The organism is Streptomyces hyderabadensis, from assembly GCF_020404845.1.
GTDB classification, from domain to species: domain Bacteria; phylum Actinomycetota; class Actinomycetes; order Streptomycetales; family Streptomycetaceae; genus Streptomyces; species Streptomyces hyderabadensis.
Genome location: NZ_JAIOJZ010000019.1, coordinates 1 through 115,343, shown reverse-complemented (window position 1 = coordinate 115,343; position 115,343 = coordinate 1). Strand labels below are relative to the sequence as shown.

Annotated in this window: 98 protein-coding genes and 2 pseudogenes (1 of these 100 running past the window's edge); 57 read left to right on the top strand and 43 right to left on the bottom strand. The window is 71.4% G+C overall.

Annotation, left to right across the window (positions count from 1 at the left end; all coding sequences use genetic code 11):
- Positions 1–368: the 3' portion of a MarR family winged helix-turn-helix transcriptional regulator gene (locus K7854_RS17140; protein WP_226027388.1), read on the top strand. 97 nt of this gene lie to the left of the window's left edge; the window shows 368 of its 465 coding nt (coding positions 98–465); its start codon lies off the left edge, out of view; the stop codon is at positions 366–368.
- 23 nt (positions 369–391) lie between these two features.
- Here K7854_RS17140 and K7854_RS17135 read toward each other — a convergent pair whose 3' ends face one another.
- Positions 392–1,147, bottom strand: coding sequence for a L,D-transpeptidase family protein (locus K7854_RS17135; RefSeq protein ID WP_226027387.1), 756 nt, complete (start codon positions 1,145–1,147; stop codon positions 392–394).
- Positions 1,148–1,401: 254 nt separating this feature from the next.
- Here K7854_RS17135 and K7854_RS17130 point away from each other — a divergent pair, with 254 nt between their 5' ends.
- From K7854_RS17130 to K7854_RS17115, 4 genes are all read left to right on the top strand, one after another.
- A complete protein-coding gene (locus tag K7854_RS17130) occupies positions 1,402–3,348 on the top strand; it encodes an ABC transporter transmembrane domain-containing protein (protein ID WP_226027386.1) in 1,947 nt (648 codons plus the stop codon).
- The gene (locus tag K7854_RS17125; RefSeq protein ID WP_226027385.1) at positions 3,345–5,126 is read left to right on the top strand and encodes an ABC transporter ATP-binding protein; all 1,782 of its coding nucleotides are present in this window, start codon (positions 3,345–3,347) and stop codon (positions 5,124–5,126) included. The genes K7854_RS17130 and K7854_RS17125 overlap by 4 nt, the downstream gene beginning before the upstream one ends.
- A 574-nt stretch (positions 5,127–5,700) precedes the next feature.
- Entirely contained in the window at positions 5,701–6,171 is a 471-nt protein-coding gene (locus K7854_RS17120) for a DUF5709 domain-containing protein (RefSeq protein ID WP_059297801.1), read from the top strand.
- Between the two features lie 63 nt (positions 6,172–6,234).
- Entirely contained in the window at positions 6,235–6,507 is a 273-nt protein-coding gene (locus K7854_RS17115; RefSeq protein WP_226027384.1) for a type B 50S ribosomal protein L31, read from the top strand.
- Between the two features lie 20 nt (positions 6,508–6,527).
- On the opposite strand, the gene K7854_RS17110 is transcribed toward K7854_RS17115, so the two are convergent.
- The gene (locus K7854_RS17110) at positions 6,528–7,322 is read right to left on the bottom strand and encodes a metal-dependent hydrolase (protein ID WP_226027383.1); all 795 of its coding nucleotides are present in this window, start codon (positions 7,320–7,322) and stop codon (positions 6,528–6,530) included.
- A 145-nt stretch (positions 7,323–7,467) separates the two neighbouring features.
- Here K7854_RS17110 and K7854_RS17105 point away from each other — a divergent pair, with 145 nt between their 5' ends.
- Together K7854_RS17105 and K7854_RS17100 are read left to right on the top strand one after the other, a co-directional pair.
- Complete coding sequence (locus tag K7854_RS17105; RefSeq protein ID WP_226027382.1) at positions 7,468–9,981, top strand: DEAD/DEAH box helicase; 2,514 nt, start codon at positions 7,468–7,470, stop codon at positions 9,979–9,981.
- A 19-nt stretch (positions 9,982–10,000) separates the two neighbouring features.
- Positions 10,001–10,867 (top strand): acyl-CoA thioesterase, encoded by an 867-nt coding sequence (locus tag K7854_RS17100; protein WP_226027381.1) that lies wholly within the window; start codon positions 10,001–10,003, stop codon positions 10,865–10,867.
- 1 nt (position 10,868) lies between these two features.
- Here K7854_RS17100 and K7854_RS17095 read toward each other — a convergent pair whose 3' ends face one another.
- Positions 10,869–11,852, bottom strand: coding sequence for a DUF6397 family protein (locus K7854_RS17095; RefSeq protein ID WP_226027380.1), 984 nt, complete (start codon positions 11,850–11,852; stop codon positions 10,869–10,871).
- Positions 11,853–11,988: 136 nt separating this feature from the next.
- The gene (locus tag K7854_RS17090) at positions 11,989–12,402 is read right to left on the bottom strand and encodes a roadblock/LC7 domain-containing protein (RefSeq protein WP_226027379.1); all 414 of its coding nucleotides are present in this window, start codon (positions 12,400–12,402) and stop codon (positions 11,989–11,991) included.
- A 104-nt stretch (positions 12,403–12,506) separates the two neighbouring features.
- Here K7854_RS17090 and K7854_RS17085 point away from each other — a divergent pair, with 104 nt between their 5' ends.
- A complete protein-coding gene (locus K7854_RS17085; protein ID WP_226027378.1) occupies positions 12,507–12,935 on the top strand; it encodes a PPOX class F420-dependent oxidoreductase in 429 nt (142 codons plus the stop codon).
- 41 nt (positions 12,936–12,976) lie between these two features.
- Here the strand turns inward: K7854_RS17085 and K7854_RS17080 are convergent, their stop codons facing one another.
- From K7854_RS17080 to K7854_RS17060, 5 genes are all read right to left on the bottom strand, one after another.
- Positions 12,977–13,582: a GTP-binding protein gene (locus tag K7854_RS17080; protein WP_226027377.1), complete on the bottom strand. Its 606-nt coding sequence runs from the start codon at positions 13,580–13,582 to the stop codon at positions 12,977–12,979.
- A 65-nt stretch (positions 13,583–13,647) separates the two neighbouring features.
- Positions 13,648–14,061 (bottom strand): DUF742 domain-containing protein, encoded by a 414-nt coding sequence (locus K7854_RS17075; protein ID WP_226027376.1) that lies wholly within the window; start codon positions 14,059–14,061, stop codon positions 13,648–13,650.
- A gap of 18 nt (positions 14,062–14,079) precedes the next feature.
- Positions 14,080–14,517, bottom strand: a complete 438-nt coding sequence (locus tag K7854_RS17070) for a roadblock/LC7 domain-containing protein (protein WP_226027375.1) — start codon at positions 14,515–14,517, stop codon at positions 14,080–14,082.
- Entirely contained in the window at positions 14,514–17,108 is a 2,595-nt protein-coding gene (locus K7854_RS17065) for a sensor histidine kinase (protein WP_226027374.1), read from the bottom strand. Before K7854_RS17065 ends, K7854_RS17070 begins: the two co-directional genes overlap by 4 nt.
- 91 nt (positions 17,109–17,199) lie before the next feature.
- Positions 17,200–17,976 (bottom strand): MHYT domain-containing protein, encoded by a 777-nt coding sequence (locus K7854_RS17060; protein WP_226027373.1) that lies wholly within the window; start codon positions 17,974–17,976, stop codon positions 17,200–17,202.
- Between the two features lie 152 nt (positions 17,977–18,128).
- Here K7854_RS17060 and K7854_RS17055 point away from each other — a divergent pair, with 152 nt between their 5' ends.
- Positions 18,129–18,728, top strand: a complete 600-nt coding sequence (locus K7854_RS17055; protein WP_226027372.1) for a class I SAM-dependent methyltransferase — start codon at positions 18,129–18,131, stop codon at positions 18,726–18,728.
- A gap of 98 nt (positions 18,729–18,826) precedes the next feature.
- On the opposite strand, the gene K7854_RS17050 is transcribed toward K7854_RS17055, so the two are convergent.
- A complete protein-coding gene (locus tag K7854_RS17050; RefSeq protein ID WP_226027371.1) occupies positions 18,827–19,726 on the bottom strand; it encodes an oxygenase MpaB family protein in 900 nt (299 codons plus the stop codon).
- 78 nt (positions 19,727–19,804) lie between these two features.
- Between K7854_RS17050 and K7854_RS17045 the strand changes: the two genes are divergently transcribed.
- Positions 19,805–20,131, top strand: coding sequence for a hypothetical protein (locus K7854_RS17045; protein WP_226027370.1), 327 nt, complete (start codon positions 19,805–19,807; stop codon positions 20,129–20,131).
- 142 nt (positions 20,132–20,273) lie between these two features.
- Positions 20,274–21,179: a hypothetical protein gene (locus K7854_RS17040; RefSeq protein ID WP_226027369.1), complete on the top strand. Its 906-nt coding sequence runs from the start codon at positions 20,274–20,276 to the stop codon at positions 21,177–21,179.
- Positions 21,180–21,249: 70 nt separating this feature from the next.
- Here K7854_RS17040 and K7854_RS17035 read toward each other — a convergent pair whose 3' ends face one another.
- On the bottom strand, positions 21,250–21,432 hold the full coding sequence (locus K7854_RS17035; RefSeq protein ID WP_226027368.1) for a tail-anchor membrane protein: 183 nt from the start codon (positions 21,430–21,432) through the stop codon (positions 21,250–21,252).
- Positions 21,433–21,702: 270 nt separating this feature from the next.
- Between K7854_RS17035 and K7854_RS17030 the strand changes: the two genes are divergently transcribed.
- Entirely contained in the window at positions 21,703–24,567 is a 2,865-nt protein-coding gene (locus K7854_RS17030) for an SCO1167/SCO6262 family helicase (protein WP_345606122.1), read from the top strand.
- Positions 24,564–25,832, top strand: a complete 1,269-nt coding sequence (locus K7854_RS17025) for an SWF or SNF family helicase (RefSeq protein WP_226027367.1) — start codon at positions 24,564–24,566, stop codon at positions 25,830–25,832. Before K7854_RS17030 ends, K7854_RS17025 begins: the two co-directional genes overlap by 4 nt.
- A 159-nt stretch (positions 25,833–25,991) precedes the next feature.
- On the opposite strand, the gene xylA is transcribed toward K7854_RS17025, so the two are convergent.
- A complete protein-coding gene (xylA, locus tag K7854_RS17020) occupies positions 25,992–27,155 on the bottom strand; it encodes a xylose isomerase (RefSeq protein WP_226027366.1) in 1,164 nt (387 codons plus the stop codon).
- 155 nt (positions 27,156–27,310) lie between these two features.
- Here xylA and xylB point away from each other — a divergent pair, with 155 nt between their 5' ends.
- The 6 genes from xylB to K7854_RS16990 all read left to right on the top strand — a co-directional run bounded on the left by xylB (position 27,311) and on the right by K7854_RS16990 (position 35,955).
- Complete coding sequence (gene xylB, locus K7854_RS17015) at positions 27,311–28,756, top strand: xylulokinase (protein ID WP_226027365.1); 1,446 nt, start codon at positions 27,311–27,313, stop codon at positions 28,754–28,756.
- A gap of 232 nt (positions 28,757–28,988) precedes the next feature.
- Positions 28,989–30,200: an ROK family transcriptional regulator gene (locus tag K7854_RS17010; protein WP_226027364.1), complete on the top strand. Its 1,212-nt coding sequence runs from the start codon at positions 28,989–28,991 to the stop codon at positions 30,198–30,200.
- A gap of 325 nt (positions 30,201–30,525) precedes the next feature.
- Entirely contained in the window at positions 30,526–31,131 is a 606-nt protein-coding gene (locus tag K7854_RS17005; protein ID WP_226027363.1) for an N-acetylmuramoyl-L-alanine amidase, read from the top strand.
- 153 nt (positions 31,132–31,284) lie between these two features.
- Complete coding sequence (locus K7854_RS17000; RefSeq protein WP_226027362.1) at positions 31,285–32,580, top strand: GAF domain-containing protein; 1,296 nt, start codon at positions 31,285–31,287, stop codon at positions 32,578–32,580.
- Between the two features lie 222 nt (positions 32,581–32,802).
- Positions 32,803–34,326 (top strand): aldehyde dehydrogenase, encoded by a 1,524-nt coding sequence (gene adh / locus K7854_RS16995; RefSeq protein ID WP_226027361.1) that lies wholly within the window; start codon positions 32,803–32,805, stop codon positions 34,324–34,326.
- A 384-nt stretch (positions 34,327–34,710) separates the two neighbouring features.
- Positions 34,711–35,955 carry a hypothetical protein gene (locus tag K7854_RS16990; protein WP_226027360.1) on the top strand — a complete coding sequence of 415 codons (1,245 nt, stop codon included), beginning with the start codon at positions 34,711–34,713 and terminating at the stop codon, positions 35,953–35,955.
- 10 nt (positions 35,956–35,965) lie between these two features.
- Here K7854_RS16990 and K7854_RS16985 read toward each other — a convergent pair whose 3' ends face one another.
- Positions 35,966–36,172 (bottom strand): hypothetical protein, encoded by a 207-nt coding sequence (locus tag K7854_RS16985; protein ID WP_226027359.1) that lies wholly within the window; start codon positions 36,170–36,172, stop codon positions 35,966–35,968.
- Between the two features lie 217 nt (positions 36,173–36,389).
- Between K7854_RS16985 and K7854_RS37805 the strand changes: the two genes are divergently transcribed.
- From K7854_RS37805 to K7854_RS16965, 4 genes and pseudogenes are all read left to right on the top strand, one after another.
- Positions 36,390–36,572: a transposase gene (locus tag K7854_RS37805; protein ID WP_226027411.1), complete on the top strand. Its 183-nt coding sequence runs from the start codon at positions 36,390–36,392 to the stop codon at positions 36,570–36,572.
- Positions 36,569–36,898, top strand: coding sequence for an IS3 family transposase (locus K7854_RS16975; protein WP_226027358.1), 330 nt, complete (start codon positions 36,569–36,571; stop codon positions 36,896–36,898). Before K7854_RS37805 ends, K7854_RS16975 begins: the two co-directional genes overlap by 4 nt.
- Positions 36,898–37,068, top strand: coding sequence for a hypothetical protein (locus K7854_RS16970; protein ID WP_226027357.1), 171 nt, complete (start codon positions 36,898–36,900; stop codon positions 37,066–37,068). Before K7854_RS16975 ends, K7854_RS16970 begins: the two co-directional genes overlap by 1 nt.
- A 36-nt stretch (positions 37,069–37,104) precedes the next feature.
- A pseudogene (locus tag K7854_RS16965) lies at positions 37,105–37,431 on the top strand (transposase domain-containing protein); the annotation flags it as partial.
- Positions 37,432–37,531: 100 nt separating this feature from the next.
- On the opposite strand, the pseudogene K7854_RS16960 reads toward K7854_RS16965, so the two are convergent.
- Positions 37,532–38,081, bottom strand: a pseudogene (locus tag K7854_RS16960) (hypothetical protein).
- Between the two features lie 1,542 nt (positions 38,082–39,623).
- Here K7854_RS16960 and K7854_RS16955 point away from each other — a divergent pair.
- The 3 genes from K7854_RS16955 to K7854_RS16945 all read left to right on the top strand — a co-directional run bounded on the left by K7854_RS16955 (position 39,624) and on the right by K7854_RS16945 (position 42,429).
- Positions 39,624–40,694: a chorismate-binding protein gene (locus K7854_RS16955; RefSeq protein WP_226027356.1), complete on the top strand. Its 1,071-nt coding sequence runs from the start codon at positions 39,624–39,626 to the stop codon at positions 40,692–40,694.
- 75 nt (positions 40,695–40,769) lie between these two features.
- The gene (locus tag K7854_RS16950; RefSeq protein WP_226027355.1) at positions 40,770–41,495 is read left to right on the top strand and encodes a GntR family transcriptional regulator; all 726 of its coding nucleotides are present in this window, start codon (positions 40,770–40,772) and stop codon (positions 41,493–41,495) included.
- Entirely contained in the window at positions 41,476–42,429 is a 954-nt protein-coding gene (locus K7854_RS16945) for a catechol 2,3-dioxygenase (RefSeq protein ID WP_226027354.1), read from the top strand. Before K7854_RS16950 ends, K7854_RS16945 begins: the two co-directional genes overlap by 20 nt.
- Here the strand turns inward: K7854_RS16945 and K7854_RS16940 are convergent.
- Positions 42,332–44,239 (bottom strand): FUSC family protein, encoded by a 1,908-nt coding sequence (locus K7854_RS16940; protein WP_226027353.1) that lies wholly within the window; start codon positions 44,237–44,239, stop codon positions 42,332–42,334. The two genes, K7854_RS16945 and K7854_RS16940, sit on opposite strands and share 98 nt — an antisense overlap.
- Positions 44,240–44,546: 307 nt before the next feature.
- On the opposite strand from K7854_RS16940, the gene K7854_RS16935 reads away from it, so the two are divergent.
- From K7854_RS16935 to folP (K7854_RS16915), 5 genes are all read left to right on the top strand, one after another.
- Complete coding sequence (locus K7854_RS16935; protein ID WP_226027352.1) at positions 44,547–45,908, top strand: aminomethyl transferase family protein; 1,362 nt, start codon at positions 44,547–44,549, stop codon at positions 45,906–45,908.
- A gap of 254 nt (positions 45,909–46,162) precedes the next feature.
- Entirely contained in the window at positions 46,163–47,038 is an 876-nt protein-coding gene (locus K7854_RS16930; protein ID WP_226027351.1) for a methylenetetrahydrofolate reductase, read from the top strand.
- Positions 47,035–47,937 (top strand): formyltetrahydrofolate deformylase, encoded by a 903-nt coding sequence (gene purU / locus K7854_RS16925; protein WP_226027350.1) that lies wholly within the window; start codon positions 47,035–47,037, stop codon positions 47,935–47,937. Before K7854_RS16930 ends, purU (K7854_RS16925) begins: the two co-directional genes overlap by 4 nt.
- A gap of 34 nt (positions 47,938–47,971) precedes the next feature.
- Positions 47,972–48,826 carry a bifunctional 5,10-methylenetetrahydrofolate dehydrogenase/5,10-methenyltetrahydrofolate cyclohydrolase gene (locus K7854_RS16920; protein WP_226027349.1) on the top strand — a complete coding sequence of 285 codons (855 nt, stop codon included), beginning with the start codon at positions 47,972–47,974 and terminating at the stop codon, positions 48,824–48,826.
- 77 nt (positions 48,827–48,903) lie between these two features.
- The gene (gene folP, locus K7854_RS16915; RefSeq protein WP_308112541.1) at positions 48,904–49,740 is read left to right on the top strand and encodes a dihydropteroate synthase; all 837 of its coding nucleotides are present in this window, start codon (positions 48,904–48,906) and stop codon (positions 49,738–49,740) included.
- On the opposite strand, the gene K7854_RS16910 is transcribed toward folP (K7854_RS16915), so the two are convergent.
- A complete protein-coding gene (locus K7854_RS16910; protein WP_226027348.1) occupies positions 49,728–50,639 on the bottom strand; it encodes an IclR family transcriptional regulator in 912 nt (303 codons plus the stop codon). The genes folP (K7854_RS16915) and K7854_RS16910 overlap by 13 nt on opposite strands.
- A 43-nt stretch (positions 50,640–50,682) precedes the next feature.
- Here K7854_RS16910 and K7854_RS16905 point away from each other — a divergent pair, with 43 nt between their 5' ends.
- Positions 50,683–51,963, top strand: a complete 1,281-nt coding sequence (locus K7854_RS16905; RefSeq protein ID WP_226027347.1) for an ROK family protein — start codon at positions 50,683–50,685, stop codon at positions 51,961–51,963.
- Here the strand turns inward: K7854_RS16905 and K7854_RS16900 are convergent.
- Positions 51,951–53,291: an MFS transporter gene (locus K7854_RS16900; RefSeq protein WP_226027346.1), complete on the bottom strand. Its 1,341-nt coding sequence runs from the start codon at positions 53,289–53,291 to the stop codon at positions 51,951–51,953. The genes K7854_RS16905 and K7854_RS16900 overlap by 13 nt on opposite strands.
- A gap of 126 nt (positions 53,292–53,417) precedes the next feature.
- On the bottom strand, positions 53,418–54,527 hold the full coding sequence (locus K7854_RS16895) for a Gfo/Idh/MocA family protein (RefSeq protein ID WP_226027345.1): 1,110 nt from the start codon (positions 54,525–54,527) through the stop codon (positions 53,418–53,420).
- A gap of 130 nt (positions 54,528–54,657) precedes the next feature.
- Here K7854_RS16895 and K7854_RS16890 point away from each other — a divergent pair, with 130 nt between their 5' ends.
- The 7 genes from K7854_RS16890 to K7854_RS16860 all read left to right on the top strand — a co-directional run bounded on the left by K7854_RS16890 (position 54,658) and on the right by K7854_RS16860 (position 63,353).
- The gene (locus tag K7854_RS16890) at positions 54,658–55,683 is read left to right on the top strand and encodes a sugar phosphate isomerase/epimerase family protein (RefSeq protein WP_226027344.1); all 1,026 of its coding nucleotides are present in this window, start codon (positions 54,658–54,660) and stop codon (positions 55,681–55,683) included.
- A gap of 71 nt (positions 55,684–55,754) precedes the next feature.
- Entirely contained in the window at positions 55,755–57,005 is a 1,251-nt protein-coding gene (locus tag K7854_RS16885; protein ID WP_226027343.1) for an ROK family transcriptional regulator, read from the top strand.
- A gap of 351 nt (positions 57,006–57,356) precedes the next feature.
- Positions 57,357–58,652 carry an MFS transporter gene (locus K7854_RS16880; protein ID WP_226027342.1) on the top strand — a complete coding sequence of 432 codons (1,296 nt, stop codon included), beginning with the start codon at positions 57,357–57,359 and terminating at the stop codon, positions 58,650–58,652.
- Between the two features lie 311 nt (positions 58,653–58,963).
- Positions 58,964–60,508 (top strand): GMC oxidoreductase, encoded by a 1,545-nt coding sequence (locus tag K7854_RS16875; protein WP_226027341.1) that lies wholly within the window; start codon positions 58,964–58,966, stop codon positions 60,506–60,508.
- A 27-nt stretch (positions 60,509–60,535) separates the two neighbouring features.
- Entirely contained in the window at positions 60,536–61,006 is a 471-nt protein-coding gene (locus tag K7854_RS16870; RefSeq protein ID WP_226027340.1) for a C-glycoside deglycosidase beta subunit domain-containing protein, read from the top strand.
- Positions 61,003–62,133 carry an IolE/MocC family protein gene (locus tag K7854_RS16865; RefSeq protein WP_226027339.1) on the top strand — a complete coding sequence of 377 codons (1,131 nt, stop codon included), beginning with the start codon at positions 61,003–61,005 and terminating at the stop codon, positions 62,131–62,133. The genes K7854_RS16870 and K7854_RS16865 overlap by 4 nt, the downstream gene beginning before the upstream one ends.
- The gene (locus K7854_RS16860) at positions 62,130–63,353 is read left to right on the top strand and encodes a lactonase family protein (protein WP_226027338.1); all 1,224 of its coding nucleotides are present in this window, start codon (positions 62,130–62,132) and stop codon (positions 63,351–63,353) included. The genes K7854_RS16865 and K7854_RS16860 overlap by 4 nt, the downstream gene beginning before the upstream one ends.
- A gap of 716 nt (positions 63,354–64,069) precedes the next feature.
- Here the strand turns inward: K7854_RS16860 and K7854_RS16855 are convergent.
- From K7854_RS16855 to K7854_RS16845, 3 genes are all read right to left on the bottom strand, one after another.
- Positions 64,070–64,363, bottom strand: a complete 294-nt coding sequence (locus tag K7854_RS16855) for an NAD(P)-dependent oxidoreductase (protein WP_226027337.1) — start codon at positions 64,361–64,363, stop codon at positions 64,070–64,072.
- Between the two features lie 344 nt (positions 64,364–64,707).
- The gene (locus K7854_RS16850; RefSeq protein WP_226027336.1) at positions 64,708–65,163 is read right to left on the bottom strand and encodes an SRPBCC family protein; all 456 of its coding nucleotides are present in this window, start codon (positions 65,161–65,163) and stop codon (positions 64,708–64,710) included.
- 222 nt (positions 65,164–65,385) lie between these two features.
- Positions 65,386–66,096: an HAD family hydrolase gene (locus K7854_RS16845; RefSeq protein WP_226027335.1), complete on the bottom strand. Its 711-nt coding sequence runs from the start codon at positions 66,094–66,096 to the stop codon at positions 65,386–65,388.
- 386 nt (positions 66,097–66,482) lie between these two features.
- Between K7854_RS16845 and K7854_RS16840 the strand changes: the two genes are divergently transcribed.
- Together K7854_RS16840 and K7854_RS16835 are read left to right on the top strand one after the other, a co-directional pair.
- Entirely contained in the window at positions 66,483–67,094 is a 612-nt protein-coding gene (locus K7854_RS16840; RefSeq protein ID WP_226027409.1) for a ScbR family autoregulator-binding transcription factor, read from the top strand.
- A 141-nt stretch (positions 67,095–67,235) separates the two neighbouring features.
- Positions 67,236–67,856 carry a TetR/AcrR family transcriptional regulator gene (locus K7854_RS16835; protein ID WP_226027334.1) on the top strand — a complete coding sequence of 207 codons (621 nt, stop codon included), beginning with the start codon at positions 67,236–67,238 and terminating at the stop codon, positions 67,854–67,856.
- Between the two features lie 52 nt (positions 67,857–67,908).
- On the opposite strand, the gene K7854_RS16830 is transcribed toward K7854_RS16835, so the two are convergent.
- From K7854_RS16830 to K7854_RS16795, 8 genes are all read right to left on the bottom strand, one after another.
- Positions 67,909–68,970, bottom strand: a complete 1,062-nt coding sequence (locus K7854_RS16830) for a chorismate-binding protein (RefSeq protein ID WP_226027333.1) — start codon at positions 68,968–68,970, stop codon at positions 67,909–67,911.
- A 68-nt stretch (positions 68,971–69,038) separates the two neighbouring features.
- Positions 69,039–69,905 (bottom strand): bifunctional 5,10-methylenetetrahydrofolate dehydrogenase/5,10-methenyltetrahydrofolate cyclohydrolase, encoded by an 867-nt coding sequence (locus K7854_RS16825; protein WP_226027332.1) that lies wholly within the window; start codon positions 69,903–69,905, stop codon positions 69,039–69,041.
- 249 nt (positions 69,906–70,154) lie between these two features.
- Entirely contained in the window at positions 70,155–71,063 is a 909-nt protein-coding gene (gene purU / locus K7854_RS16820) for a formyltetrahydrofolate deformylase (RefSeq protein WP_226027331.1), read from the bottom strand.
- On the bottom strand, positions 71,060–71,932 hold the full coding sequence (locus K7854_RS16815; RefSeq protein ID WP_226027330.1) for a methylenetetrahydrofolate reductase: 873 nt from the start codon (positions 71,930–71,932) through the stop codon (positions 71,060–71,062). Before K7854_RS16815 ends, purU (K7854_RS16820) begins: the two co-directional genes overlap by 4 nt.
- A 105-nt stretch (positions 71,933–72,037) precedes the next feature.
- Positions 72,038–73,384, bottom strand: a complete 1,347-nt coding sequence (locus K7854_RS16810; protein WP_226027329.1) for an aminomethyl transferase family protein — start codon at positions 73,382–73,384, stop codon at positions 72,038–72,040.
- A gap of 180 nt (positions 73,385–73,564) precedes the next feature.
- Positions 73,565–74,374 carry a dihydropteroate synthase gene (folP, locus tag K7854_RS16805; protein ID WP_226027328.1) on the bottom strand — a complete coding sequence of 270 codons (810 nt, stop codon included), beginning with the start codon at positions 74,372–74,374 and terminating at the stop codon, positions 73,565–73,567.
- 306 nt (positions 74,375–74,680) lie between these two features.
- The gene (locus tag K7854_RS16800; protein ID WP_226027327.1) at positions 74,681–75,649 is read right to left on the bottom strand and encodes an Lrp/AsnC family transcriptional regulator; all 969 of its coding nucleotides are present in this window, start codon (positions 75,647–75,649) and stop codon (positions 74,681–74,683) included.
- Positions 75,650–75,904: 255 nt separating this feature from the next.
- A complete protein-coding gene (locus tag K7854_RS16795) occupies positions 75,905–77,479 on the bottom strand; it encodes an MFS transporter (RefSeq protein WP_226027408.1) in 1,575 nt (524 codons plus the stop codon).
- A 341-nt stretch (positions 77,480–77,820) separates the two neighbouring features.
- Here K7854_RS16795 and K7854_RS16790 point away from each other — a divergent pair, with 341 nt between their 5' ends.
- The 4 genes from K7854_RS16790 to crcB all read left to right on the top strand — a co-directional run bounded on the left by K7854_RS16790 (position 77,821) and on the right by crcB (position 80,525).
- A complete protein-coding gene (locus tag K7854_RS16790; RefSeq protein ID WP_226027326.1) occupies positions 77,821–78,753 on the top strand; it encodes a LacI family DNA-binding transcriptional regulator in 933 nt (310 codons plus the stop codon).
- 574 nt (positions 78,754–79,327) lie between these two features.
- Positions 79,328–79,810, top strand: coding sequence for a fluoride efflux transporter FluC (locus tag K7854_RS16785; protein ID WP_226027325.1), 483 nt, complete (start codon positions 79,328–79,330; stop codon positions 79,808–79,810).
- Positions 79,807–80,154: a DUF190 domain-containing protein gene (locus K7854_RS16780; RefSeq protein ID WP_226027324.1), complete on the top strand. Its 348-nt coding sequence runs from the start codon at positions 79,807–79,809 to the stop codon at positions 80,152–80,154. Before K7854_RS16785 ends, K7854_RS16780 begins: the two co-directional genes overlap by 4 nt.
- Positions 80,151–80,525, top strand: coding sequence for a fluoride efflux transporter CrcB (gene crcB / locus K7854_RS16775; protein ID WP_226027323.1), 375 nt, complete (start codon positions 80,151–80,153; stop codon positions 80,523–80,525). The genes K7854_RS16780 and crcB overlap by 4 nt, the downstream gene beginning before the upstream one ends.
- Positions 80,526–80,576: 51 nt before the next feature.
- Here the strand turns inward: crcB and K7854_RS16770 are convergent, their stop codons facing one another.
- Positions 80,577–82,079, bottom strand: a complete 1,503-nt coding sequence (locus tag K7854_RS16770; RefSeq protein WP_226027322.1) for a SulP family inorganic anion transporter — start codon at positions 82,077–82,079, stop codon at positions 80,577–80,579.
- A 334-nt stretch (positions 82,080–82,413) separates the two neighbouring features.
- On the opposite strand from K7854_RS16770, the gene K7854_RS16765 reads away from it, so the two are divergent.
- From K7854_RS16765 to abc-f, 3 genes are all read left to right on the top strand, one after another.
- Entirely contained in the window at positions 82,414–82,860 is a 447-nt protein-coding gene (locus tag K7854_RS16765; protein ID WP_226027321.1) for a MerR family transcriptional regulator, read from the top strand.
- A gap of 417 nt (positions 82,861–83,277) precedes the next feature.
- A complete protein-coding gene (gene hpnR / locus K7854_RS16760) occupies positions 83,278–84,762 on the top strand; it encodes a hopanoid C-3 methylase HpnR (RefSeq protein WP_226027320.1) in 1,485 nt (494 codons plus the stop codon).
- Positions 84,763–84,885: 123 nt separating this feature from the next.
- Positions 84,886–86,562, top strand: a complete 1,677-nt coding sequence (gene abc-f, locus K7854_RS16755) for a ribosomal protection-like ABC-F family protein (RefSeq protein WP_226027319.1) — start codon at positions 84,886–84,888, stop codon at positions 86,560–86,562.
- Positions 86,563–86,636: 74 nt separating this feature from the next.
- Here abc-f and K7854_RS16750 read toward each other — a convergent pair whose 3' ends face one another.
- From K7854_RS16750 to K7854_RS16720, 7 genes are all read right to left on the bottom strand, one after another.
- On the bottom strand, positions 86,637–87,050 hold the full coding sequence (locus tag K7854_RS16750; RefSeq protein ID WP_226027318.1) for an SgcJ/EcaC family oxidoreductase: 414 nt from the start codon (positions 87,048–87,050) through the stop codon (positions 86,637–86,639).
- 153 nt (positions 87,051–87,203) lie between these two features.
- Positions 87,204–88,367 (bottom strand): acyl-CoA dehydrogenase family protein, encoded by a 1,164-nt coding sequence (locus tag K7854_RS16745; RefSeq protein WP_226027317.1) that lies wholly within the window; start codon positions 88,365–88,367, stop codon positions 87,204–87,206.
- A gap of 63 nt (positions 88,368–88,430) precedes the next feature.
- Positions 88,431–89,150 carry a class II aldolase/adducin family protein gene (locus K7854_RS16740; protein WP_226027316.1) on the bottom strand — a complete coding sequence of 240 codons (720 nt, stop codon included), beginning with the start codon at positions 89,148–89,150 and terminating at the stop codon, positions 88,431–88,433.
- A complete protein-coding gene (locus K7854_RS16735) occupies positions 89,150–89,911 on the bottom strand; it encodes a dihydrodipicolinate reductase C-terminal domain-containing protein (protein ID WP_226027315.1) in 762 nt (253 codons plus the stop codon). The genes K7854_RS16740 and K7854_RS16735 overlap by 1 nt, the downstream gene beginning before the upstream one ends.
- On the bottom strand, positions 89,901–90,170 hold the full coding sequence (locus K7854_RS16730; RefSeq protein WP_226027314.1) for a hypothetical protein: 270 nt from the start codon (positions 90,168–90,170) through the stop codon (positions 89,901–89,903). The genes K7854_RS16735 and K7854_RS16730 overlap by 11 nt, the downstream gene beginning before the upstream one ends.
- Positions 90,171–90,278: 108 nt before the next feature.
- On the bottom strand, positions 90,279–91,700 hold the full coding sequence (locus K7854_RS16725; protein WP_226027313.1) for a class I adenylate-forming enzyme family protein: 1,422 nt from the start codon (positions 91,698–91,700) through the stop codon (positions 90,279–90,281).
- Complete coding sequence (locus K7854_RS16720; RefSeq protein WP_226027312.1) at positions 91,697–93,055, bottom strand: nitroreductase family protein; 1,359 nt, start codon at positions 93,053–93,055, stop codon at positions 91,697–91,699. The genes K7854_RS16725 and K7854_RS16720 overlap by 4 nt, the downstream gene beginning before the upstream one ends.
- A gap of 385 nt (positions 93,056–93,440) precedes the next feature.
- Here K7854_RS16720 and K7854_RS16715 point away from each other — a divergent pair, with 385 nt between their 5' ends.
- The 4 genes from K7854_RS16715 to K7854_RS16700 are packed head-to-tail and all read left to right on the top strand — an operon-like array spanning position 93,441 to position 97,555.
- Positions 93,441–94,862, top strand: a complete 1,422-nt coding sequence (locus K7854_RS16715; protein WP_226027311.1) for a condensation domain-containing protein — start codon at positions 93,441–93,443, stop codon at positions 94,860–94,862.
- Positions 94,855–95,835, top strand: coding sequence for an ABC transporter ATP-binding protein (locus tag K7854_RS16710; protein WP_226027310.1), 981 nt, complete (start codon positions 94,855–94,857; stop codon positions 95,833–95,835). The genes K7854_RS16715 and K7854_RS16710 overlap by 8 nt, the downstream gene beginning before the upstream one ends.
- Before the next feature lie 49 nt (positions 95,836–95,884).
- Entirely contained in the window at positions 95,885–96,706 is an 822-nt protein-coding gene (locus tag K7854_RS16705; RefSeq protein ID WP_226027309.1) for an ABC transporter permease, read from the top strand.
- A 33-nt stretch (positions 96,707–96,739) separates the two neighbouring features.
- Positions 96,740–97,555: an ABC transporter permease gene (locus K7854_RS16700; protein WP_226027308.1), complete on the top strand. Its 816-nt coding sequence runs from the start codon at positions 96,740–96,742 to the stop codon at positions 97,553–97,555.
- A 342-nt stretch (positions 97,556–97,897) separates the two neighbouring features.
- Here the strand turns inward: K7854_RS16700 and K7854_RS16695 are convergent, their stop codons facing one another.
- From K7854_RS16695 to K7854_RS16670, 6 genes are all read right to left on the bottom strand, one after another.
- On the bottom strand, positions 97,898–99,502 hold the full coding sequence (locus tag K7854_RS16695; RefSeq protein WP_226027307.1) for a glycoside hydrolase family 13 protein: 1,605 nt from the start codon (positions 99,500–99,502) through the stop codon (positions 97,898–97,900).
- A 122-nt stretch (positions 99,503–99,624) separates the two neighbouring features.
- On the bottom strand, positions 99,625–100,596 hold the full coding sequence (locus K7854_RS16690) for a carbohydrate ABC transporter permease (protein ID WP_264087392.1): 972 nt from the start codon (positions 100,594–100,596) through the stop codon (positions 99,625–99,627).
- A 22-nt stretch (positions 100,597–100,618) separates the two neighbouring features.
- Positions 100,619–101,563, bottom strand: coding sequence for a carbohydrate ABC transporter permease (locus tag K7854_RS16685; protein ID WP_226027305.1), 945 nt, complete (start codon positions 101,561–101,563; stop codon positions 100,619–100,621).
- An 80-nt stretch (positions 101,564–101,643) separates the two neighbouring features.
- Positions 101,644–102,978 carry an ABC transporter substrate-binding protein gene (locus K7854_RS16680; protein ID WP_226027304.1) on the bottom strand — a complete coding sequence of 445 codons (1,335 nt, stop codon included), beginning with the start codon at positions 102,976–102,978 and terminating at the stop codon, positions 101,644–101,646.
- 173 nt (positions 102,979–103,151) lie between these two features.
- Positions 103,152–104,291: a ThiF family adenylyltransferase gene (locus K7854_RS16675; protein WP_226027303.1), complete on the bottom strand. Its 1,140-nt coding sequence runs from the start codon at positions 104,289–104,291 to the stop codon at positions 103,152–103,154.
- 268 nt (positions 104,292–104,559) lie between these two features.
- On the bottom strand, positions 104,560–105,318 hold the full coding sequence (locus K7854_RS16670) for a YqjF family protein (RefSeq protein WP_226027302.1): 759 nt from the start codon (positions 105,316–105,318) through the stop codon (positions 104,560–104,562).
- A gap of 123 nt (positions 105,319–105,441) precedes the next feature.
- Between K7854_RS16670 and K7854_RS16665 the strand changes: the two genes are divergently transcribed.
- The 5 genes from K7854_RS16665 to K7854_RS16645 form a co-directional block, all read left to right on the top strand.
- Positions 105,442–106,584, top strand: coding sequence for a DNA polymerase III subunit beta family protein (locus tag K7854_RS16665; RefSeq protein WP_226027301.1), 1,143 nt, complete (start codon positions 105,442–105,444; stop codon positions 106,582–106,584).
- A 122-nt stretch (positions 106,585–106,706) separates the two neighbouring features.
- A complete protein-coding gene (locus K7854_RS16660; protein WP_226027300.1) occupies positions 106,707–107,561 on the top strand; it encodes a DUF4132 domain-containing protein in 855 nt (284 codons plus the stop codon).
- 5 nt (positions 107,562–107,566) lie between these two features.
- Complete coding sequence (locus K7854_RS16655; RefSeq protein ID WP_226027407.1) at positions 107,567–112,732, top strand: hypothetical protein; 5,166 nt, start codon at positions 107,567–107,569, stop codon at positions 112,730–112,732.
- A gap of 52 nt (positions 112,733–112,784) precedes the next feature.
- Complete coding sequence (locus tag K7854_RS16650) at positions 112,785–113,954, top strand: ATP-binding protein (RefSeq protein WP_226027299.1); 1,170 nt, start codon at positions 112,785–112,787, stop codon at positions 113,952–113,954.
- A gap of 5 nt (positions 113,955–113,959) precedes the next feature.
- Positions 113,960–115,343: DUF5682 family protein (locus K7854_RS16645; RefSeq protein ID WP_372481040.1), on the top strand; the 1,384-nt coding region annotated here is incomplete at its 3' end.

Sequence of the window (115,343 nt, the reverse complement as noted above, 5' to 3'; positions counted from 1 at the left end):
ACCTCGGCATCACCCCGGCCCAGTCCCGGCTGCTGCGCACGCTGGCGCACTACGGCTCGCCCCCGCGCATGGCCGACCTCGCCGAGCGTCTGGAGGTCGTGCCGCGGGCGGTGACGACCCTGGTCGACGGGCTGGAAGCGGCCGGGAAGGTGCGCCGCGTCCCGGATCCCGCCAACCGCCGGGTCATCAGGATCGAGCTGACCGACGACGGACGCGCCGCCCTCCGGGAACTGCGCGGTGCCCGCCGGTCCGCCGCCGAGGAGATCCTGGCCCCGCTGACGGACGAGCAGCGCGCGGTGCTGGGCGGACTGCTGGACACGCTGATCGACGGTCCGGACAGCGGCCGGGACCACCGCCGCACGGCCTGATCCCGGTGCCGCGGGGCCTGTCGTCAGGCCTTCAGGTGCGCCCGGTCCCCCATCACCACCACGGGGTGCAGGTCCGGGTCGAGCGTGCGCAGCAGATACTCCATCGCCGGCTTGGGCAGGGAGACGCACGCCGACGTACCGCTGCCGTGGTCCATGTGCAGCCAGATCGAACCGCCCTTCGCCGTGCCCTCGGGGCGGGTCGGGTCGTTCGGCGGGGTGCCTTTGACGCGGTTGTAGTCGATGGCGATGACGTAGTCGAAGTCGTGCCAGTACGGCTTCGCCCACCATCGCGGGGCCGCGAAGCTCGCCGACCTGGTGTACGGCAGGCCGGTGCCGGGGTCGGGGTCCGGGAGCACGCCCCCGGCGTCGCTGAGCGTGAACACGCCGACCGGGCTGCGCTTGTCGTTCTCGTGGTGGTCGGTCGTCCACCCCTTCGTGCCGTTGTGCGCCGCCCAGCTCCGGGCGCGGTGCCAGGCGGAGCCCTGCTTCGTGTAGAGCACGACCGTGGAGTCGGCGGAATCGCTGCCGTCTCCGTACACCGCGACGACCTGGCGCGAGTCGCCGGGGATGCGCTTCTGGAGCCGGTCGCCGACACCGGGAATCCTCGTCGGGTCGGCCGCCGCACTGCTCCGCCCGGCCCCGCCCGGGGGTCCGCTCGCCCGGGAGTCCGCACCGTCTCCCGACGAGCCGCCGCATGCGGAGAGCACCGCCACCGCCAGCAGGGAGCCAAGGGCCGCCGTCGCGACCGCCGTACGCCGCCGTCCACCACCTCGTGCCATCCGTCCATCGTCGCACCCCCGGCGAGCGTCCCGTCACGGCCCTGGCACACAGGGGCGGGTGGACTGCCGCGGGCACGGACGGGCGGACTGCCGCGGGCACGGACGGGCGGGACGTGCCGGACCGCAGCCGGATTCGTACCCCACCGCGGAAAACCGCTTGATTTTGGGCACGCGGCGACGCGAACCTTTCACGGTTTGCAGCCTCCTGATGCCGCATAGCAACGGCACCCCCTGACACGAGCCACTGGGACGTCATGCAGATCCAAGACCTTCCGTATCCAGACCCGGGCGTGCCGGACGCACGCTCGGGCCCCCGATTCCTGTGGTGGCTGTTCCGCAACCAGCTCGGTGGCCAACTCAAGTCACTGGCCTGGGGCCTGCTGCACTTCGCCTCCGTCTCCGCCCTGCCCTTCTGCGTGGGTCTGGCCGTCCAGGCGGTCGTCGACCGCTCCGGCACCCGCCTCGCGATCGCGGGCGGCGTCATGATCCTGTGCTGCGTCGGCAACGCGCTCGGCGACACCTTCCTGCACCGCGCCGCCGTCACCAACTGGATCACCGCCGCGGCCCGCGTCCAGCAGCTCCTGGCCCGCAGGACGGCGCTGCTGGGCTCGGTGCTGACCCGGCGCGTGGCGGCCGGCGAGGTGGTGGCCGTGTCCACCGGCGACGTCGAGAAGATCGGCTGGTTCGTGGAGGCCGTCTCCCGTTTCACCGCGGCCGCGGTCACCATCGTGCTGGTCTGCGTGGCGCTGGTCGTCTACCAGCCGGCGCTCGGCGTCGTCGTGGTCGTGGGCCTGCCGGTGCTGGCCCTCGCGGTGCTGCCCCTGCTGCCCCGCGCCACCCGGCGGGCCGACGTCCAGCGCGACAAGGCGGGCCGCGCCACCGAACTCGCCTCGGACACGGTCGCCGGACTGCGCGTGCTGCGCGGCATCGGCGGCGAGGAGCTCTTCCTCGACCGCTACCGCGACGCCTCCCAGGAGGTGCGCCACGCGGCCGTGCGCAGTGCCCGGATGTGGTCCCTGATCTCCGCGATTCAGGTGCTGCTGCCGGGGCTGCTGCTGATCGCGGTGGTCTGGCACGGCGTCCACCTGGCCCGCGAGGGCCGCATCGGCGTCGGCGAACTCGTCACCGTCTACAGCTCCGTCATGATCCTCACCTACCCGCTGCGGCACTTCGAGGAGATCGCCATGGCGTACTCCTTCTCCCGGCCCTCGGCCAAGCGGGCCGCACGGGTGCTGTCCCTGGAACGCGCCACCGACACCGGGGGTTCGCGCGCCGCCGAGGTCCCCACCGGGGAGCTGTACGACCCGGCCACCGGTCTCCTGGCTCCGGCGGGCCGGCTCACCGCCGTGGTGTGCGGCGACCCGGACGCGGCCGGGCGGCTGGCGGAACGGCTCGGCGGACATCCCTCGGAGCGGGGCGCGTCCGCCCTGCTGGGCGGGGTGCCGCTGGACGAACTGCCCCTGAAGTCAGCGCGCACCGCGGTCCTGGTCCAGGACAAGGACCCGGTGCTGCTCTCCGGAACGCTCCGCGAGCTGCTGGACGTGCCCGCGTCCGGTGCCGTCGGCACCGAGGACGCGCTGGCCGCGGCCCAGTGCGGCGACGTGCTGACGGCACTCGCGCAGGGCTCGCTCGGCGTCGACGACCCGATGGACGCCCGCATCACCGAGCGGGGACGGTCGCTGTCGGGCGGCCAGCGCCAGCGGCTGGCACTGGCCCGGTCCCTGATCACGGACCCGGAGGTGCTGGTCCTGGACGAACCGACCTCGGCGGTCGACTCGCACACCGAGGCGCGGATCGCGGAGGGCGTGCGGGCGCTGCGCGCGGGGCGCACCACGGTGGTGTTCACCTCGTCGCCGCTGCTGCTGGACCGCGCGGACCGGATCGTGTTCCTGCACGACGGCGAGGTCGCGGCGGTCGGCGCCCACCGGGAACTGCTGCAGACCGAGCCCCGGTACCGGGCGGTGGTGACGCGCGAGACCGACGAGGAGACCGCGCCGCGCCGCAACGGCACGGCGGCCGGGCCGAGCCCCGCGGCGCCCCCGGCCGACGACCGCGGTGACGGCCATGACGGCGACCGTGACGAGGTCCTGGCCGATCGTGACGGCGCCCTGGCCGACCGTGACGGCGTCCTGAGCGACCGTGACGGCGTCCTGGCCGACGACGTACTGCACCGACTGGAAGAGATCGAGGAGAGGGCATGATCGGCGTCGCGCCACCGTCCTACGACCCGGGGGCCCCCACGACCGCGAGCACCCTGCCCGTCGGCGCCCGCCCGACCGTGCGCGCGTACGTGGGAGAACTGCTGCGCCGGCACCGTCGGGCGTTCCTCTTCCTCGTCGTCGTCAACACCGTCGCCGTGATCGCCTCGATGGCCGGCCCCTACCTGCTGGGCGGTCTCGTCGAGCGGGTCTCGGACGACGCACGCGAACTGCATCTCGGCCTCACCGCCACGATGTTCGTCCTCGCCCTCGTCGTGCAGGCCGTGTTCGTGCGCGAGGTGCGGCTGCGGGGGGCCATGCTCGGCGAGCGGATGCTGGCCGACCTGCGCGAGGACTTCCTGGTGCGTTCGGTCGGGCTGCCGCCCGGGGTCCTGGAACGCGCCGGCACCGGCGATCTCCTCTCCCGGATCACGACGGACATCGACCGGCTCGCCAACGCCATGCGCGAGGCCGTGCCCCAGCTCGCGATCGGCGCCGTGTGGGTGGTGCTGCTGCTCGGTGGCCTGGTGGTCACGGCGCCGCCCCTGGCGCCCGCGGTGCTGATCGCGGTGCCGCTGCTGGTGGTCGGCTGCCGCTGGTACTTCCGCAGGGCGCCCTCCGCCTACCGCTCGGAGGCCGCCGGGTACGCCGCGGTGGCCGCCGCGCTCGCCGAGACGGTGGACGCGGGGCGCACCGTCGAGTCGCACCGCCTCGACGCCCGTCGCATCGAGCTGTCGGAGCGCCGGATCAGGGAGTGGACGGCCTGGGAGCGCTACACCCTCTGGCTGCGGTCGGTGCTCTTCCCCGTCATCAACGTCACCCATGTGACCGTACTCGCCTCCGTCCTGCTCATCGGTGGTGTCTTCGTCCTCCAGGGCTGGATCGGCGTCGGCCAGCTGACCACGGCCGCCCTGATCGCCCAGATGCTGGTCGACCCGGTCGGCATCATCCTGCGCTGGTACGACGAGCTGCAGGTGGCCCAGGTCTCCCTGGCCCGGCTGGTGGGCGTGCGGGACATCGAGCCGGATGCCGGTGACGGCACGCTGGCCCCCGAGGGACGGCACGTGCACGCCGACCGCGTCCACTTCGGCTACCTCGAGGGGGTGGACGTGCTGCGCAAGGTGTCGCTGGAGGTCGCTCCCGGGACCAGGCTGGCCCTGGTCGGCCCTTCGGGCGCGGGCAAGTCCACCCTGGGCAGGCTGCTCGCGGGCATCTACGGTCCGCGCGAGGGCCGGATCACCCTGGGCGGCGCCGAACTGTCCCGGATGTCCGCGGAACGGGTCCGCTCGCACGTCGCCCTCGTCAACCAGGAGCACCACGTCTTCGTGGGCTCCCTGCGTGACAACCTCCGGCTGGCCAGGACCGGCGCCACCGACGCCGAGCTGTGGGCGGCGCTGGGCGCGGTCGACGCGGACGACTGGTCCCGAGGGCTGGACGAGGGCCTGGACACCGAGGTCGGCTCGGGCGGCTTCGCGCTCACCCCAGCGCAGGCCCAGCAGATCGCGCTGGCCCGCCTGGTGCTGGCCGACCCGCACACCCTGGTGCTGGACGAGGCGACGTCCCTGCTCGATCCACGGGCCGCACGCCACCTGGAACGGTCCCTGGCCAGGGTTCTGGACGGACGCACGGTGATCGCGATCGCCCACCGGCTGCACACCGCCCATGACGCGGACGTCATCGCGGTGGTCGAGAACGGCCGGATCAGTGAGCTGGGCAGCCACGACGAACTCGTCGCGGCGGACGGCGCCTACGCGGCGCTGTGGCGGTCCTGGCACGGGTAGCCACGCCGCGCCCTTCGAGGGCGGGGTGGTCCCGGAGCGAGTGGCCCGTCCGGACGGGTGCGGGCACGGTCCGGCCAGGTGCGCACCCGGTCCGGCCAGGCGTGGGCAGGGTCCGGACGGGTGCGGACCTCTCCGGGGCCGCTCCGCTCGGGCCGGGTCGAGCGCGCGGCCGTGCCACCGGGTGACTCGGACAGGTCGGACGGGTCGGACGGGTTGGACGGGTCGAGTCGGCCCCCGGCGCGAGGCTGGACGGCCCGCCGGGAGCGGACACGGCCTCCCCGGTGCCCGTGGTGTCGGCGCCGCCACCGGTGCGCAGGCGGTCGGCACGGGCCCCGGTGCCCAGGCGGCCGACGTGGATCGGCCGGGCCGGAGGGGCGGGCCGGGCGCGTCCCCCGGCGGGGTCCGTGCCGTTGCGCGGTCCCGAACGGGAGTGGAAGGCTGGGAGAAGGCACCGGCTCGAGGCAGGCCCGGGAACCGCGCGGTTCCCCGACGGGTGAGGCCTGTGCCCCGTGCAGCGGCGGCCCGCCGCGGTCCACGGTGAGAAGGGGCCGGTCCCCACCCCCTGGAGGTATCCGTGAACAGCGTCGACGGATGGGGAGATGACGTCTACCAGCCCGACGGATCCGAGCAGCGGGAGGACACCGGCCTGCTCGACGGCGAGGACACCCTTGAGGAGGACGGCGTCGACGATCCCCTCGACCGGGGCTGGTCCCCGCCCGAGCGCCCCTGGGCGGTGGAGCACACCGGCGTGACGGCCGCCGAACGCCGCCGCGGTGAAACGCTGGACCAGCGGCTCGCCGAGGAGCGGCCGGACGAGCTCGCGCCCGACGGCGACGGCCTGGGCGATTCCGACGGCACCGACGGGGAACTGCTGGACAACGAGGTGGGCGCGGACCGCTCCGGCCGGCTCGTGGCGCCCGATGAAGGGGCCCACGAGGACGAGGAGCCGGCGCTGGTCGCCATGGACGTGGGCATCGACGGCGCGGCCGCGTCCGCCGAGGAGGCCGCGATGCACGTGGTCGACGAGGACTCCTTGCCGGGCTGAGACCACTCGCGACGGCAGCCCCGTGCCGTCGCGCCAACGAACCGTGCGGTACGAGGAGCAGCCATGCAGCAGGACAAGCACCCCGACTACCGGCCGGTCGTCTTCCGTGACCGCAGCGCCGGGTACGCCTTTCTGACCCGGTCCACCGCGACCAGCGACCAGACCATCGCGTGGGACGACGGCGAGACCTACCCGGTGGTCGACGTGGAGATCTCCTCGGAGAGCCACCCCTTCTACACCGGCAAGGCGCGAACGGTGGACTCGGAGGGCCGTGTCGCCCGCTTCGAGCGACGCTACGGCGCCGGCGAGGAACAGGACACCGGGAAGACCGGCTGAGCCGACCGGGGGCGCCTCGCTCAGATGAAGTTGAGTGCCGCCGCGCCGCCCACTCCCCCGAGCAGCATGAACACCGGCATCAGCACCTTGAGCTCCACCCAGCTGCCGGCCCGGAACCGCATGGCCTTCGGCGGGCCGATGGGATACCACCGCTTGCGGCCCACCGGTATCGGCCAGAGTATCGGGCAGCCCGAAACGGTCAGCGCGTCCCCGATGTCGTGCACCAGCGCGCCGAGCACGATCGGCAGCCCCAGCCACAGGTACTCCTGGCCCGGCGTGGTGAACAGCCAGTCCGCGCCACCGTCCGGCTTGTCCAGGATGCCAGCGAGGATCCACGCGCTGGTCCCGGCCAGCAACCAGACCAGCACGTCGCTGCTGGAGCCGCGGGTGGCACGCCACAGCAGGCCCTCGATGGCCAGCACCATGTGCACGAAGAGGATCGCCAGGACCGCCCACCGGCCACCCGTGATGGCCAGGACCGACGTGCCCGCGCCGATCAGCACCGCCCACAGCCAGGTGTGCGTCAGCGTGCGGTGTCCGCCGGAGCGGCGCGGGTCGCCCCGCTTCTTCGTGGCCTTGTAGACGGCGTAGGACAGCTTGTCGACGATTTCGCACAAGCCCCGTGAGACCGGTCCGAAGGCCCGGGAGATGGTGGCCGCCTTGTGGTCGAGGTCCGGGGCGAGCGCCGCCCCGGCACAGATCAGGGCTCCGGCGAGCAGCACGGGCCAGGGCATCGGGTGCCCCGCGGCGGCGGTCGCCGCTCCGACGCCGAGCCACGCCGCGGCGCCCGACAGTGAGTGTGCTGGTCCCATCATCGCCGTTGCCCGCCCCATTCCTCGTGTGCCGCTGTGCAGTTGTCCGGGTCCGCGGTTGCCGCGTCGGCGACCCAGCGTAGCGTTCGTGATCTTCACGCGGACAGCCGATTCCCCCATCGTGACCCGGGGCAGGCAAGATGGGGGCGTGACCCTCATCGATCAGCTGCCGCGGACCGCCGACCCCGATGCCTTGTACGAAGCCTTCGAGGCGTGGGCCCAGGACCGCGGTCTCACGCTCTACCCCCATCAGGAGGAGGCGCTGATCGAGGTGGTCTCCGGCGCGAACGTGATCGTGTCGACGCCCACCGGCTCCGGCAAGAGCATGATCGCGGCGGGCGCGCACTTCGCCGCCCTGGCCCGGGACGAGGTCACCTTCTACACGGCTCCGATCAAGGCGCTGGTGTCGGAGAAGTTCTTCGAGCTGTGCAAGCTCTTCGGCACCGAGAACGTGGGCATGCTCACCGGCGACGCCTCCGTGAACGCCGATGCCCCGGTCATCTGCTGCACCGCCGAGGTCCTGGCGTCGATCGCGCTGCGTGACGGCAAGCACGCGGACATCGGTCAGGTCGTCATGGACGAGTTCCACTTCTACGCGGAGCCGGACCGCGGGTGGGCCTGGCAGATCCCCCTGCTGGAACTGCCGCAGGCCCAGTTCGTCCTGATGTCGGCGACGCTCGGTGACGTCTCCTTCTTCGAGAAGGACCTCACTCGCCGCACCAACCGTCCCACCGCGGTGGTCCGCTCGGCCACCCGTCCGGTGCCGCTCTCCTACGAGTTCCGCTACACCCCGCTCACCGAGACGCTCACCGATCTGCTGGCGGCCCGGCAGGCGCCCGTGTACATCGTGCACTTCACCCAGGCGCAGGCCGTGGAGCGGGCGCAGGCGCTGATGAGCATCAACATGTGCACGCGCGAGGAGAAGGAGCGGATCGCCGATCTCATCGGCAACTTCCGCTTCACCACGAAGTTCGGCCGCAATCTCTCCCGCTACGTGCGCCACGGCATCGGAGTCCACCACGCCGGCATGCTGCCCAAGTACCGGCGGCTGGTGGAGAAACTCGCGCAGGCCGGCCTGCTGAAGGTGATCTGCGGAACGGACACGCTCGGTGTGGGCGTCAACGTCCCGATCCGGACCGTGCTGTTCACGGCCCTGACCAAGTACGACGGCACCCGGGTCCGCACCCTGAGGGCCCGGGAGTTCCACCAGATCGCCGGGCGGGCCGGACGTGCCGGGTTCGACACTGAGGGCTTCGTGGTCGCGCAGGCGCCGGAGCACGTCGTCGAGAACGAGAAGGCGCTCGCCAAGGCCGGTGACGACCCGAAGAAACGGCGGAAGGTCGTCCGGAAGAAGGCTCCCGAGGGGTTCGTCGCCTGGTCGGAGAGTACGTTCGACAAACTGATCGGCTCGGAGCCGGAGCCGTTGACGTCCCGCTTCCGGGTCACCCACACCATGCTGCTGTCGGTGATCGCCCGCCCGGGCGACGCCTTCTCCGCGATGCGGCACCTGCTGGAGGACAACCACGAGCCGCGCAGGCAGCAGCTCAGGCACATCCGGCGGGCGATCGCCATCTACCGTTCGCTGCTGGACGGCGGCATCGTGGAGAAGCTCGACCGGCCGGACGCCGAGGGGCGCACCGTGCGTCTCACGGTGGACCTCCAGCAGGACTTCGCGCTGAACCAGCCGCTGTCCACCTTCGCCCTGGCCGCCTTCGAACTGCTGGACCCGGAGTCGCCGTCGTACGCGCTGGACATGGTGTCGGTCGTGGAGTCCACACTGGACGACCCGCGCCAGATCCTCGCCGCCCAGCAGAACAAGGCGCGCGGTGAGGCCGTGGCCGCCATGAAGGCGGACGGCGTCGAGTACGAGGAGCGCATGGAGCGCCTCCAGGACGTCACGTACCCGAAGCCCTTGGAGGAGCTGCTCTTCCACGCCTACGACACCTACCGCAGGAGCCACCCCTGGGTCGGTGACCACCCGCTGTCCCCGAAGTCGGTCATCCGTGACATGTACGAACGGGCGCTGACCTTCACGGAGCTGGTCTCCCACTACGAACTGGCGCGCACCGAGGGCATTGTCCTGCGCTACCTGGCGAGCGCGTACAAGGCCCTCGACCACACCGTGCCGGACGACCTGAAGTCCGAGGACCTCCAGGACCTGATCGAGTGGCTCGGCGAGATGGTGCGACAGGTCGACTCCAGTCTCCTCGACGAGTGGGAGCAGCTCGCCAACCCGGAGGAGATGACCGCCGAGGAGGCTCAGGAGAAGGCCGATCAGGTACGGCCGGTCACCGCCAACGCACGTGCCTTCCGCGTGCTGGTCCGCAACGCCATGTTCCGCCGGGTCGAGCTGGCCGCCCTGGACCAGGTCGACGAGCTGGGCGAGATGGATGCCGACGCGGGCTGGGACGCCGACGCGTGGGGCGAGGCCATGGACACCTACTGGGACGAGTACGACGACCTCGGCACCGGCCCGGACGCCCGCGGCCCGAAGCTGCTCATCATCGAGGAAGAGCCGCAGAACGGTCTGTGGCGCGTGCGGCAGATCTTCGACGACCCGAACGACGACCACGACTGGGGCATCAGTGCCCAGGTCGACCTCGCCGCCTCCGACGCGGAGGGCCGTGCGGTCATCCGTGTCACCGATGTCGGCCAGCTGTGAGCACAGGAGAACCCCACCCATGACGAATCCGGCCGAGAGCCTCGTCGCCCTGCTCGACCTGGAGCAGATCGAGGTCAACATCTTCCGTGGCCGCAGCCCCGAGGAGTCGCTGCAGCGGGTCTTCGGCGGCCAGGTGGCCGGCCAGGCACTGGTCGCCGCGGGACGCACCACCGACGGCAACCGCCCGGTGCACTCGCTGCACGCGTACTTCCTGCGTCCCGGACGCCCCGGCGTGCCGATCGTGTACCAGGTCGAACGGGACCGGGACGGACGGTCGTTCACCACCCGCCGGGTCACCGCCGTGCAGCAGGGCCGCACGATCTTCACGCTCACCGCCTCCTTTCACAAGCCTGAGCAGGGGAGTTTCGAGCACCAGCTGCCGCCGGCCCGCAAGGTCCCCGATCCGGAGTCCCTGCCGACGGTCGCCGAGGAGGTGCGGGAGCACCTGGGTGCGCTGCCGGAGCAGTTGGAGCGAATGGCCCGCCGCCAGCCCTTCGACATCCGCTACGTCGACCGGCTGCGCTGGAGCGCGCAGGAGGTCGAGGGCGCCGAGCCCCGCAGCGCCGTGTGGATGCGCGCGGTCGGGCCGCTCGGCGACGACCCGCTCGTGCACACCTGCGCCCTGACCTACGCCAGCGACATGACGCTCCTGGACGCCGTGCGTCTCCCGGTGGAGCCGCTGTGGGGTCCGCGGGGGTTCGACATGGCGTCGCTGGACCACGCCATGTGGTTCCACCGGCCGTTCCGGGCCGACGAGTGGTTCCTGTACGACCAGGAGTCGCCGATCGCGACCGGCGGGCGAGGGCTGGCCCGTGGGCGGATCTACGACACGGAGGGACGCATGCTGGTGTCCGTGGTCCAGGAGGGGCTCTTCCGGGCGCTGTAGGTCAGCAGTCTCTGCGCCAGAGCCTGCCGAAGATGCCGCTGAGCCGTCCGGGCCGCTCCACCTCGCGCGGCGTGGGGTGCTCGGCTGCGGGCGGTTCCGGTTTCGCCCTCTCGCGCGGCACGGGGTCCGGACCGTGCGGAACCGGCACGGCGGGCGCGTGCGCGGCCGCTGCCGGGCGGGGCGCCGGACGGTGCAGGCGGGCCGCGTCCACCGCGGCCGCCAGGTCGGAACGGAGCCAGTCAACCTCGTCCGGGTCGGCAGCCGTCACGATCTCCTCGGCGACCTGCGCGGCCGGTGAGCCCGGCGAGCCGTGCGGGACGGGTGCGGGGCGGAACCGGCGCAGATGGGACCGCTCGTAGGGGTCGGTGACGACGTCCGAGACTTCGGCGGCATCGAGCAGTGACGCCACCGCAGCGGCCCGGGCCCAGGGGTCGTGGGCCTGCCGGAGCAGGAATCCCAGGTGCCTTCCCCGCCAGTTGCGAGGACGCAGGTCCAGCCCCTCGCCCAGCTGGTCCCGCAGACCTCCGGGTGTGCGGCCCGTCAGCAGTGCGGTGTTGCGTTCGTCGGCCTTGAACTGCCGCAGTTCCTCTGCCAGGTACAGCCAGACGACGGCGCGGTAGCGGTTGACGTAAAATTTCACGGGCACCAGCAGCCCCAGCCGTGCGAGGCGGGTGAACCGGGCCGTGGTCACGTCCATGAGGGCCGCGCCCTGGGCGGTCCCGACGACCCGGACAGCGGCCCGGAGCACCTCGGGGAAGCCGTCTGCCGTCCGGATCCGGTCGATCTCGTCGCGGGGGACGCGCCGCCCGCCTCCTCCTTCGTCGGGCACCGTGCGGACCCGGCCGAGGTGCACGGCGAGGTCGAACTCGCTGCGCCTGAGCCCCAGCTCCCGCGCCGCGCGATGGTAGGTGACCGGGGCGACCCGGGTGCTGCCGATCCGCTCGCCGGCCGCGGCGGTCTGGTGGGTGATGGTGTTGCCCGACATGGTTCGTCTCCCCCGTGGAGTGTGTGGGCGGCGCCGTCCGCGCCCGCTGACACAAAAACCGTAGCCGCAGCCGCGACATCCGTGGCTCGCCTGTGGATAACTCTGCGGCCGATCCTGGGGACAACGAAAGTGCAGGTCAGGGCTCCATGGGTGATATCCGCCCGGGCTGCCGCGCATCGACGTCGAGGTGCTCGCCCACCCTGTTCACCAGCAGCGTCATCTCGTAGGCGATCTGCCCGATGTCCGCCTCCGCCCCGCTGAGCACGCACAGGCAACTGCCCGAACCCGCGGCGGTGACGAACAGCACGGCGTCGTCGAACTCGACCATCGTCTGCCGTACCTGGCCGGCGCCGAAGTGCCGCCCCGAGCCCTTGGCCAGGCTGTGCAGTCCGGACGAGACGGCGGCGAGGTGCTCGGCGTCCTCGCGTCGCAGGCCCGTACTCGCCCCGGTCACCAATCCGTCGTTGGACAGGACCAGCGCATGCCGTACGTGTTCGACGCGCGCGGTCAGGTCGTCGAGCAACCAGCCCAGTCCCTGGTTCTGCACCATGATCCGATCTCCCCGTGTCTCCCCGTACGTGTGCCTCCCCCTGGCCGGGGGATCCGTCCGCCAGCCTTCACCACGCCCGTGCTCCGGGCAAGGAGGATGGGGGCATGGCACAGAAGATGACCGATGAGGAATGGCGGGCGTTCGTCTCGGACGGCACCCGCACGGGAAAGCTCTCGACCGTCCGGGCCGACGGCAGCCCGCACGTGGCGCCCGTCTGGTTCCTGCTGGACGGGGACGACCTGGTGTTCAACACCGGCAAGGACACCGTGAAGGGGCGCAACCTGGTCCGTGACGGCCGCGTCGCCCTGTGCGTGGACGACGACCGGCCGCCCTTCGACTTCGTCGTGCTGCAGGGGCGTGCCCGGCTCTCGGAGGACCTCGGCGAACTGCGGCACTGGGCTGCCCGTATCGGCGCCCGGTACATGGGCGAGGAACGCGCCGAGGAGTTCGGGGCGCGCAACGGCGTCCCGGGCGAACTCCTCGTGCGGGTCACCGTGGACAAGGTCCTGGCCCAGAAGTCGGTGGCGGACTGAGGGCGAGGACTGAGCGCCCTCGGTCGTGAAGTCCGTACCGGTCAGCGGACGGAGTCGAGCAGCCGGGCGGTGTGCATCCGCCCGGCGTACTCGACGAGCCTGATCAGCACCTCCTTCCCCGAGTCACGGTCCCGGGCGTCACACAGCACCACCGGCGTGCCCGGGTCGAGGTCGAGAGCGCGCAGGACGCTGTCCTCGTCGTGGCGGCGTGCTCCCGTGAAGCAGTTCACGGCCACCACGAAGGGGATGTGCCGGTGTTCGAAGTAGTCCACCGCGGGGAAGCAGTCCGCCAGGCGCCGGGTGTCCGCGAGGACGACGGCGCCGAGCGCGCCCTGCGCCAGTTCGTCCCAGAGGAACCAGAACCGGTCCTGCCCCGGCGTGCCGAAGAGGTACAGGGAGAGGCCGGAACGGATGGTGATGCGGCCGAAGTCCATGGCGACGGTCGTGGTGACCTTCCGGTCGATGCCGTCGGTGTCGTCCACCAGCCGTCCGGCCTCGCTCAGCAGCTCCTCCGTGCGCAGCGGCCTGATCTCGCTGACCGCGCCCACCAGAGTGGTCTTGCCCACGCCGAATCCTCCGGCGACCAGGATCTTCAACGCCAGCGCGGTCGTGTCGGCGTCCGCGGCGTCGGAGCGTTCGGAGACCATCGATCACTTCTCTCGGTGCGGGTGGTCGTGCACGTGGGTGCCGGTCATGGGTCCTTCGGCCTTCCCTACAGGGCGCGCAGTCCGTCGATGACTTCGCGCAGAATCCGTTCGTCGGGCAGCTGCGCCGGCGGCACGGGGCGGCTGACGGTCACGCACCCCAGTTCCACCAGGTCGCCGAGGAGCACTCTGACGACGCCCACGGGCAGGTCCGCGTCGGCGGCGAGTTCGGCGACCGACTGGGTTTCCGTCCGGCACAGGTCGGTCAGCGTGCGGTGTTCGGGTCCGAGCACGGTGTCGTCGACGTCCGGTGCGCCGACTGCTCGCGTGACGAGGGCGATCAGGTCGAACCGCACTCCCGTGGGACCGGGCCGGGTGCGGCCGCCGGTCATCGCGTAGGGGCGGACGAGGGGTCCGGCCTCGTTGTCGTACCACTGGCTGCCCGGTCCTTCCCGGCCGCCGCCCGTGATGTCGTCGGTCATCCTCCAGGCCCTTCCGGGTCATGCGCCCAGGGGCGGTCGTGCGGCGGCACGCGGCGCGGTGTGCAGGTGCTCGCCGACGCGTCTCACCAGACGTGCCATCTCGTAGGCCACGAGACCGACGTCCGCGGTCACGGCGGTGAGGACGGCGAGGCAGGAACCTTCTCCCGCCGCGGCCACGAACAGGAACCCGTCGTCCATTTCGACCATGGTCTGCTGCACACCCCCGGCTCCGAAGTGCCGTCCCGCGCCCTTGGCCAGGCTGTGGAAGCCGGAGGCGACGGCGGCCAGGTGCTCGGCGTCTTCACGGCCGAGGCCGTTCGACGCGCCCACGGCGAGCCCGTCGTTCGACAGCACCACGGCGTGCCGCACCTCGTGCACGCGTCCGACGAGGTCGTCCAGGAGCCAGTCGAGTTCGCGGGCCGGACGGGCGGTTCCCGTGCCGGGATTCTGGATCATGCGCGGTCTCCTTCGGTGCTGTCGCCGGTCGGCGGCTGCGGCGGTGCCGGGCGGCCGGGGCGACGACCGCCGCCGCGCGACCAGCCGTCGCGGTATGCGGCCATGCGGTCCCGCACGGCCTCGGGGGTGCGCTCCTCGTCGTCGCGTGCCCGGCCGGGCCGCGTCAGGCCCACGGGACTCCCGTCGCGCAGCTGGGGGGCCAGACTCGCCTGCCGTACCCGGCGGGGCAGGTCGTCGGAGTCGCCCGTCGGCTGCGACGGGACAGAGCCGTCCCCCTGCGCGACGGCCCGGGAGGCGTCGGGCACGTCCGGGGACCGGTGCAGTCGCAGGGCGGGCGCTCCCGGGGGCCGGCCCGCGGTGGCGGTGCGTGTCCCCGACGGCGCGGTGGCGGACGTCAGCGCAGGCCGGTCGACCGGTGCGGGGACGGGATCCTGCTGCCCGGCGGGACGGGGCACGCGCGCGTACCGGTGCTCCTCGTCCGGGGCCGTCTGGTGTGCCGCCACGGGAGGAGCCGCCGCGGACTCGCTGTGCAGGAGTGCGGTGGGCAGCAGGACGACCGCGGTGGTGCCGCCGTAGGGGGAGGTCCGCAGGTGCACCTTGATGTCCTGCCGGGCGGCGAGTCGGCTGACGACGAACAGGCCGAGCCGGTCGCTGTCGAACAGGTCGAGCGTCTCGGAGCGGGTGATGCGGTGGTTGGCGTCGGCGAGGGCGTCCTTGCCCATACCGAGTCCGCGGTCCTCGACCTCGATCGCGTAGCCGTTGCCGACGGGTTCACCGGTGACCCGCACGCGTGTGTGGGGCGGTGAGAACTGGGCGGCGTTCTCGATGATCTCTGCCAGGAGGTGGGTGACGTCGGCGACGGCGGCGCCCTTGACGGACGCCTCGGGGAGCTGCCGTACCTCCACGCGCGCGTAGTCCTCGACTTCGGAGACGGCGGCACGGACCACGTCGGTCAGGGAGACCGGCATCCGCCAGGCCCGGCCGGGCGCCGCGCCGGAGAGGATGATCAGGCTTTCGGCGTGGCGGCGCATGCGGGTGGTGAGGTGGTCGAGCCGGAAGAGGTCACTGAGTTCGTTCGGGTCGTCGGAACGGCGTTCCATGCTGTCCAGGAGGCTCAGTTGACGGTGGACGAGGATCTGACTGCGGCGGGCGAGGTTGACGAAGACCCCGGCGATGCCGCCGGCGAGTTCGGCACGTTCCACCGCGGCGCGCAGCGCGGCCCGGTGCACGCTGGCCAGTGCCTCGGCGACCTGCCCGGCCTCGTCCTCGGCAGGAGGCCGGGGCGGTGCCTCGGACCGGATGTCTATCTCGTCCCCCGCGCGCAGCCTGCGCATCGCCTCGGGGAGTTTACGCCGGGCGATCTCCAGTGCGCTGTTGCGCAGACCCACCAGCTCGACCACCAGGCCACGGCCGATGCGGACGGAGATGACGAGCGACGCGGCGACGGCCAGGAGGCCGAACAGGACGGCAGCCCCGGCCGGAGTGAACACCCCGCGGGAGAACGGGTCCGTCCGGTCGGCGACCGAGCGTCCGGCGTCCCGTTCGATCGCCCGCATGGCGTCCCGTACGCGCGCGTGTGCCTCGTCCCAGGCGGACCGGGGTGCCGTCGCCTCGACCGGCCGTCCCTGCGAACCGGTGTCGAGCAGTCGGTCCTCCGCGGCACCCACGGCCAGGTAGGCTCCGCTGCCGGCCAGGTCCCGCCAGGCCGCGCGCTGGTCGCCGCGCAGGTCGGCGACGGCTGCCCCGGTCAGTGTCCGGCGTGTGTCGACGGCGCCGGTGAACAGGCGCAGTCGCCTGCCGGCGAGCCCGTCGGCCAGACGCGCTCCGGCCAGCAGGGCGTCCTCCTGGGCCAGTGCCTCGCCCGCGCGGGCGAACTCGACCAGTACGCGCGCCTCGGCTCCCGAATCGGCGTCCTGGACACCGCTCAGCGCGCCGCCCACGTGGAAGGCCGACGAAATGGCTGCCGTATAGCGGCGGTAGGTCTCTTCCCAGTCCGCACGGCGGTCGAGGACGACGGTACGCAACGGCCCCAGTCGTTCGGCGCCGGTGACGAACGTTTCGAGCCGCCGGGCCACTCCGGCGGGCAGTTCCTCGCTGTCGGCCACGGTGTGGTGTTCGCCGAGCCGGAGCTTTCCCACCGCGCGGTCGGTGCGGGCGGTCAGTGTCCGGAAGTCGCCGCCCGGCACCGACGCCGGGTCGGTGGCGCGGCGGACGGCGGCGAGCCGCTCGGCCTGGAGGGCGGCGACGGCCTCGCTCACGGGGACCCGGACTCGCGTGTCCACGCGTTGGACCTGGCGCAGCCGGGAGATGTCCTGGGCGGTGGTGACGGTGGCGTACGCCCACAGGGCCAGGAGCGAGACGACGGGCACCATCAGGAGGCAGACGATCCTGGCGCGCACGGTGCGGGGCTGTATGCGACCTGGCCAGGCACGCGTGGCGGGCGGGCCGGCCGCCTCGCCGACGGGCTCCGTGGGGCCCTCGTCGGCGGGTGGTCCGGCATGCGCGCGCCGGCCGCGCACGGAGGGCTGGGACGGCGTCTCGACGCCCCCTTCGGGCGCGGGACGTGCTGGGGCGGTACGGGGTGGACGCATGGCCTCCTCGCTCGGGACGGGGTCGGTGCGTGGTCGGGGCCCTGCGGCCGGGGTCGGTTCTCGGTCAGCGTCCTGCGGCCGGGGGCCGTCGCTACTGGGTGGTGCTCCCAGCCGGTTGCTGCCGGGCCGAGGTGGACGCCTCGCGCTCTCCGGCCGTCGGCGACAGCGCGACGAAGGCCGACGTCAGGAAGAGGTAGGACCCGAGGCCGACGGCGAGGGGGAAGATGAACTGCATCGCCGTGGCCCCGGGCAGCGCCTCGCCGGACGGCGTGACGCGCACGCTCACCGCGAACATGCCGGTGTAGTGCATGCTGCTCACGGCCGCTCCCATGATCAGCGAGGCGAGGGTGACCGCGAGGGGCGACTCGGTGTTGAGCGCCGCCCACAGGGCCGCGGTGGCGGCCGCGACGGCTATGAGCACGGAGAGCCCTACGCGGACCGGGTCGTAGCTCACCTCACCGTGCAGGCGCATGGCCGCCATGCCGAGGTAGTGCATGCTGGCGACGCCCGATCCGGTGGTGAGTCCGCCGAGCAGGAGCGCTCGTGCCCGGTTGCGGCCGTAGCCGACGGCGAAGACGCCGGCGCAGACGACGAGCACGGCGACGAGGAGACTCACGAGGGTGAGCGGTACGTCGTACCGGATGTCGGTGCCGCTCACCCGGAAGCCCAGCATGGCGACGAAGTGCATCGTCCAGATGCCCGTGCCGATCGCCGAGGCCGCGGTCAGGAGCCAGTTGCGGCGCGTGTGCCCGGTGGCGGCCAGGGCGCGCACGGTGCATCGCAGTCCGAGGGCTGCGCCGGTACAGGCCATCGCATACGACAGCGCGGGGGTCAGCCAGCCCAGGGCGGCGTGGTCCAGGTGTCCCATGGCCCCGGGACGCTAGTCCCGAACGGGGCGCACAACGGGGGCGCATTTCGAAAGGTGTTGCTATATGACACAGACAGGCACTGGAACGATCGCGTCACGCTCGAACGTGTGCGCTGCGACCTCTTCGGTGGTCTTGGGGGATCATGCGAAGCATGAGCGACGACCACACGCGCGTGCAGGAATTCTTCGGCTCCCGGGCCGCCGACTGGGACCGCCGGTTCCCCGACGACGGCCCGGCCTACGCGGCCGCGGTCGCCGAGCTGGGGCTGCGCGAAGGTGCTCGCGTGCTGGACGCGGGGTGCGGCACCGGCCGGGCCCTGCCTCCGTTGCGTGCGGCCGTGGGGCCGACGGGGCTGGTCGTCGGGGCCGATCTGACGCCTGCCATGCTCCGGGCCGCCGTACGGGCCGGCCGGGACCGTGACGGGCGTCTGCTGCTCACCGACGTGGCCGCGCTGCCACTGCGTTCCGGGGCGCTGGACGCCGTGTTCGCGGCCGGTCTCGTCGCGCACCTGCCCGATCCCGCCGTGAACCTGCGGGAGTTGGCGCGTGTCGTGCGTCCCGGCGGGGTGCTGGCGCTGTTCCACCCGATCGGCCGGGCGGCACTCGCGGCCCGGCAGCGACGGCAGCTCACGCCGGACGACCTGCGCGCCGAGCACAACCTCCGTCCGCTGCTGACCGCTTCCGGATGGGACATGACGGCGTACGTCGACGAGGACGCCCGGTTCCTCGCCCTGGCGACCCGCGCGGACTGAGAGCGGGGCCCTTCAAGCAGGCAGCGCCGCCGCCCGCTGGGCGCCCGGGAGCCGGGCACCTCCTGGGCCCGATGCGCCGACCGCCGGAGGCGAGCGCTTCACTCGGGGGCCGACGAGCCGATGTGCCGGACCGGACAGCCCCGGACGCCGGGGACCGGGTGGGTGCCCAGATCGGCCAGCCGGTAGCCGTTCGGATAGCCCTTGATCTCCCGGTTCTGGCGGGCGTGGTGCGGGGCACGCCTCGGCGGCAGCAGGCGGACCACGCGTCCGCGCAGCCTGAGGGCGCGGCGTACGACCGCGCGGGTGGCGGGGCTCGGCGACGGGTAGCCGAAGGCCCGCAGGAGGGGCTCGTCGAGCAGGGCGAGGGTCCCGGCGCGCAGCAGCGGCGCGAGAGGGCGCGGATACCAGGAGGCCATGAGGTCGAGCGTGGCGTCGGAGACCCGGCGCGCGCCCTCGTCCCAGGCGAAGTGGGCCTCCTCGTAGGCGTCGAGACAGGCTTCGAACTCCTCGTAGGAACCCGGGATGTCCCTGATGCCCATGTGCCGTCCCAGCGTGCGGTAGTGGACGGCCGAGGCGACGGTCTCGTGGCGGGACATCCTGCGCCACCCGTAGGTGTCGATCCAGCGTTTGGGGACCACGACGAAGGTGCACAGGACGTACCGCATGTCGTCGTTGGTGATGTCGTAGCTGCGGTGCATCCGGTTGATGCGCCGGATGGCCGTGCGGCCCTGCACGCTGTCGAAGCCGTGCTCGACCACGGCGTCGAGGAGCAGCGCCGTGTCGTCGTACCTCTTCTGGGGCCGGTCGGTGAACTCCGCCGTCTCGGCGAGCAATCGGCCGATGCTCGGCACGGCGTAGGTGCGGTAGAGCGCCAGCTCCAGGGCACGTGCGAAGTCCCAGGGGAACTCGTGGGCCGAGGACAGCCGATAGATCTCCGAGGCGTCCTCGTAGGGATCCATGCTCCGGATCCGCGCCAGTAGTTCGAACCGCCGCGTCATGTGACCGCCCCCTTCTGCCGCCAGGGGTTCAACTCTACGTTGAGTAGCAGGAGATGCACGGTCAGCCAGGATGATCTCATGGGGAGGGTGGTCCGTTTGTTCGGCAGGATCCGCGAGGCTTGGGACAGATCCCGCACCGCTCGGCGCACGGAGGGGAGCAGGGAGGGGGACGCGGGCGGCGGATCCCGCTCGCACAACCTGTTCGAGGCCGCGGCCGCTTACGTCTCGGCGTGTGTGGACGACGATCAGGACCGGATCGACGAGGCGGCGGGCCGCGTGTCGCCGGAGGCCCTGTCGTTCGGGGTCAACGAACTGGCGTGCCGGGCCGTGATCGCGCTCGCGCGGGAACGGGACGAGCCCCCGCGGGACGTGGCCCGCGCGCTCCTGGGGCTGCCCGCGGTCTGAGGGTCGCGCCTCGGGTGCCGAGTGGTCGATTCGCCCCCGTCCAACCGGAAACCTGCAGCTCGGGTGCGTCTGGGAATCGTGACAAGGGCTTCCCGGGCACACTAGGGTGCCCGCCATTGGACGAACCGATGGGGAGGCTGGGATGGCCGGGACGGACGAGGACGCCGTCGCCGCCGCGGACGATGCGCTCTATGTGCTCACGGCGGTGCTGCTGACGCCGGCGAAGTTTCCGAGTGTGCTGGGCGACGACTACCCGGAGGCGTGTGCCGCGCTCGGTCTCCCGCCGTTGGCCGACGGCTACGGCCTGGTGCTCGGCCAGGACGGTGACGGCGCCCGGTGGACCGTCGTCGTCGACGACGTCTCGCTGGTCGCGGTCGCCGTGGCGTCCTGGGACTGCGGCATGGAGTACGACCTGTCGCCGGACGAGCGATCGGTCGTCACCGCGCTGCCCGGCTGGCCCCTCGCGGTCGCCGTGGCGGCCCCCGGTGTGCCCGTGCCGCACGACCCCGGGCCGGAGTCCACCGACCAGCCCCCGCTGTGCCCGCCGGACACCACTGTCTGGGGACCGGCACAGCGCCGCCTGGGGGCCGACGAGATCGCGCTGCAGTGGGCGCAGTGGCGGGAGCAGATCGACGACGCCGAGTTCCCGACGCCGGACGCAGACGCCGATTCACCGAACGGCGCCCCCGGCGACGGCGCGGGGGCCGGTGCGGTCGGGGCAGCCCGCGCCGCGGACGAGGCCGTTGCCCCGGACGACCGGACCGGCGCCGGGACCTTCCGGCACGGCGGTGTCCGGCGCGTCCTCGCGGAGGCCCGTGCGTACATCGACACGCCGCCGCCACTCGGCCGGGTCCGGTCGTCGTTCGCGCCGGGTGACGCGCGCACGCTGCGTGCCGACGGCCCCGGCTGGTCGCTCGTCGCCAGGACCGACGACATCGCGTTCGTCCTGCTCGACGAGGAACCCGGTGAGGTCCTGCCGGTGGGGCGGGGGCCGTCGCTGCCCGGCCTCCTGGAAGCCCTCGACAGGATGGCCGTACGGCCCAGCTGACGAGGGACACCGAAGGCGCCCCACCGCTCTCGCACACCGACGGAACCGGCCGCCTCGCGAGGTCAGCGCCTCAACGGCCTATCTCCCTGCGCGAGACGCGGCGCAGCCTGCGCCGCTGCGAGGGGTCGAGGCTGAGATAAGCGGCGGCCGGGACTCCCAGAACGATCAGCAGGGCGGCCCACCAGGGCAGCCAGATCAGCAGGATGAGTCCGGCAGCCACTCCTCCCGCTGCGACCTTGGCGTTCTTCGACATGATGTCGCCTCCTTCGCGGCCACTGCCGCTCTCTGTCCTGAAAACGGACCCGCGCTCTGGGCAGTTCCGCGGCGCGACCCTGAGAAGTCCCTGAGGACCGACCCCGACACGCCCCTGAGAGCGCGCCCGCGACCGAGTCCGGAGAGGCACCGGAAGACATCTCCCCAACTGAATAGTGAGCCATGCCACAAACAGATCGCATCCCTCAGCTCCACCGATCACATATAATCGGCCGCCGCATCCTAGCTAGTCAAATTTGAGGAATACGTCATCGCTGCGCAGAACGCCCTTCCGACCCCCTCTGAGATCTCCGCACTCACTGACTGCTGCGCCGTTTTCCTGCCCGGTGATCCAGCCCGCACCGGCACGATCGCCTTCTGGCGGCCCGACGGCGAAGCGCCCGGCACCGTCCCGTCGGGGACCCCGGGGAGCCTGAGGGTCGTCCTGCCCGCCGACGAGGGCGTGGCAGCGGTGAGCGTGCCCGCGGTGCTGCTCCCGGTCAGGGCCGCCCTGCCGGTGCTCACCCGCGCGCGTGCCGACGCGGCCGGACATCGGGCGTCGGTGTTCTGGGGTGCGGTCGCCGTCGAGGCCCTGCACCTCGTGGCATGCGGACGGTTGCTGCCCGGCCTGTCCGCGGCCGGACACGACGCCTGGCGCGCGGGTCCGCTGGACGCGGAGGAGACCGAGCGGGTCCGCCATCTCGCCGCCGCCATGCCGCCCGAGGCGCACGCGGTTCCGGCCGACGGCACCGGTCCCGCACGCCTGCCCGACCCGGAGGGCCTGGTGCGCTCCTTCCTGGACGCCGTCGCGGACACGCTGCCCCGCTCCCCCGCGGCCGGACTGGTGACGGGCGGACCCGTCTACGCCTCGCGGGAGCCCCGGCTCTCGCCCGAGCTGCGCGAATGGGCCCTGGACGTCGCCGCCGGGCACGACACGGGCGTACGGCTGTCGCTGCGTGTCGAGGTGCGGGGACTGTCGGCCGCGGCTCCCCAGGACGCCCGGCCGACCTTCCGTGCGGTCCCCCAGGTGCACAGCGTCAGCGATCCCGCGCTCGTCGCGGACACCGCCCAGGTGTGGGCCGGCACCGTGGCCGCCGCGTTCGGCACGCGCGCGCGGATGGACGCTCTGCTCGCCCTGCGCCGGGCGGCGCGCGCCTGGCCGTCGCTCACGCCCCTGCTGTCGGCGGCCGTACCGGACGCGGTCGAGCTCACCGACGAGGAGATCGCCGAGCTGCTCGGAGCCGGCTCCCGTGCGCTCGCCGGCGCCGGAGTCGACGTGCACTGGCCGAGGGAGCTGGCCCGCGACCTGACCGAGCGCGCCGAGGTGGGGCCCCCGGACGGCGAGCCGGGGGCACGCACGGCGCCGTCCGAGGCCGGCGCGTCGTTCCTGTCCGCCGACGCGCTGCTCGCCTTCAACTGGACGTTCGCCCTCGGTGGCAAGGGCCTCACGCGCGAGGAGCTGGACCTGCTCGCCGAGGCCAACCGCCCCGTGGTGCGCCTGCGCGACCAGTGGGTGCTCGTCGCCCCCGAGGAGGCCCGCCGCGCCCGCGCCCGGCAGGACCACAAGGTCACGCCGGTCGACGCGCTCGCCGCCGCCCTGACGGGCTCGACGGAGGTCGACGGACGCCGCGTGGAGGTGCGCCCCACGGGATGGCTGGCCACCCTGCGGGAGCGCCTCGCCGACCCCGAGGCACAGGAGGCCGTGGCACAGCCCGCCGCCCTTCGGGCCACGCTGCGCGACTACCAGCGACGAGGTCTCAACTGGCTGGTCCGCATGACGTCGTTGGGGCTCGGCTGCTGTCTCGCCGACGACATGGGGCTCGGCAAGACCATCACACTGATCGCCCTGCACCTGCACCGGCAGTCGGACGCGGACGCATCCGGCCCCACCCTGGTGGTCTGCCCGACCTCGCTGATGGGCAACTGGCAGCGGGAGATCGAGCGCTTCGCGCCCGGCACGCCCGTACGACGCTTCCACGGCACCCGCCGCGACCTCGACGGTCTCGCGGACGGCGAGTTCGTGCTGACCACGTACGGCACCATGCGCCTGGACGCGAAACGGCTCTCCGCCGTGTCGTGGGGCATGGTCGTGGCGGACGAGGCGCAGCACGTGAAGAACCCGTACTCCGAGACCGCGCGGCAACTGCGCTCCATCGGCGCCCGCGCGCGCGTGGCGCTCACCGGCACCCCGGTGGAGAACAACCTCTCGGAACTGTGGGCCGTCCTCGACTGGGCCACGCCCGGGCTGCTGGGCCGGCTCGGCAGCTTCCGACGGCACTACGCCCGGGCCGTCGAGGGCGGACAGGACCCGGCGGCGGCGGAGCGACTGGCCCGGCTCGTAGGGCCCTTCCTGCTCCGACGCCGCAAATCGGACCCCGGCATCGCACCGGAGCTGCCGCCGAAGACGGAGACGGACCACCCGGTGTTCCTGACGGCGGAACAGACCGGCCTGTACGAGGCGGTGGTGCGCGAGGCGCTCGCGGAGATCGCCGGGGCCGACGACATGGCGCGGCGCGGCATGATCGTGAAACTGCTCACGAGCCTCAAGCAGATCTGCAACCACCCGGCGCAGTTCCTCAAGGAGGACCGGCCGAAGATCACCGGCCGCTCCGGGAAGCTGGAACTGCTGGACGAACTGCTCGACACGATCCTCGCCGAGGAGGCGAGCGTGCTGGTCTTCACCCAGTACGTGCAGATGGCACGGCTCCTGGAGCAGCACCTGGCCGCACGCGGCGTGTCGTCGATGTTCCTGCACGGCGGCACGTCGGTCACCGCACGGGAGTCGCTGGTGCGACGGTTCCAGGACGGCGAGGTCCCGGTCTTCCTGTTGTCGCTGAAGGCGGCGGGCACCGGGCTGAACCTCACGCGCGCGGAGCACGTCGTGCACTACGACCGCTGGTGGAACCCGGCCGTCGAGGCACAGGCCACCGACCGCGCCTACCGCATCGGTCAGACCCGCCCGGTCCAGGTGCACCGGCTGATCGCGGAGGGGACCATCGAGGACCGCATCGCCGCCCTGCTGAACCGCAAGCGGGAACTCGCCGACGCGGTCCTGGGCTCGGGCGACGCGGCGCTGACGGAACTGACCGACGCCGAACTGGCCGACCTGGTCGAACTGCGAGGAGGTACGCGATGACTGAGTACGACACCGATGCGGAGCGGACCTTCGTCGCGCTGCCGCCCGCCCAGGGACGGGGCTTCGCGCAGACCTGGTGGGGGCGCGCCTGGCTGAAGGCGCTGGAGGACGCGGCGATGGACGCGGCGCAGGTGAAGACGGGGCGCAGGCTCGCGCGCGCGGGAGCGGTCGGCGCGGTGTCGGTGCGGCCCGGGCGCATCACCGCGGTCGTACAGGACCGGGACCGTACGGCGCATCGGGCCGACGTCCTGCTGGAGCGGCTCTCCGACGCGCAGTGGGACCGCTTCGTCGACATGGCGATCGAGCGCTCCGGGCATGTCGCGGCGCTGCTGGACCGCGACATGCCGCCGCACCTGGTGGAGGACGCCGCGGCCGCCGGCATCGACCTGCTGCCGGGCATGGGCGATCTGGAACCGGAGTGCGACTGCGGTGCCTGGGACCACTGCGGACACACCGCCGCACTCTGCTACCAGGTGGCGAGGCTGCTGGACCAGGATCCCTTCGTCCTGCTGCTGATGCGGGGCCGCGCGGAGGACGCCGTACTAGAGGCACTCCAGACACACGGCTCAGCACCCTCGGAGGAGCCCGCCGGTCCACCGGAGGGCGTGGACGCCGCCGAGGCGTACGCGGCGGGACAGGTCCTGCCTCCGCTGCCCGCGCCGCCCGTCCTCGGGGACGGTCCGGGTGTACCGCCGTCCCTGGACGCGGAGACGGCCTCCCCGCCCGGCGTCGATCCGTCCCGCCTGTACTTCCTTGCCTCCCGGGCGGCGGCGGAGTCCCACCGTCTGCTGGCCGAGGCCCTGCGCGGCGGGCACGACCGGCGGCCCGTGCCGCCGGAGCCGACCGCGAGCCAGGATGCGGTGCGCCTGGCCGCCGGGGATCCCGGTCCGGATGTGCTGGACCGCCTCGGTGCGGGTTCGGGACGCACGCCGGAGGCGCTGGCCGAGGCCGTACGCGCGTGGCGGCTCGGCGGTGGCGCCGCGTTGTCGGTGCTCGAAGAGGAGTGGGCGGTGGAGGGCGACGCGCTCACACGCGCGCGTGCGGCACTGGAGTCGGCCTGGGAGGAGGACGAGCGACCGCAGTTCCGGGCCCTGGCCAACCGGTGGACCGTCGTCGGGGCACCGCACCAGCTCCGGCTGGACCGCGAGGGGCGTTGGTGGCCGTACCGCAGGGAGCACGGCCGATGGGTCCCCGCGAGCGGCGCCGACCAGGACCCGGCGACGGCCCTGGCCACGGCGGTCCTCGCGACGGGGGACGAGACCTGACACCCAGCGCCGCCCGGCGCTGGCGGGCCTCAGCCGGCCAGGTCCCGTTTCCGCGCCGTCCCGTCCGGCTCGCCCGGTGCGTCCTGTGGACGACACGCGCGTGCTCCGGCCCCCTCCGCGAGGCAGGAGGCCGGAGCACGCGCACCGGAACCGTACCGGTCAGCGGGCGCCGAGGAGGTGGTCCATGGCGAGCTGGTCGAGGTGCTCGAAGGCCATGCCGCGCGCGGCGGCCGCGTCCACGTCGAAGGCCTCGTAGGCGGTCCGGTCGGCCAGCAGGGCGGCCAGACCGTCCTCGGCGGTCGGGCGGGCCAGCTCGTCCAGCCGGGCCGCGGCCAGCGCCTCCTGCACCTGCGGATCGGCGCGGAAGGCCGCGGCCCGGTCCTTGAGGATCAGGTAGTTGCGCATGCAGCCCGCCGCCGACGCCCACACGCCGTCCAGGTCCTCGGTCCGCGGCGGCTTGAAGTCGAAGTGCCGCGGGCCCGCGTACCCGGCCCGCTCCAGCAGGTCGACGAGCCAGAACGCGGCCCGCAGGTCGCCCGCGCCGAACCGCAGGTCCTGGTCGTACTTGATGCCCGACTGGCCGTTGAGGTCGATGTGGAAGAGCTTGCCCGCCCACAGGGCCTGGGCGATCCCGTGGGGGAAGTTGAGACCGGCCATCTGCTCGTGGCCGACCTCCGGGTTCACGCCGTACAGCTCCGGCCGTTCGAGACGCTCGATGAAGGCCAGGGCGTGCCCCACCGTCGGGAGCAGGATGTCACCGCGCGGCTCGTTCGGCTTCGGCTCGATCGCGAACTTCAGGTCGTAGCCCTGCTCGGTGACGTACTCGCCCAGCAGGTCGAAGGCCTCCTTCATCCGGTCCAGGGCGTCCCGCACGTCCTTGGCCGCGCCGGACTCCGCGCCCTCCCGGCCGCCCCAGGCCACGTAGACGCTCGCGCCCAGCTCGACCGCGAGGTCGATGTTGCGGATCGTCTTGCGCAGCGCGTAGCGGCGCACGTCCCGGTCGTTGGCGGTGAAGGCGCCGTCCTTGAACACCGGGTGCGTGAACAGGTTCGTCGTCGCCATCGGCACCTTCATGCCGGTCGCGTCCAGTGCCTGCCGGAACCGCTTGACGTGCGCCTCCCGCTCGGTGTCGCTCGATCCGAAGGGGATCAGGTCGTCGTCGTGGAACGTGACGCCGTACGCGCCCAGTTCGGACAGGCGCCGCACCGACTCGGCCGGGTCCAGGGCCTGCCGGGTGGCGTCACCGAACGGGTCACGGCCCTGCCAGCCGACCGTCCACAGACCGAACGTGAACCTGTCCTCGGGAGTGGGCTGGTAGTTCATGGTGCGGCTCCTCACTCGCTGCCGGTCAATCGCTGCCGACTATTTCGTCATGGCGCTTTACAAATTAGTATGCACACACGGTCCTGGGAAGGGACAAGGTGTCCCCGAAGGAGTGAAGACCGGGTCCCAGGACCCGCGGAAGAGGGAGAAGCCCGATGTCAGCAGCCGAGGGTCCGCTCGTCGTCGGCGTGGACACGTCGACCCAGTCCACCAAGGCACTGGTCGTCGACGCGGCCACCGGCCGGGTCGTCGCGAGCGGCCAGGCGCCCCACACCGTGTCCTCCGGGGCCGGCCGGGAGAGCGACCCCCGCCAGTGGTGGGACGCGCTGGGCGAGGCCCTGAACCAGTGCGGCGAGGCCGCCCACGAAGCCGCCGCGGTCTCCATCGGCGGGCAGCAGCACGGTCTGGTCACCCTGGACGCGCAGGGCGAGCCGGTGCGCCCCGCCCTGCTGTGGAACGACGTGCGCTCGGCCCCGCAGGCCCGCCGCCTGATCGACGAGCTGGGCGGGGCCAAGGCCTGGGCGGAGCGCACGGGGAGTGTGCCCAGCGCCTCCTTCACGGTCACCAAGTGGGCCTGGCTGACCGAGCACGAGCCGGACGCGGCCCGCGCGGTGAAGGCCGTACGGCTCCCCCACGACTACCTCACCGAGCGCCTCACCGGCGAGGGGACCACCGACCGGGGCGACGCGTCCGGCACCGGCTGGTGGGCGTCGGGCACGGAGGCGTACGACGAGGGGATCCTCGCGCGCGTGGGGCTCGATCCCGCGTTGCTGCCCCGGGTCGTGCGACCCGGCGAGGTGGCCGGCACCGTACGCGACGGCCACGGCCTGCCGTTCTCCAAGGGCACCCTGGTCGCCGCCGGCACCGGCGACAACGCGGCCGCCGCACTGGGCCTGGGACTGCGTCCCGGCGTCCCGGTGATGAGCCTGGGCACGTCGGGCACGGTGTACGCCGTGTCCCGGCACCGGCCCGCCGACCCGACCGGCACGGTGGCGGGCTTCGCCGACGCGCGCGGCGACTGGCTGCCGCTGGCCTGCACCCTCAACTGCACACTGGCCGTCGACCGCGTCGCGTCCCTGCTGGGACTGGACCGGGAAGCCGTCGAGCCGGGCACCGGCGCCACGCTCCTGCCCTTCCTGGACGGCGAGCGCACACCGAACCTCCCGCATTCCTCCGGTCTCCTGTACGGGCTGCGGCACGACACCACCGCCGGCCAGTTGCTCCAGGCCGCCTACGACGGCGCCGTCCACTCGCTGCTCGGCGCGCTCGACCTGGTCCTCGACGCCGACGCGGACCCGTCCGCGCCGCTGCTGCTGATCGGCGGCGGCGCCCGGGGCGCGGCCTGGCAGCAGACGGTACGGCGGCTGTCGGGGCGGCCGGTCCAGATCCCGGAGGCCAGGGAACTGGTCGCGCTCGGCGCGGCGGCACAGGCGGCCGGCCTGCTGACCGGCGAGGACGCGGCCGCCGTCGCCCGGCGCTGGAACACGGCCGCCGGACCGGTGCTCGACGCCGTGGAACGGGACCAGGCGACGCTGGACAGGATCACCGGGGTACTCTCCGACGCGGCACCACTGCTGGAACAGGACGCGTCCGCCCGCTGAGGACGCGCTCGCGCGGGCGTGGCGCGGCCACCGGTGGGCAGTCCACGAACGGTTGTGGGGGCACCTCGCGGGAGCGCCACCGGACCGGGAAGCGCCGGAGCCGCCCGGGGCCTGTCCGGCGTGTCCCGCCGCCGGATCGCAGGCACGGGTGCCGCGACCACACGGGCGCCGCGACCAGTGGTCACCGGCCGCGACCCGGCCGGGCGACGACAGAACGAGGAATGACGGAGGCATGACCGCACCGCCGCACGAAGCCCACCCGGCCCGCCCCGGACGGCGCGCGCTGCCGGACACCCAGCAGGGAATGCGCCGCCGCAATCTCGCGCGGGTGATGCACACCGTCAGCGCCGAGGGCCCCCTGTCCCGGGCCGCCGTCGCCTCACGGATCGGGCTGACGCGAGCGGCGGTGTCGACCCTCGTGGACGAGCTGATCCGCTCGGGCCTGCTGGAGGAACTGGGCCCCGAGCGCCCCGGCCGCGTCGGCCGCCCCGGGTCCGCGCTCGCCGTCAGCGCCCGGGGCCCGGCCGGCATCGGGGCGGAGATCGGCGTCGACCACCTCGCGGTCTGCGCGGTCGACCTGCGCGGCCGGGTACGCGCGCGTGCCGTTCGCTACGGCAGCAATCGGGGCCGTTCGCCGGAGCCGGTGCTCGCCCAGCTCACCGGCCTGGTGCGGCAGGTCGTGTCGGAGGCGGAAGGCGAGGGGTTGTGGCCGGCCGGGCTCGCGGTGGCCGTGCCGGGTCTCGTGGCCCGGGACGGCCGGACCGTCGTACGCGCCCCGAACCTGGACTGGCACGACGCGGACCTGGGCGCGCTGCTGCCCGCGGACCTGCCGCCGACGGTGGACAACGAGGCCAATTTCGGCGCGCTCGCCGAACTCTGGCTCGGCGACGGCACGCCCCGGGACTTCCTGCACGTCTCGGCCGAGATCGGCATCGGTGCGGCCGTGGTGTTCGACGGCCGGCTGCTGCGCGGTACCCGCGGCTTCGCCGGCGAGCTGGGGCATGTGCCGGTCCATCCCGACGGTCCCGAGTGCGCGTGCGGCGGACGCGGGTGCCTGGAGCAGTACGCCGGTGAGAAGGCGGTGCTGCGTGCGGCGGGCGTGGAGCCCGGGGAAGACCGGGTCGGGCTGCTCGCCGGACGTGCGGCGGAGGGCGACGAGGACGTACGGCGTGCCCTGCGCGAGGCGGGCACGGCCCTGGGCATCGCCCTGACCGGAGCGGTGAACCTGCTGGACCCGGAGGGCGTGGTGCTGGGCGGCGCACTGGCCGGTCTCGCGCCCTGGCTGCTGCCGTCGCTGCGGGACGAACTGGCCCGGCGCACGGCCGGCCCCGCCTGCCCGGTGGCGGTGTCGGAGCTGGGCCCGCAGGGACCGCTGCTCGGCGCCGCGCACTCCGTCGTGCGTGCCGTTCTGGACGACCCGGGAGCGGTGGCCGAGCGGGCCTGAACCCCGCTCGCAGGGGTCCCGCCGAGGACCGGACCCGCGACGCCCGTTCACTCGATCGAGTGAGCACAGTGTCCACAAGGCGGTGGCTGTCCACGGAACGGCGCGGCGGCCTACTGCGCAACGCCCGCTGCCCGTACGGTGATTCACGCGGACGCACCTCGCCCCATGGGCGGTCGGACGTCCGCGTCGGCGTTCTGCTCCGCGGTTCGTGTCAACCCGTCATGTCGCTGCGGCATGCCGCCACGGCGTGCCTCTCCGCCCTGTCGAACGGCCGAGCAGCCACCCCCCCACCGGGCCCAGCGCCCCACGACGAAAGGGCAATCCCATGGAAAGGGAAAGGACAGCACCCGCTCCGACCAGGCGGCGGCTCCTCAAGGGCGCCGCGCTCGCCACCGTCCCCTACACCCTGCTCTCCGGCACCCGGGCCGCCGCGCGGGCCGGTGCCGTCGACTACCCCTCGGCGGAGTGGCTGCCGGCGAGCGCGTCGAACTACAGCCGGTCGAGCCGCCCCACGGCCTATCCCGTCGACTACGTGGTCGTCCACGTCACGCAGGAGACGTACGCCGACACCTTGTCCATCTTCCGCGATCCCGAGAGGCAGGTGTCCGCGCACTACGTCGTCCGGTCCTCCGACGGGCACGTGGCGCAGTGCGTCCGCGAGACGGACATCGCCTGGCACGCGGGCAACTGGGACTACAACACCCGCAGCATCGGGATCGAGCACGAGGGGTGGGTGGACCGGCCCGAGTACTTCACCAACGCCCTGTACGAGCAGTCGGCCCGGCTCACCGCGGCGATCTGCACCGCCTACGGGATCCCCAAGGACCGCTCGCACATCATCGCGCACCACGAGGTGCCCGGCAGCGACCACACCGACCCGGGGCCCTTCTGGGACTGGACCCGCTACATCAGACTGGTCAACTTCGCCTGACCCCTGGCCGCCCCTCAGCCCGTGCCTCACCACCGCCTGACCCGTGCCTCGTCCGCGCCCCTCACCCGTCTCGTCACCGGTGTCCGCTCGGAACGCCACATTCGGGTGTCCGGCCGGTCGAAGTGGTTGTCCGCGCGTACCGGCGGAGTCACGATGTCCCACACCGCAACACCGTCCGGGGAGGCCGAGTTGACTGATGCATGGCTGGCTCTGGAACCGGGAGCCGACCCCACCGAGCGCGCGCGGACGCTGCGTCGCGCGCACGAGACCTTCACCGAGGCGGGGACGGTGCCGCAGCCCGTGCGGGCCGTGGTGGCGGAGTCGTGGCGGCGGTCGGTCCGGGCGGGTGTCGGCCCGGACGGTGCCGCGAGCGTGGAGCTGATGGACGGCGACCTCGGCGCCTACCGTGCCGAGCATCCGCTGTCGCGGGTGATGCCGCTGGTCCGGGAGCTGCTGGGGACGTTCGCCTCCGACGGCGAGCACCTGCTCGCCGTGTGCGACGCCCACGGCAGGCTGCTGTGGGTCGAGGGGCATCCGGCCACCCGGCGGCGGGCGGGACGGATGAACTTCGTCCCCGGGGCCCGCTGGTCGGAGTCGGCGGTCGGGACGAACGCGCCGGGCACGGCGGTGGCCGTCGGCCGTCCGGTGCAGGTCTTCGCGGCCGAGCACTTCATACGCCGGGTCCAGCCCTGGACCTGCGCCGCTGCTCCGGTGCACGATCCCCGTACCGGGCGGGTGCTCGGCGCCGTGGACATCACGGGCGGGGACGGTCTGGCGCACCCGCACAGTCTGGGTTTCGTGCAGGCGGTGGCGCGGGCCGCGGAATCGCAGCTGGCGCTGCTCGCTCCGGAGCTGCCGGGGCCCGGGGCGGCCGAGCTGACCGCGCTGGGCCGGGACGAGGCGTTGCTGAGCACGGACGGCCGCAGGATCAGGCTGAGCCGGCGGCACAGCGAGATCGTCGTGCTGCTCGCCCACCACCCCGAGGGTCTGACCGGCGACGAGTTGCTCTGTGCGCTGTACGAGGACGAGACGGTGCCGCCGGTGACACTGCGGGCCGAACTGGCCCGCCTGCGCGGCATTCTGGGGCCCGGCCGGCTGGCCTCACGACCGTACCGGCTCACGATGCCCGTCGAGTCCGACGCGGCGGTGGTCGAGCGCCGTCTGCGGGCCGGTGCGGTGACGGGAGCCGCGACGGTGTACGCGGGGCCGCTGCTGCCCGGCTCCCAGGCCCCGTCGGTCGTCCGACTCAGGCACCGGCTCGCCGACGGTCTGCGCGCAGCGCTGGTCACCTGCGGTGATCCCGACCTGCTGGCCGACTGGGCCCACGCGCCGTGGGGGGAGGACGATCTCGACGTGTGGCGCGCGCTCGCGGCGGTCCGGCCCACGGCGGCGACACGCTCCCGGCTCGCGGCGCTGGAGGCCGAACTGACGGCACCGAGCGCGAGGTGAGCGCACCCGCCGGTCAGCGGCGCTCCTGGGGACCGCGGGCCGACAGGCGACACGCGGCAGGCGACACGCGAAACGGCACACGGCACACGGCACACGGCACACGGCACACGGCAGGCGATACTCGGTACGCGGCACTCGCAACGTCTCTGCAACGTCCCGCTTCCTAGCCTCGCGCGCAGAGCTGTCCAACGGCGGGCAGCGCTCGATGAGGAGGCACCAAGGATGACCCGTTACGCGGCGCCCGGCACCGAGGGCGCGATCGTCTCCTATCAGTCGCGCTACGACCACTTCATCGGCGGCGAGTACGTGCCGCCGGCGCGCGGGCAGTACTTCGAGAACCCGTCCCCGGTGAACGGCCTGCCGTTCACCGAGATCGCGCGCGGCACGGCGGACGACGTGGAGCTGGCGCTCGACGCCGCGCACGAGGCCGCTCCGGGCTGGGGCCGTACCTCGGTGACCGAGCGTTCCGACATCCTGTTGAAGATCGCCGACCGCATGGAGGCGAACCTGGAGCGCCTGGCGGTGGCCGAGAGCTGGGAGAACGGCAAGCCGGTGCGCGAGACGCTGGCGGCCGACATCCCGCTGGCCATCGACCACTTCCGCTACTTCGCGGGTGCGCTCCGCGCCCAGGAGGGGTCACTGGGCGAGGTCGACGACGACACCGTGGCTTACCACTTCCACGAGCCCCTGGGAGTCGTCGCGCAGATCATCCCGTGGAACTTCCCGATCCTGATGGCGGCCTGGAAACTCGCCCCCGCTCTGGCTGCCGGGAACGCGGTGGTCCTGAAGCCCGCCGAGCAGACCCCGGCCTCGATCCACTACTGGCTGAGCCTGGTGGCCGACCTGCTGCCGCCCGGAGTGCTGAACGTCGTCAACGGTTTCGGCGTGGAGGCGGGCAAACCGCTGGCGTCGAGCCCTCGGGTGGCGAAGGTGGCGTTCACCGGCGAGACCACCACCGGGCGGCTGATCATGCAGTACGCCTCGGAGAACATCAAGCCGGTCACGCTGGAGCTGGGCGGCAAGTCGCCGAACATCTTCTTCGACGACGTCTGGGCGCGGGACGACGACTTCCGCGACAAGGCGCTCGAGGGCTTCACGATGTTCGCGCTCAACCAGGGCGAGGTCTGCACCTGCCCGTCCCGGGCGCTCGTCCAGCGCGGCACCTACGCCGAGTTCATGGAGGCCGCCGTCGCCCGCACCGAGGCGATCAAGCCGGGTCACCCCCTGGACACCGACACGATGATCGGCGCGCAGGCCTCCAACGACCAGCTGGAGAAGATCCTCTCCTACCTGGACATCGGCCGGCAGGAGGGCGCCAAGGTGCTGACCGGCGGTGAGCGGATCGAGCACGACGGCGAGCTGAAGGGCGGGTACTACGTCCAGCCGACGATCTTCGAGGGGCACAACCGCATGCGGATCTTCCAGGAGGAGATCTTCGGCCCGGTCGTGTCGGTGACGTCCTTCGACGACTTCGACGACGCGATCAAGACCGCCAACGACACCCTGTACGGCCTCGGCGCCGGCGTATGGACCCGCGACATGAACACCGCCTACCGGGCCGGTCGCGCGATCCAGGCGGGACGGGTGTGGACGAACTGCTACCACGCCTACCCGGCGCACGCCGCCTTCGGCGGCTACAAGCAGTCGGGCATCGGCCGGGAGAACCACAAGATGATGCTGGAGCACTACCAGCAGACGAAGAACGTTTTGGTTTCATACAGCCCGAAGAAACTTGGGTTCTTCTAGAGTCTCAAGTCGGCTGCCTGGAGACGCCGTTACGCTCCAGGCAGTCCGACACCGGAGTCACTCTGGGTAAGCAACAGACTGCCTCAGGTCGAGGGTCGACCTGCACGAGGACTGTCCCCGGACCAGTCACGGACCAGGCTCCCGTCCGGGGTGAGGCAGGCGACAACCCTTTGACACTTGTGGTGGCACGACCTGGCGGGACCGCGCGGGCCCTGGAGCACGCTCCGCGGGCGTGGGAACATGCTTCGAGCCCGACCGCTCTCATCACGTGGCCCCGTGACCATCGCTGGCGGCCACGTGCCTGGCGTGGTGCGTCAACTCACCCCAGAGTGGTGGGGACCGATTACCCGGCGGGCTGTCAGTGCCTGCGCATAGCCTGCCGACATGCCTTCGAATACCGGTGAGCTCCGCCACGTCATGCTCGGCTCGATCTTCAGGCCCGAGGTTCCCCTGGGGTCGGCCCGGGACATCCCCATCGCTTGCCACGCCTCGGCAACAGGCAAGGGCAAGCTCCACGGAAGCCCCGAGTGCAGCGCACTGCGGTCGGCCGCTTCTGTGAACCAGTTCGACATCCCGTTCGGCGAAGCCGTCGAGCGGCTCTGTAAGAACTGCCGGTGGGCTCTGTTCACGGACAGCCCGCTCCTGCCGCTCGGCGCGGCAGTGAACGACGTGGACTCTCTCACCATCTGGCTCGACAGGGACCCCGAGGACGAGGATGACATCAAGGCGGAGCGTGACGCGGCCACCGCCCTCGCTACCGGCGACTACCCACCCCACACCAATGACGTCGGCGACACGGATGAGGACGACAACGAGGCTGGGCACGACGAGGAGTGGGAACGCTATGACCGCGCCCGCAACCTCCGCTATGGACGCCACTCACACTGGCGCCGACTGCACTCCTACCTGATACGGAGCAACCAGGCAGTAGCCGATTACCCGTTCCTCGCCCCTTGGGCCGACGGACTGCAGAGTCGACTCACCGCCGTCCTTGACTCCGAGCGTCGGGCCTTCGCGGCCCTCGTCCAGCCGGCCCATCTGCTGGAGGCGGCTGCCGTACGCGTCCTGCCCACGCCGCGCTTCTCCAACGATCCCGGCTTCGCCGGGTTGGGAGCGGAAGCGGAGAAGACCTTCCGGCGAGCCTGGTATGAGTGGAGTCGCCGAGCCACCTGGTCCTGGCAGCGCCTGGAAGATCATGACTTCTCGGTGTACACCGTCGTCAGCGACGCCTTCGGACGCCGCCGCAAGGGGAAGCCCGAAGCTCACACCGCCTTCCGTCAGCTCAGCGCCGACTGGATCCGCCAGGCGCGCGAAAGAGCCGCCCGCCCCGCCACCACGCCGTGGCAGCTGGTGGCAGTCAAGACACCCGCTCTACCACGCACCCGCCACAACGAGCCGGAACGCGACCCTCTCACCCTCTGGGAGGCATCAGTCATCGCCACCTACCAGGTAGCTTTCAACCGGAAGTCAGGCACCACAGCCTTGCTCGTTCCTCACCTCGTCGCTGAGCAACTGCTCGCCTGCGCCTCCCACGACATGCCGGTCCAGCGACTTGCCTCAGACGGCAGCGCTCTGCCCGCGGAGACGCTGCTGGAGCAGTGGGACCACGAAAGCCTCACCCATTCGTGACCTCGCGCTGTCACCTCGCCGCCAACACGGCCGTGATCAGATCCCAGGCAGCCTGACCGTTGACGGCAGAGGAGTGGAGGAGCACGAACGCCTTGCGGAACAGATCGACCCGGTCCTGGTCTGTGATCGTCTCGGCCCCGCGGGATCCCACGATCTCGACCTTGTGGTCTTCGAAGATCGAGAATCCGCCTCCAGGATAAACTCCGAGGTGGGGCACAGGCCTGGATAATGTCCAGAGGCAGGCCCGGCAGATCCATCGCGTCCAGCAGCCGGTGAAGCTGGCCTCGCATGAACTCGGGCCCGCCGAGATGGGTGTTTGAGCTGTACCGAGATTTGTGGAGTCCCTGATGCCAGGGTTACCGTCCTGGCGAAGGAGAACCACCAGCACCATGGCAGCACCCCGTAAATAGCCTGACGAACTCCGCGAGCGCGCGATTCGCGGGGCCCGCACCACCGGCCGCCCCATCGCCCACGTCACGAAGGACCTCGGCATCCACAAAGAAGCCCTGCGCGGCTGGGTCCGCCAGGCCGAGGTCGACCGCGGCGAGCGGGACGACGGGCTCACCACCACCGAGCTCGACGAGCTGAAGCAACTCCGCAGGAAGTCGCAGAGTTGAGGCGGGCGAACGAGATCCTGAAAGCCGCCTCGGTGTTTTTGCCCAGGAGATCGACCGTCCCGGACGAGACCGAGCAGGTGATCGACCACCTGCGTGGACACGGCCTCGGGGTCGATCCCGTCTGCCGGGTGCTGGAGCTGTCCCCGTCGACGTACTTCGCCCGCAAGAAGCGGCCGAAGTCGGCCCGCCGGCTCCGGGACGAACAGCTCATGCCGCTGATCGAAGAGATTCATGCCGAGTCGGGCGGCACCTGTGGTGCCCGCCGGATCACGCGGGCCCTGGGCGCAAGGGCGTCGAGGTGGCCCGCTGCACCGTCGAGAGGCTGATGGCCGAGCTGGGTCTGGAGGGCGTCATCCGTGGCCGAGGGCGCCGGACCACGGTTCCAGAGCCGTCGGCGCCGCGTCCGCCGGGCCTGGTCGACCGCGACTTCACCGCCAGACGACCTGATCATCTGTGGGTGGCGGACATGACCTATGTCCGCACCTGGTCGGGGTGAGCGTATGTGGTGTTCGTCCTGGACGTGCACTCGCGGATGATCGTCGGGCTGCAGGTCGCGAACCATATGCGGCCCGAACCCCCGCTGGACGCCCTGGAGATGGCCTTGTGGAGACGGAGGATCAAGAAGGACTCCGGGCTCATTCATCACAGCGACCGAGGGTCGCAATACGTATCAATTCGGTATAGCGACCGGCTCGCCAACATCGGCGCCTCCGCGTCGGTCGGCTCGGTCGCGGACTCGTATGACAACGCGATGGCCGAGGCCCTGAACGGCACCTACAAGGCCGAGCTGATCGAGATGCAGGGCCCCTGGAAGGACGTCGACCAGGTCGAGCGGGCGATCTTCCAGCGGATCACCTGGTACAACGAAGAGCGTCTTCACTCCACGCTCGACTACGGGCCGCCGGCCGAGTACGAGGAAGCCTTCTGGCGGAGCCAGGAGCAAACCCCGCGGCGGGCGATCACGCCGCCGCGTAGCTTGCCCGGAACAGGTCCTGCGCCCACTCCACGTCCCTCGGCGTACGCAGCTGCACCTCCAGATCACCCGTCCCGTGGTGACCGAGACCAGACACGTCCCGGATGAAGCCCCGAACAAGGTCGACGTCTTTCGGGTCGACCTTCAGGTAGACCACCCGCTTGCTGCGCTGCGGCGGCACAGGCAGGCGAAGTTCCGCAGTCGCTGATAGGCCCGGTAGGTCTTGCGCTCCACCCGGTTCGCGCCGTCCCGAGCCCGAGCAGGACCTCGTCGACCGCGCCTGCCAACTCGCGCATCGACGCGCCCTGGACATCGGCCGCCGCCCGGCGCCCTGCCCGGCGGGCCACCTGCATGCCGCCGCTCACGGAGGCCACGGTCTCAAACCCGAGCAGGTCGCTGCCGAAGAGTCGGTGGACGGGCCCAGTGCTGTACTCGCTCGCCAGGAATCGGACGCCCAGCAGCGTCTCCATGTGTGCCTCGACGAGACCCTGCACATCGGCCTCGATCTCAGCAAGACGCGGCATGACCTCGGTCATGCCGCTATCCGTCGTGCCCGTGCGGAACAGTCCTCAGGCCCGACACGCTCCCCTCCACGGCTCGGAGGTATGGGATTGTTTCCGCAGGAGGCTTCGGAAGCGTGAAGGTAGCGTGAGACCTTACGAACGGGCCAATCGGGTCTCCCGCGCACTCCCGATCCTGTCCGACTCAGCCGACCACGCAGCGAAGACTGTGCGGAAAGCGGATATGGAACGGCGAAGCTGAACCGACGCGCCCAGGTAGGCCAGCAGACGTGCTCTCCGCGCGAGCGGAGGTGAGCTGCCCATCGCCGCGGAGGAACAAAGGCCGACCTCCAGCGCACAGCCCCGGCCCGCCACGCTGCCCTACGTCGAGTGAAGCCGAAAGAGCCTCCGTCAACCGTGGGAGCGCTCTGGGACTTTTCTGGGACTTTCGGCTTCATCAACTGGCACGAGCGTGAAACAACTGAAAGACCATTCTCCCAGGTCAGCGACCGAATCCCTCTCATCGTCGCAGGTCACCGCGCTGGCTGGTCTCTTCCGCGACATCTGATCTGCAGGACCAGGCGACTACGCTTTGAGCGCCATCAGCCCTCGGCGTTGCCTCGTCACCCGCAGCCTTAACGCCCCCTGACCTGCCCAACGTACGCCTGACACCCCATCAGTACGAGCGTCAAATGAGAGTCACGAGCGTCATTTCAGCGTCAAGATATCGCCCGTAACGCCCACACCGCACATAATGCACACGGGCAAAACCGCAGGTCAGGAGCCCTTCGCGGCCGGTTCGAGGATGGCCACGCACTCCACGTGATGCGTCATCGGAAAGATGTCGGCCTGGACGGAGCGCGGAAAACCCCTGGTCAGGACCCATTTCTCGACTCATAGTCCTTCATGCGGAGCCGTGCAGCGTCAAACGAGCGTCATGCGGGCAAGGACTGCATACCGCCGCACTCGGCGTTCGCTCATCACTTCGTTACTGCCCTCCGACAGCAACCGCGGCATCCCGCACCCGGTTGCGCTCCCGCTCACGACCGTGCGCCATCTGATCAAGTCGGTCGACCGCCACCGGGCGTGGACGCGCATGACCGAGCACGCCAACCTCGTATCACACCGCGGTCAGGTGGGCCCATGCCCCAGCACCGCCGGGCCCACCTGACGGCATACCGCTCTGGGCGCTGCCTGACGCGGAGCCACTCGCGTCGGACGTTCCTTCGGTACAGCCGGTCATGGTCGCCACGCTGGCAGCTCCACCGAGCAGTAGGGAACGGTTCACAACCAGCGGACGGACGGCCAAGCCGAGGAGCGGCGCCTCTGCCGCTACGGAACGGTGCCGCCCCGGTCGTCGGCTCCCTGGTGGAAGCCCTCTAAGATCAAAGCCTTCTATCTACTAGACAGAACATCATTCTGCTCAGTAGGTTCCTAATGATGACCTGGCGTCGACACCCTGGACAACAAGGCCACCCCACCCACATCCGGCTGAACCGTTTAGTTGCTCGCATCTGACGTCACACTGCGCGCCTATGCGGCGGCCGCCCCAGCAGCAAGCAAGGAGTACAGACGTCGATGTTGACGCACGATGCGGTCGCCAGCTGGGACGGATTGCTCGCGACCGGTCTGCTCGACGTCACCAACGACCCCGCGGCACTGGACTCGGAGGGATTCTGGGCGGTGGTGATCGGCTTCGAGGGCGAGGTCATCTGCGCACGGTTCGCGGAGGTACGAGCGTCGACGACCGGGACGGGGCCGGCCCGCTGGCGCGGCCCCGAACCGCAGCGGTGGGAAACTTCGCTCGACCGGGGGCAGTTCACCGCAGCAGTCGGCCGCATACGTGAGTACATCGCGGCCGGGGAGATGTACCAAGTCAATCTGTGCCGCATCCTGTCGGCACCGGTCGCTCCGAACGCCGACATCCTGTCTCTGGCTCACGCGCTGCGACTGAACAATCCCGCGCCACAGGCCGGCGTCGTCCGTCTCCCCGGGCAGCACATCGAGGTGGCGACCGCTTCGCCGGAGCTCTATCTGCGCCGCAGCGGACGAACGGTGACTTCGAATCCCATCAAGGGGACCGGCCGCACCGAGAGCGATCTGCTGGAGAAGGACCACGCCGAGAACGTGATGATCGTGGACTTGGTCCGCAACGATCTGGGCCGCGTCTGCTCCCCGGGGAGCGTCATCGTTCCCGAGCTGTGCGCGGTCGAGAAGCATCCGGGTCTTGTCCATCTCGTCTCCTCGGTGGAGGGCGAGTTGCGGCAGGACGTCGGATGGCCGGATCTGCTCGCCGCCACCTTCCCGCCCGGTTCGGTCACCGGAGCTCCCAAAGAGCGCGCACTGCGGGTCATCGGAGAGCTCGAACCTGTGGACCGCGGTCCGTACTGCGGTGCCGTCGGTTGGGTCGACGCCGACCAGAAACGGGGCGAACTCGCTGTCGGAATCCGGACCTTCTGGATCGACCGTCGGGACGAGCTGCTCCGGTTCGGCACGGGAGCCGGCATCACCTGGGGCTCCGATCCCGAACGCGAATGGGAGGAGACCGAACTCAAGGCCCGGCGCCTGCTACGGATCGCCGCATCAGGGGCTTCGGGCCCCGCGTGGTGTCCGCCGGAGCAGGACGTGCGCGGTGCACCTGCCGCGTGATCCGCAGCCGTTGTGCCGGTGACCCCACGAGTGAGGACTGGCCTCCGGCACCCGTCCGTACCGAGCGAGGCGCAGATGCCCAGGAACCTGTTGACAGTCTCCGGCGAGGCTGCCAGGCAGTACGCACACGACGAGTTGCGGCGGTCGATCCTGCTCGGTGACCTGGTACCCGGCCAGCGGGTGCTGGAGACCGAGTTCGCGGAACGGCTGGGCGTGACGAGGGCCGCTCTGCGCGCGGCCCTGCTCGACCTCTCCGTCGAGGGGCTGATCGAGCGTGTCCCGCGCCGCGGGGCGCGGGTACGGGGGATCACGGTGGAGGAGGCCGTCGCCATCACGGAGTGCCGCATGGTGCTCGAAGGGCTCTGCGCGGCCAGGACGGCGGTGCACGCCACCGACCGGCAGATCGACGAACTCGACGAGCTTCTCGCCCGGATGACCACCGCGGTCGCCCAGAGTGCCGTCGTCGCCTACTCCGATCTCAACCGCAGGCTGCACGCGCGCGTCAACGAGCTGTCGGGGCAGCGCATGGCGTGCGAACTGCTGGACCGGCTCAACGCCCAGCTCGTCCGCCACCACTTCCACCTTGCGCTACGACCGGGCCGCCCCGCGCAGTCCCTTCGTGAGCACCGGGCCCTGGTCGATGCGATCAGGGCTCGGGACCCGCAGGCCGCCGAGACGGCTGCCCGCTCCCACGCGGCCGGCGTCATCCAGGCGCTGCGCAGCACCCTTGCGCCAGCCGCGCCGACCGCCTTCGCATCCCCTTTCGTCAGGAGACACGATCATGACCCCGCCCCTCGGTGACATCGCCCATCTCGGCCATGTGGAGCTGCTCACCCCTGATCTGGAGGCCAGCGTCGCCTTCTTCACCGAGTACCTCGGGCTGACGGTGAACGGCCGCTCGGGTGACTCCGTGTACCTGCGTACATGGGACGACTACGAGCACCACAGCCTGGTCCTGACCGCTCACACCACGTCCGGTGTCCGCCGCACCGCGCTGCGCGCCTCCAGCGAGGAGGCGCTTCTGCGTCGAGTGAAGGAACTGGAGAACACCGGCCACGCGGGACGCTGGACGGAGGACGAACCCGGTCTGGGCCGCCTCTTCGTCACCACCGACCCCGACGGACACGAACTGGCCCTGTACTGGGAGTCCGAGCGCTACCAGGCTCCGGACGCGCTGGCGCCCGCCCTCAAGAACCAGCCGCAGGCGAAGCCCGGTCATGGTGTCGGCGTGCGTCGCCTGGACCACGTCAACTTCCTGGCCTCCGACGTCGCCGCCAACGGCGGCTTCCTCAGCAGGGTGCTCGGCGCCCGGCCGACCGAGCAGATCCGGCTGGACTCGGGCCGGATCGCGGGACAGTGGCTGACCTTCACCAACAAGTCCTACGACGTGGTGTACACCGAGGACTGGACCGGCTCCCAGGGCCGCCTGCACCACATCGCGTTCGCCACGGACTCCCGCGAGGACATCCTGTGTGCCGCCGACCTCGCCATCGACACGGGTGTGTTCATCGAGACAGGTCCGCACAAGCATGCGATCCAGCAGACGTTCTTCCTGTATGTCTACGAGCCCGGCGGCAACCGTATCGAGCTGTGCAACCCGCTCACCCGTCTGGTCCTCGATCCGGACTGGCAGCTGGTCACCTGGACCGAGGCCGAGCGGGCGAAGGGTCAGGCGTGGGGCCTGAAGACGATCGAGTCCTTCCACACCCACGGCACTCCGCCTGTGCGGAGCTGACTGCCGCCGCCTCGCGCCGGCGTTGCACACGGCTGGAGGCGACGCCGGCGGGGGTCAGTGAGCGCGCTGCCGCCTCCATAGCGGTGACTTCCCGACGCAACGGCTCAAGAACGTCGGATGTGCCCGGTGGGGCGCCGAGTACCTCTGCGGGACGAGACGGCTGCTCGGCCGGAGTCCGTCTCAGGCAGTGCGCCAGTCGGCTGATCCGGCATCCGAGGTCGGTGACGTCGGCTTCGGTGGGAGCGGCCGATCCCTGGGTCACCTGGATGCGTGCGGCGGTCGTCGCGTCCACCGCACGCTCGACAGCGGTCACCAAAGGCCACCACGACAGTGCCCTGCTGCCGGCCGGTGCCGGCTCACCCAGCGCGCGTTGCAGTTCCGTACGTACTGCCGAGAGGTCCCGGTAGAGGCGACGGCGCAGTTCTCCCGGCGACGACGGAGCTGTCGCGGAGGTGCCGAGGGACCGTTCCGAATAGCGGGCCAGGTCCTCGACGGCGTCCGCCAGTCGCGCTCCGACTCGGGTGTGCCAGCTTTCCGGCCAGAGCAGGTAGCCCGCGACGAGAGCGATCGCGCAACCGATCGCCGAGTCGAGCAGGCGCGGCAGCACCACCGCCGCACCTTGGTGACTGAGCATGTCCGACAACAGGAGGATCAGCGGGGTGATGGCGGCGGTCTGGTGTCCGTATCCCCTAGGCGTGAGAGCCGGGATGAGCGCGGCCAGACACAGGACGACGGGGACGTCCCACCATCCGCGCGGGATGCCCACGAACACCACGGCTGCCACCGCCAGGCCGGGGACCGTACCCGCGACGCGCAGGACCGCTCGGGAGAACACCGAACCGAAGTCGGGTTTCAGCACGAAGGTGACCGTGAGGGGGACCCAGTACGAGCGTGGCACGGGAACCAGGGAGATGACGGCCTGCGCGAGGCCGATACACGCAGCCAGACGTATGCCGTAACGCCAGGACGCGGCCGGGAGCGCCAAGAACCGGCCCAGGCCGTCGGGGGAACCGGCCGGCCTGCCGCCAGTTGGATCGTTCACCGGCTTGCCGGCGTTCTCCCGGCCCGCGGTGACAGCGGTGTCGGCCCTCTCCCACGGGCGGCCGGCTGCCACGGCGTCGGCCGCCCGGTGCAGCGCGGCCGGAAGGCCGGGTGATGTTTCGCGCGCGCCGATGCGGATGGCGGGGGCGGCTTCGATGAGGTGGGTCAGTGCGTCGAGCCGGGCGGTGAGACGGGCGGGCTCGCTTCCTTCGTCCTGCCGTGGCCGATGAGCCGCCAGCAGGTCGTACGCCTTGTCCAAGGCGTGCGTGAGCTTGCGGCGTGCTTCGTCGTAGTCGGTTTTAGCCGCCGCGCCGTCCGCGCAACAGAACAGCAGTTCGGCGACGGCACGATACGCCTGCGCGACGGCGGCCCGCTCCGGCGCCCACGGTCTCAGTGGCCACGCGAGCAGGGCGAAGGCCAGGACGAGCAGCGCACCGAGCGTCATCAGCGTCGGGGGGAGCCACCATGGTCCGGGCATGGGGAGCCCCGCACCGACCACCGTGTTGAGCAGAAGCAGCAGCCCCGACGCGGAGGCCACGGGGCCGAGAGCGGAGATGAGTCCCGACACCAGCGCGGTGGCGGTCACCACCGCGACCGTCAGCCATCCCCGGCCGAACACCGCGGCGCCCGAGAGCAGGCCGACGGCGCCGGCGAGCTGCGGCAGGGCGATGGCACGGATGCGGGTTCGGTAGCCGGCCCCGTTGTCGCTGGTGATGCCGTTGAGGGCGCCCATGGCAACCAGCGCGCCGTACAGCGGCCGGTCGGCCATGAGTCCGACGGCGAGAGGCAGCGCCGTGGCGAGGGCCGCGCGGATGACGGCGCCGCGGTTGACGGTGGTCGCCCAGCGGTGCCATCCGGGTCCGGAGCGCGGCCCTGCGGCGGTTCTTCGGCGTGGCGGTTCGTGCCCCTCGGCTGTTGACAATTTCGGCTCCCTCTATTGCGCCGGCGTTACCCGCCACCTACTGTTCTATGGAACAGACACACATTCTACTGAGTAGACAGCCGGAGTGCGGCACACGAGGCATGGGCCTGTGGCCACGCCCCCGCACGGACGCTCAGCACGGGAAAGGCGGGACATGAGCCAGGAGAGCGTCGAGCAGGCGATCGAGCGAGCGGGCGGGGCGGTGGCGCTGCTGCGCAACTCCCCGATCCGGCCGCACACGTTTCCCGTCGCCGCGGAGTTCACCAACTGGCGCAGCGAGCAGAGCGCGTGGCGTGACTCCGTCGCCCTGCTTGACCAGTCGCACCACATGACCGACCTGTACATCGAGGGCCCCGACGCGCTGCGGCTGCTGTCCGGCCTCGGGGTGAACAGCTTCGCCAAGTTCGGTCCCGGGCGGGCGAAGCAGTACGTGGCCGTCAACCACGACGGCCAGCTCATCGGCGACGCCGTGCTCTTCCACCTGGAGCAGGACAAGTTCGACCTGGTCGGACATCCGATGGTGCTGGACTGGGTGCAGTACAACCTGGAGACCGGCGACTACAACGCCACGACCGAGCGGGACGACAACTCCTATGACCGCGTGGCCGGACCGCCCAAGGTCTACCGCTTCGAGGTGCAGGGCCCGAACGCTGTGGGCCTGCTGGAGAAGGTCACCGGAGCCCCGGTCCCCTCGGTCAAGTTCTTCCACATGACCACGTTCACCATCGCGGGTCACCAGGTGCGCGCTCTGCGACACGGCATGGCCGGCCAGCCCGGCTTCGAGCTCTTCGGCCCCTGGGAGGAGGGCGACGCGGTCCGCGACGCCATCCTGGCCGTCGGTGACGAGTTCGGTCTGGTCCGGGCCGGCGCCAAGGCGTACTCCACCGCGAACCTGGAGTCGGCCTGGGTGCCCGCCCCGTTCCCGGCCGTGTTCTCGGGGGAGAAGATGAAGGGCTACCGCGAGTGGCTCAGCACCGAGGCCATGGGCTCGCTGGGCGGCTCGATGGACTCCGAGGACGTCACCGACTACTACGTGACCCCGTACGACATCGGTTACGGCTCAATCGTCGCGTTCGACCACGACTTCGTCGGCCGCGCGGCCCTGGAGGAGATCGCCAAGCAGCCGCGCCGCACCAAGGTCACGCTGGTCTGGAACGCGGACGACGTCGCCGCGGCCATCGGCTCGCTCTACCGGTCGGACGAACTGCCGGCCAAGTTCATCGAGTTCCCCAAGGCCCGCTACGCCCTCCACCAGAGCGACAAGGTCCTCGTCGACGGTCAGCTCGCGGGCATCTCCATGGACGTCGGCTACATCGCCAACGAGCGGGCCATGGTCTCCCTTGCCACCGTCGATCTCGCCCACAGCGAGCCGGGCACCGAGGTGACGGTGGTGTGGGGCGAGAACCCCAATTCCGCCAAGCCGGGCGTCGAGGCCCACCGTCAGGTGGAGATCCGCGCGACGGTGGCGCCTGCCCCCTACGTGCAGTTCGCCCGAGGCGCCTACCGCGACCGGTAGTCCCCGTCTCCGGCCCGGCTGGTGATTCATGCCCGCCCCGCATACCGGCCGGGCCGGCCGCGCTGCCGGAAGGGGGCGGACTTCACGAGCCGGCGCAACGGTGTCCGCACACAGCGGTGCCGCCGGCCCGACCGTCGCCGCCTCGGCGTGTCCGGGGCAGTGCGCGGCAGACCGGGAGCAGAGGGCCCCGGCCGCCCGTGGCAGCCGCCCCCTCCCGTTCCCGCGCGCCGCCTCTTCTGCGAGCAAGGAGCACGATGACCACTGTCCCCTCTTCCACGACCACCAGTGCGGCCCTGCTGCTGCGGGACTTCTCACTGGAGATGACCGGCAAGGACACGCCGAAACTGCGTTCCGCCGGGAGGCTCATCCCTCAGGGCACCCGCATCAACGTGACCTACCTCGGCAACGAGGACCTGTCGATGCGGCTGACCGCCGCGCGGGCGGTGAAGGACGGCGGCTTCGTCCCCGTGCCCCACGTCTCCGCCCGGCGCCTGGTCTCGCGGCAGGAACTCGAAGACTTCCTCACCGCCCTGCGGGACGAGGACACCCAGTCCGATCTCTTCGTCGTCGGCGGCGACCCCGCACGTCCCCACGGGCCCTACTCCGACTCCCTCGACGTCATCCGCTCCGGGCTGCCACACCGGTACGGCGTGCGGCACATCGGGATGAGCGGATATCCCGAAGGGCACCCGCAGATTCCGCGGGCCGCGTTGTGGTCGGCGCTCGAACAGAAGGCGGCGTTCCTGGCCTCCGAGGGTCTGGCCGCCGACATCATCACCCAGTTCGGATTCGACGCCGACCCGGTGCTCGCCTGGATCGAGGAGTTGCGCGAGCGGGGTGTCGACCTGCCGGTCCGCGTCGGCGTGCCGGGCCCCGCCGGGGTGCGCAGACTGCTGTCCTATGCGGCCCGTTTCGGAGTGGGCACCAGCACCTCCATCGCCCGCAAGTACGGCCTGTCGGTGACGAACCTGATGGGCACGGCCGGCCCCGACCGGTTCCTCCACGCCCTGGCGCAGCGATACGACGCCGCCGTCCACGGCGAGGTGAAGCTGCACTTCTACACCTTCGGCGGACTCGACGCCACCTCCACCTGGATCGACGACTTCCGCACCAAGGAGGGACTGAAGTGACCGCCACCCAGTACGCCCCGGCCGCCGCCGCACGGCGCCCCGTACCCGCACACCACGCCTCGCTGGTCGTGCAGGGCACGGACCGGGTCGGCATCGTCGCCGCGGTCGGCGGTCTCCTGAGCCGTCGCGGCGCGAACATCCTTTCGCTCGACCAGTACTCCGACCCTGATACCGGCGCCTTCTTCCAGCGCACCCTCTTCACCCTCGACGGTCTCCAGGCCGCGCTGCCGAGCCTGCGCGAGGAACTCGCCGAGCAGCTGGCGCAGGGCTTCGCTCTCGACTTCACCCTGCGCGACGTGTCGGCGCCCAAGCGGATGGCGGTCTTCGCCTCCAAGTCGGACCACTGCCTGCTCGACCTGCTGTGGCGCCATCGCCGCGGCGAGCTGCCGGTCAGCATCCCGATGGTGATCTCCAACCACCCGGACGTCGCGGAGGAGGTGCGCGCTTTCGGTATTCCCTATTTCCACGTTCCGTCCATGGGCGCGGACAAGTCGGCCGCCGAGGCCGAGCACCTGCGGCTGCTCAAGGACAACGTCGACTTCGTCGTCCTCGCCCGTTACATGCAGATCCTGTCGCCCGGTTTCATCGAGCAGGTCGGCGTGCCGATCATCAACATCCACCATTCCTTCCTGCCCGCCTTCATCGGCGCCGGCCCTTACGCCAAGGCCAAGGAACGCGGTGTGAAGCTGATCGGAGCCACCGCCCACTACGTCACCGAGGACCTCGACGAGGGACCGATCATCGAGCAGGACGTCGTGCGGGTCACCCATGCCGAGACCGCCAACGACCTCAAGCGCAGGGGCGCGGACGTCGAACGCGCCGTCCTCTCCCGCGCCGTCCTGTGGCACGCGGAGGACCGGGTCATCCGCAACGGCAACCACACCATCGTCTTCTCATGACCCGCCCCGAGCCGCGCCAGGGGGACACGCGATCATGACGACTCTCATCGACGGGAAGAAGACCGCCCGGGAGATCCGCGCATGGGTGGCCGACGAGGTGGCACGCACGGTGCGGGAGCGTGGGCGCGTGCCGGCCCTGGCGACCGTGCTGGTCGGCGACGACCCGGCGAGCGCCGTCTACGTGGCCGCCAAACGCAGCGCGATCCGCGAGGCGGGCATGGGCGACGTGCACCGGGCGTTGCCCCCGCACGCCTCCCAGGCCGAGGTCGCGGCCGTCATCGACGAATTGGCCCAAGACCGGGACGTCTCCGGCATCCTTCTGCAATTGCCGCTCCCCGGCGGCCTGGACGCGGGCGCTCTGATCGACCGTATCCCGGCCGGCAAGGACGTCGACGGCCTCACCACCACCAGCGCGGGACTGCTCGCCCGCGGAGCCGACGGTCTGCGCCCGTGCACCCCGGCCGGCGTCCTCAAGCTCCTGGACACCGAGGGAGTCCCCCTGCGGGGCGCTCACGCGGTCGTCGTCGGCCACTCCGAACTGGTGGGACGGCCGATGGCCCGGATGCTCCTCCAGCGCGACGCCACCGTCACAGTCGCCCACCGCCACACGCTCCGCCTCGCCTCCGTCACCCGGCAGGCGGACATCCTCGTCGTGGCGACCGGCGTGCCCGGCCTCATCGGCGCCGACCATGTCAAGCCGGGCGCCGTGGTCGTCGACGTCGGCATCCACCGCACCCCGGGCGGTCTCCAAGGGGACGTCCGGGCCAGAGAGCTGGACGGCCACGCCGGGCTCCTCACCCCCGTGCCCGGCGGTGTCGGCCCGATGACCATCGCCATGCTGCTGGCCAACACACTGGCAGCGGCGCGGCAGAGCCCGTCCCGCTCATGACGGATTTCGCCGCCCGGTCACCGATGCCCTCCTTCGATGCCCTGCCCGCACCGCACGGTGCGGCAGGGTGCGTCGTGATGGGCATCCTGAACGTGACACCGGACTCCTTCTCCGACGGCGGCGTCCACGCGGACACCGCGAGTGCCGTGCGGCACGGGCTCGCCCTGGCCGCCGACGGAGCCGACATCGTCGACGTCGGCGGCGAGTCCACCCGCCCCGGGGCCCGACCGGTACCCGCGGCCGAGGAGCTCGCACGGGTCGCACCGGTCGTACGCGAACTCGCCCGGTCAGGCGTCCGCGTCAGCATCGACACCATGCACGCCGAGGTGGCCCAGGCCGCTCTGGACGCCGGAGCCTGCCTGGTCAACGACGTCAGCGGCGGTCTGGCAGACCCACTCATGCCCGGCCTGATCGCGTCCACCGGTGTGCCGTACGTCGTGATGCACTGGCGGGCACCGAGCAGCAGCATGCACCGGCACGCCCACTACCAGGACGTCGTCCACACCGTACGGGCGGAGCTCGTGCGACGTGTTGAGGAGCTGACCGAACAAGGTGTGGACGAGCGGCAGCTCATCCTCGACCCGGGGCTGGGCTTCGCCAAGCGCCCGGAGCACGACTGGACGCTCCTGTCCCGGCTGCCGGCCATCACGGCGCTCGGCCTGCCCGTGCTCGTCGGCGCCTCCCGGAAGTCCTTCCTCACCGCCCTTCGCGGCTTCGGCTCGGAGCGGCCGGCCCGTCCCGCCGCCCGCGACGCCGCCACCACGGCGGTGTCCGCGCTGGCCGCCGCGTCGGGCGCCTGGGGCGTCCGGGTGCACAACGTGCCGGCCAACCGGGACGCCGTTGGAGTCGGCGCCGCCTGGCGTGTCCGCGGCCGGACACTCGGTGCGCCCGAGGCGGGGCCTCAGAAGCGGTAGGCGCTCATCTCCTTGGCCAGTTCGGCCGCCGCTGACTTCAGCCGGGCCGCGACGCGCGACTCCCACTCGGGATCAGCGGACGCCTCCGGACACACCAGGCCGAGCGCCGCGGACATCCCGGGCTCCGGCAGGCTGAACGCCACTCCGAGGGAAAGGACACCGGGCTCGCTCTCACCACGGTTGACGGCATAGCCGGCCTCGCGGGCCGTTCGCAGATCCTGGAGCAGGGACTCGACATCCGAGAGGGCCCTGTCGGTGACGGCCTGGGGCGGCGCATCCCGATACAGCTGGCGCAGCTGGTCGTCGCTCAGGGTCGACAGCAGCGCTTTGCCCACCCCCGTGACGTGAGCGGGCAAGGTGTCTCCGGTGCGCAGCGCCGCCCTGATGGTACGGCGGCTTTCCACGCCGTCGACATAGAGGACGTCCCGCCCCCGGGGAAGCGCCAGGTGAGCGGTCATCTCCGTGGAGGTGGCCAGCTCGGTCAGGACAGGCCGTGCCAGCACCCGGACGTCCAGGCCGCGGACGGCGGACAATCCGACGTCGACCAGGGCGGCACCGGGGCGGAACAACCGCGACGCCGAGTCCTGCCGCACGAAGTCGTAGTACGCCAGCATCGCCATGAGACGGTGTGCACTCGACCGCGCGATGCCCAGCTCCGCGGCGACGTCCGCGAGACTCAAGTGGTTGCGCTCGCTCAGCAGCAGCAGAATGCGCAGGGTGTTCTCCACCGAGGCGATCGGATAGGCCGGCGCCGCGCGGTCGCTCAGCGGCGGCATCTCGCCAAGGCGGTCGGGTGGATTCTCCATACGGTCAGCTTCCCACGCCGAGCCGGGGCCGTTCACGGGCTCCTGCATCACGGGCCGCCCCAGGCCGGTCGGATCGAGCGTCTTGTGACCCATAAGCTCGTCAGGCCGAGTCGCCCGTCCCTGGAGACCACACCGCATGACCGACCACCAGACGCTCTCTCTCGTGCTGAACATGATCAGAGGCGGAACGGCCGTCACCCGGCCCGCCCTCAGTCGCCTCACCGGGCTGGGCCGCACGATCATCACTCAACGGGTGGACCAGGCCATCAGGGCCGGTCTGGTGACCGAAGGGGAAACAGCACCCTCCACCGGGGGCCGCCCTTCCCGCACCCTTCGGATCGCGTCCGGCCGCGGCGTTGTGCTCGGCGCGCTGTTCGGCGCCAGCCAGTTGCATGTGGCCGTGACCGATCTCGACGGCACCGTGCTGGCCGACCGCCGTATGACCTGGGACATCGGGGGAGGTCCCGAAGCATCCTTGGAGACCCTGCGCGAGATCTCCGGCGAGCTGCTGACACCGCAGCTCCACGAGCGCCTGTGGAGCGTGTGCGCCGGGGTTCCCGGACCGGTCGACTTCACCCGCGGCACCCCTGTCCGGCCACCGATCATGGCGGGCTGGCACGCTTTTCCGCTGCGGGAACGGCTGGAAGCCCACTACGACGTGCCGGCGTGGGTCGACAACGACGCCAACCTGATGGCCCTGGGTGTCTGGAGCAGGACACGTTCCGTCGCCGGCGACAACATCCTGCTGGTCAAGGCGAGTACGGGTATCGGCCTGGGACTGATCTCCCAGGGCGGCCTGCACAGGGGTGCTCGGGGCTCGGCAGGGGATCTCGGCCACACGATCGTCGCGGAGGAGTCCCGCCTGCGGTGCCGGTGCGGAAAGTTCGGCTGCCTCGAAGCCCTGGCCGGCGGCTGGGCGCTCAGCCGTGACGCCCGTGCCGCGGCTCTGAGTGGGCGCAGCCCCTTCCTGGCCGAGCGGCTGGAAGGTACTCCGGAGTCCTTGACCGTCACCGACGTCGTCGAGGGGTGCCGGGCTGGAGACCCCGTGAGCACCGAGCTGATCACCAGGTCGGGTGAGCTTGTCGGTGCCCAACTGGCCACGCTGGTCAGCGTCTTCAACCCTTCGACGGTCTATCTGACCGGCCTGCTGGCCCAGGCGGGCGAAGCGTTCGCGGGCCCCGTGGCGGAAGCCGTGGCCCGGCGCTCCCTTCCCTTGGCCACCGATGAACTGGTCATCTCCGAGGCCGGCCTCGACCGCCAGGAGGGTGTCATCGGCGCGGCCACTTTGGCGGTCGACGAGCTGACCCGGCCCGACATGCTCGGCCGGTGGCTGCCGCGCGGGGACCCACGTGGAGGCCGGAGTGCGAGCATCGGGCCCCTCGCGTCCGGCGGCGGCTCGTCGTCCTACCCACGCTGAGTCATCGCGTCGGCCTCCTTCTCGCCCTGGGGCGATGTGTCAGGCGCTGTGGCCAGTGTGCCCACGTCGAGCAGGGCCTTCCGCACCGGCAGGACGGCCAGCAGACTGGCGGCGCAGACCCCCGCTATGAGTACGGCGACCGCGTTCGACGTGCCGAAACGCGTGTAGAGCGACTCCGCCAGCAACGGCACAAGCCCACCACCGACGATCGACCCGATCTGGAAACAGAGCGAGGCGCCGCTGTAGCGGACGGCCGCCGGGAACATCAGGGTGAGCATGGCCGGCTGAGCACCGTTGATGATGGAGTTCGCGATCGTCAGCAGGAACAGTCCGGCGAAGACGAGCGGCACCGCAGCGGTGTTCACCAGCAGGAACATCGGCCACACACCCACGGCCGCAAGTCCGGTACCGATGATGAACATCCGCTTGCGCCCGAACCGGTCGCTCGCCTGAGCGGCGCCCAGCATCATGGCGATCCACGGAACGCTGAGCACCACGGTGATCCACAACATCGTGCTGGAGTCCATGTCCAGCTGGTGCGTGCCGTAACTGATCATGTACACGGACAGCAGGGTGCCGAGCGTGGGCCCGGCCAGGGAGAGGAGGCTGCCCGACAGCACCTGCAGCGGCGACCGGCGGAACACCTCGACCAGCGGGATGCGCGCGATGTCCTGGTTCTCGCGGGCCTTCTCGAACTCTCCGGTCTCCGTGATCGACAGCCGTACCAGCAGGCCCACCACGATCAGCACCGCGCTGAACAGGAAGGGCAGCCGCCAGGCCCAGGACTGCAGTGCCGCGTCCGAGAAGACCTGAGTCATCAGCAGGAACGCCAGCTGGGACAGGAGAATCCCGGTGGGGATGCCTACCTGTGGGAAGGAACCGTAGAAGGCCCGTCGGCCCGGCGGCGCGTGCTCGACGGCCATGAGTGCGGCACCGCCCCATTCTCCGCCCACCCCGATGCCCTGAAGCAGGCGCAGAGCGACCAGCAGGATCGGCGCCCACACCCCGATCACCTCATAGGTCGGGAGAAGGCCGATCGCCGTGGTCGCCACTCCCATGGTGAGCAGTGAGAGCACCAGCATCGACTTGCGGCCGAGGCGGTCACCGAAGTGCCCGGCGACGATCGCGCCGAGCGGCCGGGCGATGAACCCGACCGCGAACGCCGCCAGCGCGGCAAGGGTGCCGCTGGTCTCGGAGAAGGCGGGGAAGAACTGCTCGCTGAACACCAGCGCCGCCGCCAGGCCGTAGATATTGAAGTCGTACCACTCGATGACGCTTCCGATATAGCTGGCCAGAGCGATCCTGCCCGTACTGGCGCGGCTCGGCATGAGGCACTCCTCCTTGAGTGAGCCTGACGGAGCGTCCTGTATAGCAGTCACTCATTCTGTAGTACAGACATCTGTCATTGGCCTGCTCATGCTCTTCACCGGCACACCTCCGGACCGGCCCGAAGATCAGGCGGCCTGCGGCACATCCGTCGCAACGTCGGCCCATCCCCCGTCCCGCGCCGAATCGACGACGGCCTGGGTGATCGCGGCAGCTCGCAGCCCGTCGGCAAACGTCGGCAGATCCGGCACCCGCTCCCCCCTGACCGCCGCGTAGGCGTCTGCGGCCAGATCGGCGAAGCACTCGTAGTACCCCTGGGGGTGACCGGCGGGCAGCGCGGCCGACCGGCCGGTGGGCGCCTGAGGACGGCCCGGGTCACGGAGCAGGACCTGATTGGCCTCGCGTCCACCGATCCACAGCGACTCCGGCGTCTCCTGACGGAAGGCATAGCTGGCATCCGGCCCGTCGAAGGAGAACGACAGCGCGTTCTTGTAACCTGCGGACGCCTGGCTCACCACCACCGAGCCGACCGCTCCCCCGTCCGTCCGCAGCAGGACGGCGGCTCCGTCCTCGGTCTCCACGGGGCGCACGGTGCCGTCGGGCGCGGGCCGCTCGGCGACAGCGCGCGCGAAGGAGGCGTTCACCCGCGTGATGCGCTGGCCCGTGACGAACTCGGCGAGGTCGCACCAGTGGACCCCGATGTCACCGAACGCCCGCGTGGCGCCGCCGTCCACCGGGTCCACCCGCCAGTTCGTGGCCTGCGCGTCGGCGAGCCAGTCCTGGAGGTAGCTGCCGTGGATGAGCCACGGCGGCCGGTGCCCCGGTCGCGTAAGCCGGGCCCGCGCCTCACGCACGGAGGCGTAGTAGCGATACACGAACGGCACGGCGGTGATCACCCCGCGCTCGGCCGCCAGCGCGGCCAGCTCCCGCGCGGTGGTGACGTCGGTGGCCAGCGGCTTCTCGCACACGACCGCGACACCGGCGGCGAGCGCGGCACGGGCGAAGCGGGCGTGCGTAGCGTTCGGGGTGCACACGTGCACCACGTCCACGCCGTGCCGCAGGACGTCTTCGACAGAGTCGAAACCGCGGCCGGCACCGAAAGCCTCTGCGGCGGCGCGCCCCTTCGCCGGGGTGGAGCCGACGACCCCCACGACCTCCGCCCCGGCCGTGACGGCGGACCGCGCGTGGACCGCCCCCATGAAGCCGGTACCTATGACAGCGACCCGGAGCTTGTCCATGGCACACCTCTCCCTCCGCCCCCACCGGGGCTAACGACTGATACGAGCTAAAGAAGCACAACGATCGATTGATTCAAGCGATACTTTTGCTCAGAATAGACTTAAGTACGCTCTGGAACCAGGAGAACGCATGAGCCACAGCCCCGGAACGGCACGCCAACCAGTCACGCTCTTCACCGGCCAGTGGGCCGACCTGCCGTTCGAGGAAGTCGCCCGCCTGGCGAGCGAGTGGGGATACGACGGCTTGGAGATCGCCGTGTCCGGGGACCACCTCGACCTCGCCCGGGCCGAGGAGGACCCGGACTACCTGCCGGCCAGGCTCGACGTGCTCGACCGGTACGGGCTGAAGGTCTGGGCGATCTCCCACCACCTCGGCGGCCAGGCCGTCTGCGACGACCCGATCGACTTCCGCCACCAGTCGATCCTGCGTCCGTCCGTCTGGGGCGACGGCGACGCGGAAGGCGTCCGCCGACGGGCCGCCGAGGACATGAAGCGGGCCGCCCGGGTCGCCCGCCGTCTGGGTGCGGACACCGTCGTCGGCTTCACCGGCTCGAAGATCTGGAAGTACGTGGCGATGTTCCCGCCGGTTCCCCAAGCCGTGATCGAGGACGGGTACGAGGACTTCGCCCGGCGCTGGAATCCCATCCTCGACGTGTTCGACGCGGAGGGCGTGCGCTTCGCGCACGAGGTGCACCCCTCGGAGATCGCCTACGACTACTGGACCAGCGTGCGTGCCCTGGAGGCGATCGGCCGCCGCCCCGCCTTCGGCTTCAACTGGGACCCGTCTCACATGATGTGGCAGAACATCGACCCGGTGGGCTTCATCACCGACTTCGCCGACCGCATCTACCACGTCGACTGCAAGGACACCCGCCTGCGGCGCCCCAACGGGCGGGCCGGGATCCTCGGCTCACACCTGCCCTGGGGAGACCCTCGGCGCGGCTGGGACTTCGTCTCCACCGGGCACGGGGACGTCCCCTGGGAGGACGCGTTCCGGGCACTCTCCTCGATCGGTTACACCGGCCCCATCTCCGTGGAATGGGAGGACGCCGGGATGGACCGGCTGCACGGCGCCGCCGAAGCCGTGGGCCGGATTCGCGCGGCGCTGTGGCCGCTGCCGCAAGCATCCTTCGACTCCGCCTTCAGCAATCAGTGACCACCGGTCCGGGGCGCTCACCGCACGGTGGCCCCGGCGTGCCGGCCCGGACGGCGTCGTATGGTCGTCGGGTGAAACACGGCGACGACGACAGCGCGACGACGTCCACCCGTACCGCTTCATCCCGTGCGGGCGGACGGCAGGGCAATGTGCGCCGCGTGCTGGAGTCGCTGCGCCTGCACGGCCCCTCCTCGCAGGCCGCGCTGGCCCGCCGCACCGAGTTGTCCCGGGCGACGGTGAACAGCATCGTCAAGTCCCTCAGGGAAGAGGGCATCGCTGAGACCCGCCCGGTCAACGGCCGGGAGTTCCTCGTCGCCCTGGTCTCCCGCCAGGGTGCCGTCATGTCCGTCCAGGTCAACGTCACGTCGCTGCGCGCGTCCCTCTTCGACTTCGGCACGCACGCGCGCCACGACGCCTCGGTCACGTTCCAGGAGGACACGGAGGAGGAGGGCGGCGACCCGGAACTCGTCGTCGACATGGTGCGCACCCTGGTCTCCCGGGCCGGGCTGCTGTCCACGGACCTGGCGGGCGTCGCGGTGGCCGTGCAGGCCCCGCTCGCCCGTGCGACGGGAACGGTCACGTCGTGGGCGCGGCTGCAACTGCCCGCGTGGCGGGACATCCCGGTGGCCGAAAGCCTCCAGGAGACACTCGGCGTGCCGGTATGGGCCGAGAACGACGCCAACCTGGCCGCCCTTGCCGAATGGACCTGGGGTTCGGGACAGGGGGCGGCCGACTTCCTGTACGCCATGTGTTCCGCGAAGGTGGGCGGCGGGCTTGTCATCGACGGACGGATCTATCGCGGCGGTGACGGTCTGGCCGGGGAGATCGGCCACATGGTGCTGGAGCCCGAGGGCCCCGTCTGCTTCTGCGGCAGCCGGGGCTGCCTGACCACCTTCGTCTCCGAGCGTTCCCTCCTGCATGCCCTCAAGTCCTCCGGTGGGGGCCACACCACGCTGCACCAGGTCATCGACAGTGCACGGCGTGGAGACCCGGCCTGCCGACGGGTCCTGTACGAGGCCGGCCGCCACCTGGGGCGTGCCTTCGCCAACACCGCCAAGCTCATGGCGCCCAGTGTCGTGGCGGTCGGCGGGACGCTCAGCAAAGCCGGGCCGCTGCTCTTCGACAGCCTCGTGTCCTCCGCCGAGGTGCAGAGCCTCAAGGTCGCCTCGCCGGACATCCGTTTCGTGCCGGCCGCACTCGGCGACGACGCGGCCCTGCTGGGCGGGGTGGCCATGGTTTTCGCCGAGACGGGGACCGGTGCCAGCGCCCTGCCCGCATGGGCGCTCCGGCAGCAGACCATTCAGAAACCGAACAGTCGCTGACGGAATCGTTGACAATCTCGGCCAGCAAGGCTGACGATGGCCGAGCCTGATCGGTGAACGGAACGTTTCCTGAACATTCCGCCACCTTTGCCTCTGACGTCATCTGTGACGCGCGAGCCGCCGCGAACAGATCATCGACAGCCGAGAACTCTTCGATGACGCTGCACACCGGGTGGTGAATACGCGTTTGGTCCCGGGTTGCCTGACTTCCCAGGACGAGACAACACCTGCCAAGCGCTGACGTTCGACCGCCCCCCGCCGCATGATTCGGACACGAATCCCGACGGAGGCGGAAACGTTCAGAACGTGAACGGTCTAAGGATCTCAATGATGAGAAGTCAACCGCCGAACGTGGCTCCCCAAGAGCCGGCCGCCTCCGCCGACACCGCGGGTCCCGACGAGGCCGTACCGGCCACGCCGGCGAACGGCGACACGAAGCTCTTCGTCCAGCTCACCGTCATGATGCTGCTGGAGTTCGCCGTCTTCGGGTCGTGGTTCGCGACCGTCGGCCTGGTGCTCGCCACGAACGGGCTGGCCACCGTCATCGGTACCGCCTTCACCCTGGCCGCTGTAGCCGCGATCGTCTCGCCGATGCTGCTGGGTGCCCTGGGTGACCGCTTCCTGCCGTCCCAGAAGGCGCTGGGTCTCGCCCACCTCCTCGGCGGCGTCACCATGCTGTTCCTGCCGGCCGCCGTGCGAGCCGGCGGTGGGGGACTCGTCCTCACCCTGACCTTCGTCTACATGCTGTTCTTCCAGCCCACCCTGGGACTGACCAACGCCATCGCCTTCCGGCACCTGGGAGCGAACCAGCGACGGTTCCCCTACGTCCGGGTGTTCGGCACAGTCGGCTGGGTCGTCGCCGGTGCCGTCGTCGGCTGGCTCGGCCTGTCCTCGTCGCCCAATCTCTTCTACGCCACCGCGCTCATCAGCTTCGCCCTCGGTGTCTACGCGTTCACCCTGCCCAACACGCCGCCGCCCGCCAAGGGTGTCCGCTTCTCCGTCGGCGACCTCGTCGGAGCCAAGGCGTTCCGGCTGCTGCGCCACCGCAACTTCACCGTGCTCATGGTGTGCGCCCTGTTCACCTCGGTCTCTCTCGGTGTGTACAACACCTACGCCTCCTCGTACGCCGGAGCGCTGGGCTTCTCCAACGTGGCCGGGACCCTCGCCCTGGGCCAGGCGTCCGAGGTGGCCTTCATCGTCACCATCCCCTTCGTGCTCAAGCACGTCGGCATGAAGTGGGCCCTGTTCGCCGGCATGTGCATGTGGGCCGTGCGCTTCGCGCTGTTCGTCCAGGCATCGAACGGCTCCCACGCAGTCGCCATCACCGCCGTGCTGCTCCAGGGCATCTGTCAGGACTTCTTCCTGGTCCTGGCCGCCATGTACATCGACGAGGTGGCCCCCGTCGAGCTGGCTGCCCAGGCCCAGAGCATGCTCATCCTCGTGGTGTCCGGCTTCGGTCAGTGCATCGGCTCCCTCACCTCCGGCTGGATCTATGACGCGACCGTGGGCGCCCAGGCGCACAGCGTGCCCGCCGACTGGAACACCATCTGGTCACTGCCCATCGCCTCGGCGGCCGTCGCCGCACTGGTGTGGGCCTTCTTCTTCCGCCTCCCCCGCGCCCGGCGCCCGGTGGTCCTCGAAGCCTGACCACCGGCCCCGCAGCAGCCCTCACCCGCACCGCACACCCCGAGGAGGTGGAGCACATGACACACCCGACGCCCACGGACCCCTACGGCGCGCGCTGGGCTCCACCGCTCCTCGACGGCTCGCACGCACCCCTCGGACTCTTCTGCGGTGCCTGGGCCCGCAGCCAGCGCCTCGGCCTGCGCGAGGTACGCGGCCCGACGCACGGTGACCGCCGGCCGAGGCGCGGACCTCGCCGGCGTCCGCCCGGTTCCGCCTGAACGGCGGCACGGGACTCCGAAGCACCGTAACGAGCCCGAAGGACTGTGAATCCCATGCGCGACACCTACGACGTGGTGATCGTCGGCAGCGGCCCCGCAGGAGCGGCCTACGCCCGGACCATCAAGGAGGCGCGGCCCACCGCGCGCGTCCTGATGGTCGAGGCGGGGCCGGTCGTGTCGGACCCGCCCGGACGCCATGTACGCACCATCACCGACCCGCGCGAGCGCGTCGCTGCGCAGTTCGCCTCCCAAGGCCCGCAGGCCCGCCCCGCCGACTACGAGGAGCAGGTCGCCCGCGCCCTGTCCCCGTCCCGCGGCCGGTCCGCCGGTCTCGTGGCCCGCCCCGGGACCTGGCTGCTCGACACGTCGGCTCCCGCCGAGGGCGAGACCGGCTTCCCGGCCGCCGCGCTGTCCAGCAACGTCGGCGGCATGGGCGCCCACTGGTCGGGCGCCTCCCCCTGGCCTGATGCGGCCGAGCTGTCCAAGGACCTCGACCCGGACCGGTTCGACGCCGCGCTGACCGACGCGCGCCGTCTCCTCCAGGTCACCCAGAGCGCCTTCGAACAGGCCCCGCTCGGCGCCGACGTACGCCGCCTTCTCGGCGCCCACTACAACCCGGGCCGCAACGCCGACCGTGTGGTCCAGCCCATGCCGCTGGCCATGGAGGTGCGACCTGACGGCCAGCGCTACTGGACCGGCCCCGGCGTCATGCTCGGCGATCTCCTCACCAGCCACGGGGACGGATTCGAACTGCGCTCCGACACCGCCGCCAGGCGCATCCTGACCACCGCCGGCCGGGCGGACGGAGTGCTGCTGCACGACCGGCTCGAAGACCGTGAGTACGAGGTCGGCGCCCGGTTCGTGGTCGTCGCGGCCGACGCACTGCGCTCCCCACAGCTGCTCAGCGCCTCCGGCATCCGCCCCGCCGCGCTCGGGCACTACCTCAACGAGCACACGATGACCACCAACACCATCCAGCTCGACGACTCCCTGCGCGCCGCCGCCCAGGGCCTTCGCAAGACCAGCGAAGGCGCCGTCGACGTCCTCGCCGGAGTCAGCTGGGTCCCCTTCCACGACCCGTCCTTCCCCTTCCACGGCCAGGTCACCCAGTGGGACGCGTCCCCCATCCCGGTCGACGACACCTTCGAGGCATGGCCGGGATCGGTCGTGGAGTGCTCGGTCTTCATGGGCAAAGCCGAGGTCCGCTACGAGGACCATCTGGAGTTCGACGACAGTCGTCCCGACTACTTCGGCATGCCGTCCATCAAGGTGCACTACACCTTCACCGAAGCCGACCGACAGCGGCTCGACGCCGCCGTCGCCGAGGCCAAGCGCATGGGTTCCCTGCTCGGCGAACCCATCAACGGCCTGGAGCCCGCCGTCATGCCGCACGGCGCGTCCCTGCACTACCAGGGCACCACCCGCCTCGGCAGCGACGACACCACCAGCGTCGTCGACACCTCGCTGCGCGTCTGGGGCAACGACACGCTCTACGTCGGAGGCAACGGCGCCATCCCCACCCCCGCCGCCTGCAACCCCACCCTCACGACCGTCGCCCTGTGCGTCCTGGGCGCCCGCGACCTCGCCGGCCGGCTCTGACCACCACCTCCTGACGAGGACAAGGACATGTTCGACAACTTCCTGATCCGCCCGGACAGCCTGCGCAACGAGCAGCGCGACGGACAGACCACCGGCTTCACCCTGGCCGTCCGCCACGCCAACTACCGCGGCTGCTACCTCTCCCTCCACAACGGCTACTACCTGGAGGTCGACGGAACCGAATACCCCACCTCCGTCCAGACCTTCGAGATCAACGGCAAGGCACCCCGGACCTTCGACGAGATCCGCACCGCCGTGCACGAACACTGGGACTACGACGACGAGGGCATCCTGCACATCGCCGCCCCCGGCGGACTCGCCCCCGGCCGCCACACCATCCGCCTCCAGCAGTCGGTCCTCGCCGCCTACGGCTACCTGCCCACCGACGAGGAATGGGTGAAGAACCCGCCCAAGCCCGGCTCCGGCGCAGGCTCGGACAAGACCCCCGAGATCGTCACCTACACCCTTGACCTGACCGAAGCGGAGGCCGCCCGATGACCACGACCATCCGGCGAGGCGTATCCCTCTACAGCTACCAGCAGTCCCAATTCTTCAAAGAACTGATGCTGGAGGACCAGATCCGCGAGGTCGGCCAGAACCTCGGCGGCGCCGACGGCATCGAACTGATCGACGAGATGTCCCTGCGCTACCCCGAACCGGGCGACGACTTCCGCCGCCAGTGGTTCACCTGGATGGACACCTACGGCACCAGGCCCGTCGCCATGGACGTCGGCATGGACGTCCTGCAGTTCCGCGACCACGTCATGACGTACGAGGAGTGCGCCGACCGGCTCCGCCACGACATCCGCCTGGCCAAGTCCCTCGGCTTCAGCAACGTGCGCGTCCTGTCGGTCGTCCCCGTCGAGATCCTGGTCTCCGCGCTGCCCCTGGCCGAGTCCCTCGACATCCGGCTCGGCAAGGAAATCCACCAGCCGATGAACCTCGAAGGCCGGGAAGTCGGTGACATCCTCGACGTCGTGGAACGCACCGGCACCAAGCACCTCGGCATCGTCCCCGACCTGGGCATCTTCCAGTTCCGCCCGTCCGAGGTCCTGCTCGCCTGGCTGGAACGGCGCGGAGCCCAGCCCACCGCCTCCACCGCCTCCGTGGACCTCGCCCTGCTCATCCGCCGCGGCGAAGCCCCCTTCGACCTCTCCCCGCTCGCCCGGCACACCGCCGGCAACCTGCGCTCCGACTTCAACCGCTTCCTGAACACCGGGCAGTGCGAGCCGGACTTCGCCTCCGTCTTCACCGCCGTCAAGAAGTACGCCGACGACCGCGTCCAGGACGCCCGGGACATCGACTACCGCACCGTCGCCGAGGCCCTGATGCTCTCCCGCACCTCCGCCGACACCCTCCGCGAGATCGCGCCGCACGTCATCCACGTCCACGGCAAGTTCAACAACATGTCCCCGGTGCCCGACGCCCCCGGCCAGTACCAGGAGATCTCCATCGACTACGACGCCGCCATCGGCGCGCTCAAGGCCGGCGGCTTCAACGGCTACATCAACTCCGAGTACGAGGGCCAGCGCTATTTCCAGGACCGCGGCCGCGAAGACCTGATGAGCGAGGTGGACCAGGTCCGCCGCCACCAGGAGATGCTGCGGAGGCTGATCGCCTCATGAGCACCCGGCACATCGCCCCTGCCGTACGGCCCACCGGACGCCTTGTCGCCTTCATCGGCGCCTACGGGGACACCACCGACCCCAAGGCCGGCGGTATCACGACCCTCCACGTGTCGTGGGACGGTCGCGAACTGGTCCATGCGCACCACACCGCCGAACCGCGGGACGCCGGCTACTTGGTGTACGCACCCGGCACCCGGACCCTGTACGCGGTGGACGAACGCAAGACCGACGGACGCGGGCCGGTCGAACCACCGGCCGCCGTCCACGCGCTGACGGTCTCGGAGCGCGACGGGCGTCTCAGCCCTCTCAACTGGCTGCCCGCACCCGGCCCACGCCCCACCTATCTCGGGCTGGACGAGCAACAGGGGGTACTCGTCACCGCCAACCACGGTGACTTCGACCACGTGGAACACGTGGTCCGCGCCGACGACGGCACCTGGCACACCGAATACCTCTACGACGACTCGACCGTGCTCCTGTACGGCCTGTCCGCCGACGGACGCCTCGCCGCGCTGCGCGACGTGCGGGTCATGGAAGGCCACGGCAAGGACCCGAACTTCTCGCCGCAGGCCGGCGGACACGGACAATCCGGCGCGCACGCGCACTGCGCCGTCATCGACCCGACCGGCCGCTGGGTACTGGTCGGCGACAAGGGAACCGACCGCATCCTCGTGTACCGGCTCGGTACGACGCTCGAACTCGCCCACACCTGCCAGCTGCCACCAGAGACCGGCCCCCGCCACATCGCCTTCGCACCAGACGGCGACCGGGCCTACGTGACGTACGAATTCGCGTCCGAGATCGCCTCGTACTCCTTCGATCCCTCCTCTGGAGAATTGCGCGAGCTGGCCAGGACCTCGACCCTGCCCTCCGGTTTCACCCGCCTCAACGAGCCCGCTGAGGTCCGCGTCCACCCCGGCGGCGGCTTCGTGTACGTCAACAACCGCGGAGAAGACACTGTGGTCTGGTTCCGCGCGGACCCGGACGGTGGCCTCACCCGGGCCGGACATGTACCGCTCGCGCCCTCAATTCACCCTGGACTAGCGGCCCGCAGCTTTGCCTTCGACCCTTCCGGCACCTTCCTCCTCGTCGCCGACCGGCCGGCGAACCTGGTGCGCTCGTACGCGGTCGACCCCGACGAGGGCACGCTGGCTCCGCTCTCCGAGTTTGGGGTCTCCCAGCCGGCCTTTGTGGAGTTCGGGGTATTGCCGGACTGACATTGCGTGAACCGAGGACGTGAGCGACGGGGCCGAGGAAGCATCCTGATGTGGGTGGTCGAGAAGTCCCAGTACGGTGCGGCTCCTGGACGGGGCCTCGCGTACAGCTAAGGGACGCCATGGCTGACGCCCTTCCCACGACGAGTCAAGCTGGCCGCGCCCAAAGCAACGATGCGTCGGGCGCGGCTAACGAGAGGGACTGGCTGGAGTGTGGGACGGGGCCGGGTCGAAGAAATCGCCGCTGGCCTCCGCCAGCGCCGGATCCAGCCTTGGTGCAGCCCGGTCGGGACAGTCTTCTGCGTCGCCTCTCGAAGCAGTACCGAGGCCGTCATCGTCGTACAAGCGCAACATGCGAGCAGCGCTCATCACCACGAACCTTCGAAGCAAGATCCGGACCATACCCGGACCAGCCGTCCGCAGCTTGTGGCGATCGGAGCTGTTTTAGCTGGTCAAGCTGCATCTGAGCCGTGTACCACCAGCAGACGAAGAACCTCCTGGTGTCGTACTCCGCGAAGAAGCTCGGCTTCTTCTAGAGGCACGGCTGAAGGCGCCTGACCTGGTCATTTACTCGTCAGGCGCCTTCACCTCCTGGTTCCTCCCCTCGCCCTCCCGCTTCTGACCAGCGCTTCCGGACCAGTCACGGACCAGAACCCCGACTCACCCTGCAGGCGCCGCGTCTTCCTGAATTGGACAGCGCGCCGTATCACCCGTGCAGGTCACGCGCCGGCGCTCAACTCGTTGACGGGGTACGGGGCGGGTTGCCCGGTCAGGACCCGTACGGCCTCTTCCGCGGCGATGGTGCGGACCGCGCCGATGGCTTCCTCGGAGTAGTAGGCGGCGTGCGGGGTGATGATGACGTTGGGCAGTTCGAAGAGGGGGTTTCCCGGCTGCCAGTCGCGTTGCTTCGCGGGTTCCTCCTCGATGTCGTCCACCGCCGCGCCGGCGATCCACCCCTCGGTCAGCGCCTCGTACAGCGCCGTGTCCGCTGGAGGAGTACCCGGCCGGCTCACAGGGACCACCGCCACGCCACGCCATGCCCGAGCGGCGGGACGACCTGCTGCTGGCGCCGGCAGGCGCACGACCAAACCCGAGTAGCCCACCGGGACCTGATGCGGAAGACACGCAAGGCACCTACGCCACGGACGGGGCACTCGGGTTCGCCCCGTCTTCCCCTCCCTCGGGGAGCTGCGCGACGCCGGGTCGCAGGCGGTGGTCGTCGGGCGTGATCAGCCCTTCGTGCGCGTGCGGTGCACCCTGCCCCGTCACCGCGATGTACCGAACCGACCCCGCACGGGTGAGCCGGCCTTACCGTCCGCGGCCGTCCAAGGTCCCGGCACGCCGGCAGCGCACGCTCTCAGCCCCGCTGCGGTGTCCGGTCGTGCTCCATGACGGCGATCCTGGCCAGTTTGGTCAGCATCATGCCGTTGCGGACCTCGACGAGGTAGTCCACGGGCAGTCCGTGCATCCGGATGCCGGGGCCCCTCAGCGCGTGCCAGTCGAGAACGAAGAGCGTGGCCTCACCCCAGGGCATCAGCTTCATGGCGATGCGGGCCGCGCCGAACGGTTCGGCCTTCGCCTCCAATTCCAGGCGGCGCTCGGGTTCGCAGACGCGCACGACGCAGGTGTCGTCGAGGACCAGCGGGCCCACACCGACCCTGACCCGCAGCCGGGCGCCCACCTGCGGCCAGTGCGGGTCCACGGCGAGCACCCGCTGGGTGCCGGTCACCCACTCCCCGTAGCGGTGTCCGTCGGCCAGCAGGCTCCAGACCTCGGACGGGGTACTCAGGATCAGGCGACGGTTGCGGGCCAAGCTGAACACGCTCCCTAAGAACGACGGAGCGCCGACACTAGCCCGGGGATCCGGCCGCCCCGGGTAACGCGCCGGGACATGAGACCGTCCGGAGGAACACCGCGGGAACGGGCCGCCCGCCATGGTCCAGGGGAGGCGCATCCATGGTTGACCAGCGTGAGCCGGAACGCATCGGTGGGTGTGGACGGTCGGACTCGTCGAAGCGCGCCCTCCGCTGCACCGTCAAGGCTGTTGTGACCCGGGTGGGCCGGCAAGCGCGTGGGCCCAGGCCACCAGTTCGGGAGCGTCCAGTGACGGTAACCACCCATCGGCCCGGGTGGGGCCCTGGCCCTGCGGCCGAGGACCGACGCCCAGGACCCGCAGGCTTGCCCGGCGGGCTGCCTCCATACCGGTCAGGGAGTCCTCCACGGCCAGCGCCCGGTGCGGGGGGACACCGCAGAGCCGGGCCGCCACGGCGTACACGTCGGGATGCGGCTTGGGACGCACACCGTCCCCGGCGTCGGGGACGACGAGGTACTGAAAGTGCGCGAGCAGCCCGGCCCGTTCCAGGCTGCCTTCGACCACGACCCTCGGGCAGTTGCTGGCCACCGCCAACGGCAGGTGGCCGGAGAGCAGCCGCAGGAGCCGGACCGCGCCAGGCATCGTCACCGGTTCGTCGGTGACCAGTGCCAGGAAGTGGTCGAGAAGCGCGGCTGCCAGGTCCTCGGCCAGTTCGGGTTTGTGCACGGTCTGCGCCATGAGCCGGCCGCAGTCCTCGTAGTGCAGACCGACGGCCCGCTCCGCGAACCCGGGCGGCGGCTGGAGGCCGTGCTCTCGAAAGGCCCGGCTGCGAGCCTCCTGCCAGTGGCGTTCGCTGTCCATGAGGGTCCCGTCGCAGTCGAAGATGACGGCTTCGGGCGACCAGTCGAAGAGATTGTGGGTCGAGGTGGTCACTGGAGTCTCCCATGCTTTCGCACGTATGCGCGTCCCGTCTCGGCACGAAAACGGAAAGATAGTTTCCACTACGTTATTTCCGTCCAGGCAAATCGGGCAATAACCCTTTCCGGTGACTCGAAGCGCATCGGAAACAGGCGTACAGCCATACGGCGACGGGCACGGCGCAGTCACTGGGGGCGTCAACAGCACGCACTTTCGGCCAGTTGCCGCGCACGGTTGACGGTGCGAGGCCGGAGCGTCGCGCTCCCTTTACCACTCGCACGCGTGCGAGTTCGAAAGAACTGTGTAATTGCCGCCTGAAAGTGCCCGTTTGGGCTCCGGGCGTACGCTGGCGCACTAAATTCGTGGCCCGACATCGAGAACAGACGAGGGCGGACGGAACGTTGCAGGAACGGGCGAAGGCAACCCGCAGATCACTGCTGGAAGCGGCAGCCCAACTGTTCGCCGAACAGGGATACGCGGCCACCAGCGTCAACGACATAAGCGCGAGGTCGGGCCGGACCAGCGGCGCGGTCTACTTCCACTACACCAGCAAGGAAGGAATCGCCGTCGCCGTCGTCGAGGACCGGTTCGCTACCTGGTCCCAGCTCGCAGCACGCTACGGAGACGAGACCGTACCCCCGCTCGAACGGCTCGTAGCACTCAGCTACGACATCGCCCACGCCCTCACCCGGGACACCGTGACGCGGGCCGGGGCCCGTCTGTGGGTCGAGCGCGCCGTCATCAAAGCTCCCATCCCCGACCCCTTCGCGCTCTGGACCGCCGCCACCACGCGCCTGCTCGCACAGGCCCGGCTGGCAGGACACGTCAACGAGGGCATCCACCCCGCCCGCGCGGCCCGCACTCTGGTGCCCGCGTTCTTCGGTCTGTGCACTCTCACCGAGGCACTTGAGGGCACGACCGTCCTCGACAACCGCCTCACCTACTGGTGGCAGCTGACCCTCCCCTCCCTCCGGCCCCAACCCTCCCCCGGAAACCTCCGGACAGGCCGGTGAGAGTCATACTCGAAGGGCCTCCTGCTCCGGCAGGCACGTGACCCGGTCGCGCCGAGAGCGTCACGCGCCACTCGCGTACGGGCGGTCAGGGCCCGGCAGCGGGCGAGAGTGGAACGTCGGTGGTCGCCTACCGTGCACGACATGACGAGCGTGCGCAGGATGACGGCGACGGACCGTCGGCAGCGCATCGTGCGAGCGGCCGGCGAGTTGTTCATAGTGCGTGGTTACACGGGCGTCTCCATGGAGGACGTGCTGGCGGCGGTGGGCGGCTCCAAGGCAACGCTCTACCGGTACTTCGCCGACAAGAGCGCGCTGTTCCGGGCCGCCGTGGAGACGCTGTGCGACGAATGGTCGCGGCCCCTGCACGACTTCGCGCCGGGCGGCGAGCGTCTCGCCGACAACCTGGTGGCGCTGGGCGAACACTTCGCCTCCGTGGTGCTCAGCCCGCAGGCCATCGCCTTGCACCGGCTGGTGACGGCCGAGGCGCAGCGGATTCCGGGACTGGGCGAGGTGTTCGCCGAACACGGGCCGGCCGCGGGGCACGCGGTCATCGGGGGTTGTCTGCGCCAGGCGTGCGACGACGGCCTGATCGAGGTCGACGATCCGCTGCGGGCCGCGGCGCAGCTGTACCAGGCCATGCTCGGGGACGCCCAGATGCGGCTGCTCACCGATGCGCCGCGCAAGCTGACCGAGGCCGAGGTGCACACGTCCGTCGTGGAGGCGGTGCGCGTCTTCCTGCGTGGAGTGGCCGTCCGCCCCTGAGCGGTGCGGACGGCCGGGGCAGTCATGTGTTGCCGTGGCCGGCCTCTTGCCCTCAGGGAAGGCCGATGCCGACGACGATCCGGGCCGAGCATGTGGGAAGCCTGCTGCGACCCGCCGAACTACTGGCGGCGCGAGCCGAGCACCGGCGGGGCGCCTTGCCGACCGAGCGCCTGACCGCATCGGAGGACGCCGCGGCGGCGGCCGCGCTGAAGCTGCAACAGGACACCGGTATGCAGGTCTTCATGCCCACGGCGAGTTCACCATGGCCACGATCCGCGTCGACCCATCCGACCCCACCGCAGTACGGCCCCCGGGGTGCGGTCTCCACAGCGCGGATGATGCCGAGCGCGCTCTCCTTGGGGGCGCCGGTGACGGAACCGGGCGGAAAGGCCGCCGCCAGCAGATCCGCCCACCCGGCCCCGTCGCGCAGTTCCCCGCGCACGGTGGAGACCAGGTGGACCAGCCCCGGGTGCTTCTCCACGACGCACAGATCCGGGACGGTGACACTGCCGGTCGCACAGACCCGGCCCAGGTCGTTGCGGACCAGGTCGACGATCATGACGTTCTCGGCGTGGTCCTTCTCCAGGAGGTCCCCCTCGGTACGTCCGGTGCCCTTGATCGGTCCCGACTCGATCCCCCGGCCGGTGCGGCGCAGGAACAGCTCGGGGGATGCCGACACCACTTCCACGCCGTGCTCCGGCAGTCTGACCAGACCGGCGTAGGGGGCGTGATGGCGCGCGGCCAACCGGTCGGCCAGCGCCTCGATGTCAGCGCCGGCATCGAGCGGGGCGGACAGCACCCGGCACAGGTTGGCCTGGTACACCTCCCCGGCGGCGATGTGTGCGCGGATGCGCCGTACGCCCGCGGTGTAGGCGGCCCGGTCCAGCGAGGTGGTCCACTGGTCCCGGCCCGGTCCGCACCATCGGAGCGCCGGTCCGGCGGGCCGCGCGGCGGGGCGGACGTCACGGAAGCGGGCGCAGGTCAGGCTGCCCTCGAAGTCGGCGACGACAGCCCACAAGCCCGTGGAGTCGAGAGCCCCGGGGTCGTGGGTGACATCGAGAAGACCGGTCGCCCGGCGGCCGGCGAACCTGGCCAGCGGAGCGAAATCCTTCACGTCCGGTGCCTTTCCTCGGTGGGGATGCGCGTGCTGGTGCCGTCCTTCGCCCGGAGGGCGGCACCTGGCTACGCAGGCACGGCGGCCTCCTGCTCGGCTGCCCACTCGGCGGCCTGGAGGGTGTTGACCAGGAGCATGGCGATCGTCATCGGTCCCACTCCGCCGGGCACGGGGGTGATTCGGCCGGCGATGCCGTCCAGTTCGGCGGCGCGGACGTCCCCGGTGAGACCGCCGGGAGTGCGGTGGATGCCGACGTCGATGATGGTGGCGCCGGGTTTGACGTGCTCCGGGCCGATGAGACCGCGGACGCCGGTGGCGACCACGACGACGTCGGTGGGGCGCGTGACGGCGGCTAGGTCGGTGGTGAACTCGTGGGCGACGGTCACCGTGGCTCCCCGGCGCAGCAGCAGCTGGGACAAGGGCCGGCCGACGAGTTCGCCCCAGCCGACGACGGCGACGCACGCGCCCTTCAGTTCGATGCCTTCGGCGTCGAGGAGTTCGATGACACCGCTGGGCGTGCAGGGACGCAGCCCGCGTTCTCCCCGGGCCAGGCGGCCGGCGCTGGCGGTGGTCAGGCCGTCGACGTCCTTGGTGACGGGGATGCGGTCGATCAGCGCGGCGGCGTCGAGGTGGGCGGCCAGGGGAAGTTGGAGGAGGATGCCGGAGACGTCCGGGTCGGCGGCCAGTTCGTCGATGACCTCCGCCACCGCGTCCTGAGTGGCGTGCTGGGGCAGGTGGCGGTGGAAGTCGCGCATGCCCGCCTCGCGGATGGCGCGTCGTTTGGCGGCGACGTACACGGCACTGGCCGGATCGTCGCCGACCAGAATGGTGGCCAGGCCGGGCAGATGTCCGTCGTGCCTGAGCCGGGCGACCCGTTCGGCGACGCGGGCCCGGATGTTCCGGGCGTGCGAGGCGCCGTTGATCGTGGTGGTCATGGTGGCGAACCGCCTTTCTGTGACGGTGAACGATGCGCCCGGCGGCGCGGGCTGTGGGCCGCGGCCGCAGCCGTACGCGGCCACGGTGCACGACGCCGGGGCGGCGGTGCGTACCGGAGCGGAACGTGCGGAATCCGCCGTGTCCGCCGCCCCGGTGGCCTGTTCCGGCGCGCGACAAGACCACCTGCCCCGGTTCCGGGCGGTTTCCCCGGCGGGGACGTGGAGGGATCGATGGGGCGGATCGGTGGTTCAGGCGAAGACGATGGTGTGGTTGCCGTTGCGGATGACCCGGTCCTCGGCGTGCCACAGCACGGCGCGGGACAGCACGGCGCGCTCGACGTCGGCGCCCCGGCGGGTGAGGTCGGCGGCCGTGTCGGCGTGGCTCACCCGGACCACGTCCTGCTCGATGATCGGGCCCTCGTCCAGATCCTCGGTGACGTAGTGGGCGGTGGCGCCCACCAGCTTCACGCCGCGTTCCTTGGCCTTGGCGTAGGGACCGGCACCGATGAAGGCGGGCAGGAAGGAATGGTGGATGTTGATGATGGGGACGCCGGCCTGTTCGATGAAGCCGCCGGAGAGGATCTGCATGTAGCGGGCGAGGACGACGAAGTCGACGTTGTCCTTGAGCAGCCGCAGGTGTTCGGCCTCGGCGGCCGACTTGTCCGCGCCCATGGACGGGACGTGGAAGAACGGGATGCCGAAGCTCCGCACCTCCTCGGCGACGTCGGGGTGGTTGGAGATGACCATGGGGATGCTGACCGGGAGTTGGCCTTGCCGGTGGCGCCAGAGCAGGTCGAGCAGGCAGTGGTCCGACTTCGAGGCGAAGACCGCCATCCGCTTGGGCACCGACTGGTCGCGCAGGGTGTAAGTGAGGCCGTAGCGCCGCACCAGTTCCTCGTCGAAGTCGGCGCGCAGCGCGGGCAGCGCGGCCTGGAGGCCGTCCAGGCCGAAGACGGTGCGCTGGAAGAAGGCGCCGCCCTGCGGATCGTCCGAGTACTGGTCCAGGGCGACGATGTTGGCGCCGTGCCTGCTCAGCACCGAGGTGACGGCCGCGACAATGCCGGTCGCGTCGGCGCCCTGGACGATCAGCGACGCCTGGTGATCGGTCCCCCGCCTCCTCTTGGCGGTGGAAGTGGGCGCGGCCTGCGTGGCGGTCATACGGAGTCGTCCTTCCTGAACTGGGCGATCCATTCGGACGTGGCCTTGAGCCCGCCGAACGTATAGAAGTGGATCTTCACGTCGCCGTGCCGGGCCGGCTCGTGGCCCTCGGCGAGGGCGCGCAGGAACCGGTCCGGTCCCGCGGTGCCCATGAGGTTGGTGATCGACAGGCCGTACTTCTTGGCGATGGAGGCGCTGGTGCCCACGCCGAACCGGGCGGCGAACGCCATCAGCCGCCGCACCCCGGCCGGACCGGGGACACCTATCCGGATCGGGAGCGTGATGCCGAGGCCGCGAACCTGCTCGACCCAGGCGAGCACGGGATCGACGTCGAAGCCGAACTGGGTGATGACGCTGCCCTGAAGCCCTTGGGCGGCAAGGGCGGCGCCCTTGTCCCGCAGCGCGGCCCACAGCACGTCGTCGGCGATGGCGGGGTGGCCTTCCGGATAGCCGCCGATGCCGACGCCCTTGACGCCGTACCGCGCGAGCAGGCCCGACTCGATCAGGGCGAGGGAGTCCTCGTAGGGCCCCTCGGGGCGGGTCGGATCGCCGCCGACCGTGAAGACGTCGGCGCCGGTGCCGTCCGCCTGGAGTGCGGCGAGGAACTGCACGAAGTCCGCCTGGGAGCCGAGGCGTCGGGCGGAGATGTGCGGGACCGGTGTGAAGCCGAGGCGTTTGACCGCTCGGGCGGCGTCCAGCCGCATCCGCAGATCCTCGGTGCCGAGGAAGGTGATGTTGACACGGGTGCCCCGCGGGATGAGGCCGGCCGCCTCCTCCAGCTTGGGCACGTCCTTGCCGGTCATCTCCAGGGAGAAGTCCTCCAGCAGTGACGTGCTCACCGCCGGGGACGCTGTGCTGACGGGGTTCATGATGCTCCTTGTGAAGGCGAGGGCGCCCGGAACCGGGCCGACCGGGACGGCTTCTCCCGGTCGGCCGTGCGGGACGGCGCCGACCGGGCCGCGGGGCCGCCTGGGTCAGGCGTTGCGGCGGTACTCCGTGCGGGCGTGGCGGTCGTACGGGCTGGGCTGGACGGTTGCGCGGATGCGGGGGAAACCGAGATCGGCCTCGGGGTCCGTACCCGGTCCGGGGTGCTCACCCCAGACCACGCTCACCTCGGTGCCGGGGGCGGCGTGCGCGGGGTCGATCAGGGTCAGGGACAGCACGGTGCCGACCGGGTCGATGGACGCGGTCTGCATGGTGACGCCGGCCAGGCCGGCGGAGGTCTCCACGCGGTGGCGGGCGTAACTGAGTACGAAGCCGGGGTCGGCTCCCTCGCCCAGCACCCGGCGCACATCGTCCGGGTCGAAGACGAGGGTGACCTTCTTGCGCAGGCTCTCGTCCGCCTTGGCGGCGACCAGGGCGTCCCGGCCGTGGAAGTCGTGCCCGAAGTGGATCATCTTCCCGTAGCCCAGTTCGTACGGGGAGACGTAGTAGTCCTCGATGTTCTCGGAGAAGTAGCTGCCGTTGAGGGGGCGCTTGCCCTCGATGCCGAACAGCGGGAGCCAGGCGCGGTACTCCGCCAGCTCGGGGTCGGTGTAGATGCCGGGCACCGGCGAGGGTACCCAGCCGCTCTCCACGCTCGGCGTGGCGTACGCCAGCGCGCCGACCTGGACCAGGCCGAGTGGTTCGCCCGCCTTCACGAACGCCTCGTGCACATACGCGGCGTGCTCCCACGGGCCGATGAACTCGTAGCCCGCCTGGCCCGCCATGCCGTGCCGCAGTGCCTTGAAGGCTCGGCCGTCCAGGGTGACCGGCGTGGAGTGGAAGAACTTGGTCTCCGGAACCGGGCCGCCGAGGACCTTGCCGATCAGTTCGAGGGCGAGCGGCCCCTGGATCTGGTAGCGGAACAGCTTCGGGTCACCGCCGCCCCGGCGGAACGCGGAGGACTCGTCGGTCCTGAACTCGACGTCGTAGCCGGCCTTTTCGGCGTGGTACTGGACCCAGTGCTGCGAGGCGGGCACACCGCTGAGGAGGTAGGAGTTCTCGGCCTCGCGGGACAGGATGCCGTCGGTGACGATGTGGCCGTGGCGGGTCACCGGCACGTACTGCTTGGCCTGGCCGATCGCGAACTTCTCGAAGTTGTTCGCGCCGTACTCGGCCAGCACGCGAGTGGCGTGCGGGCCCTCGATCCACATGTCGAACATGTGGTGCGAGAGATTGAGCAGCGCCACGCCGTCGTGCCAGGCACGCTGCTCCGTGCGCCAGCCGACGTACTCCCGGTCCACCACCTCGGGCGTCCACGGCTCGGCACCCGGCTGCCACAGCAGGCCGACGGTCGAGCCGGCCTGGTCGATGCCGTCCTGAAGGCTGGGGACTGTCATGCGACTCCTTCTTTCCAAGCGATACGTCCGAGCTAGAGCGATCTAGCTCGGTGTTTTCGTGTGCGGCTCGATGCACTACGGGCAGGTGAAGTTCTGCAGCTGAGACGAACTAAAACGATCTAGCGCAAGCTAGCAGAAGGGCTTCCGTCCTGACGAGACCCGTGCGTGCACCATCGCCCCTCACGCGGCCGACGGGGCGCGGCCACTCCAGGCCGCGGCCATGCACACCGCGTGCAGGCTGGAGCGGACGTCGTGCACCCGCACGCACCTGACTCCGGCAGCCGCCGCGAGCGCGGACACGGCCGCCGTCGCGGCATCCCTCGTGTCCGGCGCGTGAGTGCCGTCCGCCAGGCCGCTCAGGGCGGCGCCGATACAGCGCTTCCTGGACGCGCCCACCAGCACCGGAAACCCGGTCGCCGTCAACGTGCTCATGTGAGCGAGGAGTTGCCAGTCGTGGCCCGCGTGTTTGGCGAAGCCGAGGCCGGGGTCGAGGATGATCCTCCCGGGATCCACACCGGACGCGGTGAGGCTGTCCACCCGCGCCAGCAGCTCGGAGGTGACCTCGCCGACGACGTCCCGGTAGAGAGCGTGCCGCTCCATCTCGCGACTCGGAGCGCGCCAATGCGTGACGACATAGGAGACCCCGGCCGCGGCCACGGTCGCCGCCATGTCGGGATCGGCCAGACCGCCGCTGACGTCGTTGACCAGGCACGCACCTACCTGCACCGCGGCACGGGCGACTTCGGCGTGCATGGTGTCCACGCTGACGGGCACGCCCTCGCGCGCCAGCTCGCGCACCACGGGCACGACCCGGGACAGCTCGTCCGCCACCGAAGTGGGCTCGGCTCCCGGCCGGGTGGACTCGCCGCCCACGTCGACGAGGTCGGCGCCCTCCCGGGCCATCCGCAGGCCGTGCCGCACCGCCCGGTGGGTGTCGGCGTACCGGCCGCCGTCGGAGAAGGAATCCGGTGTCACGTTGAGGATGCCCATCACCAGACACCGGCCAGGTCCGGGGAGCGGGCCGTGTGACGGTCGCGCACCAGTGAGGGGGGATGTGTCGATCATCGCGGGAGAGACCTCCTCCGCCCGCAGGTCGTCCACCTGCGCGCTGGAAAAGCTAAATCGATATGGCAAACAGGTTACGACGCTTTACTAAATCGTTCTAGCCCTTCAGCGTTGTTTCTCGTCAGCTTCGCTGGAGCCGACGAGCCCGCCGTGGGAGCAGCGACCATGTCCGTTCAGGGTGCTGCTCGACCACCGCCGTCCCGGGCCTGCCGCGGCGGCGGGCCGTACTGCTCAGCGACGCGGAGCGTAGGTGAGGGTCTTCACCTGGCGCAGAGTGGGCACGGCTTCCACGGCCCGCACGCCCTGTATGGCGCCGACCCGGTCGGCCAGGTAGGCGAACAGTTCCTCCGTGCTGCGGCAGAGCACCGAGACGACGACGTTGGCCTCACCGCTGACGACGGCGGCGAAGCGGACTTCGCGATGGTCGGCGAGGGCCTGCCCGGCGGAGCGCAGGAGGGCCGGCTCCACCCGCAGCCACAGCACGGCTTCGGTGCCGTGTCCGAACGGCTCGTAGTCGTACTCGATGTCGAAATAGAGCACCCCCGTCCCGCGCAGTGCCCGGATCCGCCGTTTGACCACGGACTCCGTCTGCCCGGTCGCCGTCGCCAGATCGGTGGCCGTCGTACGGCCGTCCTGGCCCAGCAACTCCAGCAGCTTTTCGTCGAGCGCGTCCGGATCCGCTGCCTTCGCCGCGGTCTCGGGCGGGGCCGGCCGCAGCGCGGTTTCCTGTACCGGGTCCAGGGCGTCGATCTTGTTGAGCCAGCCGAGCGGTCCGCCGTAGAAGTGGTGCAGGACGCAGAAGGCGTCGACCGAGGTGACGCGGCGGGTGCGGGGAAGCCGGTCGAGGAGGAGTTCGTCGCGGTCCTGCCGGTTGCGTGGCTTCAGCGCGCACATCACCTCGGTGCCGCCGGACATCAGCCCGATGTACGAGGTGTCGGCGCGGCGGGCCAGGGCCTCGGCCAGCGGCTCCGCCGCGTCGGGGTTGCAGCGCAGCCGGGCGATCCAGTTGCTGCGTCCGAGCCTGCTGTGGTCGGCCATGCCGAGCACCTTGAGCCGGGCTTCGGTGCGCAGCCGCCGGTAGCGGCGGGCGATCGTCTGGTCGGAGACGCCGAGGACCTCCGCGATCCGGCTGAAGGGCGCGCGGCCGTCCAGTTGGAGGGCCTGGAGCAGGCGCAGGTCGAGTGCGTCGGGCTGGTACACGAAGGCCGCCTTCCTGGGGCACGCACCTGTTCTGCTTCGGATTCTGCTGCGGAGGGTCACAGCGCCGGGGTGTCGCGGGCGACGCGACACGCGGCGGTGCCCCCGGCCCTGCGGTGCAGGGCCGGGGACCTGCCTGCCGGTGCCGCCCCGTCCCCACGGGTGGCCCCGGCGCCGTCCCGCTGCTCCGCCGCGGTGGGACGACGGACCACGGGCGCGCGATGTGCGGTCCCGCGCTGAGCCCGTGGCGCCCCGGCCCTACTGGGAATCGGCCACCGCGGTGGCCGCCGGACTGCCGTGCCCGGTGCCCGCCGCGCGGCCACCGCCGGACGCGACCGGCGTGCCGCTGCTGCCGCCCTTGGGTGTGCGGGCGGGCCGCAGCAGTACGGCCGCCACCGCGGCGCCGAACAGCATCACGATGCCCGACACCACCAGGCACAGCTGGAGCCCGTCCAGGAAGGACTGGGACAGGGCGTTCAGGGCCGGTCCGGTGGCCTCGCCCAGCGGCAGGCCCGCGACGGCGCCGAGGCCGTCGGCGTGCACGGCCCGCAGCACCTCACCGCTGGTCGAGCCCGGCAGCCCGGCGGCGGCGAGGTGGTCGGGCAGCGTGCCGACCGCCTTGCCGGTCAGCAGCGCGCCCAGGATCGCGGGGCCGAGGGCACCGCCGACCTGGCGGAAGGCGTTGTTGCCGGCCGCCGCCATGCCCGCCTGCTGGTACGGCACCGAGGAGACGGCGGTCGCGGTGATGCAGGGGAAGGCCAGTCCGAGTCCGAGCCCCAGCAGGGCCAGGCGCCAGGCCAGCGAGCCGAAGGACGTGTCGGTTCCGACGTTCGTCAGCGTGAAGAGGGCCAGGGCCGTGATGACCAGTCCGCTGGTGATCAGTACCCGCGGGGACAGGTACCGCATCAGCCGTCCCACGGCGGTGCCGAGCACCATCGGCAGGACGGTGACCATCAGCAGCCGCATGCCCGCCTCCAGGGTGCTGAGCTGCTGCACCATGCCCAGGTACAGGCTCAGGACGAAGAAGAACCCGATCAGGCCCAGGAAGCTGATCATGACGACCAGGGCGGATCCGGTGAACGCGGCACTGCGGAACAGCGTCAGGTCCAGCATCGGGCTCGGGCTGCGCCGCTCGACGACGACGAACGCGGCGCCGGAGCAGACGGCGACTGCCGACGCGACGACGACCCGGACATCACCGAACGACGTGGCCCCGCCCTCGATGACGCCGTACACCAGCGCCACGACCGCGACGGCGGCGGTGATCTGGCCGGGCCAGTCCAGCTTCCGCGCGACGTGTGACCGGGACTCCTCCAGCACGAAGGCCGCGATCACCATCGTCAGGAGGGACAACGGGATGGGCAGCAGGTAGATCCAGCGCCAGGCGACGTGTTCGACGATGACGCCGGCGATGAGCGGGCCGACGGCCAGGGATCCCATCATGGAGGTCGTCCACAGGCCGATGTACTTGCCCCGCTCCCGCGGGTCGGGGACGACATGGCTGATGAGGGCCAGGGTCATCGGCAGCAGCGCGGCCGCGCCCACCCCCAGCAGCGCCTGGCCGACCCACACCTGGACGATGGACTGCGCGGACAGCGCGACCGCGGCGCCCGCCACACAGAACCCGAGGCCGGCCTGGTACACCTTCTTGCGCCCGTGGACGTCTCCGAAGACCCCGGCGGTCAGGATCAGCGCGGCCACCGGCAGCACGAACGCGTCGGACACCCACGACAGGTCCGCGGTCGAGGCGTCGAGGGCCTGCTGGATCACCGGAAGGCTCACCGAGACCGTGGTCACCGGGAAGTACCCGACGAACACCCCCAGACAGGCCATGACCAAGGTCGCCGTACGCCGGTCACGGCGCCGTTCCACCACTGCTGCACTCACTCAGGACTCCTTCGCGACCGTGGCCGCGCGCCGTCGGTCGTATGACGGGGGAACTATGGAGTCCGCATCCCGGGCTGGGCGAGCCAGATGTCCTCCGATGCCCGAATCCGACAGAACAGACGGCCGTGGACTCGAAAACCTCCACCCCGGGGCGAAGCGGTGAGCCGGTGAGCGGTCGCGGTGAAAGGCCGGCGGTGCGGCGTCGGGCGCATCGGTGCCGGGCGGCTTCCCTAGAATGGCGGTGCGCCGCTTTCGGGGAGGGGCGCTGACGCATCGGAGCAGGGGTGATGGGCACTTCCGGAAGAGTCACGCTGAACGACGTGGCGGCGGCCAGCGGTGTCTCCCGCGCCACCGTCAGCTTCGTCCTCAACGACGACCCGCGCCAGACCATCTCGGCCGCGACCCGGGACCGGGTCAAGCAGGCCGCCCGGGACCTCGGCTACGTACCGCACGGGGTGGCCAGGGCGCTGCGGGAGGGCTCCTCGCGCGTCGTCGTCCTGAACATCGACGCGAGCATGGAGGGCAAGTACTCCCGCAGCTACGTACAAGGGCTCGACGCGGAACTGGCCGCCCACGACCACGTCCTGCTCGTCCGGCACGGCCACCACACCCCGCAGTCCACCCAGCAGGTGCTGGACGCCATCGCCCCTCGCGCGGTCATCCGCTTCGGCGAGACCTACCTCACCGGCCGCGAACTCGACGACCTCGGCGGCGGCTGGCGCGACGGCCTCGCCGCCCACTCCGCACTCCAGCTGCGGCACCTGGTCGAACACGGCCACACCCGGATCGCCCTCGCCCTGCCCGAGAGCGGGTCACCGCTGGCAGCGGCCCGCCTGAAGTTCACCGGACACGCCGCGCGGAACCTGGGCGTCCCGGTCCCGGACTCCTTCGTCACCCCGCTGGAGCGCTCCGCCGGAGCCGAGGCCGTCGGGGCGTACCTCACCGCCGCCCCCGAGGTGACCGCGATCGCCGGATTCAACGACGACGTCGCGCTGCGCGTCCTGCGCGCCCTGGGCGACCTCGGCCGCCGGGTACCGGACGACGTGGCCGTCATCGGCTTCGACGACAACGGGTACGGCGCCTTCACCACTCCCGCGCTGACCACGGTCAACATCGACGCGGAAGCCCACGGCCGGCTGAGCGCACGCCTCGCCCTGGACCTCGCCACTGACGGCCTCCGTCCGCCGCCGGCGCAGGTCGTCGTCCGCGGTTCGGTCTGAGGGCCCACCGAAGAGCGCGACGTCACGGGCAGTACCGGGGCGCCTCGTCGACGTGTGCGGCCAACGCCATCTCCTCGTCGGCGACGAAGGCGTACGGCGGGTCCGGATGGGCCTGGATCATGTTGTCCGCCACGTCCTGTGCCCCGCATGTCCGGCTTCCCCGGCCTGGAGTCCTTCGGCCCCTACGAGCACATCGAAGACGTACGCGGCACCATCCTGGTGCAGTTACACCGCCGACGTCCGCGGCTGGATCTCCGTCTGCATGATCGACGAGGATGAACTCAGTAACCAGCGGACGAAGGATCTCCTGGTGACGTACTCGCCGAAGCGGCTCGGCTTCTTCCAGGTGTGAAGGGAGGGCGTCTGACCAGGGCTGATGCCCGGGAGGGGCCCTTCGACCAGGTTGGCGTGGTGCCGCCGAGGCGTTAAGGTGATGATCGGCTGCGTGTCTCGCGCGCAGCGCGGCGGTGGGGCTCGCCGTACCCGAACCGCGGCGTCAGAGCCGCCGACAGTCCCTACTTGCGATCGAGCGTGCCCGGGTACCCGGGTGCCGGCGAGTAGGAGACGTACGCACATGACAGCCCCGCACTCCCAGGTGAACGAACCCACGGACCCCGACAGCGATCTGCACGTGCCCCTCCAGCGGCGCCGGTCCCGGCGGGAGCAGGTGCCGGTCGTCGCGGCGGTGGCTCTCGGCGGAGGCATCGGGGCGGCCGCCCGCTACGGGGCCATGCTGCTCTGGCCGGTTCCCGCGAGTGACTTTCGGTGGACGACGCTGGGCGTGAACGTGGTCGGATGCGCGGTCATCGGTGTGTTCATGGTGATCATCAGCGACGTCTGGGCCGCGCACCGGCTGGTGCGGCCCTTCTTCGGCACCGGCGTGCTCGGAGGGTTCACCACCTTCTCCACCTACGCCGTCGACATCCAGCGGCTCGTGGACGAGGGCGAGGCGCGCAGCGGACTGGTCTATCTGGCCGCGACACCGCTGGCGGCGCTCGCGGCGGTGTGGCTCGCGGTGACGGCGACGCGCCGCGTACTGGCGTGGAGGCAGGGATGACGAGGCTGACGGGTACCGCGCTGCGCGTGACGATCTTCATCGGGGAGAACGACACCTGGCGCCACAAGCCGCTCTACAGCGAGATCGTGCACCGTGCCCACAGCGCGGGGCTCGCGGGGGCCAGCGTCTTCCGGGGAGTCGAGGGATTCGGCGCGTCCTCCCTGATCCACACCACGCGACTGCTGTCGCTGAGCGAGGACCTGCCGGTCGCGGTCGTGATCGTCGACACCGAGGAACGGATCCGGGCCTTCCTGCCGCAGCTCGACGAGCTGGTGGCGGAGGGCCTGGTGATTCTCGACGACTGCGAAGTCATCCGGTACGTGGGCAGGGGGCACGAGGCGTGAACTGGGTCCTGGTGATCGTCGGCGGCATGGTCGGCGCACCGTTGCGCTACCTCACCGACCGGGCCGTGCAGCAGCGGCACGACACGGTCTTCCCGTGGGGCACCTTCACCGTCAACGTCGTGGGGTGTTTCGTCCTGGGGCTGCTGTCGGGCGCGGTGGTGGCCGGGGCGGCGAACTCCGACGTGCAGCTGCTGCTGGGCACCGGACTGTGCGGGGCCCTGACGACGTACTCGACGTTCTCCTACGAGACGCTGCGGCTGGCCGAGGACGGCGCCAGGTTCTTCGCCGCGGCCAACGCCGTGGCCAGCGTGGTGGCGGGCCTGGGCGCGGTGTTCGTCGGGGTGTCCTTCGCGGACGCGTTGTGGGCGTGATCCGTACGGCGGCGCCGAGGACGCCGGGCGCGGGCCTCGGCGTCCGGTCCGTCAGTGGCCCGCGGTGAGCTGTCCGGCGAGGCGCTGGTGCATGTCGGCGCTGGGCTCGTTCAGTCCCACGATGGTGACCTTCTTGCCGCGCTCGGCGTACTTGGTCTCGATGGCGTCCAGGGCGGCGACCGACGAGGCGTCCCAGATGTGGGTGCCGGACAGGTCGATGACCACGTCGTCGGGGTCGCCCTTGTAGTCGAACTGGTAGACGAGGTCGTTGGAGGAGGCGAAGAACAGCTCCCCCGTGACCGAGTACACGACCTGCTTGCCGTCGGGGTCGACGACCCCGGAGACATTGGCCAGGTGCGCGACCCGCTTGGCGAAGATGATCATCGCGGCGATGGAGCCGACGACCACCCCGATGGCCAGGTTGTGCGTGCTGACCACGCACGCGACGGTGACGACCATGACGACGGTCTCGCCCACCGGCATCCGCCTGAGGGTCCTGGGCCGGATCGAGTGCCAGTCGAACGTGCCGACGGAGACCATGACCATGACGGCCACCAGCGCGGCCATGGGGATGTCGGAGACGACCGGACCGAACACGACGACCAGGATGATCAGGAAGGTGCCGGCCAGGAACGTGGACAGGCGGGTGCGGGCGCCGGAGACCTTCACGTTGATCATGGTCTGGCCGATCATGGCGCAGCCGCCCATGCCGCCGAAGAAGCCGGTGACGATGTTGGCGATGCCCTGGCCGACGGACTCGCGGGTCTTGTCGGAGCGCGTGTCGGTGATGTCGTCGACCAGCTTGGCGGTCATCAGCGACTCCATCAGGCCGACCAGCGCCATCGCGAGCGCGTAGGGGGCGATGGTCGTCAGCGTGTCCAGCGTGAACGGCACGTCGGGCAGACCCGGCGCCGGCAGCGAGGACGGCAGCTCGCCCTTGTCGCCCACGTTCGGGACGGCGATGCCCGCGCCCACCGTGATCACGGTCAGGACGACGATGGAGACCAGCGGGGCCGGGATCACCTTGGTGACCTTCGGGAAGAACACCAGGAGGGCCAGGCCCGCGGCGATGAGCGGGTAGACGGCCCAGGGGACGTCGTGCATCTCGGGCACCTGGGCCATGAAGATCAGGATCGCCAGCGCGTTGACGAAGCCCACCATGACGCTGCGCGGCACGAACCGCATCAGCTTGGCGACCCCGACGGCGCCGAGCACCACCTGGAAGACACCGGCGAGGATGACCGCCGCGACCATGTAGCCGAAGCCGTACTCGTGGTTCAGCGGTGCGATGACCAGGGCGACGGCACCCGTCGCGGCGGAGATCATCGCCTTGCGGCCGCCCACGACGGAGATGACGACGGCCATCGTGAAGGAGGCGAAGAGGCCGATCGCCGGGTCGACGCCGGCGATGATCGAGAAGGAGATGGCCTCCGGAATGAGTGCCAGGGCGACGACCAGCCCGGCCAGCACCTCGGTGCGCACGACCTTCGGGGACGCGAGCCACTCGGGCTTGGACAGGCGCAGCTTGGGGGCCGGGGACAGCGGTGAGGACATGCGACCGTTTCTGTTCAGGCGCACGTGTCCGTTCCGCTGGACACACGCGCTCGGCGTACGTGATCCCGATGAGGAATCGTCCGGCTGCCCGGCCGTCTCGGCGGGGCCCTGCCGGACAGGGCGGCGACCTCGGGACGCCGGTCGGGCATCATTGCCCGGTAGCCTTCAGTGCCGCCAGGGGACCCGGTCGGGTCGCCGTCGCGGCCGTTCCGCCCCCCTGACGCACTGTGGACAGCACGGACGGACACCGTGAGAAGAAGTCTACCCTCACGTAAGGGAAGAGTGCCAGCCGCGGCTGGTGAGGCGCAGACGGACAGAGGGAGCTGGCGGGACGATGACGGCAGAGCGGCAGATGCAGATCGGTGAGGTCGCCGAACGGACCGGTTTGTCGCTGCGCACCATCCGTCACTACGAGGAAGTCAGCCTCGTCGTCCCCTCGGCCCGCAGCAAGGGCGGGTTCCGGCTGTACACGGAGGCCGACGTCGCGCGGCTGATGGTGATCCGGCGCATGAAGCCGCTCGACTTCTCCCTGGAGGAGATGCGCGACCTGTTGGACATCACCGACCGGCTCGGGGCCGCCGACGGTGCACCGGCCGGCGAGGAGCGGGAGCGGTTGCGGGAGCGCCTGGACTCCTACCGGGAGGTGGCCGACGCGCGCTGCGAGACCCTGCGCTCGCGCCTGGCGATGGCCGAGGACTTCGCCGCCACCCTGCGGCGACGGCTGGATGCGGAGGCGGAACGCGAGGACGCCGGAACGCCTGCACACCGGGACGCCGGCTGATCGACCCGTGGGGTCGCCCCGTGGACACCGGCCGACCGCACGCGGAGCCGGTCGTCGCCGTCGCCCGCCTTCGGCCTGCCGGTCGGCCCGGACGGCGGTTCCGCCCGGCCCGTCCCCGGCAGGTCTGCGCACGGTGCAGTCGGGGATCCGGGCGACCTCCTGGCGGGTGCTCTCCGCGACCCCCGCGACCCGCGGCGCGTTCGCCTGGGCCCTGTCACGCGTCCCGGAGGGCATGCCCGGCGCTTCCCGGCGGCGCCACCACCGGCACCGCACGGTCGTACGCACGCGCACGAGGGGTCCGCCAGGCGGCGGTACGGGCGGGGCGGATTCCGCTGCGGCGCGGTACGAAGGGGGGCACGACCTCATGTGTTCCGGTTCACCCCGTGCCGGTGCGTTCCCTCCTGTGACGAGGTGACCATGCGTTTGCTGCTCGTCCATCCCAGCGCCCTGATGTACTCCGAGATCTTCCTGCGTCTGGAGCCCCTCGGCCTCGAACGGGTGGCCGGCGCCGCCCGCGAGGCGGGGCACGAGGTGCGGGTCGTCGACCTCCAGGTGCTCTCCCCCGCGCGGCTGCGGGACGAAGTGCGGTCGTTCCGCCCCGAGGCCGTGGGCTTCTCGCTCAACTACCTGGCGAACATCCCGGAGGCGATCGACCTGGCCGCGAAGGTGAAGCGGGAGGTCCCGGGCTGCTTCGTCTTCTTCGGCGGACACAGTGTCTCCTTCGTCGCCGAGGACGTACTGGCGCAGGCCGCCGGTGCGGTGGACGCGGTGATCAGGGGCGAGGGCGAACCGGCGATCGCGCCACTGCTGGAGGCGGTGCGGGACGGCGGGGTGGACCAGGTCCCCGGCATCATCACGCCGTCCGGGCGGGGCCCCGCGCCGCTGATGATGCACAGCATCGACACCCCGCTCCCGGCCCGCGACCTGATGCGCAACAGACGCCGCTACTTCATCGGCGAGCTGGACCCCTGCGCCTCCATCGAGTTCACCCGCGGCTGCCCCTGGGACTGTTCGTTCTGCTCCGCCTGGACGTTCTACGGCCGCAGCTACCGCAAGGCGTCACCGGAGGCGGTGGCCGAGGACCTGGCCCGCGTCAGGGAGCCGAACGTCTTCGTCGTCGACGACGTGGCCTTCATCAAGCCGGACCACGGCAACGCCATCGCCGCCGAGGTGGAGCGGCGCGGCATCCGCAAGCAGTACTACCTGGAGACCCGCAGCGACGTGCTGCTGCGCCACCCGGAGGTCTTCGAGCGGTGGGCGCGGCTGGGGCTGCGCTACATGTTCCTGGGCATGGAGGCCATCGACGCCGAGGGCCTGGACCTGTTCCGCAAGCGGATCAGCCCCGACGAGAACCTGAAGGCCCTGGAGGCGGCCCGCCGCATGGGGATCCAGGTCGCCATCAACCTGATCGTCGACCCGTCCTGGGACGAGGAGCGGTTCCGTGTGGTGCGGGAGTTCGCGCTGTCGGTGCCGGAGATCGTGCACTTCACGGTGATGACGCCCTACCCGGGAACGGAGATCTGGCACACCGAGTCCCGTCGCCTGACCACCCGCGACTACCGTCTCTTCGACATCCAGCACGCGGTGGTGCCGACGGCACTGCCGCTGGAGCGCTTCTACGAGGAACTGGTCCGCACGCAGGCCGTCATCAACCGCAAGCACCTGGGAATGCGCACCGCGTTCGGCGCGGCCCGGATCCTGGGCCGCAACCTGCTGCGCGGGCAGACGAACTTCGCGCGCATGCTGTGGAAGTTCAACCAGGTCTACAACCCGCGGCGGCAACTGGCCGACCACGGCCGGCCGGTGCGCTACGAGCTGCCCCTGCCGCAGCCGGTCGACGTCGGCGACCGGCGCCGGCTGTACGTCCACACCCGGGAGGCGACGACGCCGCGCAGGGGTTGAGGCGAGACGGTCCGTCTTGTTATGCTTCGGTCATGGCTTTCCTCTTCTTCGTCTGAGTCCGGGCACGGCCCCTGCCGCCGTTTCTGCTGCCCGTAGACCCTTCGCATGCCCGGGGAAAGCCCTATGCGCGACCGCGCCCGTACCACCCTGCCCACCCACGCCCCCGCCGCCGTGGCCCAGCTGTCCGTGCAGTGCGTCACCAAGGCGTACGGCACCCGGACCGTCCTCGACCAGGTCTCCTTCACCGTCCGGCCGGGCGAGAAGGTCGCCGTCACCGGGGAGAACGGCTCCGGCAAGTCCACCCTGCTGCGGCTGCTGGCCGGAGCCGAGGAGCCGGACACCGGAGACATCACCGTGCACTTCCCCGGCGGCACCGGCCACCTCGCCCAGACGCTGGACCTCGACGCGGACGCCACCGTGCAGGACGCCGTCGATCTCGCCCTGTCCGAGCTGCGCGACATGGAGCGCGGGCTCCGTGCCGCGGAGGAGTCCCTCGCCGACGCGTCGGACCAGGAACTCGCCTCCTACGGCGCACTGCTGACGGCCTACGAGGAGCGCGGCGGCTACGAGGCGGACTCCCGGGTGGACGCCGCCCTGCACGGACTCGGGCTCGCCCGGATCACGCGTGACCGCCGGCTGGGCTCGCTGTCCGGCGGCGAGCAGTCACGCCTCGCCCTGGCCTGTGTGCTGGCCGCCGCACCCGAACTGCTGCTCCTGGACGAGCCGACGAACCACCTCGACGGGGCGGCCGTGCGCTGGCTGGAGGAGCGCCTGCGCGCACACCGCGGCACCGTCGTCGCGGTCACCCATGACCGCGGTTTCCTGGAGCGCCTGGCCACCACGATCCTCGAGGTCGACCGGGACGAGCGCACCGTGCGCCGGTACGGCGACGGCTGGGCCGGCTACCGCGCCGCGAAGGCCGCCGCCCGGCGCGGGGCGCAGCAGCGGTACGCGGACTGGGTCGAGGAGGTGACGCGCACGGAGGAACTGCTGGAGGCCGCGGCCAGGCGGCTCGCCACCACCGGCCGGGACCCGAAGCAGGGCTTCGGCAAGCACCGCCGGTCCAGCGAGGCGAAGCTGGGCGGGCAGGTGCGCTCGGTGCGGGAGCGCCTGGCGCAGCTGCGGCGCAACCCGGTGGCGGCGCCGCCGGAACCGCTCCGGTTCACGACCCCGCTGTTGCCGGCCGCCGGCGGCCCGGCCGGGGACACGCTCGCCGAACTCGACGGCGTACGGGTCGGGGAGCGGCTGCGTCTGGAGGGGCTCCTGGCGATCGAACCCGGATCACGGCTCCTGGTCACGGGCGAGAACGGCGCCGGAAAGACGACACTGCTCCGTGTCCTCGCGGGCGATCTGCCTCCGGACGCGGGTACGGTGCGCCGCCCCGCCCGGATCGGCTACCTGGCCCAGGAACTGCCCGGGCACGCCACGCGGCTGCCGCTGCTGGCCGCGTTCGCCGCCGGGCGGCCCGGACCGCCGGACGAGTACGCCGAACAGCTGCTGTCCCTGGGCCTGTTCCGCGAGGAGGACCTGCGGGTGCCGGTCGACGCACTGTCCAAGGGACAGCAGCGGCGGTTGCAGATCGCGGCGCTGGTGACCCGGCCCGCGGACCTCCTCGTCCTCGACGAGCCGACCAACCACATCGCCCTCGACCTGGTCGAGGACCTCCAGGCGGCGCTCGCGGCGTACCCGGGCGCGGTGGTCGCGGTCTCGCACGACCGGGGCTTCCGTGCGCGTTTCGAGGCCGAACGGCTGGAGCTGCGGGCCGGCCGCGGGCGGGCGGTCAGTCGGTCCCGGCCTTGAGTTCACCGACCAGCGCGGCCAGGACGCCGACGATGCCCGGGAGGATGTTGACGAGGTGCTGACGCACCGGCGCCTCACCCGCCGAGGACCTCGGTGTTCTGGCAGGCGTGCAGCAGCCAGCGTCCGTCGTCCCGCCTGGTCATGACGTACAACGGAGCGCCTTCCGTGTCGCCCTCGGCCGAGTGGTAGACCTGGCGTACCTTGACCGCCGCCACATCGGGGCGCAGGAACTGGATGTGGGCCACGTCGTAGGTGACCTCGCCGTCCCAGACGGCGTCGGGCAGCACCGCGCGGGTGAACGCGGCGATCGCGTCGAGGCCCAGGAGCACCTTGCCGTGGGCGGTGGTCCAGAGCGCGTCGGGGTGGAAGAGGGCGAGGAATCCCTCGGTGTCCCTGGCCCGCTGGGTGCGTTCGACGTCGGCCACGACGCTTTCGATGGCCCTGCGGTCCTGGGTGCCGGAGTCGTGGGGCGCGTGTTGTGGGTTCATGCGGATCACTGTCGTACCTCAAGCGTGCCTGAGGTCAAGGGCGGCTGCGACGGCGGTCGGTCTCGGCCAGGTGGCCTGCCGCATGAGTGCCGGGTCGAGCGGCCTCCGCCATGGAACGCGCCGCTGCGGACGGAGACATCCGCAGGGCGCCGGTCACAGCGAGGACGAGATCACCAGACGCTGGATCTGGTTCGTGCCCTCGATGAGCTGGAGCAGCTTGGCCTCACGCATCCAGCGTTCCGTCGGGTGGTCGGTCACGTATCCGTAGCCGCCCAGGACCTGGACCGCATCGGTGGTCACACGCATCGCCGTGTCGGTGGCGAAGAGCTTGGCCTTCGCGGCGGCGGCCGAGGACTGCTGCCCGGCATCGAACCGGCGGGCTGCGTCGAGCAGCAGCGTGCGAGCGGCGCTGACCTGGGTCGCCATGTCGGCGAGCAGGAAGCCGATACCCTGGAAGGAGATGATCGGCTTCCCGAACTGCTGCCGGGTCTTCGCGTAGGCGACGGCATAGTCGAGCGCGGCCTGGGCCAGTCCCACCGCGCAGGCCGCGATGCCGAGGCGCCCTCGGTCGAACAGACCCATCGCGATCAGGAAGCCCTTGCCGGGCCTGCCGATCCGCCGGTCCTGGGTGATCTCCGCCCCGTCGAGAACGATCTGGGCGGTCGGCGAGGAGCGGACGCCCATCTTGCGCTCGGGGGTCTGCGGGCGCAGTCCCGGTGTGTCCGCGGGCGCCAGCAGCAGGGACAGGCCGCGCACCCCGTCGCTCCCGGTGCGGCAGAACACGTTGTAGTAGTCGGCGGCGCCCGCGTGGCTGACCCAGGACTTGACCCCGTTCACGACGTAGTGGTCCTCGTGCAACGTGGCCGTGGTCCGCAGGGCCGAGATGTCGGAGCCGGCTTCCGCCTCCGAGATGCAGTTCGCGCCGAGGAGTTCGCCCCCCAGCATGTCCGGGAGCCAGGCGGCCCGCTGTTCCTCGGAACCGAAGGCGGCCAGGCCGTAGCAGGAGAGCACGTGGATGTTGACCGACTGGGCGACCCCCAGCCAGTGCTGGGCCAGGGTCTCCAGGACGGTGAGGTACACCTCGTAGGGCTGACCGCCTCCGCCGTACTGCTGCGGGTACGGCAACCCGAGCAGTCCGGCCCGGCCGAGCGTCTTCAGCAACTCGCGGGGGAAGGTCGCCTCGGACTCGAACTGCTGCACCCGGGACGCGAGTTCGGCGGCGGCCAGCTGCCGGACGAGGCGCAGCAGGTCGAGTGCCTCCGCTGTCCAGGCGGGTCCGGTGGGCTGGGGGTGACCGGTGGGCGCGGTGGTGGGCATGGCGGTGTCCTCACATACGGCTGGATCATGGTGCGTCGGTTCTTCTCCCGGTCGCCGGCGGGGTCAGGCCGGCAGCCACTGCTCGGCCTCGGGCCAGCGCCGTACGGCTCGGCGCACCGCGTAGTCCCAGTAGGACCGCACGGACAGGTCGGCGTAGATGAAGTCCTGTTTGAGCCGGACGTCTTCGGAACTGGAGCAGTGGAACTCCAGTCCGGTGGAGAGCGCGGCAAGTTGGAGGCGGCAGGCGCGTTCCAGCACCTGGGCGAAGATCGCGGCATGGCGCACGCTCTTGCCGACGACCACCCCGCCGTGGTTGCGCAGGAACACGGCGCGGCCGGTGTCCCCGAGTTCCTTCGCGATCTGGTCGCCGGTGGCGATGTCGAGCACGGTGTTACTGGTGGTGGTGAAGACGCTGGTCGCGTCGACGAAGTAGGAACCCTCGTGGGACAGGGGGCGCAGCTCGTGGTCGCAGGCACCGAACAGCAGGGTGTAGGGGGCGTGGCTGTGCACGATGCCGTTGACGTCCGGCCTGGCCCGGTAGATCGCCTGGTGGAGCGGGAGTTCGGGGGGCGCCGTGCGGGGGGCCTGGCGCGCGTGGTCCACCGCCGCGATGACGGTCTCCTCCGGTGTGACCTCGTCGAAGCCGCAGAGCGCGTTCTTGATCAGGAAGGTGTCCGCGCCGGGTGTGCGGGCGGATATCTGTCCTTGGTTGAAGTCGTCGTGTCCGTCCAGGGAGAGCATCCGCCCGCCCAGGGCGAGCTGGTTGGCCAGCCGGCGTGTCATCAGAAGGCCTCTCTCATGAAGGGGTCGTCCGGGGAGGTGGTCGAGAGGGTGTGGAAGAAGTCGTCCACGGCGATCAGGCCGGGCGGTTGCCTCGGCAGCCGCTGGGCGAGAGCCAGGGCGGTGCGGGCCACCGCGTGCAGTGAGGTCACCTGATGGTGGACGGTGAGGGCTTCGTCGGCGCCCCAGGTCCAGGTGATCGAGTGTTCACTGACCTCCGGGCCTCCGCGGCGGAGCCCCAGCTCGGCCTCCGGATGCCCGCCGCCGTCCGTCCAGGCGGTGGCGAGTCGTTCGGCCGTCGCGCTGACCCGGGCCGCCTTGCGGGCCGGGTGCCGGTCCAGGACGTCCACGTGGGGGGCCGTGAAGTGGTGGACGCCGGCGACCAGGCCGGCCAGCCTGCGCTGCAGGTAGCTGCCGAACGAGAGGTTGACGGCCTCGAGCACGGGCACCGCGGCGGCCACCTCGTCGAGCAGGCCCGCATGCCGCTCCCGCAGGTGGGAGACGCACTCGAGCAGCGGCACACCGTGCCGGAGGCAGTACGCGGCGACTTCGGGGAAGCCGCCGGGGGCGCCGGCGTCGATGAGGACGTCGGGCACGGATTCGACCGTCCAGCCGGTGCCGGCGCGTGCCCGCAGGCTCACCGGAACGCGCGCGTCCGTGCAGGCCTGCAGCAGCGCACCGCCGAGCCGTCCCGCACCGACGATGCCCACCGTGAGGGGCGGGCCGCCGGGCAGGGGGGCGGCTGCCGCGGCATCAGACGGCATCGGAGCCCAGATCGGCCAGAACGGCGGCCACGATGCCGTCCACCGTGCCGAGCGCCTCGGCCCCTTCGTCGGCGTCCAGGTAGGCGCCGAACTCGTTCTCGATGGCGTCGAGCAGCCGGATGTAGGAGAGCGAGGTGTAGTTGACGGCTTCCAGCACACCTCCGTGCGCCTCGATGTCCGAGACACTGATGTCGCCTTCGTGGGACGAGATGATCAGGCGGATCACGCCCTCGCGTATCAGCTGCGGGCCTGCGGGCATGACTGACTCCTCAGAATGGGGCCGGCGGGGTTTCCCCGTCGGCCGCGGATGCCGCCCGGGCGGGTGCCGGGGGGTGCGGTGCGGAGGGAGCGGAACGGTTCGGCAGGCTCAGGAAGTGCCGGCGTCGAAGAGACTCCGCAGTTCGTGGAAGACCGGCTTGCCGATCACCGTGGTGGGGATGGCGTCGACGACCCGGATCAGGGTGGGGACCTTGTGCGCGGCCAGGTTGTCGCGGATCCGCCGCCGTACCTCGCCGGTGTCGAGCCCTTCGCGCAGCACGAGTACGGCGGCCACGGCGGGCTCGCCGTGCTGGTCGGGAACTTCGAGGACCACGGCCTGTGCCACGCCGGGCACGGCACTGACCGCGTTGCCGACCTCGACCGGGTCGACCTTGCGGCCGCCGACGTTGATCATCCGGTTGGAGCGGCCGGTGAGCAGCAGTTCCCCGTCCTCCAGGCGCCCGCGGTCCCCCGTGCTGTAGTGGCCGCCGTCGTCGATCCGGCTCTCCAGGAGGCCGGGGGCGTTGAGGTAGCGGGTGGCCATCGAAGCGCTGCGCACGTGGACGGCACCGTCCCGGTCGACGACTTCCCGGACCTGGATGTCCACCCCCGGCAGCGGGCGGCCCAGACTCTGCGCCGAGGTGGCGGTGAGGTACGTCAGCGGACCGGCCTCGGCGACGCCGTAGTAGTTGCCCATCGGGACTCCGGTCAGTTCGGTGAACCGCTTCTTGGTGTCCGCGCGCAGCGGGGCCCCGGCGGAGATGGCGACGCGCACGGAGGTGAAGTCCGCGCGGCCGCTGCCGGTGCGGACGAAGGAGTCGTAGAGGGCCGGGAAGGCGACCAGCCGGGTGGCCTGCGTTTCGGCGACCAGCCGACGGATCCGGCCGCTGGTCGGCAGCCCGTGCGACAGGTGCAGTTGCGCGCCGACCAGGAAGCTGGACAGGAGGGAGGTGTTGAAAGCCAGTCCGTTGGACAGTCCCGCGCAGCACAGGATGCGGTCATCAGCGCTCATGGCGGTGCCCACTGCCCAGTTCTCCGCCGCCGCGCGCACCGCACGGCCCGAGAACTCCAGGCAGTTGGGCTTGCCCGTGGTGCCGGAGGTGAAGCGGCAGACCTCGGTGTCAGGGTGCAGCTGGTGACGGCGCTCGGCGACACGGCGGTGCGTGGCGGTCAGGCCCGGCAGCGCGGCGACCGCGTCGCCTGCCGGGTCCCGGTCGTGGAGAAGCAGGTCGAGCGAGCAGTCCTCCTGGATGCGGACCAGTTCACCGTCCCCGGCCGAGGCGTCGACCAGGAACGGGACTGCTCCTGCGTGCAGGATGCCCAGGTAGGCGGTCACCCACGTGGTGCTGTTGCGCGCGGCCAGACCGATCCTGGGGCGGTCGTCCACGGACCGGGTGGTGCTGAGCCACTCGGCGGCGTGCAGGCTCCGCTCGTGCAGGGCGCGGTGGTCGACCGAGGAGTCGGGGCCGGACAGCGCCGGGCTGTCTGCGTACTGGTCGGCGCACCGGGCGAATGCGGCGGCGAGAATCATGAGCGCTCATTCTGTGCGTAGGCGACCGCGAGGCGGTCGAGCTTCGGGGCGTCGGGTGTGTCCACGCCCATGGCGACCGCGTACACCACGTCGTGACCGGTGGGCAGGTCGGCCAGCCGCCGCCATCGCTCGCTGTCGAAGCCACCGACACCCGTGACCGCGAGGTCGCGCCGGGCCGCTTCCAGGCAGACCAGTTGAGCCAGTGCCCCGGCGTGGTACAGCACCGTCCACAGCTGTGAGCCGCCTGCCTCGTCGATGAGCGAGGCGGTGGGCGCGTGCAGCAGCAGTACTGCCGACGTGTCGGCCAGATGGCGCTGAGCCATGAAGGCTTCGGTGACCGGTTCGTTGGACAGCTCGGGGAGCCACCGCAGGTCCAGGCCGGCCGGCCAGACCGGCTCGCCCCGGTCACGTTGCTCCTGCCGCACGACCAAGGTGGCGTGGGGCAAAGTCCCCGCACCGGGCAGCAGGTTGCGGAAGACGGACAGCGCGCGGCCGACGGTGCCGTGCACGGCTCGCACAGGGACGGTGCCGGGCGCGAAGCCGGTGGCCGACCGCCGGCTGTGGAACGCCGCCCGCGGCACGAGAGGTGCCCTGCCCCTGCGCCGTACGGTCGGCGGCAGGCAGACGGCCGCTCCGGGCGGACCGGCCGCGACCCCTTCGGAATCGGTGACGAGTGACTCCCAGCAGAGCCGCTCCAGCCAGTGTGGCTGCCGGCGCAGTGAGGGCCGCCGGGTGGCGCGGGCATCGCGCACTGTCCAGCAGGACGGTTCGGCCTCCGTGCCGTTGCCGGCCGGCACCGCGGTGACGGCCAGCGCCGAGTGGACCTCCGCGCACTCGCCGTGCTCCGTGACCAGGGGCTCCAGACCTGGCGGGCGCCGGCGCAGCACGACACTCGCACCGAGGCTGTCGGCCGCCAGCACCAGGTTCATGTGCAGGTGCGCCGTGTCCAGCTGGGTGTAGAGGTAGCCCCGGTCGCCGTACTTTCGCATGGACAGCCAAGGCCTGGTGGCCAGCACGATGACCGCGCCGCCCTCGGGGACGGCGAGCGCCGCGTGGCACAGCGCCTCGTCGACTTGGGGTCCGCGGCTGAGCAACTGACAGAGCCGTCGCCCCGGATCGACCTGGTAGAGGCCGGTCGCACACGCCTCGTCCCGGGTCAGGATGTAGCACTCGTAGGGGTAGGTGGCGCCGGCCGAGGGCACTGCCCGGCGTGAGCCGTCCGTACCGATCATGCCCAGGTCGAGTACCGCAAGGCCGGTGCGCAGTCCCGCGGCGGGCGTGAGAGCGGGCGACCGTCCGGCCGCTGCGGAGTCGACCGCCATCCGGGTCCAGAGCGGTATTGCACGGACTTCCATCGTGATCTGCTCCTCGATTCCTTGGGGATGCAGCCCTACGGCCCGGAGTGCCGGCCCAGAAGCTAGCGCCACGCCGAGACTGACGCAAATTATGCACAGAAACTAGCAAAATCAAGATGACTTGGAAGTCAATTCTGCCCTTCCCTCCCACCGATCCCCGTTTACAGTGCACGTATTTCTAGGACAACTCAGGACAATGCCCTCAAAGTTGAACCGAGAGACGGATCGAAGACCTACAGAGGCCCGCCACATCCCTCAAACACATGTTAGAAACTTCAGCGCTAACTGTTGAGAAATTGCTATGTTCCCCGCCATTCTTGAGCCCGCTCACAGCGGGACACATCGGCGAGCAGGACACAGAGCAGGACACAGGGGAAGAGGACAGGTGACAGACCCAACGACCGCCCGCGTGCGGTTCCGCGCGGGCCACTCCCGTACCGGGCCGATGACCTGGGGCCAACGCGCCATCTGGGAGGTGATCCGCTGGCTGCCGCCCGACGACGACTCGCTGAACCAGCTCGGCTGGGCGCCGGTCCGCTCCGCCACCGTGGCCCAGGTGTGCGACACGGTCCGGCTGCTCGTGGAACGGCACGAGTCGCTGCGGACGACCTACACCGAACATGACGGCGGCCTGGTGCAGCACGTCGCGGCCTCGGGCGAGATCGAGTTCCTGCTCTGCGAACTCGGACCGGGCGACCTGGCACAGGCGGTCGCACCGCTCGGTGAACGGATCCGGGCAGGCGCCTTCGACAACGCCGCCGGACTGCCGCTGCGTGCGGCGATCGGGGTGCGCGCGGGCGCACCGGCCGCCGTGGCGATCGCCGCGAGCCACCTGGCGGTGGACGGCTGGAGTTTCCAGATCGTCATGGACGAACTGCGTGCCGTGCTCGCCGCCGGCCCGGACGGCGCGGCGGGTCTGCGCGAGCGTTCCCGGCAACCCGTTGACCGGGCCGGGTTCGAGACCTCCGCAGCCGGCGCCCGGCGCGAGAGGCGCACGCTGGACTACTGGGCCCGCCAGGCGAGCACCGTGCCCGCGAGCATGCTGGCGACCACGTCGACGCCGCAGCAGCTCGACCGGGACTGGGCGCACATCGACTCCCCGGCCCTGGCACTGGCCGCCCATGCGCTGGCCGGACGCAGCCGCTGCAACACGGCCACGGCTCTGCTCGGTTCGACCGCGCTGCTGCTGGCCTCCTGCCTCGGTGAACCCGAAGCCGCGCTGCGGGTCATCGTGTCGACCCGCTTCAAGCCCGAGGACGAGGAGTTCGTCGGGGCCTTCAACCAGAACGCGATCGTCCGCCTGCACGTCGCGGACGAGTCCACCGAGCAGTTCCTCTCCCGTGCCGCCCGGACCGCGTTGAACGCCTACCGGCACGCGGAGGCCTGCCCGGTCAAGATGGAGGAGCAGCTGGAGGAGATCGCCCGCGGGCGCGGTATCACCCCCGGCGGCTACTGCTTCTTCAACGACATCCGCTTCAGCGCCGAGGAGCGCAACGCCCCGCCGCCCGAGATCGACCCTCTGAAGCTGCCCGCCCAGCTGGACGAGGCCCTCGCCCGCACCCGCCTGACCCGCCTGGACCATGAGGGGCGGCAGTCCGGGGCCAAGTTCTTCCTCTTCCTCGACGGACTGCGCGAGTCCTGCGCGCTCACCCTGTGCACCGACCCGCGTTTCCTGCCCGCCTCCGCCGGCGACTTCCTGCAGGAACTGGAGCACTTGATGGTCCGGGCGGCCCGGAGCCCCGGCACCCCGGTGGGCGAACTGGTCGAGCGGTTCCGTCGCCGGCCGCAAGGAGCCCACCATGACTGAGACCACGAGGCAGCCACAGGGCACGGTGCCGGGGCAGGCCCCCATGATCCGCGCGAAGGGACTGCAGAAGCGCTACGGGGCAGCTCGTGGCGAAGGGTTCACCGCGGTCGCGGGCATCGACTTCGAAGTCCGTCCCGGGGAGGCGTTCGGGATCCTGGGCGCCAACGGCGCCGGGAAGTCCTCGACCATGCGCATGATCGCCTGCACCTCGCCCGCCACCGGCGGGAGCCTCGACGTGCTCGGGCTCGACGCACGGACCGAGGGTGCCCGGATTCGCGCCCGGATCGGCGTGGTCCCCCAGGACGACACCGTGGACGTCGAACTGACGGTCAGGGAGAACCTGTTGATCTACGGGCGCTACTTCGGACTCCCGAAGGCCGAGATCCGCAGGCGGGCCACGGAACTCCTCGACTTCGCACGGCTGACGGACAAGGCGGACGAGCGGGTCGAGGCACTGTCCGGCGGCATGCGGCGACGCCTGACGATAGCCAGGGCACTCATCAACGAGCCCGAGATCGTCCTGCTGGACGAGCCCACCACCGGCCTCGACCCACAGGCACGCCACCTGCTCTGGGAGCGGCTGTTCCAGCTCAAGGACGACGGCATCACGCTGATCCTCACCACCCACTACATGGACGAGGCCGAGCAGCTGTGCGACCGGCTCGTGGTGATGGACGGCGGTCTGATCGTCACCGAGGGCTCACCCGGCGGACTGATCGAGCGGTACTGCACCCGGGAGGTGCTCGAACTGCGCTTCGGCCCGGGCGAGCGCGAGGCCATGACCGACAAGGCGCGGGGCCTGGTGGAGCGGATCGAGGAACTGCCCGACCGCATCCTTCTCTACACCGACGAAGGGGAGGCCACCCTGGCGGCCGCCCACGCACGCGGCATCGTCCCGCTGACCGCCCTGACCCGCAGGGCGAGCCTGGAGGACGTCTTCCTCACCCTGACGGGCCGCACCCTGGTCGACTGATGCGTCGCCGCCCCCGCCCACCATCCAGGCGTCGCCACGGAGAGTACCGATGACCACGCATGCCTCCCGCTCCCTCGTCCCGCCCGGCCGTACCCGCACGGTCCCGCCCGCCCTGCACGAGTTCGCCTACTGGCTGCATCGCTACCGCCGCACCTGGCGCGGGACCGTGGTGCTGAACGTGGCCAACCCGCTGCTGTTCCTGACCGGCATCGGTGCGGGACTGGGCACTCTGGTCAACCAGCACAACAGTGCCGCCCTTAACGGCCTCTCGTACCTGGCCTTCCTCACTCCCGGCCTGCTTGCCGCCTCGGCCATGCAAACCGCCTATATCGATTCCGCCCACCCCGTCCACCAGTCGGTGCAGGCGAAAGGGCACTACTGGGCGGCGAGTGCCACCCCGATGTCCCCCGTCGACATCTACTACGGTCACCTGCTGTTCAACATCTTCAAGGTGACGCTCTCCGCCACGGCCTTCACGGCGGTGGCGGCGGCCTTCGGCGCCGTCGACGCGCTGCGGGCCCCCCTCGTGGTGGTCGCGACCCTGCTGGTCGGAGCCGCGTTCGCGGCGCCGTCCGCCGCCTGGGCGGTGACCGCGAAGCGCCAGCCCACGGTGCTCGCGGTACTCCGGTTCGGGGTGATGCCGATGTTCATGTTCTCCGGCACCTTCTTCCCTCTGACGCAGCTGCCCGGCTGGCTCCAGCCCGTGGTCCAGGCGACGCCGCTCTGGCACGGGGTCGAGCTGTGCCGTACGGCAGCGCTCGGCACCGGCACCGTGGCCGGCACCGCTGTCCACGTCGGCTACTTGGCCGTGCTGGCCGTCGCCGGTCTGCTGCTCGGGCGGCGCACCTATCAGCGGCACCTGCACTCCTGACCACCAGCACTCACCCTGAAAGGCAGGGATCCCATGTCGGCCGTAGTGGGCCCGCAGGTCTCCGCTCGCCCCGGTCCAGCCCTGCGCTCCGGGGGCGCCCTGGCGATGGTCGAGCGAAACCTCATGATCTACCGGCATACCTGGCTGCTCCTGGTGGCCGAGATCTTCGAGCCGGTGCTCTATCTCCTCGCCTTCGGCGTCGGCATCGGCGGACTGGTCGGCAACGTACCGGGGCTCGCCGACACCGATGTGCCCTACGCGGAGTTCGTCGCACCCGCTCTGCTCGCCACCACGGCGATGAACGGTGCGATGAACGAGACGACGTTCAACCTGTTCAACAAGCTCAAGACGAATCACACCTACGAGTCGATCCTGACCACGCCGATGACGGTGCGCGGCGTGGCCCTGGGCGAGGTCTGCTGGGCCCTGCTGCGCGGTGCTCTGGTGACGGTCGGGTTCCTCGTGGCCGTGACGGTCTTCGGCCTGGTGCACAGTCCGCTGGTACTGCTGGTGGTACCCGGCGCGCTCCTGGTCGGGTTCGCCTTCGCGGCGCTGGGCCTGGCCGTGGTGACCTACCTGCGGGACTGGCAGGACTTCCAGTACATCCAGTTGGCCATGCTGCCGATGTTCCTGTTCGCCACCACCTTCTACCCGCTGGACGTCTACCCCCGTCCGGTCCAGCTGCTGGTGGAGTGCCTGCCGCTCTACCAGAGCATCGAGCTGATCCGGCAGCCCTCACTGGGCGAGTTCGGCGTCGGACTGCTGCTGCCGGCCGCCTATCTGCTCGCGGTGGGCGGCCTCGCCCTCCTGCTCGCGTTCCGCCGCCTGGGCCGGACGCTGCGCAGCTGAGTCACCACCGTTCACTCGTCGGGCAGGCCCGGTCACCGGCTTCCGGTGACCGGGCCCGCCCGACGCTCCGGCCACGCTCCGGCCGCGGTTACGGCCCCGGCGCCGGCATCGTGTCGGGGGCCGGGCGGACGCGGGTGCCCGGGTGGGGGAAGACGTCGGGCCCGGCCGGGTCGGCCGGAGAGCGGTTCGCCGGGCAGGAAGACCGGTACGTGAAACAGCCCGGCCCGCCTTCGTCCAGCGAAGGCGGGCCGGGCTCGTCCGCGGAGGTCGGCCCCTCCGCGGGGCGGTCTGCGCGTGGCGTCGGATACGGGCAGGGGGAAGGTCACCGCCCGGATCCGCGGGTCAGCCGCGCAGCCAGACCGCCGTGTCCCCCGGCAGCCGTCCGTCCGCGTCGAGGGGTCCGCTCGCGAGCAACAGCTCGCTGTGGTCGGGCAGTTCGACGGGGCGGTCCTGAAGGTTCACCACACAGACCAGTCCGTCGGTGCGGGCGAAGGCGAGGACACCGTTGTCGGAGGGCAGCCAGGTCATCGGACCGTCTCCGAACCCGGGGGTGTCACGGCGGAGTTTCAGTGCCGTGCGGTAGAGGGAGAGCATCGAGTCGGGGTCGTCGAGCTGGCGGTCCACCGCGTACTGCGGCCAGTACGCGGGCTGCGGCAGCCAGGGCTCGGTGGCACCGCCGAAGCCGCTGTGCGGTTCACCCGCCGCCCACGGCAGCGGGACGCGGCAGCCGTCGCGGCCGGGGTCGGTGCCGCCGGAGCGGAAGTGCATCGGGTCCTGGATGCGGTCGAGGGGGATGTCCGCCTCGGGCAGACCCAGTTCCTCGCCCTGGTAGAGGTAGACCGAGCCGGGCAGTGCGAGCGTGAGCAGGGCGGCGGCGCGGGCGCGGCGGGTGCCGAGTTCCAGGTCGGTGGGCGTGCCGAAGGCCTTCGTGTCGAAGTTGAAGGCGGTGTCCTCGCGGCCGTAGCGCGTGACCGTGCGCGTCACGTCGTGGTTGCAGAGCACCCAGGTCGCGGGGGCCTTCACCGGGGCGTGCTCGGCGAGGGTGTCGTCGATGGTGCGGCGCAGCCGCCCGGGGTCCCAGGGGCAGGCCAGGAGGTTGAAGTTGAAGGCGGTGTGCAGCTCGTCGGGGCGCAGGTAGCGGGCGAAGCGCTCGGGGTCGGGGAGCCAGACCTCGCCGACGAAGATGCCGCCGTACTCGTCGGCGATCGCGCGCCAGGAGCGGTAGATGTCGTGGATCTCGTCCAGGTCGAGGTAGGGGTGCGGGTCGACGCCCTCGGTGAAGTCGGGCAGGTCCGGGTGCTTGGTGAGCAGGGCGGCGGAGTCGATGCGGACGCCGGCGACGCCGCGCTCGAACCAGAAGCGCAGCACGTCCTCGTGTTCCCGGCGGACGTCGGGGTGGTTCCAGTTGAGGTCGGGCTGCTCGGGGGTGAACAGGTGCAGGTACCACTCCCCGTCGGGCACCCGGGTCCAGGTGTCGCCGGCGAACTGCGAGGGCCAGTTGTTCGGCGGGAGTTCGCCGTTCGCGCCGCGGCCCGGGCGGAAGTGGAACAGCTTGCGCTCCGGGCTTCCCGGCCCGGCGGCGAGGGCGGCCTGGAACCAGGCGTGCTGGTCGGAGACGTGGTTGGGCACGATGTCGACGATGACCTTGATGCCGTGCTCGGCGGCCTCGGATATCAGCTTCTCGGCGTCGTCGAGGGTGCCGAAGGCCGGGTCGATGGTGCGGTAGTCGGCCACGTCGTAGCCGCCGTCGACCAGCGGCGAGGAGTACCACGGGGTGAACCACACGGCGTCCACGCCCAGTTGGGCGAGATACGGCAGGTTCGCGCGGACACCCGCGAGGTCCCCGGTGCCGTCCCCGTCGCCGTCCGCGAAACTGCGGGGATAGACCTGGTAGATGACGGCGTCACGCCACCATTCATGGGTGCGGGAGGGGTGCACGGCTGCCACGGGGGGTCCTTTCGGGCAGGTGGGACTCCGCCGTCGGCCGGAACGGGGCGTGGAAGTGCCGGCCGGCGGCGGAGTGCTTCTGGGTGGTGAAACGAAGGGGAGGTGCGGGGCCCGGGGTGCGGTCAGCCCTTGAGGCTGCCGGCGGTGAGGCCCGCCATGATGCTCCGCTGGAAGAAGAAGAACACGATGATCATCGGGATGCTCGCCATCACCAGACCCGCCATGATCTGGTTCTGCGTCACCTGTCCCGCGGTCTGGGAAAGGCCCACGCTGATCGTCATCTTGTCGCTGTCCGGCAGGACGAGCAGCGGCCAGACGAAGTCCTTGAACACCAGCACGATGGTGAAGATGGACACCACACCGAGGATGGGCCGTGAGATCGGCAGGATGATCGAGACGAGCACGCGCCACGGCGGCACCCCGTCGATCTCCGCCGCTTCGAGGATCTCGTCGGGAATCGAGTCGAAGAACCGCTTGAGCAGGAAGATGTTGAACCCATTGGCCGCCACCGGGAACCAGATCGCCCAGGGCGTGTTGAGCAGATGCCACCCGAAGATCGGCACGTCGGTGACGGTGATGTACGCCGGGATCATGACGACGATCGGCGGGATCATCAGGGTCGCGAGCATCGCCCCGAGGATCACGTTGCCGAACATCGGGCGCAGTTTGGACAGCGCGTAGGCGGCCGTCACATCCACCGCGAGGGCGAACAGCCAGGCTCCGACCGCGTAGAAGAGCGTGTTCTTCAGGAGCAGCCCGACGTCGAAGAGCTCCCACGCGTCCGCGAACACCGAGAAGTCCGGGTCCTTCGGCCACAGCGTCGGCGGCATCTGGGCGATCTCCTCGCCCGACTTCATCGCGCCCGTGACCATCCAGTACAGCGGGAAGACGAACACGAACGTGAACACGGTCAGGACGGCGACGAGCACCGTCCAGTAGATCCGCTTTCCCCAGCGGGACTTGAGTTCGAGGGGCGAGACGATGGTGCGGGAGTGGCCGTCGGCCCAGGCGGCGCGGCTCCGCCTGCGGCGGCGGTGCGCGGCCGGCGGCGTCTCCTTGCGGGTGTCCTCGGCGGGTTGCGGGTGGACTGTCATGTCGACTGTGTTGGCCACGGGTCTACCTCTTCTCGTCGCGGGTCAGCCGGAGCTGGACTGCGGCGACCGCAAGGAGAACGATCATGAGCATCACTCCGAGCGCGCTGCCGGCGCCGTAGTTGCCGCCGTAGACGAAGGCGTACTGGTACATCAGGAAGGCGACGGTGACCGTGGCGTTCTCCGGTCCGCCACCGGTGAGCATGTACGGCTCGATGAAGACCTGCATGGTGGCGACGATCTGGAGCATCAGCATGAGCAGCAGGATCAGCCGGGTCTGCGGGATGGTGACGTTCCAGATGCGCTTGAAGATGCCGGCTCCGTCGAGTTCGGCCGCTTCGTAGAGGTCACCGGGGATGTTCTGCAGGGCGGCGAGGTAGATCAGGACCCCGGAGCCCATGTTCATCCACGTGGAGACGATCACCAGGGAGATCAGTGCGGTGTCCGTGGAGTCCAGCCAGGACAGGCCGGGCAGGCCGACGAAGTCGAGCATCTGGTTGAACAGGCCCGGCCCGGGATCGTAGAACCAGCGGAAGAGCAGCACCGAGACGATCGGCGGCAGCATCACCGGCAGGTACACGACGAAGCGCAGATACCCCCGTGCGTGCCGGAGTTCGTTGAGCACGATCGCCACCGCGAACGGGATCACGTAGCCGCACAGCAGGGCGAGGAAGGTGAAGGTGATGGTGTTCTTCCACGCCTGGCCGAACGCCGGGTCCTCGACCACCGTGCGGAAGTTGTCCAGACCCACCCACTTCGGCTCGTCGACCAGGTTGTTCTCCTGGAAGCTGAGCACGACCTGGCGGACGATCGGCCACCAGGCGAACAGCGCGAAGCAGAACAGGGCCGCACACAGGAAACCGTAGGCGGTGATGTTGGTGCGAAGAGTCCTTCTCCGGCTCGAAGGACGTGAGGGTGGCCGGCGCTGCGGCCTCGGGGGCCGTTTCGCCTGCACGGTGGTTGTGTCCATGATGTTCTCCCGTTCCGCGCCGCGGGCCGGGGTGCCGCACTCCGTTCGGGAGCGGATGCGGCACCCGTCGTCCGCATCGGTCAGCTCTTCGCCAGGATCGCGTTCGCCTTGCCCTCGGCGTCGGCGAGCAGCTTGTCGATGTCGGCGTCCTCGCGGGTCAGGACCGCGGACATGGCCACGTCCAGCACCGCGTAGAGCTCCTGCGCCATCGGCGGCTCGAGCTTCAGCTCGACGCTCTTCGATCCCTCGACGTAGGGCTGGTAGTACTCGACCGGCAGGACCGCGTCCTTCTCGCGGAGTTCGGCGAGCTTCTGGCCCGTGGGCGAGTCACCCATGTAGTCGTTGTTCGGAACGCCAACGGCCTCACCGTTGGCCTTGCCGCGCGCGTAGTCGTGACGGCCCTTGCCCGGGGTGTTGAACTGGAAGTCGATCCACTCCAGGCCGGCCTTGGTCTCGGCGGCGCTCGCCTTCGGGTTGATCATGTAGGCCTCGCCACCGGTGAGCGACGCCTTGCCCTCGGGGATGGGGGCGATGCCGTAGTCCGCCTTGTCGCCCTGGAACTTCTGCACCATGTCGGTGACGACGTCCGGGGCGCCGAGCATCATGCCCGTCTTGCCGGCCGCCATCTGCTGCATCAGCGCCTCCCAGCCGATCAGCAGCTTCGAGCCGACGCTGTCGTCCTCCCAGCGCATGTCGTGCAGCGTCTGCAGAACCGCCTTGCCCTCCGGGCTGTTGAAGGCCGCCTTGCCGTCCACGACCATCTCGCCGCCGCGGCTGAAGATGGACTGCGCGAAGTGCCAGCCGCCGACGTTGCCGCCGCCGTACTCGCCGTATCCGACGTAGTTGTCACCGAGATCCGCGATCTTCTTGGCCGCCTCGCGGACCTCGTCCCAGGTCTTCGGCGGGGAGTTGGGGTCGAGGCCGGCCTCCTCGAAGAGCGCGCGGTTGTAGACCAGCCCGACGGTGTAGCTGACGTTGGGGATGCCGTAGACCTTGCCGTCCTTGGTGAGCATGTCCCGGACGTCCTGCCGGATGTCTCCGAAGTTCTTCACCAGATCCGTGGACGCGGTGATGTCCTTCGCCTGTCCCTTGGCTATGACATCGGCGTAGTTGGTGACAGGGGCCATGAAGACCGTCTCCATCTGGCCGCCGGCCAGCTTGGCGGCGAAGGTCTTCGGGTCGAAGCACGGCTGCTGGTCCGTGCTCTTGACCTTGACGCCCGGGTGCGCCTTCTCGAAGGTCTTGACGTCGTCGTCCCAGGCCTGGCGCTGCTTGGGTGCGGTCTTCGCCGGCTGGCACGCCACGGTGATCGTGACATCCCCGTCGGCGTCGGCGTCCGAGTCACCACCGCAAGCCGTGGCGGACAGGACAAGACCTGAAGAGATCAGAAAGATCGCGAGGTTGCGGTGCTTCATTACGGCTCCTCCGAGGTGGCACCCAGGGCACTGCCCTGATCGGAGCGTCACATTAGGACGCAGAACAGAGCTACGCAAGATTTTGACCCAACATTGCAAGATTACGACTGCGTCACGAGCACCGTGGACTGCCGGGTCACGCGCTCACTCGGGCGCGGCCTTGGCAGGAAACCTCAGTAGGTGGGCATCTCCGGGTCGATGCGCTCCGCCCAGGCCAGGATGCCCCCGCCCAGGTGGACCGCGTCGGGGTGACCGCTGCGCTTGACCACCGCGAGGACCTCCGCCGAGCGGATGCCGGCCCGGCACAGCAGCACGGTCCTGCGGTCCGTGGGCAGCCGCGCGGCGGCGTCGCCGTTGAGGAACTCACCCTGCGGGACGAGCACCGAGCCCGGCAGGCGGGCGAAGGCGTACTCGTCCGGCTCGCGAACGTCGACCAGGTGGACCGGCTCGTCCGCATCGAGGAGTTCCTTGAGCTGCTCGGCGGAGATGGTGGACCCGCGCGCGGCCTCGGTCGCCTCGGGGGAGAGCAGCCCGAAGAAGGGCTCGGCGGCGACGGGTTCGGCCGGGCGCGCGGCACGCTCGTGCGGGCGCAGCGGCACGGTCGCGCACGTGCCGGCCATGGCGTCGTACTCCATCACCCGGCCGACCAGCGGCTCGCCCTGACCGGTGAGCAGCTTGACCACCTCGGTGGCCAGGGCCACCCCCAGCCAGGCGCCGACCACCTTCAGCGCACCGGAGACGCCCCGGAAGTAGGGGGCGGGGGGCTTCGGGAACAGATCCCTCAGGCCCGGGCCGTGCCGGTCCCAGAAGACCGAGACGCGCCCTCCGGTGGCCCCCATGGAGCCCCACACGAAGGGGATGCCCGCCTCGGCGCAGACGTCGTCGACCAGTTGGCAGCGGGCCGGGTCCTCCCCCGCGCAGACCACGAGGTCGTAGTCCCGGACCAGTTCGCGCGCGCGGGGCAGCTCGAACCAGCTCTCCGCCACGGCGCGCACCACGGGATGGGTGCGCCCGAGCGCGCGGGCCCAGGCCGTGGCCCGGTCCGCGGGTTCCGCGTCCGGCAGTCCGAGGTAGCGGTCCCACGGGTCCATGGGCGAGCCGTCCGCGACACCGATCATCCCCACGCCGGAGTCGGCGAGGTGAGCGATGAGCGGGGCGCCGATCTCGTCGGCGCCGACGACCAGGACCCGCCCTGCGGCCAGCCGACGCTGCCCGTCGGAGCCGTGTCCGGCGAGTATCAGCTGGTGTGCCTGGCGGCTTGCTTCTCCGGCGGGCAGGCCGGTGGCGGGTCGCGTCAGCGGGGGAAGCGGCATGCGGGTCTCCTCTGGGTGTCCTGGAGCGGCCCAGGCCGCCGGGCGTCTGCCTCGGCGGCACGGCCGGGTACGTGAGGGATCTTCGGCACGACGATGCTCGTTCCCGCACTGTACGCTGAAATCGGTTCAGCTCAGCGATCCAGATGCATGCAACTGCTCGAAAAATCCTGACTGTTGCCAGCGTCCCGGGCGCCGTCAGCGGACCGTCCCGAAGCCGGACCACAGCCTCCCGGGCAGTCCGGACCGAGCCGGGGCACCCTGCCTGACGTCAAGGGGCGAGAGTCACGGTCGGGACCGGCCGGGCGGGGCGGCCGAGGCGGACCGGGACGCCGGGCGAGTAGAGGACGCTGACCGGTGCGGCCGTCGGGGCCGGTATCCCGGCGCTCGCGATCAGGTCCTCGTCGCAGGCGAGGAGCCGGGCGCGGTGCAGGGGCCAGCGGGGGTGGTGGTTGGGCAGGTAGGCGGCACCGCCGAAGAACATGTTGTGCATGCCCCAGCGGGCGGTGAGGAAGTGCTCCAGGGGCGTGGGCTCGTGGATGCGTTCGCCGGTCCGCAGGGTGATGCGGCTGCGGGCGCCGCGCGGCCCCGGCCAGCGGCGTGAACTGGTGTAGGTCACGATGTCGCCCACGGAGCGGACGGACATGCGGGACCACAGGTAGGGCAGCCGGAAGCCGATCCGGCCCAGCAGCACCGGTACCAGCCGCGAGGCATCCATCGACCGGAAGACCACGCCGCGCCGCCCGTGCGCGTCCACGCTGTAGAGCCGCACGTTGGTCTCCGGGAACGAGCCGAAGTACGGGATCCCGGGCAGCCGGAACCATCCGACCCGGTGCATGCGGAAGGCGACGAGCCCGACGTAGGTGAGTCCGTCGTGCGTGTCGGGCACGGTCCCGCGCGGCATCAGCCCCGCCACGGCGGCGGGGTCCACGGCCCAGTGGACGAAGGCGAGGTCGAGCCACTCCTGGGTGAGGAGCGGCAGCCGTATCGGCGTCGGGGCGTCCGGGGTGACGGCGCTGGGCTGGTGCACGGCGCAAGAATGACAGACGGGCCTGCCGTGCCTGGCGGCCGGCCGAACGGCTGCCGCGGGCGACGTCCCGTGCTTGACCCTCGACCTGGTCGAGGGATCAGAGTCCGGGATGTGGAGAGTGAGATGCGCAGCATCGGGGAGATGGCCCGCGCCAGCGGACTGGGCGTGAGCGCCCTGCGGTTCTACGACCGTGCCGGTGTACTGGTCCCCGCCCGGGTCGATCCGGCCAGCGGCTACCGCTGGTACGCCCCCGAGCAGCTCGACGAGGCCAGGCTGCTGGCCCGGCTGCGGCGGGCGGGCATGCCGTTGGCGGACATCCGGCTGGTACTGGCCGGCTGGTCCGGCACGGACACGGACCTGGTGCGCACGCTTCTCCAGGCGCACCTGCGCCGACTCGAACGGGGGCTGGCCGAGGCCCGCGGGGAGTTCTCCACGCTCCGAGCACTACTCGATCACCGGGAGAACCCCATGACCGCATCGCCCGTCACCGGCACCGTCCGCCTGTCCCTCCCCGCTCCCGCACTGGCGGCCGCGCTCGACGCGGTCCGGTTCGCCGTCGGCCGGGACCCCGAGCTGCCGATGCTCGGCGGGGTCCTGTTCGACGTCGGAGGTGACGCGCTGCACGTCGTGGCCACCGACCGGTACCGGATGGCCGTCGCGCGCCTGGAGGCCGTGGCACACGGGGGATCGCGCGAACAGATCCTCGTCCCCGCGCCGCTCGTGGACGCGATGCGCGCGCTGCTGGGCGGCGACGAGTCCGCCCGCTTCACCGTGGAGGGCGACCAGGTGACGCTGGAGGCCGGTGGGCGGCAGGCGTCGGGGCCGCGCCTGGCCCACGACTTCCCCGACTACCGCCGGCTCGTCCGGCTGCCGTCCGGGCGGCGGGTCGTCGTGGAGGTGCCGGCGCTCCGGCAGGCGTTGCGGAACGGTCCCGTCCGCGTGGCCGAGGAGCCCGAGCCCGGCCGGTCCGCGCGGGACGTCAGCGTACTGGCGACGGCGGACGACGGAACAGTGATCGTCTGCGGGGGCGACGCCCCGGACATCGACGCGGACGGGGCCGGGGACGCCGACGGGCCCGGGGACGTGGCGGGGGCCGGGCACCACGTCGGTGTCGACCGGGAGTTCCTGCTGGAGGCGCTCGCCGCGGCGGACCGGGACCGGCTCGTCCTGGAGTTCGGGCCCGCCGCCACCGCGCCGCTGGCGATCCGCCGGGCGGACGACGAGGGGACCTTCTCGCTGCTGATGCCGGTCCGCCTGGACGACTGACCGCGCTCCGGCCGCCCGGCCCGCGGCCCCTCCCCCGCCCCGCGTCCCCCGCCCCGACGGCGTTGTCAGTGGGCTCGCCTACAGTCGTCAGCACTTGATCACTGCGGTGCGGGGAGGCACTCATGGGGTGGGTGACGGCCGGGGACTACGAGGTCGCCCTGGACGACGGGAAGGTGGTGTGCCGCAACGCCGCCGGACGGCGGCTGAAGTCGGTGCCGGCCAAGCTCGCGGACGATCCCGCGGTGGTCGGACTGCGACAGCTCGTCGAGTGGCTGGAGCGGCACGAACGCCAGTGCCTGAGCGACGTGGAGCGCTGGATGGTGCGGTCGCTGCCCGTTCCCCTTGCCGTACTCACCCGGGTGTGGCCCGACCCGGCCTGGCGGTCGGCCCTGCGCGACCTCGTGGTCACCGGGGCCGACGGCGAGGTCGCGGGCTTCCTGCGGGACGCCGACCCCGAGCGCGGTCTCGGCCTCGTCGACCTCGACGGCGACACGGTGCGCATCGCCCCCGAGCTCGTCCGGCTGCCGCATCCCGTGCTCCTCGAAGACCTGGAGGAGCTGCGGGAGTTCGCCGTGGAACTCGGGGTCGAGCAGCGGGCCCAGCAGCTCTTCCGCGAGGTGTGGCACCGCCCCGCCGCACTGGACGCCGAGGCCGCCTCGGTCGAGGAGTACGCGGGCGGCGCCTTCAAGGAGCTGCGCTTCCTGCACGGCCGGGTCACCCAGCTCGGGCACCGGGTGCGCGGCGGATACGCGGTCTGCTCCGCCTGGGAGGACGGCCGGGGCGTGGAGGCCCGCGTCTGGGTCGGCGACTGGGACGGCTACGAGGAGACGGAGACCGGTCCCCTGATGTGGACCGACGCCGCCGGTCAGGTGCTGAAGCTGGGCCAGGTCGGTCCGGTGGCCTGGTCGGAGGGCATGCGCATGGCTGCCGCGCTGTACGCCGGTCGCGACATCGAGGACGAGGAGCGGGCCGCGTGAGCACCATGGACACCACCACCGCGCCGCACGGCGCCACGGGCGCCCACGAGGCCGCAGGTCCCGACGACGCCACCGCATCCGCCCTGCTCGAAGCCGGGGCGCTGCTGCCGCCGGGCAGCAGCGCCCGGGAGGACGCCGACACCCTCACCGTCCGGACGTACACCCATGCCGCGCTGGGCGGGCGCAGCGTCGTCCGGCTGGTGCCCGGCACCCTCGGGGCGGCCGAGGACCTCGCCCTGGACTTCCTCGGACTCGTGCGGGACCCGCAGACCCCGGAAGTCGGACAGGTCAGGCGGGAGACCCTCGGATTCCCCGCCTGGGCCCTGGTCAACGACCCGGCCAACGGGCACCACGCACTGGCCCTGGTCAAGGACGTGGAGCGGCTCGCGCGCCAGGCCAAGTCCCGTCCCGGCACCGCCAAGGAGGGCTTCGAGAAGCTCGGCGACCGGCTCGGCCGGGCCGTGCCGCACTTCCTGCCGACCTTCTACGAGCAGGCGGCGCGGATCTTCCTCCAGTTCGACAACACCACCTACGCCGCCGCCTTCTTCGGCAAGGCCCGCGAGGCGGAGCGGGTGCACGCGCTCGCCGTCGACGAGCAGCGGCAGCGCGCCGTGTTCCTGGAGTTCGCCTTCGCCGGGGCACTGACGGTCAAGGCCCTGAAGCAGCATGTGAAGGATCTCGCCGCCCGGTTGGACGCCGCCGAGGCCTGGGCGCAGTTCCGTCAGCTGGCCGTGGAGCGTTGTGCGGCCGGCATGCCGCCGTACGCGTCGTTGCCGCAGGACGCGCGCGTGCTGATCAAGGCGGCCGGGCTGCCCAGGGTGGAGGCGGAGTGCGACCTGGTCGCCGACCTGGTCGCCTCGCCCGCCGCCGTCCGGGCGCCGGCCTCCTTCTGGACCGCCTACCGGGCGACGTTGAGCGTCCTCGCCGACCGGCGGCCCGCGGTCCGTGAACGGCTGCTGGAGATCATGCCGGCCGGCCTGGACCACGACGCCAGGAGCGACGAGTTCTGGCTGGAGCTGCTGACCGAGTGCGGTGCCGACCGGCTGCTGACCGGCGAGGACGGCGGGACGGCCGCCGGGCGCGATCCCGCGACCGGGGGCAGGGCCGGGGCCGACGCGGCGGACTGGCTGAGCCGTTGGGCCGCCCACCGCAAGCGCGGCGCCACGGGGTGCGACAGCTCCCCCGCCACGCTCCGCCTCGTCGCCCGGATGGCGCCACGGCTGCGCGCCGACGGACGGGCCGTCGACCTGTTCGCCGGCCGCCGGCACATGGGCGTCGACATCTCGCTGCTCGACCTGTGCGCGGCGGAGGACGTCCCTCTCGCGCTGCCCGCTCCCGACGCCGAGGTCCGCCTCGACCTGGACCGCTGGGTGCACGACACCCGGCCGGAACGTCGTGACCTGGCCGCCGTGGCGGCGGACCCGCGACTGCGCCCCCTGTTGCTGCGTGCGGTCGGTGCCGCGGGGCACGAGCGGCGGTCGAGCCGGGTCCTGGACCATCTCGCCGAGCACCGGGTGCTCCGCGGGGTGCTGCGCGAGTGGCTGGACGGCGCCGTCGGTGAACTCTCCCGCGCGGTGGGACTGCCCGGGGCCCACGAGGCGCTGAACCGGCTGAGCCCCTTCCGTTCGGTTGCTCCCCGGGTCAATCCCGAGGCCGTCGCCCGCGCCGGCGGGTACCAGGCGGCTCCACTGCTCGGGCGCACCCTGCGGGCCGGCATCATCGACGAACTGGGCTGGCCCGCCCTCGACGAAGCCCTGCGGCTGCTCGATGCCGAGACCCGGGCCCGCAAGGGCAACGGGAGCGCGGCCGGGGCGGCCAGGGACCGCGACACCGCGCTGATCGTGAACGAGGCCTGGCCCTGCCTGATCCTCAGCCGCGGGCACAAGGCGGTCGTCGTCGGTCCGGACTCGATCCTGCTCGAACACGACCTGCTGCCGGCCGACCTGGACCGCTGGCAGCGCCCCCAGTTCCGCTACGCCGACGGGGAACTGCTCGTGGTGTGGTGGCAGGACGGCAAGCAGCGCGGTTACTGGTCCACCCGGCCGTCCGAGGTCCTCACCCTCACCGGCGAGCAGATCTCCCACTGGTGGCGCAACGACGACGTCGCCCCCTCGATCCCGCTGCCCGGCGGCGGCCGGGCCACCGGCGGGCGCACGCTGCACGCCGGCGACACCGTCCTGCCCGCGAGCAGGCCCGTCATCGGCGACGGCACGTCGTACTGGCGGCAGGGCCGGCAGGGGCGGCGGCACGTGTGGCTGGAGTACGACCCCGCGACGGGCTCGCACAGTCGCGCCTCCCTGCCCGCCTTCCTCCGTTCCGGCATCGCCGACGACACCACGCTGTTGCAGGACCGGTGCGAGCTGCTGCCGCTGCAACCGGGCCTGGAGCGGAGCCCGTTCGGCACCGACGGCACGGTGCTGGGACGCTGGGTGCGCGCCGAGGATGCGGCGGGAGAGGCGCTGACCACGGCGGGCACGCCCGACGGCCGGACCGTCACGCTGCGGACCCCCCGGCACGGCGAACGCCTCACCCCGCTCGGTGCGCTGCGCCTGCCCGGTGGCGCGGCGCCCGTCGTGGCCCGCACGCGGCGCCAGATCGCCCTGTTCGCGCCGGACGACTGCAGTGACGCGGGCGTACTCGGCCGCGTGACACCCAACGAGCGGGGCGGCGAGTTCGCCGCGGGCACGCCGTTCCTCCCGCCGGTCTCGTTCTGGCACGCGCTGCGGCCCCGGGACGAGGGTGCCTCGGCCGTCCTGCGCGCCTTCACCGACGAGGCGGCGGCCGACCTGCTGCGCGAGGCGGCGCGGGCGCTGGCCGAGCGCCAGGCGCAGGTGAACGCGGCCAAGGCGGCTGACGGAGCGGCCGGTGACGGCGGCGCGCAGCCCGCGGCGGCCGACGCGGCCCCGGCCGCCGGGAACAGTCCCGTGGTGCCGTCCGCCGAGGATGTGGTCCGGCGGGCCGTGGCCGGTGCGCTTCCCGGGCTCACCGACGAGCGGCTCCTCGTGGGTGTGGCGGCTCTGGTCCGCAGCACGGTCCGGATCGTGGATGCGGTGACCCGCTTCGTCGAGCCGCCCGTGGAGCAGCCGAAGCCGGAACGGAAGCGGACCGAGGGGATGTTCGCGGACTACCGGCCCCGGCACGGCGACGACCGCACCCTGCGCGCGGCCGCCGACGGCCTGTCCCGGATGTGGGGGTCGTGGGGCGGCGAGGGCCAGTGGACCGCGCTCCGGCAGATCCGCGCCGTGAACCAGGTGCTCTCGGGCAAGCCCGCCGACGGCGCGCCCCTGTCCGACCGCACCCGGCGGTCCGCGCTCGGCGACGGGTGGCACAGCGACGAGTACACCGTCCCCCGCCTCGGCATGACCTGGCCCGATCTGCTGGGCGTGCTGCGGCCGCTGGCCTACCGGGCCACCGTGCCCACCCTGCCGGCGGCCGAACGGGAGGCGCTGCTCCTGCTGTTCGAGGCGCTCGCCGAAGGGCCGCTCGCCACTCCCGGCGCGGGCCTGCGGGAGATTGTCCTGGGCGAGCCGCACGACAGGCACCGGCAGCAGGAGCGTGCGGGGCAGGTGCTGCGCCGGGACGGCCGCACCGTCGTCGTCCTCGGCTGCCAGAACGTCGACGTCGCCCGGGACCGCGTCAACTGGCTCGCTCTCGACCACGATCCGGCGGGCGTCTTCGGCGCCGTCGCGCACTTCACGCTGGAGCGGGAGACCCGGCACGCCCCGGCGCTCCCCGCCGACGCACTCGCCGCGGTCACCCGGCTGGTCCGGGACAAGGGAGCCGCGCCCTGGCGGACCGAGGCGCCCGCCGCCCTCGCCGCGGCCACCCGCGGGGGCGTCGGACCGCTCCAGGCCACCGTGCTCCTGGCCGGGCAACCGGAGAGCCTCGACGCCGACGCACTCGCCACGGCCGGGCTCAAGCCCCGTCAGCTCGACGCGGGCAACCGCATGCTGAACTCGCTGCCTCCCGCGGACCGGGCGGCGCTCCTCGCCGCCCTGCTGCCCGACGACCCCGCCGAGCTGTGGACGACGGGGCCGGACACGGGTGCCCTGGGCCGGGTCTGGACCGACCGCCTGGGTGCCCTGGTCCGCCTGCCCGAGGAACTGGCCGTCGCGCTGGACGGCCTGCCGGTCGGATCCGCCGAGACGGTGCTCAACCCGGCGCGCACCCCTTGCCTCAGCCGCACCACGGTCCAACGACCCGACGAGAACGGCCGGCTGGTCGCGGACGACCCGGCCGCGATACCGCACCGCCACACGCTGACCGGCGCCGTCGACACCCTGGCCTCGCTGGCCTACGCCCTCCCCCACGGGCACCCCCTGCGCGCGGCCCTGCCGGACGGTCTGACCGCGCTGCGCCGCCGTCTGGCCGACCCGGGGCTGCTGCTCGACCTGGGGGTGGAGTGGACGGAGAAGGGTGGCACCACCGCCGCCGAGCTCCGCAAGGCGTACGGGCTTCCCGCGGCCGGCGGCGCCGACGAGGACGGCTCGACCCGGATCGGTGAGGCGCTCGTCCTGCGCCCCTGGCACGGCGACCGGGAGACCGTGCTGGTGCGGCCCGCCGGTCTCACCGGACCGGACGACGCCGTGTTCGGCCTGCTCGAAGGGCTGGTGGGTGACGCGCGCGGCAGCGGGCTGCGGGCCCTGCGCACCATCCTGGGCGACGAACTCGCGCGGGCCCTCGACGCCGGTCTGGACCCCGAAGGGCCCGCCGGAGCCGCACAGGACCCCACGGTCAGTGTTCCGGCACTGGTCACCGAGGTGGCGACGGCCCACGGCCTGGGCGAGGACGCGGCGGCGCTCTACCTGCAGCTGCTCGCCCTGCCCGACCCGACCGACCGCAACTGCGCCCGCTGGACCGGCTGGCGTCCCGCCCGGCTGAAGAAGGCCCGGGCCGAACTCGCCGCCACGGACCTGGTCGTCGAGGCCAAGCGGCCGCGGGCCGGCCGTTCCCTCTTCCTGCCGTGCGGCTGGCGCGACCTCAAGTCGCCGGCCCTGCCGGTGGAGACGTGGAAGGAGGGCCTCTACCCGGTCGGCGCGGGGTCCCGGGCCGTTCCGCAGATCCCGGTGCCCGAGCTGTTCGCCCGCGCCTGGGAGCGGGTCCTCGCCCAGGACGCGCCCGCCTACGAGGAAATCACCACCCGCGCCATGCGCAGGGGGCGTCGCCGATGACCCCGCACGAAGGCCCAGTGACCGTTGCCCGCTCCCACCGGAAGATCCGTCGATGACCACCACCGTCTCCCCCGACACCGCCCGTCAGATCGTGCCGCCCGAGGACCGGTACGCCTCCGAACTGGCCTTCCTCGCCGCCTACGACGACGGTCCGCGCCCGCCCGCCTGGCGGCTCACGCCGCGCGCCGTGGTCACCTTCGTCATGGGCAGCGACGGCAGCGCGCTGCGGCTGCCCGAGGGCACCGAGGCACCCGAGGGCGTGCCGCGCCGACTGGTGGTGGAGGGCAAGTTCGTGGGCGACCGGGCACTGGTCGAGCGGTGCGTCGTCACGCTCGCCGGGGAGCGCGGACTGCTGCTCGTCGGTGAGCCCGGCACCGCCAAGTCCCTGCTGTCCGAGTTGCTGTCGGCGGCCGTGTGCGGCACCAGCGGCCTGGTGGTGCAGGGCACGGCGGGCACGACCGAGGACCAGCTCAAGTACGGCTGGAACTACGCCCTGCTGCTCGCCCAGGGGCCCAGCCGGAGCGCGCTCGTGCCCTCCCCGGTGCTGACCGCGATGACCCGGGGAGGTGTCGCCCGCGTCGAGGAGGTGACCCGCTGTCTGCCGGAGGTGCAGGACGCCCTGGTCTCCCTGCTCTCCGAGCGGCGCATCGCCGTTCCCGAACTCTCGGGCACCGAGGACGCCCTGGCGCATGCCGCCCCCGGCTTCAACCTCATCGCCACCGCCAATCTGCGCGACAAGGGCGTGTCCGAGATGTCCGCCGCGCTCAAGCGCCGGTTCAACTTCGAGACCGTCGGTCCCATCCCCGACCTCGACGCCGAGACCGCCCTGGTCCGCAGCCAGGCACGGGCCTCGGTCGAACGGGCCGGCGCGCCCTTCAAGGTGGACGAGGCGGTCCTGGAGGCACTGGTCGTCGCCTTCCGCGACCTGCGCGAGGGCCGGTCGGCGGAGGGCTGGGAGGTCGAGCGGCCCTCCACCGTCATGAGCACCGCGGAGGCCGTGTCGGTCGCGGGCGCCCTGGGGCTGGCCGCGGCGTACTTCCCCGGGGACCGCGACGTGCTGGGCCTGCTGCCGGGTCATCTCCTCGGCGTGGTCCGCAAGGACGACCCCGCCGACGCGGCGCGACTGCGCGGGTACTGGGACGGTCCGGTGCGGCGGCGCGCCGAGCAGGGCTCCGCCACCTGGCGCACCCTGTGGGACCTGCGCACGGTCCTGGAGGGCTGACCACGGTGTCCCGCTCCCCGTCCTCCCCCGGCTCCGTCGCCTCCGGCTCCGTCTCCCCCGGCTCCCCGTCCTCCGACGCCTTCTCCTCAGGCGTCTTCTCCTCCGACGTCCCCTCCTCCGGCGCCCTCTCCTCCGCTTCCTCTCCGCTGTCCCCGGACGAGGCGGTCGCGGCGCTCACCGGTCCGGGGGCGCCGTTCCTCATCGGGGTGCGGCATCACGCGCCGTCCCTGGCCGCGGCCGTGCCCGCGCTGCTCGACCGGGCCGCGCCGGACGTCCTGCTCGTCGAGCTGCCCGCCGAGATGCAGGAGTGGCTTCACTGGCTGGGGCACGAGGAGACACGGGCGCCGGTCGCGCTGGCCGCGGCCGGGCGGGCGGAGGGCGCGGGGCCGGCCTTCTATCCGTTCGCCGACTTCTCCCCGGAGTTGGCCGCCCTGCGCTGGGCCACCCGGCGGGGCGTTCCGGTCGTCGCCTGCGACCTGCCGTTGGCCGACCGTGCGTGGCGGGCGGGGAGGCGCCCGGGAGCGCCCGCCGCGGCGGAGCCGGACCGTTCGGACCGTTCCCGGCTCGGTACGGCTCTGCGGGCACGGCTCACCGGCCGCCCCGGTGAGGACCTGTGGGACCGCCTCGTCGAGGCCACGGCCCCGGGGTCGGAACCGGAGTCGTTGCGCCGCGCCGCGCTGCTGACCGGCTGGGCCCTGCGCGAGGAGGCCGTCGCCTCCGGCGGCGTACCCGCACTCGACCTGCGGCGTGAGGCGTGGATGCGCTCCCGGCTGGCCGCCGCCACCGCGGAGGGTGCACGGGCCGCCCTGGTCGTGGGCGCCTTCCACGCTCCGGCACTGGTCTCCCCGGCCGGCCCGGGCGAACCCGAGCGGGACGGCTCCGGCGCCGCCACCGGCCGTGCCGACGACTCCACCGGCTCTGCCGGCCAGTCCGAATGGGTGACCTCCCTCATCCCGTACACGTACGCCCTCCTGGACGAGCGGTCCGGCTATCCGGCGGGCATCCGGGACCCCGAGTGGCAGCACCTGGTGGTGCGGGCGGCCGGTGATCCGGGCGCGCTGGCGGAGGCACTGACACAGACCGCCGTGCGGGTGTGTGCGGCGCTGCGCGGCCTCGGGCATCCGTCCGGGCCCGCCGACGCGCGCGAGATCGTGCGGTTGGCCTCGGACCTGGCGCGGCTGCGCGGGCTGCCGGCGGCCGGCCGGGGGGAGTTGGTCGAGGCGGTGCAAACGGTACTCGCGCAGGGCGAGTTGTACGGCAGGGGGCGGGCCGTCGCCAGGGCGATGGAGCAGGTCCTCGTCGGCACCCGCGGCGGCCGCCCGGCCCCGGGCGCACCGCGCAGCGGACTCGCTCCGGCCGTCGAGGCCGAGCTGGCGGCTCTGGGCCTGC

Bases quoted from the DNA above. Each gene is read 5' to 3' on its own strand.
- K7854_RS16720 (WP_226027312.1), bottom strand. From the start codon at position 93,055: ATGGAAGTCCGTGCAATACCGCTCTGGACCCGGATGGCGGTCGACTCC.
- K7854_RS16895 (WP_226027345.1), bottom strand. From the start codon at position 54,527: ATGGACAAGCTCCGGGTCGCTGTCATAGGTACCGGCTTCATGGGGGCG.
- K7854_RS17045 (WP_226027370.1), top strand. From the start codon at position 19,805: ATGGGGAGGGTGGTCCGTTTGTTCGGCAGGATCCGCGAGGCTTGGGAC.
- K7854_RS16905 (WP_226027347.1), top strand. From the start codon at position 50,683: ATGACCGACCACCAGACGCTCTCTCTCGTGCTGAACATGATCAGAGGC.
- K7854_RS16945 (WP_226027354.1), top strand. From the start codon at position 41,476: ATGACCCCGCCCCTCGGTGACATCGCCCATCTCGGCCATGTGGAGCTG.
- K7854_RS16765 (WP_226027321.1), top strand. From the start codon at position 82,414: ATGACGGCAGAGCGGCAGATGCAGATCGGTGAGGTCGCCGAACGGACC.
- K7854_RS17005 (WP_226027363.1), top strand. From the start codon at position 30,526: ATGGAAAGGGAAAGGACAGCACCCGCTCCGACCAGGCGGCGGCTCCTC.
- K7854_RS16730 (WP_226027314.1), bottom strand. From the start codon at position 90,170: ATGCCCGCAGGCCCGCAGCTGATACGCGAGGGCGTGATCCGCCTGATC.
- K7854_RS16700 (WP_226027308.1), top strand. From the start codon at position 96,740: ATGTCGGCCGTAGTGGGCCCGCAGGTCTCCGCTCGCCCCGGTCCAGCC.
- K7854_RS17050 (WP_226027371.1), bottom strand. From the start codon at position 19,726: ATGACGCGGCGGTTCGAACTACTGGCGCGGATCCGGAGCATGGATCCC.
- K7854_RS16735 (WP_226027315.1), bottom strand. From the start codon at position 89,911: ATGCCGTCTGATGCCGCGGCAGCCGCCCCCCTGCCCGGCGGCCCGCCC.
- K7854_RS17055 (WP_226027372.1), top strand. From the start codon at position 18,129: ATGAGCGACGACCACACGCGCGTGCAGGAATTCTTCGGCTCCCGGGCC.
- K7854_RS16745 (WP_226027317.1), bottom strand. From the start codon at position 88,367: ATGCCCACCACCGCGCCCACCGGTCACCCCCAGCCCACCGGACCCGCC.
- K7854_RS16780 (WP_226027324.1), top strand. From the start codon at position 79,807: ATGACGAGGCTGACGGGTACCGCGCTGCGCGTGACGATCTTCATCGGG.
- K7854_RS16825 (WP_226027332.1), bottom strand. From the start codon at position 69,905: ATGACCACCACGATCAACGGCGCCTCGCACGCCCGGAACATCCGGGCC.
- K7854_RS16930 (WP_226027351.1), top strand. From the start codon at position 46,163: ATGACCACTGTCCCCTCTTCCACGACCACCAGTGCGGCCCTGCTGCTG.
- K7854_RS16675 (WP_226027303.1), bottom strand. From the start codon at position 104,291: ATGCCGCTTCCCCCGCTGACGCGACCCGCCACCGGCCTGCCCGCCGGA.
- K7854_RS17025 (WP_226027367.1), top strand. From the start codon at position 24,564: ATGACTGAGTACGACACCGATGCGGAGCGGACCTTCGTCGCGCTGCCG.
- K7854_RS16955 (WP_226027356.1), top strand. From the start codon at position 39,624: ATGTTGACGCACGATGCGGTCGCCAGCTGGGACGGATTGCTCGCGACC.
- K7854_RS16790 (WP_226027326.1), top strand. From the start codon at position 77,821: ATGGGCACTTCCGGAAGAGTCACGCTGAACGACGTGGCGGCGGCCAGC.
- K7854_RS16650 (WP_226027299.1), top strand. From the start codon at position 112,785: ATGACCACCACCGTCTCCCCCGACACCGCCCGTCAGATCGTGCCGCCC.
- K7854_RS17035 (WP_226027368.1), bottom strand. From the start codon at position 21,432: ATGTCGAAGAACGCCAAGGTCGCAGCGGGAGGAGTGGCTGCCGGACTC.
- xylB (WP_226027365.1), top strand. From the start codon at position 27,311: ATGTCAGCAGCCGAGGGTCCGCTCGTCGTCGGCGTGGACACGTCGACC.
- K7854_RS16865 (WP_226027339.1), top strand. From the start codon at position 61,003: ATGACCACGACCATCCGGCGAGGCGTATCCCTCTACAGCTACCAGCAG.
- K7854_RS16970 (WP_226027357.1), top strand. From the start codon at position 36,898: ATGGCCGAGCTGGGTCTGGAGGGCGTCATCCGTGGCCGAGGGCGCCGG.
- K7854_RS16770 (WP_226027322.1), bottom strand. From the start codon at position 82,079: ATGTCCTCACCGCTGTCCCCGGCCCCCAAGCTGCGCCTGTCCAAGCCC.
- K7854_RS16935 (WP_226027352.1), top strand. From the start codon at position 44,547: ATGAGCCAGGAGAGCGTCGAGCAGGCGATCGAGCGAGCGGGCGGGGCG.
- folP (WP_226027328.1), bottom strand. From the start codon at position 74,374: ATGGGCATCCTCAACGTGACACCGGATTCCTTCTCCGACGGCGGCCGG.
- K7854_RS17110 (WP_226027383.1), bottom strand. From the start codon at position 7,322: ATGATGGGACCAGCACACTCACTGTCGGGCGCCGCGGCGTGGCTCGGC.
- K7854_RS17080 (WP_226027377.1), bottom strand. From the start codon at position 13,582: ATGGTCTCCGAACGCTCCGACGCCGCGGACGCCGACACGACCGCGCTG.
- xylA (WP_226027366.1), bottom strand. From the start codon at position 27,155: ATGAACTACCAGCCCACTCCCGAGGACAGGTTCACGTTCGGTCTGTGG.
- K7854_RS17085 (WP_226027378.1), top strand. From the start codon at position 12,507: ATGGCACAGAAGATGACCGATGAGGAATGGCGGGCGTTCGTCTCGGAC.
- K7854_RS16740 (WP_226027316.1), bottom strand. From the start codon at position 89,150: ATGACACGCCGGCTGGCCAACCAGCTCGCCCTGGGCGGGCGGATGCTC.
- K7854_RS16990 (WP_226027360.1), top strand. From the start codon at position 34,711: ATGCCTTCGAATACCGGTGAGCTCCGCCACGTCATGCTCGGCTCGATC.
- K7854_RS17100 (WP_226027381.1), top strand. From the start codon at position 10,001: ATGACGAATCCGGCCGAGAGCCTCGTCGCCCTGCTCGACCTGGAGCAG.
- K7854_RS16910 (WP_226027348.1), bottom strand. From the start codon at position 50,639: ATGGGTCACAAGACGCTCGATCCGACCGGCCTGGGGCGGCCCGTGATG.
- K7854_RS16795 (WP_226027408.1), bottom strand. From the start codon at position 77,479: ATGGCCTGTCTGGGGGTGTTCGTCGGGTACTTCCCGGTGACCACGGTC.
- K7854_RS17115 (WP_226027384.1), top strand. From the start codon at position 6,235: ATGCAGCAGGACAAGCACCCCGACTACCGGCCGGTCGTCTTCCGTGAC.
- K7854_RS17125 (WP_226027385.1), top strand. From the start codon at position 3,345: ATGATCGGCGTCGCGCCACCGTCCTACGACCCGGGGGCCCCCACGACC.
- K7854_RS16685 (WP_226027305.1), bottom strand. From the start codon at position 101,563: ATGGACACAACCACCGTGCAGGCGAAACGGCCCCCGAGGCCGCAGCGC.
- K7854_RS16900 (WP_226027346.1), bottom strand. From the start codon at position 53,291: ATGCCGAGCCGCGCCAGTACGGGCAGGATCGCTCTGGCCAGCTATATC.
- K7854_RS17095 (WP_226027380.1), bottom strand. From the start codon at position 11,852: ATGTCGGGCAACACCATCACCCACCAGACCGCCGCGGCCGGCGAGCGG.
- K7854_RS16950 (WP_226027355.1), top strand. From the start codon at position 40,770: ATGCCCAGGAACCTGTTGACAGTCTCCGGCGAGGCTGCCAGGCAGTAC.
- K7854_RS17090 (WP_226027379.1), bottom strand. From the start codon at position 12,402: ATGGTGCAGAACCAGGGACTGGGCTGGTTGCTCGACGACCTGACCGCG.
- K7854_RS16920 (WP_226027349.1), top strand. From the start codon at position 47,972: ATGACGACTCTCATCGACGGGAAGAAGACCGCCCGGGAGATCCGCGCA.
- K7854_RS17075 (WP_226027376.1), bottom strand. From the start codon at position 14,061: ATGACCGACGACATCACGGGCGGCGGCCGGGAAGGACCGGGCAGCCAG.
- K7854_RS17130 (WP_226027386.1), top strand. From the start codon at position 1,402: ATGCAGATCCAAGACCTTCCGTATCCAGACCCGGGCGTGCCGGACGCA.
- K7854_RS16860 (WP_226027338.1), top strand. From the start codon at position 62,130: ATGAGCACCCGGCACATCGCCCCTGCCGTACGGCCCACCGGACGCCTT.
- K7854_RS16710 (WP_226027310.1), top strand. From the start codon at position 94,855: ATGACTGAGACCACGAGGCAGCCACAGGGCACGGTGCCGGGGCAGGCC.
- K7854_RS16875 (WP_226027341.1), top strand. From the start codon at position 58,964: ATGCGCGACACCTACGACGTGGTGATCGTCGGCAGCGGCCCCGCAGGA.
- K7854_RS16890 (WP_226027344.1), top strand. From the start codon at position 54,658: ATGAGCCACAGCCCCGGAACGGCACGCCAACCAGTCACGCTCTTCACC.
- K7854_RS17070 (WP_226027375.1), bottom strand. From the start codon at position 14,517: ATGATCCAGAATCCCGGCACGGGAACCGCCCGTCCGGCCCGCGAACTC.
- K7854_RS17135 (WP_226027387.1), bottom strand. From the start codon at position 1,147: ATGGCACGAGGTGGTGGACGGCGGCGTACGGCGGTCGCGACGGCGGCC.
- abc-f (WP_226027319.1), top strand. From the start codon at position 84,886: ATGCGCGACCGCGCCCGTACCACCCTGCCCACCCACGCCCCCGCCGCC.
- K7854_RS16835 (WP_226027334.1), top strand. From the start codon at position 67,236: ATGACGAGCGTGCGCAGGATGACGGCGACGGACCGTCGGCAGCGCATC.
- K7854_RS17065 (WP_226027374.1), bottom strand. From the start codon at position 17,108: ATGCGTCCACCCCGTACCGCCCCAGCACGTCCCGCGCCCGAAGGGGGC.
- purU (WP_226027331.1), bottom strand. From the start codon at position 71,063: ATGACCGCCACGCAGGCCGCGCCCACTTCCACCGCCAAGAGGAGGCGG.
- K7854_RS17040 (WP_226027369.1), top strand. From the start codon at position 20,274: ATGGCCGGGACGGACGAGGACGCCGTCGCCGCCGCGGACGATGCGCTC.
- K7854_RS16655 (WP_226027407.1), top strand. From the start codon at position 107,567: ATGGACACCACCACCGCGCCGCACGGCGCCACGGGCGCCCACGAGGCC.
- adh (WP_226027361.1), top strand. From the start codon at position 32,803: ATGACCCGTTACGCGGCGCCCGGCACCGAGGGCGCGATCGTCTCCTAT.
- K7854_RS17060 (WP_226027373.1), bottom strand. From the start codon at position 17,976: ATGGGACACCTGGACCACGCCGCCCTGGGCTGGCTGACCCCCGCGCTG.
- K7854_RS16725 (WP_226027313.1), bottom strand. From the start codon at position 91,700: ATGATTCTCGCCGCCGCATTCGCCCGGTGCGCCGACCAGTACGCAGAC.
- K7854_RS17000 (WP_226027362.1), top strand. From the start codon at position 31,285: ATGTCCCACACCGCAACACCGTCCGGGGAGGCCGAGTTGACTGATGCA.
- hpnR (WP_226027320.1), top strand. From the start codon at position 83,278: ATGCGTTTGCTGCTCGTCCATCCCAGCGCCCTGATGTACTCCGAGATC.
- K7854_RS17010 (WP_226027364.1), top strand. From the start codon at position 28,989: ATGACCGCACCGCCGCACGAAGCCCACCCGGCCCGCCCCGGACGGCGC.
- K7854_RS16690 (WP_264087392.1), bottom strand. From the start codon at position 100,596: ATGACAGTCCACCCGCAACCCGCCGAGGACACCCGCAAGGAGACGCCG.
- K7854_RS16665 (WP_226027301.1), top strand. From the start codon at position 105,442: ATGCGCAGCATCGGGGAGATGGCCCGCGCCAGCGGACTGGGCGTGAGC.
- K7854_RS16810 (WP_226027329.1), bottom strand. From the start codon at position 73,384: ATGACAGTCCCCAGCCTTCAGGACGGCATCGACCAGGCCGGCTCGACC.
- K7854_RS16660 (WP_226027300.1), top strand. From the start codon at position 106,707: ATGGGGTGGGTGACGGCCGGGGACTACGAGGTCGCCCTGGACGACGGG.
- K7854_RS16940 (WP_226027353.1), bottom strand. From the start codon at position 44,239: ATGGCCGACCGGCCGCTGTACGGCGCGCTGGTTGCCATGGGCGCCCTC.
- K7854_RS16705 (WP_226027309.1), top strand. From the start codon at position 95,885: ATGACCACGCATGCCTCCCGCTCCCTCGTCCCGCCCGGCCGTACCCGC.
- K7854_RS16870 (WP_226027340.1), top strand. From the start codon at position 60,536: ATGTTCGACAACTTCCTGATCCGCCCGGACAGCCTGCGCAACGAGCAG.
- folP (WP_308112541.1), top strand. From the start codon at position 48,904: ATGGGCATCCTGAACGTGACACCGGACTCCTTCTCCGACGGCGGCGTC.
- K7854_RS16750 (WP_226027318.1), bottom strand. From the start codon at position 87,050: ATGAACCCACAACACGCGCCCCACGACTCCGGCACCCAGGACCGCAGG.
- K7854_RS16815 (WP_226027330.1), bottom strand. From the start codon at position 71,932: ATGAACCCCGTCAGCACAGCGTCCCCGGCGGTGAGCACGTCACTGCTG.
- K7854_RS16680 (WP_226027304.1), bottom strand. From the start codon at position 102,978: ATGAAGCACCGCAACCTCGCGATCTTTCTGATCTCTTCAGGTCTTGTC.
- K7854_RS16785 (WP_226027325.1), top strand. From the start codon at position 79,328: ATGACAGCCCCGCACTCCCAGGTGAACGAACCCACGGACCCCGACAGC.